General features: G+C 67.6%; 98 protein-coding genes, 1 tRNA gene, 4 pseudogenes and 2 riboswitches (2 of these 105 only partly in view). Of the genes and pseudogenes, 45 read left to right on the top strand and 58 right to left on the bottom strand.

Translation table 11 applies throughout. The annotated features are described in order from the left end of the window. The 4 genes in view from MICSW_RS03390 to MICSW_RS03375 are tightly spaced (at most 20 nt apart) and all read right to left on the bottom strand, a layout consistent with a single transcriptional unit that may run on beyond the window. On the bottom strand, nucleotides 1-600 hold the 5' portion of the coding sequence (locus tag MICSW_RS03390) for a PTS mannitol transporter subunit IICB (RefSeq protein WP_464496751.1). 1,089 nt of this gene lie to the left of the window's left edge; only the first 600 of its 1,689 coding nucleotides appear in the window; the start codon lies at nucleotides 598-600; its stop codon lies off the left edge, out of view. Beyond that, a complete protein-coding gene (ptsP, locus tag MICSW_RS03385) occupies nucleotides 597-2,285 on the bottom strand; it encodes a phosphoenolpyruvate--protein phosphotransferase (RefSeq protein ID WP_347424314.1) in 1,689 nt (562 codons plus the stop codon). The genes MICSW_RS03390 and ptsP overlap by 4 nt, the downstream gene beginning before the upstream one ends. A 2-nt stretch (nucleotides 2,286-2,287) precedes the next feature. Further along, the gene (locus MICSW_RS03380; RefSeq protein ID WP_228177529.1) at nucleotides 2,288-2,563 is read right to left on the bottom strand and encodes an HPr family phosphocarrier protein; all 276 of its coding nucleotides are present in this window, start codon (nucleotides 2,561-2,563) and stop codon (nucleotides 2,288-2,290) included. 20 nt (nucleotides 2,564-2,583) lie between these two features. Then, nucleotides 2,584-2,901: a PTS sugar transporter subunit IIB gene (locus MICSW_RS03375; RefSeq protein WP_228177528.1), complete on the bottom strand. Its 318-nt coding sequence runs from the start codon at nucleotides 2,899-2,901 to the stop codon at nucleotides 2,584-2,586. 196 nt (nucleotides 2,902-3,097) lie between these two features. Between MICSW_RS03375 and MICSW_RS03370 the strand changes: the two genes are divergently transcribed. The 3 genes from MICSW_RS03370 to MICSW_RS03360 all read left to right on the top strand — a co-directional run bounded on the left by MICSW_RS03370 (nucleotide 3,098) and on the right by MICSW_RS03360 (nucleotide 7,057). Beyond that, nucleotides 3,098-5,005 (top strand): BglG family transcription antiterminator, encoded by a 1,908-nt coding sequence (locus tag MICSW_RS03370; protein WP_228177817.1) that lies wholly within the window; start codon nucleotides 3,098-3,100, stop codon nucleotides 5,003-5,005. A 165-nt stretch (nucleotides 5,006-5,170) separates the two neighbouring features. Beyond that, the gene (locus MICSW_RS03365; RefSeq protein WP_464496750.1) at nucleotides 5,171-5,815 is read left to right on the top strand and encodes an alpha/beta hydrolase; all 645 of its coding nucleotides are present in this window, start codon (nucleotides 5,171-5,173) and stop codon (nucleotides 5,813-5,815) included. 384 nt (nucleotides 5,816-6,199) lie between these two features. Continuing rightward, nucleotides 6,200-7,057: a type IV toxin-antitoxin system AbiEi family antitoxin domain-containing protein gene (locus MICSW_RS03360; protein ID WP_228177526.1), complete on the top strand. Its 858-nt coding sequence runs from the start codon at nucleotides 6,200-6,202 to the stop codon at nucleotides 7,055-7,057. A gap of 249 nt (nucleotides 7,058-7,306) precedes the next feature. On the opposite strand, the gene MICSW_RS03355 is transcribed toward MICSW_RS03360, so the two are convergent. From MICSW_RS03355 to MICSW_RS03320, 8 genes and pseudogenes are all read right to left on the bottom strand, one after another. Then, nucleotides 7,307-8,422: an adenosine deaminase gene (locus MICSW_RS03355; protein WP_300591127.1), complete on the bottom strand. Its 1,116-nt coding sequence runs from the start codon at nucleotides 8,420-8,422 to the stop codon at nucleotides 7,307-7,309. Between the two features lie 50 nt (nucleotides 8,423-8,472). Then, nucleotides 8,473-9,771 carry a thymidine phosphorylase gene (locus tag MICSW_RS03350; RefSeq protein WP_347424312.1) on the bottom strand — a complete coding sequence of 433 codons (1,299 nt, stop codon included), beginning with the start codon at nucleotides 9,769-9,771 and terminating at the stop codon, nucleotides 8,473-8,475. After that, nucleotides 9,768-10,169 carry a cytidine deaminase gene (locus MICSW_RS03345; RefSeq protein ID WP_228177523.1) on the bottom strand — a complete coding sequence of 134 codons (402 nt, stop codon included), beginning with the start codon at nucleotides 10,167-10,169 and terminating at the stop codon, nucleotides 9,768-9,770. Before MICSW_RS03345 ends, MICSW_RS03350 begins: the two co-directional genes overlap by 4 nt. A 62-nt stretch (nucleotides 10,170-10,231) precedes the next feature. Continuing rightward, nucleotides 10,232-11,533, bottom strand: a complete 1,302-nt coding sequence (locus tag MICSW_RS03340; protein ID WP_374198003.1) for an ABC transporter permease — start codon at nucleotides 11,531-11,533, stop codon at nucleotides 10,232-10,234. After that, nucleotides 11,530-12,756: pseudogene (locus MICSW_RS03335) on the bottom strand (ABC transporter permease); the annotation flags it as partial. The gene MICSW_RS03340 and the pseudogene MICSW_RS03335, both read right to left, overlap by 4 nt. Nucleotides 12,757-12,820: 64 nt before the next feature. Beyond that, nucleotides 12,821-14,341 carry an ABC transporter ATP-binding protein gene (locus MICSW_RS03330; protein ID WP_228177521.1) on the bottom strand — a complete coding sequence of 507 codons (1,521 nt, stop codon included), beginning with the start codon at nucleotides 14,339-14,341 and terminating at the stop codon, nucleotides 12,821-12,823. A gap of 126 nt (nucleotides 14,342-14,467) precedes the next feature. Then, nucleotides 14,468-15,571: a BMP family lipoprotein gene (locus MICSW_RS03325; protein WP_228179565.1), complete on the bottom strand. Its 1,104-nt coding sequence runs from the start codon at nucleotides 15,569-15,571 to the stop codon at nucleotides 14,468-14,470. 161 nt (nucleotides 15,572-15,732) lie between these two features. After that, nucleotides 15,733-16,848: a mannose-1-phosphate guanylyltransferase gene (locus MICSW_RS03320; protein WP_292725902.1), complete on the bottom strand. Its 1,116-nt coding sequence runs from the start codon at nucleotides 16,846-16,848 to the stop codon at nucleotides 15,733-15,735. 212 nt (nucleotides 16,849-17,060) lie between these two features. On the opposite strand from MICSW_RS03320, the gene sdhC reads away from it, so the two are divergent. The 6 genes from sdhC (at nucleotide 17,061) to MICSW_RS03290 (ending at nucleotide 23,224) form a co-directional block, all read left to right on the top strand. After that, a complete protein-coding gene (gene sdhC, locus MICSW_RS03315; RefSeq protein WP_228179563.1) occupies nucleotides 17,061-17,495 on the top strand; it encodes a succinate dehydrogenase, cytochrome b556 subunit in 435 nt (144 codons plus the stop codon). Then, entirely contained in the window at nucleotides 17,495-17,953 is a 459-nt protein-coding gene (locus MICSW_RS03310) for a succinate dehydrogenase hydrophobic membrane anchor subunit (RefSeq protein ID WP_347424310.1), read from the top strand. The genes sdhC and MICSW_RS03310 overlap by 1 nt, the downstream gene beginning before the upstream one ends. 36 nt (nucleotides 17,954-17,989) lie before the next feature. Beyond that, entirely contained in the window at nucleotides 17,990-19,795 is a 1,806-nt protein-coding gene (sdhA, locus tag MICSW_RS03305; RefSeq protein ID WP_464496749.1) for a succinate dehydrogenase flavoprotein subunit, read from the top strand. 2 nt (nucleotides 19,796-19,797) lie between these two features. Continuing rightward, nucleotides 19,798-20,592, top strand: a complete 795-nt coding sequence (locus tag MICSW_RS03300) for a succinate dehydrogenase iron-sulfur subunit (RefSeq protein WP_464496748.1) — start codon at nucleotides 19,798-19,800, stop codon at nucleotides 20,590-20,592. 178 nt (nucleotides 20,593-20,770) lie between these two features. Beyond that, complete coding sequence (locus MICSW_RS03295; protein ID WP_347424309.1) at nucleotides 20,771-21,985, top strand: MFS transporter; 1,215 nt, start codon at nucleotides 20,771-20,773, stop codon at nucleotides 21,983-21,985. Nucleotides 21,986-21,994: 9 nt separating this feature from the next. Next, nucleotides 21,995-23,224: a YihY/virulence factor BrkB family protein gene (locus tag MICSW_RS03290; RefSeq protein ID WP_292726354.1), complete on the top strand. Its 1,230-nt coding sequence runs from the start codon at nucleotides 21,995-21,997 to the stop codon at nucleotides 23,222-23,224. A gap of 15 nt (nucleotides 23,225-23,239) precedes the next feature. Here MICSW_RS03290 and MICSW_RS03285 read toward each other — a convergent pair whose 3' ends face one another. After that, nucleotides 23,240-23,896, bottom strand: a complete 657-nt coding sequence (locus tag MICSW_RS03285) for a DUF1345 domain-containing protein (protein ID WP_464496747.1) — start codon at nucleotides 23,894-23,896, stop codon at nucleotides 23,240-23,242. Between the two features lie 102 nt (nucleotides 23,897-23,998). Between MICSW_RS03285 and MICSW_RS03280 the strand changes: the two genes are divergently transcribed. Next, a complete protein-coding gene (locus MICSW_RS03280) occupies nucleotides 23,999-24,847 on the top strand; it encodes an exodeoxyribonuclease III (RefSeq protein ID WP_464496746.1) in 849 nt (282 codons plus the stop codon). Between the two features lie 40 nt (nucleotides 24,848-24,887). Continuing rightward, nucleotides 24,888-25,892 carry a tryptophan--tRNA ligase gene (gene trpS, locus MICSW_RS03275; RefSeq protein ID WP_228179180.1) on the top strand — a complete coding sequence of 335 codons (1,005 nt, stop codon included), beginning with the start codon at nucleotides 24,888-24,890 and terminating at the stop codon, nucleotides 25,890-25,892. 77 nt (nucleotides 25,893-25,969) lie between these two features. On the opposite strand, the gene MICSW_RS03270 is transcribed toward trpS, so the two are convergent. Then, on the bottom strand, nucleotides 25,970-26,248 hold the full coding sequence (locus MICSW_RS03270; RefSeq protein WP_375236713.1) for a DUF559 domain-containing protein: 279 nt from the start codon (nucleotides 26,246-26,248) through the stop codon (nucleotides 25,970-25,972). A gap of 737 nt (nucleotides 26,249-26,985) precedes the next feature. Here MICSW_RS03270 and MICSW_RS03265 point away from each other — a divergent pair. Beyond that, a complete protein-coding gene (locus MICSW_RS03265; RefSeq protein WP_464496745.1) occupies nucleotides 26,986-27,573 on the top strand; it encodes a GNAT family N-acetyltransferase in 588 nt (195 codons plus the stop codon). Nucleotides 27,574-27,585: 12 nt separating this feature from the next. Then, complete coding sequence (locus tag MICSW_RS03260) at nucleotides 27,586-28,461, top strand: Fpg/Nei family DNA glycosylase (RefSeq protein WP_464496744.1); 876 nt, start codon at nucleotides 27,586-27,588, stop codon at nucleotides 28,459-28,461. A gap of 221 nt (nucleotides 28,462-28,682) precedes the next feature. On the opposite strand, the gene glpK is transcribed toward MICSW_RS03260, so the two are convergent. Together glpK and MICSW_RS03250 are read right to left on the bottom strand one after the other, a co-directional pair. Further along, nucleotides 28,683-30,221, bottom strand: a complete 1,539-nt coding sequence (glpK, locus tag MICSW_RS03255; RefSeq protein ID WP_348681196.1) for a glycerol kinase GlpK — start codon at nucleotides 30,219-30,221, stop codon at nucleotides 28,683-28,685. Nucleotides 30,222-30,270: 49 nt separating this feature from the next. Continuing rightward, on the bottom strand, nucleotides 30,271-32,004 hold the full coding sequence (locus MICSW_RS03250; protein WP_464496743.1) for a glycerol-3-phosphate dehydrogenase/oxidase: 1,734 nt from the start codon (nucleotides 32,002-32,004) through the stop codon (nucleotides 30,271-30,273). A gap of 101 nt (nucleotides 32,005-32,105) precedes the next feature. Between MICSW_RS03250 and MICSW_RS03245 the strand changes: the two genes are divergently transcribed. The 7 genes from MICSW_RS03245 (at nucleotide 32,106) to MICSW_RS03215 (ending at nucleotide 38,754) form a co-directional block, all read left to right on the top strand. After that, complete coding sequence (locus tag MICSW_RS03245; protein ID WP_464496742.1) at nucleotides 32,106-33,074, top strand: sugar-binding transcriptional regulator; 969 nt, start codon at nucleotides 32,106-32,108, stop codon at nucleotides 33,072-33,074. A 53-nt stretch (nucleotides 33,075-33,127) separates the two neighbouring features. Continuing rightward, nucleotides 33,128-33,287: riboswitch (FMN riboswitch) on the top strand. 86 nt (nucleotides 33,288-33,373) lie between these two features. Further along, nucleotides 33,374-34,432 (top strand): bifunctional diaminohydroxyphosphoribosylaminopyrimidine deaminase/5-amino-6-(5-phosphoribosylamino)uracil reductase RibD, encoded by a 1,059-nt coding sequence (gene ribD, locus MICSW_RS03240; RefSeq protein ID WP_464496741.1) that lies wholly within the window; start codon nucleotides 33,374-33,376, stop codon nucleotides 34,430-34,432. 13 nt (nucleotides 34,433-34,445) lie between these two features. Continuing rightward, entirely contained in the window at nucleotides 34,446-35,090 is a 645-nt protein-coding gene (locus tag MICSW_RS03235; protein WP_464496740.1) for a riboflavin synthase, read from the top strand. Next, nucleotides 35,087-36,370 carry a GTP cyclohydrolase II gene (ribA, locus tag MICSW_RS03230; protein ID WP_464496739.1) on the top strand — a complete coding sequence of 428 codons (1,284 nt, stop codon included), beginning with the start codon at nucleotides 35,087-35,089 and terminating at the stop codon, nucleotides 36,368-36,370. The genes MICSW_RS03235 and ribA overlap by 4 nt, the downstream gene beginning before the upstream one ends. Then, nucleotides 36,367-36,840, top strand: a complete 474-nt coding sequence (gene ribH, locus MICSW_RS03225; protein ID WP_292732817.1) for a 6,7-dimethyl-8-ribityllumazine synthase — start codon at nucleotides 36,367-36,369, stop codon at nucleotides 36,838-36,840. The genes ribA and ribH overlap by 4 nt, the downstream gene beginning before the upstream one ends. Nucleotides 36,841-36,901: 61 nt before the next feature. Beyond that, entirely contained in the window at nucleotides 36,902-37,261 is a 360-nt protein-coding gene (locus tag MICSW_RS03220) for a Fe-S protein (RefSeq protein ID WP_464496738.1), read from the top strand. Between the two features lie 50 nt (nucleotides 37,262-37,311). Continuing rightward, nucleotides 37,312-38,754, top strand: a complete 1,443-nt coding sequence (locus MICSW_RS03215) for an MFS transporter (protein ID WP_464496737.1) — start codon at nucleotides 37,312-37,314, stop codon at nucleotides 38,752-38,754. 23 nt (nucleotides 38,755-38,777) lie between these two features. Here MICSW_RS03215 and MICSW_RS03210 read toward each other — a convergent pair whose 3' ends face one another. The 3 genes from MICSW_RS03210 to MICSW_RS03200 are packed head-to-tail and all read right to left on the bottom strand — an operon-like array spanning nucleotide 38,778 to nucleotide 41,403. Then, nucleotides 38,778-39,602, bottom strand: a complete 825-nt coding sequence (locus MICSW_RS03210) for an ABC transporter permease (protein ID WP_464496736.1) — start codon at nucleotides 39,600-39,602, stop codon at nucleotides 38,778-38,780. Further along, nucleotides 39,599-40,465 carry an ABC transporter permease gene (locus MICSW_RS03205; RefSeq protein ID WP_292732823.1) on the bottom strand — a complete coding sequence of 289 codons (867 nt, stop codon included), beginning with the start codon at nucleotides 40,463-40,465 and terminating at the stop codon, nucleotides 39,599-39,601. Before MICSW_RS03205 ends, MICSW_RS03210 begins: the two co-directional genes overlap by 4 nt. Continuing rightward, nucleotides 40,462-41,403, bottom strand: a complete 942-nt coding sequence (locus MICSW_RS03200; protein ID WP_292732825.1) for an ABC transporter ATP-binding protein — start codon at nucleotides 41,401-41,403, stop codon at nucleotides 40,462-40,464. Before MICSW_RS03200 ends, MICSW_RS03205 begins: the two co-directional genes overlap by 4 nt. 56 nt (nucleotides 41,404-41,459) lie before the next feature. On the opposite strand from MICSW_RS03200, the gene MICSW_RS03195 reads away from it, so the two are divergent. Next, a complete protein-coding gene (locus tag MICSW_RS03195) occupies nucleotides 41,460-42,575 on the top strand; it encodes a 5-methyltetrahydropteroyltriglutamate--homocysteine S-methyltransferase (protein WP_464496735.1) in 1,116 nt (371 codons plus the stop codon). Nucleotides 42,576-42,595: 20 nt separating this feature from the next. Here MICSW_RS03195 and MICSW_RS03190 read toward each other — a convergent pair whose 3' ends face one another. Next, on the bottom strand, nucleotides 42,596-43,606 hold the full coding sequence (locus MICSW_RS03190; protein ID WP_464496734.1) for a VOC family protein: 1,011 nt from the start codon (nucleotides 43,604-43,606) through the stop codon (nucleotides 42,596-42,598). Between the two features lie 130 nt (nucleotides 43,607-43,736). Here MICSW_RS03190 and ligM point away from each other — a divergent pair, with 130 nt between their 5' ends. Next, nucleotides 43,737-45,140, top strand: coding sequence for a vanillate/3-O-methylgallate O-demethylase (gene ligM, locus MICSW_RS03185; protein ID WP_292729034.1), 1,404 nt, complete (start codon nucleotides 43,737-43,739; stop codon nucleotides 45,138-45,140). 83 nt (nucleotides 45,141-45,223) lie between these two features. Here the strand turns inward: ligM and MICSW_RS03180 are convergent, their stop codons facing one another. Then, entirely contained in the window at nucleotides 45,224-46,150 is a 927-nt protein-coding gene (locus MICSW_RS03180) for a LysR family transcriptional regulator (RefSeq protein ID WP_292729030.1), read from the bottom strand. A gap of 150 nt (nucleotides 46,151-46,300) precedes the next feature. Here MICSW_RS03180 and MICSW_RS03175 point away from each other — a divergent pair, with 150 nt between their 5' ends. Beyond that, on the top strand, nucleotides 46,301-47,671 hold the full coding sequence (locus MICSW_RS03175) for an aminomethyl transferase family protein (RefSeq protein ID WP_464496733.1): 1,371 nt from the start codon (nucleotides 46,301-46,303) through the stop codon (nucleotides 47,669-47,671). A 209-nt stretch (nucleotides 47,672-47,880) separates the two neighbouring features. Continuing rightward, the gene (locus MICSW_RS03170) at nucleotides 47,881-49,857 is read left to right on the top strand and encodes an ABC transporter ATP-binding protein (RefSeq protein WP_464496732.1); all 1,977 of its coding nucleotides are present in this window, start codon (nucleotides 47,881-47,883) and stop codon (nucleotides 49,855-49,857) included. Nucleotides 49,858-49,994: 137 nt separating this feature from the next. Here MICSW_RS03170 and MICSW_RS03165 read toward each other — a convergent pair whose 3' ends face one another. Next, nucleotides 49,995-51,857 carry a phosphoenolpyruvate carboxykinase (GTP) gene (locus MICSW_RS03165; RefSeq protein ID WP_292729024.1) on the bottom strand — a complete coding sequence of 621 codons (1,863 nt, stop codon included), beginning with the start codon at nucleotides 51,855-51,857 and terminating at the stop codon, nucleotides 49,995-49,997. A 116-nt stretch (nucleotides 51,858-51,973) separates the two neighbouring features. Here MICSW_RS03165 and MICSW_RS03160 point away from each other — a divergent pair, with 116 nt between their 5' ends. From MICSW_RS03160 to MICSW_RS03150, 3 genes are all read left to right on the top strand, one after another. After that, nucleotides 51,974-53,410, top strand: a complete 1,437-nt coding sequence (locus tag MICSW_RS03160) for an XRE family transcriptional regulator (RefSeq protein WP_292729022.1) — start codon at nucleotides 51,974-51,976, stop codon at nucleotides 53,408-53,410. Between the two features lie 257 nt (nucleotides 53,411-53,667). Next, nucleotides 53,668-54,663, top strand: a complete 996-nt coding sequence (locus tag MICSW_RS03155) for a DUF559 domain-containing protein (RefSeq protein ID WP_464496731.1) — start codon at nucleotides 53,668-53,670, stop codon at nucleotides 54,661-54,663. Nucleotides 54,664-54,715: 52 nt separating this feature from the next. Further along, nucleotides 54,716-55,147 carry a hypothetical protein gene (locus MICSW_RS03150; protein ID WP_292729016.1) on the top strand — a complete coding sequence of 144 codons (432 nt, stop codon included), beginning with the start codon at nucleotides 54,716-54,718 and terminating at the stop codon, nucleotides 55,145-55,147. Nucleotide 55,148: 1 nt separating this feature from the next. Here MICSW_RS03150 and MICSW_RS03145 read toward each other — a convergent pair whose 3' ends face one another. The 4 genes and pseudogenes from MICSW_RS03145 to glyA all read right to left on the bottom strand — a co-directional run bounded on the left by MICSW_RS03145 (nucleotide 55,149) and on the right by glyA (nucleotide 59,135). Then, a complete protein-coding gene (locus MICSW_RS03145) occupies nucleotides 55,149-56,135 on the bottom strand; it encodes a DUF4436 family protein (RefSeq protein ID WP_464496729.1) in 987 nt (328 codons plus the stop codon). 56 nt (nucleotides 56,136-56,191) lie between these two features. Further along, nucleotides 56,192-56,809 carry a cyclodeaminase/cyclohydrolase family protein gene (locus tag MICSW_RS03140; RefSeq protein WP_464496728.1) on the bottom strand — a complete coding sequence of 206 codons (618 nt, stop codon included), beginning with the start codon at nucleotides 56,807-56,809 and terminating at the stop codon, nucleotides 56,192-56,194. A gap of 17 nt (nucleotides 56,810-56,826) precedes the next feature. Next, nucleotides 56,827-57,714 carry a bifunctional methylenetetrahydrofolate dehydrogenase/methenyltetrahydrofolate cyclohydrolase gene (locus tag MICSW_RS03135; RefSeq protein ID WP_292732836.1) on the bottom strand — a complete coding sequence of 296 codons (888 nt, stop codon included), beginning with the start codon at nucleotides 57,712-57,714 and terminating at the stop codon, nucleotides 56,827-56,829. Between the two features lie 147 nt (nucleotides 57,715-57,861). Further along, a pseudogene (gene glyA / locus MICSW_RS03130) lies at nucleotides 57,862-59,135 on the bottom strand (serine hydroxymethyltransferase). A 52-nt stretch (nucleotides 59,136-59,187) separates the two neighbouring features. Continuing rightward, a riboswitch (ZMP/ZTP riboswitch) is annotated at nucleotides 59,188-59,271 on the bottom strand. Nucleotides 59,272-59,353: 82 nt separating this feature from the next. Here glyA and MICSW_RS03125 point away from each other — a divergent pair. From MICSW_RS03125 to MICSW_RS03105, 5 genes are all read left to right on the top strand, one after another. Beyond that, nucleotides 59,354-60,910, top strand: coding sequence for a family 20 glycosylhydrolase (locus MICSW_RS03125; RefSeq protein ID WP_464496727.1), 1,557 nt, complete (start codon nucleotides 59,354-59,356; stop codon nucleotides 60,908-60,910). Beyond that, entirely contained in the window at nucleotides 60,907-62,067 is a 1,161-nt protein-coding gene (nagA, locus tag MICSW_RS03120) for an N-acetylglucosamine-6-phosphate deacetylase (protein ID WP_464496726.1), read from the top strand. Before MICSW_RS03125 ends, nagA begins: the two co-directional genes overlap by 4 nt. 166 nt (nucleotides 62,068-62,233) lie before the next feature. Further along, the gene (locus MICSW_RS03115) at nucleotides 62,234-62,611 is read left to right on the top strand and encodes a YrdB family protein (RefSeq protein ID WP_228179151.1); all 378 of its coding nucleotides are present in this window, start codon (nucleotides 62,234-62,236) and stop codon (nucleotides 62,609-62,611) included. Beyond that, nucleotides 62,608-63,975, top strand: coding sequence for an FAD-binding oxidoreductase (locus MICSW_RS03110; RefSeq protein WP_464496725.1), 1,368 nt, complete (start codon nucleotides 62,608-62,610; stop codon nucleotides 63,973-63,975). Before MICSW_RS03115 ends, MICSW_RS03110 begins: the two co-directional genes overlap by 4 nt. Then, on the top strand, nucleotides 63,972-64,394 hold the full coding sequence (locus tag MICSW_RS03105) for an NUDIX hydrolase (protein ID WP_228179149.1): 423 nt from the start codon (nucleotides 63,972-63,974) through the stop codon (nucleotides 64,392-64,394). Before MICSW_RS03110 ends, MICSW_RS03105 begins: the two co-directional genes overlap by 4 nt. 30 nt (nucleotides 64,395-64,424) lie before the next feature. On the opposite strand, the gene nagB is transcribed toward MICSW_RS03105, so the two are convergent. The 6 genes from nagB to MICSW_RS03075 all read right to left on the bottom strand — a co-directional run bounded on the left by nagB (nucleotide 64,425) and on the right by MICSW_RS03075 (nucleotide 70,875). Then, the gene (gene nagB / locus MICSW_RS03100; RefSeq protein ID WP_464496724.1) at nucleotides 64,425-65,204 is read right to left on the bottom strand and encodes a glucosamine-6-phosphate deaminase; all 780 of its coding nucleotides are present in this window, start codon (nucleotides 65,202-65,204) and stop codon (nucleotides 64,425-64,427) included. Next, nucleotides 65,197-66,126 carry an ROK family protein gene (locus MICSW_RS03095; RefSeq protein ID WP_464496723.1) on the bottom strand — a complete coding sequence of 310 codons (930 nt, stop codon included), beginning with the start codon at nucleotides 66,124-66,126 and terminating at the stop codon, nucleotides 65,197-65,199. The genes nagB and MICSW_RS03095 overlap by 8 nt, the downstream gene beginning before the upstream one ends. A 43-nt stretch (nucleotides 66,127-66,169) precedes the next feature. Further along, nucleotides 66,170-66,964, bottom strand: a complete 795-nt coding sequence (locus MICSW_RS03090) for a carbohydrate ABC transporter permease (protein WP_375237132.1) — start codon at nucleotides 66,962-66,964, stop codon at nucleotides 66,170-66,172. A 170-nt stretch (nucleotides 66,965-67,134) separates the two neighbouring features. Further along, nucleotides 67,135-68,106: a carbohydrate ABC transporter permease gene (locus tag MICSW_RS03085; protein ID WP_292732845.1), complete on the bottom strand. Its 972-nt coding sequence runs from the start codon at nucleotides 68,104-68,106 to the stop codon at nucleotides 67,135-67,137. A gap of 186 nt (nucleotides 68,107-68,292) precedes the next feature. Further along, on the bottom strand, nucleotides 68,293-69,564 hold the full coding sequence (locus MICSW_RS03080; RefSeq protein WP_292729245.1) for an extracellular solute-binding protein: 1,272 nt from the start codon (nucleotides 69,562-69,564) through the stop codon (nucleotides 68,293-68,295). 78 nt (nucleotides 69,565-69,642) lie between these two features. Continuing rightward, the gene (locus MICSW_RS03075; RefSeq protein ID WP_292729248.1) at nucleotides 69,643-70,875 is read right to left on the bottom strand and encodes an ROK family transcriptional regulator; all 1,233 of its coding nucleotides are present in this window, start codon (nucleotides 70,873-70,875) and stop codon (nucleotides 69,643-69,645) included. 210 nt (nucleotides 70,876-71,085) lie between these two features. On the opposite strand from MICSW_RS03075, the gene MICSW_RS03070 reads away from it, so the two are divergent. Next, nucleotides 71,086-72,060, top strand: coding sequence for an acetylxylan esterase (locus MICSW_RS03070; RefSeq protein WP_464496722.1), 975 nt, complete (start codon nucleotides 71,086-71,088; stop codon nucleotides 72,058-72,060). Further along, nucleotides 72,057-72,977 carry an N-acetylglucosamine kinase gene (locus MICSW_RS03065; protein ID WP_464496721.1) on the top strand — a complete coding sequence of 307 codons (921 nt, stop codon included), beginning with the start codon at nucleotides 72,057-72,059 and terminating at the stop codon, nucleotides 72,975-72,977. The genes MICSW_RS03070 and MICSW_RS03065 overlap by 4 nt, the downstream gene beginning before the upstream one ends. A 257-nt stretch (nucleotides 72,978-73,234) precedes the next feature. On the opposite strand, the gene MICSW_RS03060 is transcribed toward MICSW_RS03065, so the two are convergent. After that, complete coding sequence (locus MICSW_RS03060; RefSeq protein WP_464496720.1) at nucleotides 73,235-75,454, bottom strand: NADP-dependent isocitrate dehydrogenase; 2,220 nt, start codon at nucleotides 75,452-75,454, stop codon at nucleotides 73,235-73,237. Between the two features lie 133 nt (nucleotides 75,455-75,587). Here MICSW_RS03060 and MICSW_RS03055 point away from each other — a divergent pair, with 133 nt between their 5' ends. Next, on the top strand, nucleotides 75,588-76,040 hold the full coding sequence (locus MICSW_RS03055; RefSeq protein WP_228179139.1) for a GNAT family N-acetyltransferase: 453 nt from the start codon (nucleotides 75,588-75,590) through the stop codon (nucleotides 76,038-76,040). A 219-nt stretch (nucleotides 76,041-76,259) separates the two neighbouring features. Here the strand turns inward: MICSW_RS03055 and MICSW_RS03050 are convergent, their stop codons facing one another. From MICSW_RS03050 to MICSW_RS03035, 4 genes and pseudogenes are all read right to left on the bottom strand, one after another. After that, a complete protein-coding gene (locus MICSW_RS03050) occupies nucleotides 76,260-78,077 on the bottom strand; it encodes an ABC transporter ATP-binding protein (protein WP_348681193.1) in 1,818 nt (605 codons plus the stop codon). Continuing rightward, nucleotides 78,074-79,897 (bottom strand): ABC transporter ATP-binding protein, encoded by a 1,824-nt coding sequence (locus MICSW_RS03045; RefSeq protein ID WP_464496719.1) that lies wholly within the window; start codon nucleotides 79,895-79,897, stop codon nucleotides 78,074-78,076. The genes MICSW_RS03050 and MICSW_RS03045 overlap by 4 nt, the downstream gene beginning before the upstream one ends. 283 nt (nucleotides 79,898-80,180) lie before the next feature. After that, nucleotides 80,181-80,704: pseudogene (locus MICSW_RS03040) on the bottom strand (methylated-DNA--[protein]-cysteine S-methyltransferase). An 11-nt stretch (nucleotides 80,705-80,715) separates the two neighbouring features. Further along, nucleotides 80,716-82,239 carry an AlkA N-terminal domain-containing protein gene (locus tag MICSW_RS03035; RefSeq protein ID WP_464498490.1) on the bottom strand — a complete coding sequence of 508 codons (1,524 nt, stop codon included), beginning with the start codon at nucleotides 82,237-82,239 and terminating at the stop codon, nucleotides 80,716-80,718. Between the two features lie 102 nt (nucleotides 82,240-82,341). On the opposite strand from MICSW_RS03035, the gene MICSW_RS03030 reads away from it, so the two are divergent. After that, nucleotides 82,342-83,760 (top strand): dihydrolipoyl dehydrogenase family protein, encoded by a 1,419-nt coding sequence (locus MICSW_RS03030; RefSeq protein WP_464496718.1) that lies wholly within the window; start codon nucleotides 82,342-82,344, stop codon nucleotides 83,758-83,760. A 120-nt stretch (nucleotides 83,761-83,880) separates the two neighbouring features. On the opposite strand, the pseudogene purH reads toward MICSW_RS03030, so the two are convergent. The 8 genes and pseudogenes from purH to sucC all read right to left on the bottom strand — a co-directional run bounded on the left by purH (nucleotide 83,881) and on the right by sucC (nucleotide 92,475). Next, a pseudogene (gene purH, locus MICSW_RS03025) lies at nucleotides 83,881-85,487 on the bottom strand (bifunctional phosphoribosylaminoimidazolecarboxamide formyltransferase/IMP cyclohydrolase). A 138-nt stretch (nucleotides 85,488-85,625) separates the two neighbouring features. Then, complete coding sequence (purN, locus tag MICSW_RS03020) at nucleotides 85,626-86,210, bottom strand: phosphoribosylglycinamide formyltransferase (RefSeq protein ID WP_292726831.1); 585 nt, start codon at nucleotides 86,208-86,210, stop codon at nucleotides 85,626-85,628. Nucleotides 86,211-86,214: 4 nt separating this feature from the next. Beyond that, nucleotides 86,215-87,471, bottom strand: a complete 1,257-nt coding sequence (locus MICSW_RS03015) for a cell division protein PerM (RefSeq protein ID WP_228179133.1) — start codon at nucleotides 87,469-87,471, stop codon at nucleotides 86,215-86,217. A 43-nt stretch (nucleotides 87,472-87,514) separates the two neighbouring features. Next, nucleotides 87,515-89,104: a polysaccharide deacetylase family protein gene (locus tag MICSW_RS03010; RefSeq protein WP_464496717.1), complete on the bottom strand. Its 1,590-nt coding sequence runs from the start codon at nucleotides 89,102-89,104 to the stop codon at nucleotides 87,515-87,517. Beyond that, on the bottom strand, nucleotides 89,101-89,670 hold the full coding sequence (locus tag MICSW_RS03005; RefSeq protein ID WP_228179131.1) for a hypothetical protein: 570 nt from the start codon (nucleotides 89,668-89,670) through the stop codon (nucleotides 89,101-89,103). The genes MICSW_RS03010 and MICSW_RS03005 overlap by 4 nt, the downstream gene beginning before the upstream one ends. A gap of 121 nt (nucleotides 89,671-89,791) precedes the next feature. Beyond that, on the bottom strand, nucleotides 89,792-90,226 hold the full coding sequence (locus MICSW_RS03000) for a nitroreductase family deazaflavin-dependent oxidoreductase (protein ID WP_228179130.1): 435 nt from the start codon (nucleotides 90,224-90,226) through the stop codon (nucleotides 89,792-89,794). Nucleotides 90,227-90,378: 152 nt separating this feature from the next. Next, the gene (gene sucD / locus MICSW_RS02995) at nucleotides 90,379-91,281 is read right to left on the bottom strand and encodes a succinate--CoA ligase subunit alpha (RefSeq protein WP_228179129.1); all 903 of its coding nucleotides are present in this window, start codon (nucleotides 91,279-91,281) and stop codon (nucleotides 90,379-90,381) included. A gap of 27 nt (nucleotides 91,282-91,308) precedes the next feature. Further along, entirely contained in the window at nucleotides 91,309-92,475 is a 1,167-nt protein-coding gene (gene sucC, locus MICSW_RS02990; RefSeq protein WP_464496716.1) for an ADP-forming succinate--CoA ligase subunit beta, read from the bottom strand. A 136-nt stretch (nucleotides 92,476-92,611) separates the two neighbouring features. Between sucC and MICSW_RS02985 the strand changes: the two genes are divergently transcribed. The 4 genes from MICSW_RS02985 (at nucleotide 92,612) to MICSW_RS02970 (ending at nucleotide 97,411) form a co-directional block, all read left to right on the top strand. Continuing rightward, nucleotides 92,612-93,289 carry a TetR family transcriptional regulator gene (locus MICSW_RS02985; protein WP_464496715.1) on the top strand — a complete coding sequence of 226 codons (678 nt, stop codon included), beginning with the start codon at nucleotides 92,612-92,614 and terminating at the stop codon, nucleotides 93,287-93,289. A 280-nt stretch (nucleotides 93,290-93,569) separates the two neighbouring features. After that, on the top strand, nucleotides 93,570-95,033 hold the full coding sequence (locus MICSW_RS02980) for a phytoene desaturase family protein (RefSeq protein WP_464496714.1): 1,464 nt from the start codon (nucleotides 93,570-93,572) through the stop codon (nucleotides 95,031-95,033). Between the two features lie 128 nt (nucleotides 95,034-95,161). After that, nucleotides 95,162-96,319, top strand: coding sequence for an AI-2E family transporter (locus MICSW_RS02975; RefSeq protein ID WP_464496713.1), 1,158 nt, complete (start codon nucleotides 95,162-95,164; stop codon nucleotides 96,317-96,319). A 45-nt stretch (nucleotides 96,320-96,364) separates the two neighbouring features. Continuing rightward, nucleotides 96,365-97,411, top strand: coding sequence for an ATP-dependent DNA ligase (locus tag MICSW_RS02970; protein WP_464496712.1), 1,047 nt, complete (start codon nucleotides 96,365-96,367; stop codon nucleotides 97,409-97,411). 15 nt (nucleotides 97,412-97,426) lie between these two features. Here MICSW_RS02970 and MICSW_RS02965 read toward each other — a convergent pair whose 3' ends face one another. The 10 genes from MICSW_RS02965 to MICSW_RS02920 all read right to left on the bottom strand — a co-directional run bounded on the left by MICSW_RS02965 (nucleotide 97,427) and on the right by MICSW_RS02920 (nucleotide 111,487). Beyond that, nucleotides 97,427-97,936 (bottom strand): nitroreductase family deazaflavin-dependent oxidoreductase, encoded by a 510-nt coding sequence (locus MICSW_RS02965; protein ID WP_464496711.1) that lies wholly within the window; start codon nucleotides 97,934-97,936, stop codon nucleotides 97,427-97,429. After that, the gene (ligD, locus tag MICSW_RS02960) at nucleotides 97,933-98,985 is read right to left on the bottom strand and encodes a non-homologous end-joining DNA ligase (protein ID WP_464496710.1); all 1,053 of its coding nucleotides are present in this window, start codon (nucleotides 98,983-98,985) and stop codon (nucleotides 97,933-97,935) included. The genes MICSW_RS02965 and ligD overlap by 4 nt, the downstream gene beginning before the upstream one ends. Continuing rightward, nucleotides 98,975-100,036 (bottom strand): SseB family protein, encoded by a 1,062-nt coding sequence (locus MICSW_RS02955; protein WP_464496709.1) that lies wholly within the window; start codon nucleotides 100,034-100,036, stop codon nucleotides 98,975-98,977. The genes ligD and MICSW_RS02955 overlap by 11 nt, the downstream gene beginning before the upstream one ends. Before the next feature lie 83 nt (nucleotides 100,037-100,119). Continuing rightward, complete coding sequence (locus tag MICSW_RS02950) at nucleotides 100,120-101,703, bottom strand: aspartate:alanine exchanger family transporter (protein WP_464496708.1); 1,584 nt, start codon at nucleotides 101,701-101,703, stop codon at nucleotides 100,120-100,122. Between the two features lie 136 nt (nucleotides 101,704-101,839). Next, nucleotides 101,840-104,239, bottom strand: coding sequence for an ATP-dependent helicase (locus MICSW_RS02945; RefSeq protein ID WP_464496707.1), 2,400 nt, complete (start codon nucleotides 104,237-104,239; stop codon nucleotides 101,840-101,842). A 54-nt stretch (nucleotides 104,240-104,293) separates the two neighbouring features. Beyond that, the gene (locus tag MICSW_RS02940) at nucleotides 104,294-105,382 is read right to left on the bottom strand and encodes a peptidase C39 family protein (protein ID WP_464496706.1); all 1,089 of its coding nucleotides are present in this window, start codon (nucleotides 105,380-105,382) and stop codon (nucleotides 104,294-104,296) included. Nucleotide 105,383: 1 nt separating this feature from the next. Next, entirely contained in the window at nucleotides 105,384-106,952 is a 1,569-nt protein-coding gene (locus MICSW_RS02935) for an ATP-binding cassette domain-containing protein (RefSeq protein ID WP_464496705.1), read from the bottom strand. Continuing rightward, nucleotides 106,949-107,806, bottom strand: coding sequence for an ABC transporter permease (locus tag MICSW_RS02930; RefSeq protein ID WP_464496704.1), 858 nt, complete (start codon nucleotides 107,804-107,806; stop codon nucleotides 106,949-106,951). The genes MICSW_RS02935 and MICSW_RS02930 overlap by 4 nt, the downstream gene beginning before the upstream one ends. Next, nucleotides 107,803-108,741 (bottom strand): ABC transporter permease, encoded by a 939-nt coding sequence (locus MICSW_RS02925; RefSeq protein WP_464496703.1) that lies wholly within the window; start codon nucleotides 108,739-108,741, stop codon nucleotides 107,803-107,805. Before MICSW_RS02925 ends, MICSW_RS02930 begins: the two co-directional genes overlap by 4 nt. Nucleotides 108,742-108,817: 76 nt before the next feature. Then, nucleotides 108,818-111,487, bottom strand: a complete 2,670-nt coding sequence (locus MICSW_RS02920) for an ABC transporter substrate-binding protein (protein ID WP_464496702.1) — start codon at nucleotides 111,485-111,487, stop codon at nucleotides 108,818-108,820. Between the two features lie 103 nt (nucleotides 111,488-111,590). Between MICSW_RS02920 and MICSW_RS02915 the strand changes: the two genes are divergently transcribed. After that, the gene (locus MICSW_RS02915; RefSeq protein WP_292732895.1) at nucleotides 111,591-112,298 is read left to right on the top strand and encodes a DUF1684 domain-containing protein; all 708 of its coding nucleotides are present in this window, start codon (nucleotides 111,591-111,593) and stop codon (nucleotides 112,296-112,298) included. 218 nt (nucleotides 112,299-112,516) lie between these two features. Continuing rightward, the gene (locus MICSW_RS02910) at nucleotides 112,517-112,933 is read left to right on the top strand and encodes a YccF domain-containing protein (RefSeq protein ID WP_228179107.1); all 417 of its coding nucleotides are present in this window, start codon (nucleotides 112,517-112,519) and stop codon (nucleotides 112,931-112,933) included. Nucleotides 112,934-112,943: 10 nt separating this feature from the next. On the opposite strand, the gene MICSW_RS02905 is transcribed toward MICSW_RS02910, so the two are convergent. After that, nucleotides 112,944-113,360, bottom strand: coding sequence for a hypothetical protein (locus tag MICSW_RS02905; protein WP_228179106.1), 417 nt, complete (start codon nucleotides 113,358-113,360; stop codon nucleotides 112,944-112,946). A 94-nt stretch (nucleotides 113,361-113,454) separates the two neighbouring features. Between MICSW_RS02905 and MICSW_RS02900 the strand changes: the two genes are divergently transcribed. Both MICSW_RS02900 and MICSW_RS02895 read left to right on the top strand, forming a co-directional pair. Then, on the top strand, nucleotides 113,455-114,066 hold the full coding sequence (locus MICSW_RS02900; protein WP_375237435.1) for a MerR family transcriptional regulator: 612 nt from the start codon (nucleotides 113,455-113,457) through the stop codon (nucleotides 114,064-114,066). 60 nt (nucleotides 114,067-114,126) lie between these two features. Beyond that, a tRNA-Met gene (locus MICSW_RS02895) sits at nucleotides 114,127-114,199 on the top strand. Between the two features lie 111 nt (nucleotides 114,200-114,310). Here MICSW_RS02895 and MICSW_RS02890 read toward each other — a convergent pair. Together MICSW_RS02890 and MICSW_RS02885 are read right to left on the bottom strand one after the other, a co-directional pair. Further along, nucleotides 114,311-114,604, bottom strand: a complete 294-nt coding sequence (locus MICSW_RS02890) for a hypothetical protein (protein WP_228179451.1) — start codon at nucleotides 114,602-114,604, stop codon at nucleotides 114,311-114,313. Between the two features lie 3 nt (nucleotides 114,605-114,607). Then, nucleotides 114,608-114,949, bottom strand: coding sequence for a DUF421 domain-containing protein (locus MICSW_RS02885; protein WP_464496701.1), 342 nt, complete (start codon nucleotides 114,947-114,949; stop codon nucleotides 114,608-114,610). A gap of 197 nt (nucleotides 114,950-115,146) precedes the next feature. On the opposite strand from MICSW_RS02885, the gene MICSW_RS02880 reads away from it, so the two are divergent. Continuing rightward, nucleotides 115,147-115,343, top strand: the beginning of a protein-coding gene (locus MICSW_RS02880; protein WP_292733423.1) for a DUF222 domain-containing protein. It continues 1,531 nt past the right edge of the window; the window shows 197 of its 1,728 coding nt (coding positions 1-197); the start codon lies at nucleotides 115,147-115,149; its stop codon lies off the right edge, out of view.

Here is a 115,343-nt window from a genome sequence, read left to right as displayed (position 1 = left end):
CACGAAGAACCCGACGATCGCGAGGATCATTCCGAGGATGCCGGCGGAGAAGTTGTTGACCAGCATCTCGAAGCCGGGCTTGATCTTGCCGTCCCAGATCCGGTCCATCCACTTGGTCATGAGAGCAGCGAACGGGCCCATGATCATGGCACCGAGGAACATCGGGATGTTGGTGCCGACGATTACACCCATGGTCGCGATCGTCGCGACCACACCACCGCGCTCGCCGTAGACCATGCGACCACCAGTGTTGGCGATCAGAAGCGGCAGCAGGTAGACAATCATCGGGCCGACGAGGCCGACATACGAGAAGAAGTTCCCGCCGTCACCTTCGGCCAGCTGCACCATTGCGCCCTGCCAACCGATGAGAGCCTCATCGCCGCCGGAGCCGATGATGTCTGAGACGGGGTACCAGTGCCAGCCGAAGGGGCTGTCGGGGCCGAAGAAGCCCGACGGGATGAAGAGCATCGTAATGAAGCCCCAGGCGATGAATGCCGCGATGTTCGGCATGATCATGCCCGAGAGGAAAGTGCCGAATCGCTGGACGGCGACGCGCGCCCGCCCAGGATCCTTCGCCACTCCAGGCGACGTCGTTGTCATTGCGTTCTCTCTTTCTGTGAGTCGGAGGCTGCGTGTGCAGCCTCCCGTGCGGTTGCCGCGTCAGTTGCGGCCAGCGCGGCCTCAGCGATGCGCCGGGCATCGTCGAGGGAGTAGGTGAGCAGGGTCGCGCGCACGTCGGCGAGCGCGGTGGGTGCCATCGAGAGCGAGGTGGCTCCGAGCCCGACGAGCACGACAGCCAGCAGCGGGTCGGCTGCCGCTTCGCCGCAGATGCCGACGGGCTTGCCCGTCCGCGCGCCGGCTGCGCCGACCTCGCGGATGAGGCGAAGGACCGCGGGATGCCACGGATCCTGGAATCCCGCGACCGAACCGAGCAGGCGGTCGGCGGCCAGGGTGTACTGCGTCAGGTCGTTCGTCCCGATGGAGGCGAAGTCCGCGTGCGCGAAGATGTGCTCGGCAAGGAGAGCCGAGGAGGGCACCTCGACCATGACCCCGGCGGTGCGGATACCGTACTCTCGCGCGATCGCCGTGAAGTATTCGGCCTCGTCCACGGTGGACACCATCGGCGCCATGACCCAGAGGTCAGCACCCGACCCCGCCTTGCGGGTCTGCTCGTCCGCCTCGGCGAGCGCAGTGAGCTGTTCGCGCAGGATGTCCTCGCTGGCCCGCAGCGCCCGAAGGCCACGGAGGCCCAGCGCCGGGTTCTCTTCGTGCGCATCGTTGAGGAAAGGCAGCGGCTTGTCGGCGCCGGCATCCAGCACCCGCACCACAACCTTCTTGCCGGCGAACGCGGCGAGGAGCTCGGCGTACGAGGCGCGCTGCTGCTCGACAGTGGGCGCCGAACTCGCGGAGAGGAACAGGAACTCGGTGCGGAACAAGCCAACGCCTTCGGCCCCGAGTGCCACGGCTTCGGCAGCTCCGGCGGGGTTGCCGAGGTTCGCCAACAGCGGCACCGCTGTCCCGTCGGCGAGAGCGCCGTCGGTGATCGGGGCACCCGCAGCGGCTGCTCGCGCGTTCGCCCGGTTCTCGGCCCGGGTGAGCTCATCGTCGGAAGGCTCGGTCGTCACGGCGCCTGCGGCGGCATCCACGATCACGGTCTCGTCGTCGGCCAGCTCTGCGGCGCCTGCAACGCCCACGACCGCGACGATGCCCTTCTCCCGCGCGAGAATCGCGGTGTGCGAGGTCGGGCCACCCTCCGTGGTGACCAGCGCCAAGACCTGATCGAGGTCGAGCAGGGCGGTGTCGGCCGGCGCGAGGTCTTTGGCGACAAGAACGAACGGATGCCCCGGGTCGGGCACTCCCGGTGCGGCAACACCCTGCAGCCGGGCGATCACGCGCTGGGCGACATCGTCGAGGTCAGCGGCGCGCTCACCGAGGTAGCCGCCGACCGCCTCCAGCTGAGCACGGAACGACGCAAACGCCTCGTGCACGGCACGCTCGGCGGTCTTGCCCTGCGCGAGCGACGCATCTACCTCGTCCGTGAGCGTCGGGTCTTCGGCCATCATGGCCTGCGCCTCGAGCACCTCCTGAGCTGCTCCCCCGGCCTGCTCGCCACGCTTCTCGAGCTCGCGCGCGACGGCGGCTAGCGCCTCCTGCACCCGCGCGCGCTCCTCGTCGGCCCCGATGGCGCTCGGGTTGTCATCAGGTGCCGGCAGGGGTGCCGCCATCCGCGCGACCGGCCCGTGGGCGACGCCCAGGCCGATGCCGACTCCTCGCAATTGCGCCATGATCAGGCGGCGTCGTGGTCGGTGGTGAGCAGTTCGCTCAGGGTGTCCAGCGCCGCCTCCGCGCCCTCACCATCCGCGGTGAGGGTCACATAGTCACCGTGTTCGACACCGAGCGAGATCACGCCGAGGATGCTCGCCGCGTTCACTGGAGCCCCGGCATCCTTGGCGATCGTGATCGGGATGCCGGCGTCCTTCGCGGCCTGGGCGAACAGCTTCGCGGGCCTGGCGTGCAGGCCGTGCGACGAGCCGATGCGGACCGTGCGGGTGATCTCAGACATGGTTCCCTCCCTGGAACTGGCTATTCGGTGACGGATGCGGCGCGAGCCGCGGTGGCAAGCTGAAGAATCCGCGAACCGTCGCGATCCTCGAAAGCATCGGGCGGAAGGAGCACCGCGATCGACTCGTGTGCGCTGGCCACCGTGCGGATCCGCTGAAACTCGGACTCGAGATGAGGACCAACAAGCACGATGTCGACGGGCTCGGTGATACCCGCGAGAGTGTCCTCGGTACCCGCAGCGACCTCGACGTGAACGCCACTGGCCGCGGCTGCGCTTCGCAACCGCTGTGCGACGAATGTGCTGGACGCTCCTGCGCCGCAGATCACCAGGATCCTCATCGACCCGCCTCCTTCGAAATCGATTCTTGTGAGAACGCTGAGAGGCGACAACCAGTCCTTTTTCCGCGGGGGCGGAAGAGCGTTTCCGCCGGCGTAGCCCTGCGCGCGCGCTCGGCGTGGTTGACTGACACGGTCGAGGACGCGCCCGGTGCGACCTCGCGCGAGGAGTTCGGTGACACGACCACGACAGGATCGGATGTTGAGCCTGCTCGTCCGCGAGGGCGAGTGGGTCACCGCCGCGACCCTCGCTGACGCCCTGGGGGTCACGCCGCGCAGCATCCGTTCGTATGTCACCGCTGTCAACGCGCGCGTGCCCTCCGGCGCCGCTATCGAGTCGGGTCCGTCGGGGTATCGTGCCGGGATCGACGCCGCAGCAGCGCTCCGGGCGTCGGCGGCAGCTGACGCCGGCACACCACGGGACCGGCTTCACACGCTCGTCCGAGCGCTGCTGAACGACCCCGAGGGTATCGACGTGTTCGAGACCGCCGACGCGCTCCACGTCAGTCCTGCAACGCTCGAAGCGGACCTCGGTCGGGTCCGTAGCCTCCTGGGAGGCACCGGCATCACCCTTGAGCGCTCGGCCTCGACAGCTCGCCTGCGCGGCGCCGAGGTCGCGCAGCGCCGCCTGCTGAGCTCCCTCGCTCACGACGAGATGGAAGCGGGCGCGTTCGACTTCGACGCGCTGCGCCGCTCCCTGGGCGGATCTTCCATGGGCGCCAACGTCTTCGGGCCGTTCAAGCCCGCACTGGTTGCTCGGATGGGCGAGCTCGGCTACTACGTCAACGAGTTCGGCATCGCGGATGTGCTGATGCACATCGCCATCACAGCCGACCGGGCATCCCAGGGCCGCTCACTAGAGGGGACCACCGGCTCACCGATCTCCGAGGATCGTCGTGCGGTCGCCGAGGTTCTCGACGCCCTGGTGCGCGAGCACATCGGGGTCGATCTGGGGCACGGAGACCTCGACCATCTGGCGATCCTCGTCCTGACGCGGGTCGTCGCTCCGGGCGCTGCAGCACCGAGCGAGCGAGCGCGGGAAAACCTGGATCCTCAGCTCGAACAGGTGGTTCGCGAGATCGTCCAGGACGCGGCATCCGAGTTTCTCGTCGACATCGCGCACGAAGACTTCGTCGTGCGCCTCTCCCTTCACGTGCAGAACCTCCGGCAGCGTGCCGCGGCTCAGGCCTGGTCGCGAAACCCCCTCACCCGGTCGCTGAAGACGAGCTACCCGATGGTGTTCGAGGTCGCTGTCTTCATCGCGGGGCAACTCCACGAACGGCTCGGCATCCCGCTACTCGATGATGAAATCGCCTACATCGCCATGCACGTGGGCGGACGGCTCGAGCGCAGCCGCCGCAGCGAGCAGCTGCTCACCGCGACAATTGTCTGCCCTGGGTACTACGAACTGCATGAGCTGCTTCGGTCGAGCGTCGATCGCTCTCTCGGCCGCGCGATCGAGGTCGTCGGTGTCGACACGCGCGCGGATCCCGACTGGGAGGCGATCCACACCGACCTGGTGCTTTCGACGATCGAACCGCCCACACCGTCGGACCGAATCGTCAGGGTGCAGCCGTTCCTCACCGAGAGCGACGTCGATCGCGTTCAAGCGACTGCGAGCCGCATCCGCCGCGGGCGACGCCTGGCGCGACTGCGCGCAGACCTCGCACGGTACTTCGTCGCGGGCGCGTTCAGTCGTGAGCTGGCGGCAGCCGGCAGCGAGGAAGAAGCCATCAGGCTGCTCGGCGCACCCCTCGTCGCAGAAGGCGTCATCGACCAGGACTACATCGAGCGCGCGATCCACCGTGAACAGCTCTCGTCGACAGCGTTCACCGATGCCCTTGCCGTTCCCCACGCCATCGGGATGACGGCAACTCGCACGGCGATCTCTGTCGGGGTCTCGGAGAGCTCGATCGCCTGGGGCGATTCCCGCGTCCAGGTGGTCGCACTGGTGGCGTTTTCGGAATCAGACCGCGCCGCATTCCAGACCGTCTTCGAGCAGTTTGTCGAAGTGTTCTCCGAGCGCGAGAGCGTGCAGCGCATCGTACGCCGAGCGACCGACCTCGCGGGGTTCCTCGACGAGTTGGCGGCAGTCATCGACGGCTGATTCCGCCGCGGCTTACTAGGCTCAGAGGGTGGATGCCGACCCTGCCCCGCCCCGCGACGCCGACGCTCCCGCGCAGCGCGCATCATCGGCTGGATCGCGGCAAGTCTCGGCATCCTGCTGATCGTCGCCGTCATCGGGATCGTCATCTACTCGCAGGTCGGCGTCATGGCGGCAGAGCCCGAGCCGCTCGCCGCGGTGAAGGCCGATCCGGCGATCGCGATCACCGATGATTCGGCAGCCATCGTGCTCGCGCCCGTCGAGGGTGAGACCGGCGATGGACTGGTGTTCATCCCCGGCGCGAAGGTCGACCCGTGGGCGTATGCCGCGAAGCTTTCGGGCATCGTCGAGTCGGGCACGACAGTAGTGATCACAAAGCCGTGGTTGAATCTGGCGTTCTTCGATCTGAGGCCGCTGGACGCGTTCACGAGCCTTGCCCCGGATGTCGACACCTGGGCCGTCGGCGGTCACTCACTCGGCGGGGTTCCCGCGTGCCAGCTCACCGAGAGTGCCCAGGCCCTGATCCTGTTCGCGTCCTACTGCGCGAACGACCTCAGCACGTCGGGGCTTCCGGTGCTCAGCCTCGCCGGAGAACTCGACGGCCTGTCCACGCCCGAGAAGATCGCGGATGCCCGCCCGCTGCTCCCGGCGGGTGCCGACATGGTCGAGATCGCGGGCGCCGCGCACTCATCGTTCGGCGACTACGGCCCCCAGCCGGGCGACGGCACACCGACCATCTCGGATGCCGACATGACCGAGACCCTCACCTCCGAGGTCGACCGTTTCTTGCAGACGCAGGTCGCGGGCGGCTGACGCCCCCTCGGACCGGGAGCCACTTCGTCGACGGCTCCTGCGGCGATTGTGGCTAACTCCTCACATCCGGCGCGCCTGCGGCACATCATGTCCGCTCGCGCCCTGATCTGACGGCGATCTTGAGGAGTTAGCAACGGCCGACCGTCGAGCGGCGCATCCACCCACCGACCGCCACGGCCGCAGCGAACTCCTCCTATTCGCCGCGCCGTGGGCCGGTTCGACCGCGCAGCACCGGCCGCGGCCGTCAGTTTTGAGGAGTTAGCAACACTCGGCGGACAGGCGCCGCGGCGAGAACCGATCCTCCCCACCTCGCCTCTCAGCTCCGGTCTCCCCAGCCATCACATCCGTCGGCCACCCTCCCCCGCACGACGGTTGACTGCCGTCATGCCGAACGCTGCGAGCGCGACATCCCCAGCCCTCCGCCATCGGATACTCGAGACCTCGGACCTCCGCGCGCACGGCCTGTCGGAACGGCGCATCAGGTTGTTGGTCGATTCCGGGCAGCTGCTTCGCGTGCGGCGCGGCAAGTACCTCGCCGTCGATGTACCACCGTGCCTCTCCGAAGCGGCACGCCTCGGAGGCCGGCTGGACTGCGTCTCTCTGCTCCGCGAGGCAGGCGTCTTCGTCGCATCCGACCCGCCGCTCCACGTCCAGCTCGACAATGGCGCGAGCCGGCTGCCCGCGCGCCCGCACCACGTCGTCGCACACTGGCGCGCCACTGGAGCTCATCGCTGTTCCCCCATCGCGCCCTGGGTTGAGGCCCTCGCGCAGGCCTGCCGGTGCCAGGACCCGCGGTCCGCGATCGCGACGCTCGACAGCGCATGGCATCGGGGACTTGTCGACGAAGCAGAACTGCGGGAGGTATTTACTCGTCTTCCGCTGCGTTACCGAGCACTCCACGGGCTCCTCGATCGACGGGCGGAGTCCGGCACCGAAACGCTCATGCGGCTCATCCTCCGCACGCTCGGATGCGACATCCGTGTGCAGCAGAGCGTTCCCGGGGTGGGGCGGGTCGACTTCATCGTCGATGGTTGGCTGATCATCGAATGCGACAGTGAAGCGCACCACTCGGGCTGGGACGCTGCTAAGCGCGACCGGCGCCGCGATATGACGGCCGCGGCTCTCGGATACACGACGATCCGACCGATCGCGGAAGACATCCTGCATCACCGAGATGAGCTGACGACGACGCTTCGCGCGATCATCGAGCGCGGTGATCCGGTTCGTGCTCGTCGTCGCTAACTCAGCAAAGCTGACCGGATTCTGCGGGCTCGCGAGATCCGCGGATGCCTGAATGGCTGGTTTTGAGGAGTTAGCTGCGCCGATGGCCATCGCCGCCCGTCCGCATCCAGCGCCGGCAGGACCGGCGGCGCCCCCGCCAACGCTCACGCTGTCGCTAACTCCGCAGAACCGCGCGGAATGCCGCCACCCGGCCCCTTACCGACCGTCGATGCGGCCAAACCTGAGGAGTTAGCGACTCCGTGGCCCGACTTAGCGGTCGAAGCCCTCGCCGATGAGCTCGATGAGTTCCTCACGCTCTTCGACCGGCAGGAAGGCGCCTGCCGCAGCGTTGAGCTGGAAGACTTCGAGGTCATCGAGGTCGTACTCGAAAGCGTCAGCGAGCAGGGCGAGTTCGCGGGTCAGCGATGTCCGGCTCATCGTGCGGTTGTCGACATTCACCGTCACCGAGAAGCCCAGCTGGTAGAGCAGGTCGAAGGGGTGATCGGCGAGCTCCTCGCCCCACTTTTCGATCGCTCCGGTCTGCAGGTTGGAGCTCGGCGAGAGCTCGAGTGGGATCTCGCGGTCGCGCACCCACCGAGCAAGGTCGCCGAACTGCACCAGCACCTCGTCGCCCGCCCGCGAGACGACATCGAGGTCTTCCGCGATGCGCACCCCGTGGCCCAGGCGCAGTGCCCGCCCATCGAGCAGAGCCGAGCGAATCGAGTCCAGGCCGGCAGCCTCACCCGCGTGGACCGTGACCGGGAAGAACTCGCTGGCGAGGTAGTCGAAGGCCTCACGGTGGCGCGCGGGGAGGAATCCGTCTTCGGGGCCGGCGATGTCGAACCCGACGGCGCCGCGCTCACGCCACTGAACGGCCAGCCGCGCGATCTCCAGGGACCGGTCGGTGTGGCGCATCGCGGTGATCAGCTGCCCGACACGGATGTCGTGACCTGCCTGCTCTGCGGCATCCTCACCCTCTTCGATGCCGTCCTGCACGGCCTCGACGGCCTCCTCGAGCGACAGCCCGCCCGACAGATGCTGCTCGGGAGCCCACCGCACCTCGCCGTAGATCACGCCGTCGGCGGCGAGATCCTCGACGAATTCCCGAGCGACGCGGGTGAGTCCCTCGCGGGTCTGCATGACCCCGACGGTGAGATCGAACGTCTTCAGGTACTCGACGAGCGAACCCGAATCGGAGCGCTCCGCGATCCAGTCGGCGAGATCATCCGCCGTGTCCTCGGGGACCTCGAGCCCTGCCTCGTCGGCAAGCTCGAGGATCGTCGCCGGCCGCACACCGCCGTCGAGGTGGTCGTGCAGCGACACCTTGGGGAGCTTGCGGATCGACATCCCCTGCAAGACGTGGTCACCGTGCTGATCGATCGACATGAGGGCTCCTGAGTGTGGGGATGGCGGGCGCGGGGAAGAACGAAGGATGCTCAGGCGGTGATGCGCTCGAGGACGATGGGTGTGCGCGAGAGCTCGGCGTCACCAATCTCCCACGCGTTCTCGAGCGCGTCCAGTGCACGAGGGAAGCGAGCCGCATCCTGCGCCGAGAGTGTGAACAGCGGCGCACCGGCGGCCACCGAATCGCCCGGCTTGACGTGCAGGTCGATGCCTGCTGCGTGGATGACGGGATCTTCGGCGCGCGCACGGCCGGCGCCCAGACGCCACGCGGCGACACCGAACGGCAGGGCCTCCATGCGGGTCACAACCCCAGCGCGAGGTGCGGTGACGGTGTGGGTCTCGCGCGGGGCGGGAAGCTCGGCATCCGGGTCCCCGCCCTGGGCGAGGATCATCGCGCGCCACGAGTCCATGGCGCGTCCATCGGCGAGCGCCGCCTCGACGTCAGCATCCGGCTGGCCCGCCAATGCGAGCATTTCTCGGGCCAGAGCGAGGGTGAGTTCCACGACGTCGGCAGGTCCGCCGCCTGCGAGCACCTCGACGGATTCCCTGACCTCGTTCGCATTGCCGATCGCAAGGCCGAGCGGCGTGTCCATGTTGGTCAGCAGCGCTGTCGTGGCCACCCCGGAGTCAGTGCCCAGCGCCACCATCGTGCGTGCGAGTTCGCGGGCACGATCCACGTCGCGCATGAACGCACCTGAGCCGAACTTCACATCCAGCACGAGCGAGTCAGTGCCCTCGGCGATCTTCTTCGACATGATGCTCGAGGCGATGAGGGGGATGGCCTCGACGGTGCCAGTGACATCGCGCAGCGCATAGAGCTTCTTGTCGGCAGGAGCAAGGCCGGATCCGGCTGCGCAGATCACGGCACCCACGTCCCGCAGCTGCGCCGTCATCTCCTCGTTCGAGAGCGCCGCGCGCCAGCCCGGGATGGACTCGAGCTTGTCGAGAGTTCCGCCGGTGTGCCCGAGGCCTCGCCCCGACAGCTGCGGCACGGCGACGCCGAAGGATGCCACCAGTGGCGCGAGCGGCAGCGTGATCTTGTCTCCCACCCCGCCCGTCGAGTGCTTATCGACAGTCGGCTTACCGAGCCCCGCGAAGCTCATGCGCTCCCCCGACGCGATCATCGCATCGGTCATCACCCGGATCTCGTTGCGCTGCATCCCGTTGAGCAGGGTTGCCATCGCGAACGCGGCCATCTGCGCATCAGCAACATATCCGCGGGTATAGGCATCGACCATCCAGCGCAGCTCCAACTCAGGAACGGCGCCCCCGTCACGCTTGATACGGATGACGTCAACGGCGTCGAACGGCTCGATCGGCGCCTCGCTCATGCGCGTGCCTCCTCGAGGTCACGGGGCCCGAAGGCATCCGGCAACACCTCATCGATCGTGCGGATACCGGAGACGGTGTGCAGCAGCATGCCAGGCGCGGAGTGCTCGTAGAGGAGCTGTCGACACCGACCGCACGGCATGATGATCTCCTCCGCACCGTTGACGCACACGAAGGCAGTCAGCCTGCCGCCGCCGCTCATGTGCAGTGCCGAGACGAGTCCGCATTCAGCGCACAGTCCGACACCGTACGAAGCGTTCTCGACGTTGCAGCCCGAGACGGTCCTGCCGTCATCGACGAGCGCTGCCGCTCCGACCGAGTAGTTCGAGTACGGGGCGTAGGCGCGGCGCATGGCCGAGATTGCCTCGGTGCGCAGCCTGTCCCAATCGATGTCTGTCATGCGGGTCCTCCCGGCTCACGCAGGTCTCAGCGCCCCCACTGGTGGCGAGGGCGCTGATCCCGTTATTCCTTGATGTAGGGCTTTCCGTCGGCGGCGGGCGCCCGCGAGCGTCCGACGACACCGGCGACGACGAAGATCGTGACGACGTACGGCAACATGAGCATGAACTCGCTCGGCACCGGGGAACCGACGATGCTCAGGGTGTTCTGCAGGCTCGACGCGAACCCGAACAGCAACGCCGCGAGGGTCGCCTTGATCGGGTCCCACTGGCCGAAGATCACGGCTGCGAGCGCGATGAAGCCCGCTCCTGCCGTCATCTCCTTGTTGAAGGCGATGCCGTTGCCGATCGTGAACACGGTGCCGCCCAGGCCCGCGATGGCGCCGGCGAGCAACACGTTCCAGAACCGGGTCGCGTTGACCTTGATGCCGACGGTGTCAGCGGCCTGCGGGTGCTCGCCGACGGCGCGCAGGCGCAGGCCCCAGCGGGTGTGGAACATGCCGACGTAGACCGCCGCCACGGCGATGTACATGAGGTAAACGATGATCGTCTGGTTGAACAGCACCGGGCCGATGACCGGGATGTCGGCAAGGAACGGAATCGGCATCCGGTCGAACCGCGGCGGACTGTTGAGCGTCGCACCGTTGGGCTGCAGGACCTGCGAGTACAGGAAGCTCGTCAGCCCGATCACGAGGACGTTCAGCACGACACCGACGATGACCTGCTCGACGAGGTACTTGATGGCGAACGCGGCGAGGATGAAGGCGACGAGCATGCCCGCGACCATGGCTGCAAGAAGCCCGAGGAGAGGCTGGCGGGTTGCCGAGGCGACGACCGCTGCCGTGAACGCGCCAGCCAGCAGCTGACCCTCGATCGCGATGTTCACGACACCGGCACGCTCGCCGATCACGCCGCCCAGCGCGCCGTAGATGAGCGGAACGGCAAGTCCGAGAGACCCCGCGAGGAGCCCCGCCACGGGAATGGCAGCGCCCGCTGCGGCCCAGGTCAGGAAGCCGACGACGATCGCAAGGATGTACACGATCACGATCCACAGCGGCGAACGCGCGTACGCACGGACGAAGAACACGGATGCGACAGTCAGCAGCACGAGCAGGACGACACAGATCCAGGCCGTCGCCATGACGGGCACAACGAGCTCGGGAAGCTGAATCGCATCGGTGGGCGTGGACAGCCGGAAAGTCGTCGCTCCCTCCCGCGGCGCGGCCAGCAGCAGGATGGCGAAGAGCGCGGTGAAGATCGTGAGAGCGATCGGAACCTTCCAGCTGCGGATCTTTTCCGGCTGGGCGGTTGCCAGGGGGGCGATGGGTACGGTCCCTTCGCCCGTGGGGGATGCAGTCGTGCTCACGCGGCACCCCCTTCAGTGCGGGCTTGCGCTTTCAGCTGCTTCTGCCGTGCCTTCTCGCGCTTGCGGCGGTCGCGCTCGGGCGAGGGCAGGAAGAAGATCGTACGCACCAGCGGCGGCGCCGCAATGAACAGCACGATGAGCGCCTGGACGACAGTGACGATCTCGACCGGAATCTGCTCGGCGGCTTGCATCGAGTACCCGCCGGCCTTGAAAGCGCCGAACAGGATGCCGGCCGCGAACGTTCCCCAGGGAGTGGAACGTCCCAGCAGCGCAACCGTGATGGCGTCGAATCCGATGCCTGCGTCGATGTCGGCCGAGAAGCCGGTCGTCACGGTTCCCAGCACCTGGTTGACACCGGCGAGACCGATGAGCGCACCGGAGATCAGCATGCCGTAGACATACATGCTCGAAACCTTGATACCGGCCACCCGCGCCGCGTTGGGATTCTCACCCACGGCGCGGAACTGGAAGCCGAGGCTCGAGCGCGACAGGATCCACCACACCAGCACCGTCGCACCGATCACGAGGATGAAGCCGAAGTGCAGGTTGTAGGAGGGACCGAGAAGGTCGGGGAACACCGCGGTGTCTTTCATCGCTGGCGTCTTGGGGTTGCTTGATCCCGGGGCCTGCAGCAGGCCAGGGGTACGCAGCATCCACGAGATCAGGTAGAACGCGATGTAGTTGAGCATGATCGTCACGATCACCTCGTGCGCACCGGTGCGCGCCTTCAGCAGGCCGGCGATCCCGGCCCACAAGGCGCCGGCGATGAGGCCCGCGATGAGGGCGACGATCATGTGGATGCCCCAGGGCAGGTCGAGCGAGAAGGCCACCCACCCCGCGGCGGCCGAGGCCATCAGCATCTGGCCGCGACCACCGATGTTGAACATGCCGATGCGGAAAGCGAGAGCGACACCGAGCCCCGCCGCGATCAGCGGGGTCGCGAAGGTGAGCGTCTCGGTGATGGGCTTGATGGCTCGCTCGAAGCTCGGCGCGTCGAAGTTGTAGATCGCCCCCTGGAACAGGGCGACGTAGGCGCCGCTCACGGCATCCCACACTGCCGCGATGGTGTCCATCGGGCGTGCGAAGAAGTATGCGGATGCCGCCTGCACGTCTTCATCGGTGAAGGCGATCATGATCCCACCGACGATCAGGGCCAGGAACACCGCCAGCACCGAAATGATCGCGTTTCCCTGCGTGATGCGACGGAACGTCTCGTGCCACTTGCCGGGGGTGGGACCTCCGCGGAGCCGGGCTTCGAGCTACGCGTGGACTCTGATGCCGTCGTGCTCATGCGGCAGCTCCTTCCGTGCTCGGGGTCTCGCCGGCCATCATGAGACCGAGAACCTCACGCGGAGTGTCTCCGGGAACGATGCCGACGATGCGTCCGCGATACATCACCATGATCCGGTCCGCGAGAGCGACGACCTCATCGAGTTCGGTGGACACGACGACAACGGGGATGCCCGCGTCGCGGGTCTGAACGACGCGCTTGTGGATGAACTCGATAGATCCGACATCGACACCCCGCGTCGGTTGCGCGGCAACCAGAAGCGACAGTTCACGGCTGAGCTCACGGGCCAAGACGACCTTCTGCTGATTACCACCCGAGAGGGTACCGACGGGCGTATCGACGCTCTGCGCGCGAACGTCGAACTCCTCGAACTTCTCCTGAGCGAAAGCCGCCAGCGCCGCGCGTTGCACGGTGCCCGCCTTCACAAAGGGAGCCCCGTGGGCGCGGTCGAGCATGAGATTCTCAGCGATCGTGAAGGGGCCGACGAGACCATCTTCCTTGCGGTCCTCGGGGACGAACCCGACACCGGCGTCGAGGATGCCTCGCACGCTGCGGCCGATGAGCTCGGTTCCGTTCAGCGTGGCCGAACCGCGGACGATCCCTTGGAGCCCGACCAGCGCCTCGGTGAGCTCGGTTTGCCCGTTGCCCTGTACACCGGCGATGGCCAGAATCTCACCGCCACGCACCTCGAAGCTGACGTCGTCGACGATCGGGTGGCCGGTGGGGTCGAGCACCGACAGCCTCGAGACAACGAGAGCAGAATCGCGCAGCTGCGGCGGGTCCTTATGAACCGTGAGTTCGACGGCGCGACCGACCATCATGGACGCGAGCTCAGCGTTCGACGATTCGGGCGACGCTTCGCCGACGACCTTGCCGAGCCGGATGACGGTGATGCGATCAGCCACCTCGCGGACTTCGCGAAGCTTGTGGGTGATGAAGACGATGGATGCGCCCGATTCCTTGAGCTGACGCATGATGGCCATAAGCTCGTCGGTCTCCTGCGGGGTGAGCACCGCCGTCGGTTCATCGAAGACGAGCACCTTGGCGTCACGGGAGAGGGCCTTGATGATCTCAACGCGCTGCTGCACTCCGACGGGCAATTCTTCGACAAGAGCGTCGGGGTCGACGTCGAACCCGAACCGCTCGGAAATCTCCCTGACCCGCTGCCTCGCTGCATTGAGGTCGAGAAACCCGCCGGCCTTCGTGGACTCGTGGCCGAGCATCACGTTCTCGGCGACCGTGAACACCGGAATCAGCATGAAGTGCTGGTGCACCATGCCGATTCCCGCGCGCATGGCGTCGCCGGGTCCGTGGAAATTCTGGACGTGATCGTCGAGGAGGATCGTGCCCTCGTCGGCCTGGTAGAGGCCGTACAGGACGTTCATCAGCGTTGACTTGCCGGCGCCGTTCTCACCGAGGAGACAGTGAATCTCTCCGGGTTCGACCACGAGATCGATGTGGTCGTTTGCGACGAGGCTGCCGAACCGCTTGGTGATCCCGCGGAGTTCGAGCTTCATGATGCCGATCCTAGGAGACAGGCCGGGCCGACGCACCGAATTGCGTGGCCGACGTGTGGGCGGTGAAGGGCGATAACGACAGCGGCGGGGAGGCTGGACACCCAGCCTCCCCGCCGCTGAGGGTTATCAGCCCGCGAGGTACGACGTGACCGGGATGGATCCGTCGATGATGCCCGCGGCGATCTCGTCGAGCTCTGCCTGCAGGTCGGGCGAGACCTTGCTCTCGAAGTCGTGGAACGGAGCCAGGCCCACACCACCGTTTTCGAGGGTGCCGACGAAGGGAGCCGAGTCGAACTCGCCGATACCGGCGGCCAGGACTGCATCCTCGACACCCACGTCGATCAGCTTGCGAATCGACGTCAGGAGGAGATCGGCAACGGTCGGGTCGGTCTCGTAGACGTCGGCGTCGACACCGATGAGGGCGATGTCCCGGCCCGAGTCACGGATGACGGATGCGGCGCTCTGGTAGATCGGACCACCGACCGGGAGCAGGACGTCGACACCCTGGTCGACCAGGCCCTGCGCGGCGTTGATCGCGTCCTGGTTGGCGACGAAGCCACCGGTGAAGACACCATCGGTGCCGTCCCAGCCGAGAACCTCGACGTTGGCGCCGTTGGCCTCGTTGTAGTACGCCACGCCCTGAGCGAAGCCGTCCATGAAGATCGACACTGTCGGGAAGTTCATGCCACCGAAGGTGCCCACCTTGCCGGCGGTCGAGTATGACGCTGCGGCGTAGCCGGCGAGGAACGCGGCCTGCGCGGTGTCGAAGACGATCGGCTTGATGTTGGGAGCGTCGGTCTCACCGTCGAAGTCGTTGTCAACGACGTCGTCGATCGAGACGTACTCGATGTCGGGGTTGGCCAGGGCCGACTCGCCAGCAGCGGAAGCCAGCGCGAAGCCCACCGTGATGATCATCGAGCAGCCCTGGTCGACCAGGTTGGTGAGGTTCGGCGCGAAGTCAGACTCCGAGTCGGACTGGACCGTCAGGAACTCGACGCCCAGCTCGTCAGCCGCACGCTCAAGGCCTTCGTAGCCGAGCTGGTTGAACGACTTGTCGTCGAAGCCACCGGCGTCGGAGACCATGCAGGGCTTAAAGCCTTCAACGACGTCGCCGCCGGCGGATGACGTGGTCTCCGTGTCAGTGGGGGCCGACGCGCAGCCGGCGAGTGCAACGAACATGCTTGCGGCAACGAGGCCGCCGAGCACGCGCTTACGGGTGGAAATGGTCAACTGTGCCTCCAGGTGAAGGGCCCGCCCAGACGGCGGGTGCATCTGGAGAATCTACCTAGCGAATCGCCACGATGCATGCTCCAGACAGCCGCCACTGAGCAATGGTTACAAACCCGCAATAGAGTCGTCACGCAAACTGCTCGCGCCGGGGCTCAGGCATGTCAGAGGACGTCGCCGCGACCGCCGAGCTTGAGCGCGTCGACGACACCCTTTACCCGCTGCGCGTGCTCGCTCGTGGTCACCAGGAGAGCATCCGGAGTGTCGACGACGACGATGTCCTGCACACCGATGAGGCTGATCACCCGCGAGGTCTGCGACACGACGATGCCGCTGGAGGCGTCAGAAAGGATGCGGGCATTCTCGCCGAGGATGGCGAGGTCGTTCTTGCGGCCGTGGGAGTTGAGCTTTGCCAGGCTCGCGAAGTCGCCGACGTCATCCCAGTCGAAGTGACCGGGGATCACAGCGAGCTTGCCCTTCTCGGCGGCGGGCTCGGCAACCGAGTAGTCAATCGCGATCTTGGTCAGGGCGGGCCAGACCCGGTCGACGACCGGCCCCCGACGGTCGCGGTCGTCCCAGGCCTCGGCGAGTTCCACCAGCCCGGCGTGAAGTTCGGGGTTGTTCGCCTCGATCTCAGCAAGCAGCACGTCGGCGCGAGAGATGAACATCCCCGCGTTCCAGAGGTACGAGCGGTCGGCGAAATAGGCCCGGGCCGTCTCGAGATCGGGCTTCTCTACGAATCGCTCGACGGTGGCAGCCTCCGGTGCGCCGTCCACGAGAAGTTCGTCGGCCTTCTTGATGTAGCCGAAACCGACCGAGGGCTCGGAGGGCTGGATGCCGATCGTGCTGATGTATCCCTGCCGAGCCACCGCGACGGCCTGCTGCACCGCCCACTGGAAGAGGTGCGGAGGCCGGATGACGTGGTCGGCCGCAAAGGATCCGATGATGACGTCGGGTTCACGGCGCACGAGCACGGCAGCCGCCAGTCCGATCGCCGCCGTCGAGTCGCGAGGCTCCGATTCGAGGAAGACGTTGCGGTCGGGGACGCCGGGCAACTGGGCCTCGACGGCTGCGCGGTGCGCGCGCCCGGTGACCACGGCGATGCGCTCGCTTCCTGCCAGAGGTTCGAGCCGATCCCAGGTGTCACGGAGCAGGGAGTGCCCGGATCCGGTGAGGTCGTGCAGGAACTTCGGGGCGTCGGCACGCGAGAGCGGCCAGAGCCGGCTGCCGATGCCGCCCGCGGGGATGACGGCATAGAAGTCGGAGATCTCCTGAGACATGCCCCCAGGCTACTGGGGCGGCCTTTCGAGCACGTGTCCGGGAAGTGACAGCACGCGACAGCAGTACCCCCGAACTAAGGGTGGCCTAAGAGCCGCGCCCGCTCCGGGCGCAATAGGATGGGACTCGCGCCCGAGTGACGCCGAGGGACCTGCGCCAGGTTCCCGTTGGGGCACTGACCGCCCCGCTCGTGTTCGATCCAGGGAGGACGACCGTGTCTGCACCAGCACGCGTCACACCGTCGGTATCCGAAACCACCTCCAAGACCCCTCGTGGAACGCTATACCGCGGCCACGAGGGCATGTGGTCGTGGGTTCTTCATCGCATCACCGGCGTCGCCATCTTCTTCTTCCTTCTCGTCCACATCCTCGACACCGCGCTCATTCGGGTCTCCCCCGAGGCCTACAACGCGGTGATCGGCACCTACAAGAACCCGATCATGGGCATCGGCGAGGTGTTCCTGGTCGGCGCGATCGCCTATCACGCCTACAACGGCCTGCGCATCATCATCGTGGACTTCTGGTCCAAGGGTGCGCGCTACCAGCGCCAGCTCTGGTGGATCGTCCTCGGCGTCTGGGCAGTGACGATGATCGGGTTCACCCCCCGTCACCTCATCAATGTCTTCAGCTCGATGGGAGGCGGTCACTGATGAGCGCTCCCGCGATCGCCGAACCCCGCGCCTCCCACAGCACTCCGCGCCGCCGCGGCGTCAACCTCGAGAAGTGGGGCTGGGTCTACATGCGAGCATCCGGCATGGTGCTCGTGGTCCTGATCTTCGGTCACCTCTTCGTCAACCTCATGGTGGGCGACGGCATCAACGCGATCGACTTCGCCTTCGTTGCCGGAAAGCTCACCAACCCGTTCTGGCAGTGGTGGGACGTCCTCATGCTGTGGCTCGCGCTGATCCACGGCGCCAACGGTATGCGCACCATCACCAACGACTACGTGACTCACGCCAAGACCCGCACCGTGCTCGTCACGGCGATCTGGGTCACCGCGGCGCTTCTGATCCTGCTCGGCACCCTGGTGGTCTTCACCTTCGACCCCTGCCTCGGGTTCGACCCGGCTACCGCGTCCGACACGATCATCGGCCTGTGTGCCTCGTAATCCTGCCGCTCACCTGACATCGAAAGCACAGCACCCGTGACTACTCAGAGCGCCGAAAGCGTCGTCAAGGACGGCGTCCATTACCACCAGTTCGACATCGTGATCGTCGGCGCCGGCGGCGCCGGCATGCGCGCGGCCATCGAGGCAGGCCCCGGCGCGAAGACCGCGGTGATCTCCAAGCTCTACCCGACCCGGTCCCACACCGGCGCGGCCCAGGGCGGCATGGCAGCTGCCCTCGCGAACGTCGAAGAGGACTCGTGGGAGTGGCACACCTTCGACACCGTCAAGGGTGGCGACTACCTCGTCGACCAGGACGCCGCCGAGATCTTGGCGAAAGAAGCCATCGACGCGGTCATCGACCTCGAGAACATGGGTCTGCCCTTCAACCGCACCCCGGACGGAAAGATCGACCAGCGTCGCTTCGGCGGTCACACCGCCGACCACGGCAAGAGCCCTGTCCGTCGCGCCTGCTACGCCGCCGACCGCACCGGGCACATGATCCTGCAGACGCTGTTCCAGAACTGCGTCAAGCTCGGCATCAACTTCTTCAACGAGTTCTACGTGCTCGACCTCATCACGGTGAAGGATGCCGAGGGCAAGACCCAGGTCGCGGGCGTCGTGGCCTACGAACTGGCCACGGGCGACCTGCACGTCTTCCAGTCCAAGGCAGTGATCTTCGCGACCGGCGGCTTCGGCAAGATCTACAAGACGACCTCCAACGCCCACACCCTTACCGGTGACGGCGTCGGAATCGTCTGGCGCAAGGGCCTGCCGCTGGAGGACATGGAGTTCTTCCAGTTCCACCCGACCGGCTTGGCCGGGCTCGGCATCCTGCTGACCGAGGGCGCCCGCGGCGAGGGAGCCATCCTCCGCAACGCATCCGGTGAGCGTTTCATGGAGCGCTACGCTCCCACCATCAAGGACCTCGCCCCCCGCGACATCGTGAGCCGTTGCATGCAGCAGGAGGTCGCCGAGGGTCGCGGCGCCGGCCCCCACCGCGACTACGTGCTGCTGGACTGCACGCACCTCGGTGCCGAGGTGCTGGAGACCAAGCTTCCCGACATCACCGAGTTCGCGCGCACCTACCTGGGTGTGGACCCCGTCGTCGAGCCGGTTCCGGTCATGCCGACCGCCCACTACGCGATGGGCGGCATCCCGACCAACGTCGCCGCCGAGGTGCTCAGCGACAACGACACGGTCGTGCCCGGGCTCTACGCCGCCGGGGAGTGCGCGTGCGTCTCGGTGCACGGCTCGAACCGACTCGGTACGAACTCGCTGCTCGACATCAACGTCTTCGGCAAGCGCGCCGGCCGCAACGCGGTCGAGTACGTCAAGACCGCCGATTTCGTCAGTCTCCCCGAAGACCCTGCTGCCGGCGTCCGCGAGATGATCGAAGGCCTTCGCAACAACCCCGGCGGGGAGCGCATCGCCGTGCTGCGCAAGAAGCTGCAGGACGAGATGGACAAGGGCGCTCAGGTGTTCCGCACCGAAGAGTCCCTGAAGCACGTTCTCGGCGTCATCGAGGAACTGCGAGCTCGCTACCTCAACATCCATGTCGACGACAAGGGCAAGAGGTTCAACACCGACCTGCTCGAGGCTGTCGAGCTCGGATTCCTGCTCGACATCGCCGAGGTCGTTGTCGTCACTGCCCGCAACCGGCTCGAAAGCCGCGGGGGCCACATGCGCGACGACTACCCCAAGCGCGATGACGAGAACTACATGCAGCACACGATGGCTTACCTCACGGGCGACCCCCACTCGTCGGTCGCGGATGACCACATCCGCCTCGACTGGAAGCCCGTGGTCATCACTCGCTACCAGCCGATGGAGAGGAAGTACTGACGATGAGCGCGACGCTTGTCTCCACGGATGCCGCCACCGATGAGCAGGGCGACATCGAGCAGTCCCCCGAGCCCACCGGCATCCAGTCGTTCCTGGTGACCTTCATCATCCGCCGCTTCGACCCTGAGGTGGATTCCGAGCCGCGCTGGGTCGACTACGACGTCGAGCTGTACTCGACTGACCGCGTGCTTGACGCCCTCCACAAGATCAAGTGGGAGGTCGACGGGTCACTGAGCTTCCGCCGCTCCTGCGCGCACGGTATCTGCGGGTCGGATGCGATGCGCATCAACGGGCGTAATCGTCTGGCGTGCAAGACCCTCATCAAGGACCTCGACATCTCCAAGCCCATCTACGTCGAGGCCATTAAGGGTCTGCCGCTGGAAAAGGACCTCATCGTCGACATGGAGCCCTTCTTCGCGTCCTACCGCGAGGTGCAGCCGTTCCTCATCGCGAACTCCACGCCGGAGCCGGGCAAGGAGCGCATCCAGTCGATCGCCAATCGCGAGATCTTCGACGACACCACCAAATGCATCCTCTGCGCGGCGTGCACCTCGTCGTGCCCCGTCTTCTGGACCGACGGCCAGTACTTCGGGCCCGCCGCGATCGTCAACGCGCACCGCTTCATCTTCGATTCGCGCGACGACGCCGCCGATGTGCGCCTGAACATCCTCAACGACAAGGAAGGCGTGTGGCGCTGCCGCACGACCTTCAACTGCACGGAGGCCTGCCCCCGCGGCATCGAGGTCACCAAGGCGATCGCTGAGGTCAAGCAGGCGGTGCTGCGCGGGCGCGCCTAAGCCGGACCGCATCTGCGGCGCGGCAAAGCCTAAGCCGGGCCGCATTGCGGCGCGGCAAAGCCTAAGCCGGGCCGCATCTGCGGCGCGGCACGGCCCCGTGCCCCACGTCGGGCTTCATGCCTCGTTGAGGATCTGAATCGCTTCTTCGCCGGGGCTCCCTGGTCGCTACTCTGGCCGAATGAGTACCGCAGACGCGTCGATGGTCGCCGGCGCTGCGCGATCGACGTCCACGCGCGTCGCAGTGTTCGCCGCCTACGCGGCTCAGGGACTCGGGTATGCCGTCGTGGTCACCTCCCTCCCCGCGCTCAAGCAGCGGCAGGGCGTGGATGACACTGTCGTCACGCTCATCGTCCTGGGTGTTGCTATAGCCGCCGCGGGTGGTTCCGTGCTCGCCAACGCGCTCGCCGTGCGCTTCGGGAGCCGCACCGCGCTCGTTGTGGGACTCCTCCTTCAGGCGGCGGCCCTTCCCGCCATCGCACTACCGACCCCCTTCCCGCTGTTCGTCTCCCTCTTCGCGGTCTACGGCATCGGCCTCGGCTGCGTGGATGCCGCAACCGCGATGCAGGGCGTCATCGTGCAGCGCGCCCACGGCAAACCGCTCCTCGGCGGCTTCTTCTCGGCCTACACGGCTGCCGCGATCGCCGGAGCCCTCCTCGTGTCGGCGATCGCAGCGTCCCCCTTTGCTGCGGGCGTGGCCATCGGGACGGCGGGCGTTGCAATCCTCGTGGTGGCTGTGGTCGGCATCCGCCTCTTTGCGCGGGAGGTGCCGATCGAGACTGCCCTCCCCGCGACTGAGCGCGCTCGCCTGCCCCGAGCCGGAATCTGGGCTTTCGGTTTCGTCATCCTGGCAGTGTTCGTCGTCGACTCCGCCGTGAGCACCTGGAGCACGGTCTACCTGCAGGACGACCTCGGGGCTCTGCCCGCCCTCGCGCCTCTCGGATACGCCGCCTACCAGGTGTGCGTCCTGATCACCCGCCTCGCGACCGACCGGCTCCTGGGCATCATGAGCAGGGGCCGCCTGGTGACCGGCGCGATCGTCGTCTCGGTGATCGGCGTCGTGGCTGTCGCGCTTCTTCCCTTCGAGATCGCGGCGATCCTCGGCTTCGCTCTAGCTGGGGCCGCGACCGGCATCCTCATCCCCGTGACCTTCGGCGCCGCCGGCGACCTCTCCCCCGCTCACTCCGACCAGGTGATTGCCCGGGTCAACATCTTCAACTACGCCGGGGCGATCCTCGGAGCCGTCATCGTCGGTCTTCTTGCCGACGGTCCGGGACTTGCCATCGCATTCCTCATCCCTGCGGGGGTCCTCGCAGCCTCCCTCTCGGTGGTCCGCTGGTTCCGCACGGATTCGCGCCACGCTGTCGAAACGGATGCCGCGCGTGAGGCTCGATAACCTGAGAGCGTGAGTTCGCCCGACCGAAACCGCCGCGACACCGCGCGCGCGGCGCAGCAGCAGGAAGAGACCCTGCGGGCCCGGTGGGAAGAGACCCAGGAGCGTCTACTCACACGGTTCGAAGAGCCGATCTCGTTCGCGACGCGAGTCACCAAGCGGACGCTGGCGTGGTTTCCAGTTCGCGTGTGGCGCCACTTCCTGATCGCCAACGGATTCCTGCTTGCCGCCGGAGTGAGCTACCAAGCCTTGTTCGCGATCTTCGCCGCCGTCTACGTCGCCTTCGCACTGGCCGGGCTCTGGCTCGGCGGCAGCGAACAGGCAATCCAGAACCTCATCGACCTCATCAACCAATACGTTCCGGGATTGATCGACAAGGACGGGCCGATCACGCCTGATGCCGTGGCGGAGATCGCGACCAACTCGGCGAGCCTGTTCGGCATCACGGGTGCGATAGCTCTCGTGACGTTGATCTGGACGGCGATCGGCTGGGTGACGTTCTCGCGCCGCGCCGTCCGCGAGATCTTCGTCCTCCCCCCTGACCGGCGGCCGTACCTGCTGCTCAAGAGCGGCGATCTTCTGGCAGCGGCGCTCTTCGGCATCCTGCTGCTGATCGGCGGCGGACTCGGGGCAGTCGGCACCTGGGCACTGGATATCGTGTTTTCGCTCTTCGGGCTCGACACCGGATCGGTGTGGTTCTCGATCGGCGTGCGCACCGCGACCCTTCTCATCTCCTTCGCCATCAACGCCGCAGCCCTGGCCGCGCTCTACCGGTTCCTCACCGGCACGAGCCTGCGGTGGCGCACGATCTGGCCGGGAGCTCTGCTCGCCGGAGCGGCGGTCACGGTTCTTCAGCTCGGGGCCGGGTGGCTGCTCAGCTACACGCCGACGAACGCGCTGCTGGCCACCTTCGCGATCTTCGTCGGTCTGCTGCTGTGGTTCCGACTCATCGGCATCATCATGCTGGTCGGCGCAGCGTGGATCGCGATCTCGGCCCGCGACGAGAACATCCCGCTCTTGGAGAAGACCGAAGCGGAGCAACTCGCTGAGGAGCACGCCGCGCTGCTGCTCGCGGCCCAGGTGCGCCTGCGCACCGCACAGGAAGCGCTCGATGCCGCCCCGTGGTACGCGCGGTGGGCAGCGTCCCGGGACGTACGCCGCGCCGAAGAGGAGCTGGCGGAAGTGAAGGCGTCGGCGCCGCCGACGCCCCGCGGACCCAGCGCGCTTGACGGCTTCGTCTGACGCACCGCGCGCCGATCACGAGCCGAACGACGTCAACCGGCTCAGCGCGAACACGATGATCGCCCCGTTGAAGAAAAACGAGATGACGGAGTGCACCGTCATGAGCCATCGGATGCGTGATGAGTACGTCTCGACATCCGATACGGCGAACGTGGTGCCGATCGTGAAGGCGAGATAGGTGAAGTCGACGATCGAGGGTTCCGGAGTTCTCGGGAACCGCAGCGGCGGCTCCGCGGCGGTGCGGTAGCGGTACATGTACCACTGGGCGAAACCCCAGTGCAGAAGGCCCCAGGAGAGCACCATCGCCCAGATCCCGATGAGGCGGAAGATGAGGCCGGTATTCGACCCGTCGTCTGCGATGACGACGGTGATGGCCGCAAACACGCCAATGACACTCGGCAGGACCGTTACTGCTGCCAGAACGATGCTGACCCAGGCGCTCCGCTCAATTGCGAGGGTCTCCGGAACGGGATCTCCGCGGTACGCGAGAACCGCGAGAATCGCCATCGCGCCGACCGCGTACAGCGATCCGGCGATGCGCCACACCACGAGTGCATCGATCGTGTCATCCGCGATGACGATAAGTCCGGTCGCGGCGACGGCTAGCTGTAGCGCCCATCCGAGGATGAAGAACGTGGCGCGCCAGCGCCTGCTCAGGACAGCTCGTGCCACCGCGACCTCCCGGCTTCACGACATCGATCGCGCGCGCCGCGCGTCGTCCCGTCGAGCGTAGCGCGGGGCAGCGTGTCGGTGACGACGCCTAGGCTGAAGCGCGTGCCACGAACCATCCGCATCGCCTCCATCAACGTCAACGGCATCCGGGCTGCCACCCGCAAGGGAATGCTCGAGTGGATCGAGGAGGCAGACGTCGACATCATGGCCCTGCAGGAGGTCCGCGCAAACGAGGAACAGCTGACCGCGGCGCTGCCCGGGTGGCGGATCGTGCACCATGAAGCGCTCCAAAAGGGCCGCTCCGGTGTCGCGGTAGCGAGCCGGATGGATGCCGGGGCCTTCCGGACAGTGCTCGGCCCAGAACCGCTCGACCAGTCGGGTCGCTGGATCGAGGCTGACTTCAACATCGACGGGGAAACGCTGACGGTGGTGAGCGCCTATGTTCACTCCGGCGAGGACGGCACCCCCAAACAAGATGCCAAGTACGCCTTCTTGGACGCGATGCAGGCACGGCTGCCCCAGCTTGAGGCCCACTCACCACTCGCGCTCGTTATGGGCGACATGAACGTCGGGCACCGCGAGCTCGACATCCGCAACTGGAAAGGCAACCTCAAGAAGGCCGGATTCCTCCCCCGCGAGCGCGCATACTTCGACCGCATCTTCGCTCCCGCGGGCTCCGAGATCGAATGCGTCGACGGATCCAACGGCACCGGACTCGGGTGGGTGGATGTCGGACGCCGCTGGGCCGGCGAGGTCGATGGACCGTACTCATGGTGGTCGAACCGCGGCCAGGCCTTCGACAACGACACCGGGTGGCGCATCGATTACCACCTCGCCACTGCTCCGCTGGCCGAGCGGGTCACGGCGTACCGAATCGACAGGGCACCGTCGTGGGACACCCGCTGGAGCGACCACGCGCCGGTCGTCGTCGACTACACGATCGGCGGGTGAGCGAGACGGCTGCCACATCGCCGCGGCCTAGGATTGTCGGGTGACCAAGCCCCGCCTGTACTCCGGAATGCAGCCCTCCGCCGACTCCCTCCAGATCGGCAACTACATCGGCGCGCTCATGCAGTGGCGGGATCTGCAGGAGGCCTACGACGCGTTCTTCTCGGTCGTCGACCTGCACGCACTGACGCAGCCGAACGATCCGGCCGAGCTGCGTGAGAAGACCCGGCGCACCGCGGCCCAGTACATCGCCGCAGGCATTGAACCGTCGAAGTCGACCCTGTACGTGCAGTCGCACGTTCCAGCGCATGCCGAGCTGGCATGGGTGCTCTCGACGCTCACCGGCTTCGGTGAGGCGGGGCGGATGACCCAGTTCAAAGACAAGTCGCAGCGGTACGGCCAGGATGCGACATCCGTTGGGCTGTTCACCTACCCGGTGCTCATGGCGGCCGACATCCTGCTGTACCAGACCGACATCGTGCCCGTCGGTGACGACCAGAAGCAGCACGTCGAGCTCACGCGAGATCTTGCCGAGCGCTTCAACGGACGATACGGCACCACCTTCCGGGTGCCGATGCCCGTCATTCAGCAAGACACCGCCCGGATCTACGACCTGCAGAACCCGACGGCGAAGATGTCGAAGTCGGCCGAGTCGGATGCCGGCGTGCTGTGGCTGCTGGATGAGCCCGCCAAGAGCGCCAAGAAGGTGATGCGTGCCGTCACCGACAGCGAGGGCTCGGTGCGATACGACCGCGAGAACAAGCCCGGTGTCTCGAACCTGCTCGTCATCTACGCTGCCCTCACTGGTCGGCAGATCCCCGCGATCGAAGACGAGTACGCCGGCCGCGGCTACGGCGACTTCAAGAAGGGTCTCGCCGACGTCGTAGTGAACGAGTTCGAGCCGGTGCGGGCTCGGGCGCTGGAGCTGCTCGATGACCGGGCCGAACTCGACCGGGTTCTGGCATCCAACGCTGCTCGCGCCGAGTCCGTCGCACGCTCGACCCTTGGCGACGTCTACGACCGGATCGGTCTACTGCGCCGCGCCTGAAAATCCTGCGGCGCCAACTCCTGCAATTCGCAGGCCAGAGTTCACTCGGCGGCACCAAAGATACCCTTCTGCAGGAGTTAGCGTCGCCTCCGACCGTGGGCCAGCACTGACCGTAGGGCCTCGCGAACACGATCGGGGCGATAGAGGATGTCCTCTGCCAAGAGCCGGAGGGTCGTGTACCCGCTGAGGGCAGCGGCAAGGTCTCGCTCTCGATCACGTCGCTGGGTGCGCTCATCGGCGTGGAAGGCGACGCTGTCGCACTCGACAACGAGCCAGCCGTCGACGACAAAGTCCACTCGCCCCACCCCGGGCAGCTGCGCCTGAATCACGAAGGATGCGCCCAGCGACCGCAGCATCAGCCGTACCAGTGTCTCCGTTCCCGACTCACACCGAGGGTCGAGCAGGCTTCGAATCCGGCGGTATCGCTGAGGCAATCGATCAAAAACCTCAGCGATCTCGCTCTCCGTGACCAATCCCTGATGCCAGGCGCTGTCGAGCGTTGCAACCGCGTACCGAGCGGGCTGACACCGACACGCCTGGGCGAGCGCCTCAACAATCCCGCACACGAGATCGTGTCTTGGGGCATCCGAGGTGCGCCAATGAGCCACCACGCCATGACGCGACGGGAGCCGGCTCGCGTCGCGCTCGAACTGCACGTGTAGGCTGTGCCGCTCAGCAACAAAGACGCCTTGTAGCCGCAAGAGGGACACGCAATCGAGGCGACCGCCGACGGCGGCGGCCCGTGCAAGCGGTAGCGGGGTGTCAGCTGGAAGGTAGACGTCTCGACGGGCACGGAGCCACGATCCTGATCGCACCGCCGCCCGAAGTGCGGTTCGACCCAGCCCCAGACTTCCCAGTTCCGTGCGGTTATAGCGACGATACGCAGGGTTCATACGGAGAGAGTGGCGCCGTCGCACCGCCGGAAGACCTGGCGTCTGCACAGCAACAGCAAACGGGCGAGAACGCGAAGCTGGGGAGGACGCGTCACAACTCCTGCAATCCGTACTCGCGAATGGCAGAGCCGACACCCGGCCCCAGCTATTGCAGGAGTTGCGACGCGCCGCTCGACAAGCCCGGCGCATAGGGTGGGGCGATGGATGTCGTCGTGCTGCGCACCGAGCGATGCGAACTCTCGCCGCCGACCGACGCCGACGTGGATGCGATCTTCGAGGCGTGCCAGGATCCGGCGATCCAGCGATACACCACCGTGCCTTCGCCGTATCTCCGCGAGCACGCCGAGCAGTTCATCCCTCGCGTGCAGCGCCACTGGGCCGAGGGAAGAGAGGCGACGTGGGGCATCCGTCACGACGGGCGCCTCGCCGGCATGATCGGGCTGTACCGTCGGGAGCCGGATGCTGCTGAGCTGGGGTTCTGGATGTCGCCCTGGGCGCGTAGGCAGCACCTCCTCACCGAAGCTGCCACCGCGGTCGTCGACTTTGGGTTCGAATCCGCGGGAATGTCGCTGGTGCGCATCGAGTGGCGCGCCGTCGTGGGAAACACCGGGTCGGCGCGGACGGCTCGCGCACTCGGATTCCGCTACGAGGGGACGCTGCGCCAGGCGCTCGCCGGCCCTCTACAGCGAGACGATGCCTGGATCGCAGGCCTTCTTCCCGGCGATGACCGCACGCCGGTAGCGTGGCCGGTCCTCGATCGGGGTCTGCCGCCGATTCCCACCCCATGACAGGATGGCGCCATGCCCGAGATGCCGGAAGTGCAGGGACTGGTCGACTACCTCGCGGGCCGCTTGCCGGAACTGACCGTCTCACGCGCGACGGTGACAAACATCGCAGCCCTCAAGACCTACGACCCGCCGCTGGATGCGCTCGTCGGCACGACGGTGCTGTCGGTGTCGCGCCACGGCAAGTTCATCGACATCGAAGCACAAGCGGACGCTGCTCCCGCGCTGCACCTGATCTTCCACCTCGCGAAGGCGGGATGGCTCCGTTGGTACGACGGACTGCCGAGCACGATCATCCGTCCCGGTAAGACTCCCATTGCACTGCGCGTCGGCTTCTCGGACGGCTCGGGATTCGACCTCACCGAAGCCGGGACGAAGAAGTCCCTCGCCGTCTACGCGGCCCGAAACCCGACCGACGTACCCGGCATCGAGCGGCTCGGTCCCGATCCTCTGGACCCGACCTTCGATCGCGAAGCCTTCGCCGCACTCCTGAGGGGGCGCCGCACTCAAATCAAAGGCGTGCTGCGCGATCAGTCGATCATCGCCGGCATCGGCAACGCCTACTCCGACGAGATCCTCCACGCGGCACGGATGTCGCCGTACGCTCTGGCAGCAAACCTGACCGATGCCGACATCGACACCCTCTTCACCGCAATGCAGCACACCCTCGCCGAGGCGATCGCGGAGGCATCCGGGAAGCCGCCCGCAGATCTCAAGGATGCCAAGCGCCGCGGGATGCGCGTACATGGTCGTCGCGGCCAGTCATGCCCCGTGTGCGGCGACGAGGTGCGCAGCGTCTTCTTCGCCGACAACTCTCTCGAGTACTGCCCCACGTGCCAGACCGGCGGCAAGCTGCTCGCCGATCGCCGCCTCTCTCGCCTCCTGAAGTAGCGCAGGAGCGAAGCGAACTGCGCGGGGCTCGCGGAAACTGACGCACGGCATACCCGACCACCCGATCGTCTATGCAGGAGCGAAGCGAACTGCCCAGCGCTGGGCTGGCACCGGGTCTGGCGGGAGCCGGCGCAGCCGGCGAGGGCATGTCCCCGCGCTGGGCAGTTCGCGTAGCGGCACCACTTACCGCAGCGACCGCCCATCGGCGCAACGCGAACGAATCAGTCGCCGAGCGTGTCCATGAGTGTCCGGGCGTCGTCGTCGACCCAATCGAGGGACTTCGTGACCGCCTTCTTCCAGAGGCGGTAACGGCGAGCGCGTTCCTCGTCCGACATCTGCGGCTCGAACCGGCGGTCGACCTGCCAGTGTTCGCGTAGCTCGTCAAGGTCCGACCAGACTCCGACGGCGAGGCCTGCCGCATAGGCAGCGCCGAGGGCCGTCGTCTCGACCACGCGCGGGCGCACGACCGGGATGCCGAGGATGTCGGCCTGGAACTGCATGAGCAGATCGTTCTTCGTCATCCCACCGTCGACGCGGAGTTCCGAGAGGTCGCGGCCGGCATCCCCGACGACGGCCTCGATCACGTCCCGGGTCTGGAAGGCGGTCGACTCGAGAGCGGCGCGGGCGATGTGCGCGCGGGTCACGTACCGGGTGAGGCCGACGATCGCACCGCGGGCATCCGGTCGCCAGTAGGGAGCGAACAGGCCCGAGAATGCGGGCACGAAGTACGATCCGCCGGCGTTCTCGACGGTCATGGCGAGGGTCTCGACATCCTGCGCGCGGTCGATGATCCCGAGGTTGTCGCGCAACCACTGCACGAGCGATCCGGTGACGGCGATCGAACCTTCCAGCGCGTAGTGGGCGGGCCCGTCGCCGAGCCGGTACGCGACCGTCGTGATCAGACCGTGCCGGGACCGGACGATCTCGGTGCCGGTTCCGACCAGCAAGAAGTTGCCGGTGCCGTAGGTGTTCTTCGAATCCCCGACCCCGAAGGCGGCCTGACCGAAGGTGGCGGCCTGCTGATCGCCAAGGATCCCGGCGATCGGCAGTTCTCGCGCGGTGCCCGGAAGCGCGAGCTCGCCCACGACGTCCGACGACGATCGGATCTCGGGCATCATGGCGCGCGGGATGTTCCACAGCGCGAGCATCTCGTCCGACCAGTCGAGGGTCTGCAGGTCCATGAGCAGCGTGCGGCTCGCGTTGGTGACATCGGTCACGTGCGCTCCGCCGCTGGTGCCGCCGGTGAGATTCCACACCACCCACGAGTCGGGGGTGCCGAACAGCAGATGGCCGGCTTCGGCATCCGCCCGCGCCCCCGGCACGTGGTCGAGGATCCAGGCGATCTTGGATGCCGAGAAGTAGGTGGCAAGCGGAAGACCCGTCACCTCGGTGACCCGATCGCCGACCCCGTCACGGGCCAGCGCATCCAGCCGAGGCTGCGTGCGGGTGTCTTGCCACACGATGGCGTTGAAAACGGGCTGCCCGGTGCGGCGGTCCCACACGATCGCGGTCTCGCGCTGGTTCGTGACCCCGGCCGCGGCGATACCGGATGCCTGCAGGTGAGCCTTGGCGAGGACGCCAGAGATCACCCACTCGGTGTTGGTCCAGATCTCCATGGGGTCGTGCTCGACCCAGCCGGCGCGCGGAAATATCTGCTCGTGCTCGCGCTGAGCCGTTGCAACTACCGTTCCGGCACGATCGAACACGATTGCCCGCGTCGAGGTGGTGCCCTGGTCGATGGCTAAGACGTGTTCGGCCACGATGCCTCCCGAAGTGTTGAGCGCCTCCAGGCGATGGATGTCGCGCCGCTCAGGCTACCGGTGCCGCTGCGGGCTGCCAGGTCGGATCGGCGGCGTGGACAGCGGCAAGTGCCGCGGCGACCTCTGCCCTGGCGGCATCCTCGTCCCATCCGAGGACGGGCGCGACGGCGTCGGCGATCTCGGCGACGACCGCGGGAGTCGCCTCACCGCGGAACGCGAGGCTCGTGCGGCGCAGCAGCAGGTCGGCCAGATGGACGACATCCTCTGTGCTCGCCAGGTAACGCAGCTCGCCGGTGCTGTAGGCGGGAAGGGTCCGGAGTGGCCGGTCATCGGCATCCTCGTCGACGAAGGCGATGACCTCGCGGGCTGTCGTTCCGTAGCGTTCGAGGAGGGTGGCTGCGGCATCCTTCGAGAGCCCCCGGCGGTTCTCGGCGACCCACTGGTGCCGTGCCCGCTCGGTCACCGGATACCCGGCTCCGCCGCCGATCGCACGGCCATGGGTCGTGACGATGCGGGGCCGAGCGAGCAGAGCGAGGGCGTCATCGGTGAGGTGGGCGGCGGAGGCACGGAAGGTGGTCCACTTGCCGCCGACGAGGCTGATCACCGTGGTGTCCGCCGACCCGGGGAGCTGCTCGGTCTCGACACGGTAATCGCGCGAGACGAAGCCGGGAGCGAGATCGCCGTGGCCGGGAAGCGGGCGGACACCCGAGAAGCGGTACACGATCTGCGAGCGGTCGACGGTGATGTCGGGGAAGACGTGCCCGATGAGGTCGATGAAGTAGTCAACTTCGGGCTCGGTGCACACCGCGGGCTCTGCCATGTCGTGCTCGAGGTCGGTGGTGCCGACCAGGACGCGTCCCTTGAGCGGGTAGATGAGCACGATGCGACCGTCGCGGTGTTCGAAGAAGATCTCTCGACCAGCCGTGGCTGCCAGCAGCTCGGGGTTGTCGAGCACGATGTGCGACCCCTTGGTGCCGCCCATGAAGGTCGTCGGCGCGCCGAGCGCACGGTTGGTGAGGTCGGTCCAGGGTCCGGATGCGTTGATCACGACCGCGGCGCGGAACGGGAACTCGGCACCTGTCTCGGTGTCGCGAAGCGTGATCGCGCCGTCCGCTGCCCCCACGACTTCGAGGTAGTTCGCGGCCCGGGCGCGGTCGCCACCGGCGGCACGCCCGTCGCGGAGCAGATCGAGCGCGAGTCGCTCAGGGTCGTGCACCGAGGCATCCCAGTAGGTCGCGGTGTACTTGACGGTCTCGTTGATCGCCGGAAGCGCTCGCAGCGAACCGGCGCGTCCGCGGAAGGTGTGGCGGGGAACACGGCCGCCGCCGCGCGAGAACGAGTCGTAGATCGTAAGGCCGATCTTGATCAGCGCGGCGCCGCGCTCGACGTGCTTTCCTGCGCCGTGACGCAGGAAACGGAGGGGCGCCGAAAACACCCCCGAGAACGTGGAGAAGATCGGGATCGTCGTCTGCAACGGACGGACGTAGTGGGGAGCCGTGGCGAGCAGATCGTTGCGTTCCGTGACCGCCTCGTGCACAAGCCGGAACTCGCCGTTCTCGAGGTAACGGACGCCGCCGTGGATCATGTGCGACGACGCTGCTGATGCGCCGCTGACGAAGTCACCGCGTTCGACGATCGCGACATCCACGCCCTGGAGAGCGAGGTCCCGAAAAGTCGCGAGTCCGTTCACCCCTCCGCCGACGATGAGGACATCGGCCTGCGGCCGGTCGCTCAACTGGGTGACGGTGCCTCGCTCGACACTGTTTCGTTCGACGACGCTCATCGATTGGTGTCCTTCCTCGCTCGGGGACTTCCCGCGTGCTCCCATCGTCCCATGACTGATCGAAGTTGCAGACCTAATGCACATACGTGCACACTGTTCGCGTGAGCGACGACTCAAACCACTTGCGGCGGGCACTGACCGCCGCCCACCTCTACTACGTCCAGCTCCGCACCATGGATGCCATTGCCGCCGAGCTCGGGACCTCGCGCTCCACGGTGTCGCGACTGCTGTCGTTTGCGCGCGCCGAGGGAATCGTCGAGGTGCGCGTGCGTTCACCCCTCGACGCCCCGGGACTCGTGGAGACGCAGCTGCGGCGCCAGTTCGGCGTCCGCGCACAGGTCATTCCCGTCCCCGAATCGGTGAGCGATCTCGAGCGCCTCGACCGCGTCGCGCAGGGAGCAGCTCAGTTGCTCGATGAGCTAATCGTCTCGGATCTGGTGGTCGGCATCGCGTGGGGATCAACACTGGCTGCAATAGCACGGCGTCTCACTCCCAAGCGCGTGCACGGCACGACATTCGTGCAGCTGAACGGCTCGGGGAACGTGAAGACGTCCGGTATCACGTATGCGAGCGAACTGCTCAGCAGATTCAGCACCGCATACGGTGGGGATGCCGAACAGTTCCCCGTCCCCGCGTTCTTCGACGATCCCGAGACTCGGCGCGCACTCTGGCGGGAGCGCAGCACGCGACGCATCCTCGATATCCAGAGCCGCATGGGTCTCGTGCTGTTCAGCGTGGGAGCGTTCCGGGCCGAGGTACCCAGCCGCGTGCACGCCGGCGATTACCTCGAACCCGCCGACCTCGAGCAGCTGAAGGCAGAACGGGTCGTGGGTGACGTCGCGACGGTCTTCTACCGCGCGAACGGCTCGACCGAGGGGATCGCGTTGAACGAGCGGGGATCGGGCCCCTCGTTCGATCTGCTTCGCGCGGTCCCGCGGCGCTGCTGCATCGTGACCGGCGAGGCCAAGATCCCGAGTCTGCGCGGCGCACTCGCCGCAGGCCTCATCACAGATCTCGTCATCGATGAGCGCACCGCCCGCGCCATGGTCGACGGACGCGAAGCAGCGTAGGCCACCGGGAATGAACGCACGCGCGGCGCGTTGACTACACTCGAGAGCAATGAACGTGCTCCGGGGTCGGTGAGAATCCGAACCGGCGGTGACAGTCCGCGACCCGCTGCATCCGTGTTCGAGAGAACGCCGCAGCGGTTGATCCGGTGAAATTCCGGAACCGACGGTGATGCGACACGAAAGTGTCGTCAGTCCGGATGGGAGGCAGCACAGGTGACGCCACGGCGTTGTCGCCTTCCCTGCCCCGGCGTACCCGACCGGAGTGGGCAGTGAGTCAAGGCACAAGCGAGACAGCGGCGATGAGACGCGCGCTCAACGCCGCGCTGCGCGGTCCCCGCGGGGTGAACCCCCAGGTCGGGGCCGTCATCCTCTCGCCCGAGGGCGACGTTCTCGCCGAAGGCTGGCATCGGGGTGTAGGAACAGCACACGCCGAAGTCGACGCGATGTCACAGCTGACGCCCGACCAGCTTCGCGGCGCCACGGCAATTGTCACCCTCGAGCCCTGCAACCACACCGGCCGCACGGGTCCCTGCGCGCAAGCCCTCATTGACGCTGGTGTGGCCCGTGTGGTCTACGCGGTCGACGATCCCGGCGCCGTCTCGGGCGGCGGCGCCGCGCGGCTGCTCGCAGCCGGAATCGAAACCGAGCCGGGCGTGCTGCGCGAAGACGGCACGGCGCTGCTCGAAAGCTGGCTCACGGTGCAGCGGCTGGGTAGACCGCACGTGACGGTGAAGTGGGCGCAGAGTCTGGACGGCCGGGCCGCCGCCGCCGACGGCACGAGCATGTGGATCACCGGCCCCGAGGCGCGCGCTGACGTGCACCGGCGGCGATCGGATGCCGATGCCATCGTGGTTGGCATTGGAACCGTGCTCGCCGATGACCCGGCGCTCACCGCACGAGGGGCTGCCGGGCAGCCACTGTCGCAGCAGCCCCTGCCTGTCGTTCTCGGGCGGCGCGCGATTCCGGATGCCGCGCAGGTGCGCAGGCATCCCCGCACCCTGATCCAGCGGCCCGGGACAGACCTCACCATGGTGCTGGACGAACTGCGCGATCTCGGCATCCAGCGTGTTTTCGTAGAGGGCGGGCCGACGGTTGCGGCATCATTCCTGCGCGCCGGGCTCGTCGACGAGGTGCTGGCGTATGTCGCTCCGGTACTGATCGGCTCCGGCCCCGACGGCGACAGGCCGGCCGTCACCGACATCGGGGTCACGACCCTCGCTGACGCTCACCGACTCGAGCTGACCGCGCTCGAGCGGCTCGGCGATGACGTGTTGCTTGTCGCACGCCCCCGCGCCGCCGCCGAGGCCCCCGAATCCCCGTCCCCCGAGACCACCGCCGCTGACGCGTCGTCGGTGTAGTCAGGAGATCGCCATGTTCACAGGACTCGTTGAAGAGATCGGCCGCGTCACCGCCGTCGAACCGTCGGGTGACGGCATCCGGGTGACGATTCACGCACCGAAGTCCGTCGCTGATGCCGCGCACGGCGACTCCATCGCCGTCAGCGGTGTGTGCCTGACCGTCGTCGCCCGCGACGGCGACGGCTTCACCGCCGACGTGATGCGCCAGACGCTCGACATGTCGACCCTCGCCGATGTTTCCGTCGACCGCCTGGTCAACCTCGAACGCGCTACCGCAGCAGGCGGGCGCCTGGGTGGACACATCGTGCAGGGGCACATCGATGGCACGGGCACCGTCGTCGAGGTGCGGCCCGGCGACCAGTGGCGCGTGATCCGCGTCGCGATCCCCCAGCATCTGGCGCCTCTGGTCGTCGACAAGGGCTCGATCGCGATGGACGGCGTCTCGCTGACCGTCAGCGCCGTGAGCGACCCGGCCGCGACAGAGCCGTGGTTCGAGGTTTCGCTCATCCCCGAAACCCTCGAGGCTACGACGTTCGACTCCCTCCAAGCGGGCTCGCCCGTCAACCTCGAAACCGACATCCTTGCCCGTCACGTGCAGCGTCTGCTGGCGTTCCCCCCGGCGGCCGCGGCCGCCCCGACCGAAGGAGGCTCGCAATGAGCCTTGCCCCCATCACCGAGGCCCTGGATGCGCTACGCGCCGGGCGCCCGATCATCGTCGCGGATGACGAGAATCGCGAGAACGAGGGCGATGTCGTCCTCTCGGCAGAGCTCGCCACCCCCGAGGCTGTGGCGTGGACGATCCGCTGGTCCAGCGGCCTGCTGTGCGCGCCGATGCCCGCCGAATGGGCAGACCGGCTAGACCTGCCACCCATGGTTGCGGTCAACGAGGATGCCCGGGGCACCGCGTACACCGTCACGGTGGATGCCGCCGACCGCACCTCGACCGGCATCAGCGCGAGCGACCGGGCACACACGCTGAACGTGCTCGCCGATCCTGACTCGACGCCCTCAAGTGTCATCCGGCCGGGCCACGTCCTGCCGCTTCGCGCCGTCGACGGCGGCGTCCGCGAGCGCGCTGGACACACCGAGGCGGCTGTCGAGTTGATGCGCCTGGCAGGACTGCAGCCGGTCGGCGCGATCGCCGAGGTCGTCGCCGAAGACGGCTCGATGATGCGGATGCCCGGGCTGCTGGAGCTCGGAGCCCGCGATGGTGTTCCCGTCATCACGATCGAGCAGCTCATCGCCTACCTTGACGAAAACGAGCCGCGCGCGGCCGCGCCGCAGGACGTGCACCGCCGCCGCGTGAGTTTGCGCGCCGAGGCGACGGTCCCGACCGCGCACGGCGTGTTCCGCTTCCTCGCGTACAAGGATCGGATCACCGGCACCGACCACATTGCGGTCGTGGCCGGTGATCTGGCCGAGGACGCACCCCTCGTGCGCGTGCACTCGGAGTGCCTGACCGGCGAGGCTTTCGGCTCCCTGAAGTGCGAATGCGGCCCCCAGCTGGATGCCGCGCTCGACGCTATCGCGCAAGACGGCGGCGTTGTCATCTACATGCGCGGACACGAGGGACGCGGTATCGGCCTGATCAACAAGCTGCGGGCCTACAGCCTGCAGGAGCGCGGCCTCGACACTGTCGATGCGAACCTGGCCCTCGGGCTGCCCGCCGATGCGCGAGACTACGCTGCCGCTGCCGGCATCCTGGGAGATCTTGGCATCGACCGGATGCGACTGCTCACCAACAACGGCGACAAGGTGGCTCAGCTTCGCGAGCTCGGCCTCGACATCGCGGAGCAGGTGCCGCTGCTCGTGGGCGTCGGCCCGAACAACCACCAGTACCTGGCCACGAAGGCCGAGCGCATGGGACACACCATTGCCCTGGACGACCTGGATCGCGCCCTCGGAGTCGGGGCCGCAGCAGAGAGGACCGACGCATGAGCGGAACCGGCGCCCCCGAGCGCGACACCGTCGACGGCTCAGGACTGGACATCGTGATCGTCGCGGGCCAGTGGCACGAGACCATCGCGAACGGCCTCCTGGACGGCGCCCGCCGGGCACTCGATGCCGCCGGCGCTTCCTACCGCGTCGTGCCTGTCCCGGGCTCGTTCGAGCTTCCCGTCGTGGCAAAGGCAGCTCTGGATGCCGGCGCCGACGCGGTCGTCGCGCTCGGCGTCATCATCCGCGGCGGAACCCCGCACTTCGAGTTCGTCTCGTCAGCGGCCACCGACGGGCTCACCCGCGTCGCCCTGGACGCCGGCAAGCCCGTCGGCTTCGGCGTGCTGACTCTGGACGACGAGGCGCAGGGCATCGACCGGGCCGGCCTTCCGGGCTCGCGCGAAGACAAGGGCTTCGAGGCTGCGGATGCCGCCCTCCGCACCGCGCTCGCGCTGCGGGAGCTGCGGGGCTGACCAGCACCGGGTGAGGCGAACAAGACTCCACCTTCAGTGAGGCATAAGGTACGCTGACGGCATGGAGATTCTTCGTCACGCCGTCCTTCTCGTTCACCTCTCGGGCTTCGCGACTCTGTTCGGCGCCTGGGTCGTCGAGGCGGTGCGGCGCACCGGAGCCGTGACGGCACTCATGAACTGGGGTCTGCTGATCGCAGGCGTCGCGGGGCTCGCGCTGGCAGCACCCTGGGGCGTTCCCGAGGGCGTCGAGTTCAACTACGCGAAGATCGGCACGAAGCTCGTCATCCTGCTCATCATCGGTGCACTCCTGGGCATCGGATCGGCCCGCACCAAGCGGAACGGCTCGGCTCCCGCCGGTGTATTCTGGGCGATCGGCATCCTGACCTTTGTGAACGCGGCCATCGCCACACTCTGGCGCTGAGGCATCGGAGGTGCGGGGGCCGTTCTCGTCCCCCGCACCGATAGGCCTCCATGACCTCTTCCGTCGCCGTTCCGTCCGCTCCCGCCAACCCGCGAAGCCGCGTCATCACGGCAAGCCTCGTCGGCACGACGATCGAGTTCTACGACTTCTACGTGTACGCGACGGCGGCAGTTCTCGTCTTCCCCGCGCTGTTCTTTCCTACCGGTAACGAGACCACATCACTGCTGGCATCCTTTGCGGTCTTCGGCGCCGCGATGGTCGCCCGGCCCCTGGGCGCCGTGGTGTTCGGCCACTTCGGCGATCGGTTTGGCCGCAAGGCGACCCTGGTCACCTCGCTGCTCACAATGGGTATCGCGACCTTCGTGATCGGCCTACTCCCGACCGTGAACGAGATCGGGGTCTGGGCCGCGGTGTTCCTGCTTGTGCTGCGACTCGCGCAGGGATTCGCGCTGGGAGGCGAGTGGTCGGGGGCCGCGCTCGTCGCTACCGAGAACGCCCCGGCAGGCAAACGAGCCTGGTACGGCACATTCCCGCAGCTGGGCGCTCCCATCGGTTTCATCATCGCCAACGGCATCTTCCTGGCGATCAACGTTGCTCTCCCGCACCCCGACGGCACGGCCCAGGCGTCCGACGCCTTCCTTGCCTGGGGCTGGCGCATCCCGTTCCTGTTCTCGGCGGTCATGGTCATCGTCGGCCTGTGGGTGCGGCTGCGCCTGGTCGAGTCCGACTCGTTCACGCGGGCCGAGAAGAGGGGGACGCTCCGGAAGTTCCCCCTCGGGCTCGCCCTGCGTCGCTACTGGTGGCGGCTCATCCTCGGCACGTTCATCATGCTCGCGACCTACGTGCTGTTCTACCTGATGACGAGCTTCACGCTCTCGTACGGGACGAAGGCGACGACGGATGCCGCGCAGGCCGCCGCGGAAGCCGCCGGAACGCCGTTCGACCCGGCCAGCTACGTTCCGGGCCTCGGTTTCGGGTACACGGACTTCGTGCTGATGCAAATCATCGGCGTCGTCTTCTTCGGGATCTTCACGCTGCTGTCGGGACCCGTGGCCGACGCGATCGGCAGACGTCGCCTGCTGCTGTGGGTGACCGCGGCGATCATCGTGTTCGGCTTCACGTTCACGGTGTTCCTGCTCCCCCAGGCCGATCCGAAATTCACCGGAGCACTCGTGCAGGCCTTCCTCGTGTTCGGCTTCGTCCTCATGGGGTCGACCTTCGGGCCGATGGGCGCCGTGCTGCCCGAACTGTTCCCCACCGAGGTGCGCTACACCGGCTCGGCCGTGTCCTACAACGTGTCGTCGATCCTGGGCGCAGCACTCGCTCCGCTCGTGGCCGTCGCACTGTGGGCAGCCGCCGATGGCAGCCCGTGGCTCGTCGGGCTTTACCTGTCGGCGATGGCCATACTCACCTTCATCGCCCTCATACTGTCTCCGGAGACCAAGGACGTGGACTACGAGGAGATCGGGCCCGGCGAGACCGTCTCGCTGTAGCGCGAGACTCGGGAGCAGTCGCGTCAGTCCAAGAAGAGCTTCCGAAGCCGCGTGGTCGTGAACACGAGGCCGATAGCGATCATGACCACGTAGTACAGCACATGACCGAGCATTGCGATCGAGAGCGCCCCAGTGGTGAGCCCGCGGATGAGTTCGACGCCATGCCACAGCGGTAGGGCCATCACGATGGCCTGCACTGCCTCGGGGTACACGGTGATCGGGTAGAAGGTCGCCGAGAAGAGGAACATCGGCAGCAGCACCATGTTGATCCAGTCCATGTGCTGGAAGGTCTTCATGTAGCTCGTGACTGCCATCCCGAGGCTTGCGAATCCGAAGGCGATAAGCACAACAGCGGGGAGGGCGAGGATCGCCGTGGGCGCGAGGTTCAGGCCCGCGAACTGCATGATGATCATGAACCCGGTCGCGTACACGAGTCCGCGCAGCAGCGCGTACAGGATCTCGCCGAGGGCGACATCCAGCGGCCCGAGGGATGTCGAGAGCTGCCCCTCGTAGAGCTTGCCGTAGTTCAGCTTGAAGAAGACGTTCCAGGTGGAGTCGTAGATCGCGCCGTTCATCGCAGAGACCGCCAGCAGCGCCGGGGCGATGAAGGCCGCGTAGGAGACCTCCATTCCCGACGACGTCTCGACGTTCTCGATGAGCTTTCCGAGGCCGATGCCGAGAGAGAACAGGTAGAACACGGGCTCGAAGAAGCCCGAGAGCACGACAACCCAGCTCGACGAGCGCGCCGCGATGAGACCGCGCTGCACGACGGCCCAGGGGTTACCCGACCACAGGGCGCGGACGCTCCCGCTGCGGCGCGGTTCCGTTTCCGATGCCACCGCGGTCATTTCGCGAGCCTCTGCGTAAAAGTGCGGCGAGCGAATGCGTAGCCGACGACGGTGAGGACGAGGAGATACGTGAGGTGAACCGCGGCAGCACCCGGGCCGCCCGGGGCCCCGTACGTCGCCATCCGGCCCAGCTCGGACGCGTGCCACAGGGGCGAGATCCAGCCGATCCACTGCAGCCAGATGGGAAGGCTATCGAGCGGGTAGAAGGTGCCCGAGAACAGGAACATCGGAACGAACAGGAAGCGCTGCACGAGAGCGAACTGACCCTTGTCGTCCTGGATGGAGGCGGCGTATGCCATCAGAGGAACTCCGAAAGCGAGGCCCGCGAGCAGACCGACGAACATCGCGACCCAGCCGGTGGCGGGGTCGGGCACCGCGCCGAAGAGGGTGATGAAGACGTAGTAGGCGACGACGGCGATCAGCATCCGGGCGGAGGCTCCGAGGATCACCCCGTTCGCGATCTGCGGGCTCGACAGCGCCGACGCGTTGAACCCGTAGAAGTAGCGCCGCCACTTGAAGCCTGACATCACGGGGTAGGTGAACTCTTCTGTGGCCACGCCGATCGCTGCGGTCATGAGCAGCGCCGGCGCAACGAACAGGAGGTAGTCCACCTGCTCGCCGTGCACCTCGATCGTGCCGTTCAGGAGCGCGGCAAGTCCGAGCACCAGTCCGAGCAGATACAGGATGGGTTGCCCGAGCGCCCCGACGACGATGGTCCACCCGTACGCGCGCATCGCGCGCACCATGTGCTCGGCGACGTACCACGACCCCCGTCGGCGGGGCTTGCGCCCCCAGGCGAGCGCTTCGGTGCGCAGCTCGTCGAGCGAGGGCTGAGTGCGCGCGTCAGGAACCGGCGTGCTCATTCGATCAGCGACCTTCCGGTCAGGCGCAGGAAGACATCCTCGAGGCTCGACCGCCGCACCAGGGAGGTCAGCGGCTGCAGCCCGGCGGCTGTCACCTGCTCCAGCGCACGTTCGCCGTCGTGCGCGTAGACGAGGATCCGGTCGGGAAGCACCTCGACGCGGTCGCCGATCCCCTCGAGCTGGGGCGCCACCTGCTCGTTGCGGTCCGATCCGAAACGCACCTCGAGCACCTCGCGGCTGGAGTGCTCGCGGATGAGGGAGGCCGGCGTTCCCTCGGCCATGATCTGCCCCTTGTCGACCACGATGAGCCTGTCGCACAGCTGCTCGGCCTCGTCCATGTAGTGCGTGGTCAGCACGAGCGTCGTGCCGCGCTCCTTCAAACGGAAGAGGCGATCCCACAGCACGTGCCGGGCCTGCGGATCAAGACCCGTCGTGGGCTCGTCCAGCAGCAGGATGCGGGGGTCGTTGATCAGCCCGCGGGCGATCGTGAGCCGGCGCTTCATGCCGCCGGAGAGCTGATCGACCTTGCTCTTTGCCTTGTCTTCGAGCGCGGCGAACGCCAGCAGCTCATCGGCCTTCTGGGAACACACCTTGCCGGGCAGCCCGAAGTAGCGGCCGTAGATGAAGAGGTTCTCGCGGGCGTTGAGTTCGCCGTCGAGGTTGTCCTGCTGCGGAACGACGCCCAGCCGCGAGCGGACCTCGGGACCGTACTGGTCGGGATCCAAGCCCAGGATGCTTAGCTCTCCGCTCGTGCGGGTCGAGACTGCGCCGATCATCTTCATCGTCGTGGACTTGCCTGCACCGTTGGGACCCAGCAGCCCGAAGGACTCACCGGGGGCAACCTCGAACGACAGCCCGTTCACGGCGAGGAAGTCGTCCTTGCCCGCGATCTTGTAGGCCTTGACGAGGTTGTGGGCACGAATGACGGGCTCTGGCACCGTCCTACTGTACGAGTGATCTCCGACATCGCGAGACGTCGGAGTAGCATCCCGGTGTGACCGATACACAGCTTCCCTACCGCGCCGACATCGTCGGCAGTTTCCTCCGACCGGCAGCCCTCGCCGAGGCCCGCGCCGCGCGTGCGGCGGGAGAGATCGACGACACCGCCCTGCGCGAGGTGGAAGACGCCCAGATCGCCGCGCTCGTAGGCAAGGAAGCGCAGAACGGTCTGCGGCTTGCCACCGACGGCGAGTTCCGCCGGTCATGGTGGCACTTCGACTTCTTCGGGATGCTCGATGGTGTCGAGGTCGTCGAGCTCGACCACGGCATCCAGTTCCAGGGTGTGCAGACCCGGCCGCTCGGCCTGCAGGTAGGCGGTCGCATCGGCTTCAGCGACACGCATCCGTTCCTCGCCCACTTCCGCGCTCTGGCCGACGCCACTGCCGCAACCGGCGCAACACCGAAATTCACGATCCCCGCCCCCACCGTCTTCGATTTCCGTCTCGAGCCCGCCGGGATCACCACCGGCCTTTACGCGGACCGCGATGCGCTCGTGCCCGACCTCGTGCAGGCCTACCGTGATGCCGTGCAGGCCTTCTATGACGCCGGATGCCGCTACCTGCAGTTCGACGACACGGCGTGGGCTTACCTCTGCTCACCCGAAGAGCTCGAAAAGGCAGCGGCCCGCGGCATCCGGACCGCGGGAATCGGCGAACGGTACTCGGCGATGCTCAACGCGATCCTCGAGGCCAAGCCCGCCGACATGACGATCACCACCCACGTGTGCCGCGGGAACTTCCGCTCGACGTGGATCTCCTCCGGCGGCTACGAGCCGGTCGCGAAGCATCTGCTGGCCGACACGAACTACGACGGCTACTTCCTCGAGTACGACAGCGACCGCGCCGGTGGTTTCGAGCCGCTCCGCTTCCTTCCGCACGGCCACAAGCGCGTCGTGCTGGGTCTGGTGACCACCAAGTCGGGCGAGCTCGAGGATGCCGACCTGTTGCGCACCCGCATCCAGGAGGCTGCGCAGTTCGCGCCGCTCGAGCAGCTGGCCCTCAGCCCCCAGTGCGGTTTCGCCTCGACCGAGGAAGGTAACCTCCTCACCGAGGACGAGCAGTGGGCCAAGATCCGCCTGGTCGTCGACACTGCCGCCACCGTCTGGGAGTGACCGTCAAGAGCGCCTGATGCTCAGGAGCGCTTGACGTACGGGCGGCCCTCGAGGGCCGCACGATCGATCTCTTCCTGGTCCTCGACGAACGGGGTGCCGTGGGTATGGAACGTCGGCACCGTTTTCATGCCCCATGCCTGGCCCTTGGCGCGCTCGGCCTGACTCCATTCGACGACGGGCCAGTCGGGGTCGAGGATGAGGCGGCCCTGCGCTGTGGCGAACTCGATGCGGTTGCCGCCCGGCTCCCACACGTACAGGAAGAACGTCTGGTTGATCGCGTGCTTGTAGGGGCCGTACTCGATGTAGATGCCGTTCTCGAGGCAGATGTCCGCGGCCTTGAGGATGTCTTCGCGCGAGTCCGGGGCGATCGCGAAATGATGGAACCGGCCCCGCTGGTGCGTCCAGTCGTCTGAGTACACGACGTCGTAGGACTTCTGGTTGAACCGGAACCACCACGCACCGTACCGGCCGTCATCGAGGCGCACGCGCTCGGATTCCCGCGACATCATGACATCGCGCCAGAACTCTCCGGCGGCGTTGACGTCGCTGGCCAGATAGTTGATGTGATCCATCCGCCGTGCGTTGATCCCGCGGCCGGGGTATGCGGATGCCTGGTTCTTCAGCGCCGGGCGATCGTCGTCATCCGGAACGTAATGCTCGGTGTCGTAGTACAGCGCCATCAGATGGCCGTCCGGGTCCTCGAACTCGAACGACCGGCCCACCCCGACCTCGCCATCGCGCCAGCCGTGGCCCAGTCCGGATGCCTCGATCGCCGCGACCCGCCGCTCCAGAGCCTGTGGACTCGATGCGCGATAGAGGGTGCGTCCCACGCCGTTCGTGTCGGATGCGGTGAGCTTCAGCGTGTACAGCTGGTACTCGTCCCAACACCGCAAATACGCCGAATCGCCAATGCGGGCCACCTCCCGCATTGCGCAGATGTCGCGGAAGAACCGGAGGCTCTCCTCGAACCGCGGAGTGAACAACTCCACGGCGCCCAGGTGGGCAAGGTCGAAGTTCTCGCTCGTAGCCATGGGTGTCCTCTCTGACACAGCCTCTCTACCGATGCATCCTGCCTATCACTCATTTACCTCTGGACATAGGTAAATTTTGCCCGTACGATCTCGCTGAAGCCACCCGGACGAGGAAGTCGAGGAGACACCCATGGCCAAGAATCTGCAAGAGCTGCTGGACGAGAAGGGCGACACCGTCCGGATGCTGCGCGACTCGCAGCTCGGGACGTACATCTACCCCGTTGTTCCGGCCGAGTTCAGCAACTGGCGCCGCGAGCAGAAGGCGTGGCGCAACGCTGCGGTGCTCTACGACCAGAGCCACCACATGGTCAACTTCTTCGTGAAGGGACCCGACGCGCTGAAACTGCTGAGCGACACCGGCATCAACGGCTTCAAGAACTTCCCCGTCAACACCGCCAAGCAGTTCGTTCCCACCGCCTCCAACGGCGGCGTGATCGGCGACGGCATCCTCTTCCACGAAGCAGAGGGTGAGTACGTCTACGTCGGCCGCGCTCCCGGCGCCAACTGGCTGCAGTTCCACGCCGAGACCGGCGGATACGACGTCGAGTTCCGCTACGACGACCGCTCCCCCTCCCGCCCCTACGGCCAGGCAGTGCACCGCGACTACTACCGCTTCCAGATCCAGGGCCCGAACGCCTGGGCGATCATCGAGAAGCTCGCCGGTGGCCCCGTCGAGCAGGTCAAGTTCTTCCACATGGGCGAAATGACGATCGCCGGCGAGAAGGTGCGCACGCTCCGTCACGGGATGGCGGGCGCTCCGGGCCTGGAGATCTGGGGCCCCTACGAGCAGCACGGCAAGATCCGCGACGCCATCCTCGAGGCCGGGCGCGAGTTCGGCATCGAACCCTGCGGGTCGCGCGCGTACTCGTCGAACACCCTGGAGTCGGGCTGGATCCCCTCGCCCCTGCCGGCGATCTACTCCAGCGAGGCCGAGCGCGCCTACCGTGAGTGGCTGCCGGCGAACAGCTACGAAGCGATCAACGCCCTGGCAGGGTCCTTCGTCTCGGAGAACATCGAGGACTACTACCTCAACCCGTGGGAGCTCGGCTACGGCTCGTTCGTGAAGTTCGACCACGACTTCATCGGCCGTGACGCACTCGAGAAGCTCGACCCCGAGACCCAGCGCAAGAAGGTCACGCTGGCCTGGAACGACGAGGACCTGACCAAGGTGCTCGCGTCAGTGCTCGACCGCGAGGGCCCCGGCTACCAGTTCTTCGACCTGCCCAACGCCAACTACGGGTCCAGCAACTACGACGCCGTCATCGATGCCGACGGCAACACCGTGGGACTCTCGCTGTTCACGGGCGTCACCGCGAACGAGAAGCGCGGTCTGTCGCTGGCCACCGTCGACCGCGACGTTCCCGTGGGAGCCGAAGTCCGCGTGGTCTGGGGCGAGCCGAACGGCGGATCGGGCAAGACGACTGTCGAGCCGCACGAGCAGATCGCGATCCGCGCCGTGGTGAGCCCCGTACCCTATGCCGTGACCGCTCGCCAGGAGTACCAGGGCGGCTGGCGCACCACCGGATCGCTCTGATCCGCGCCGCGCTTCGCGCGCACGACGATCTGGGGGACGGATGCTTCGGCATCCGTCCCCCAGATCGTCTCCGGGCGTCCACGTCACGACGAGATGTGGATGCCTTCGAACCCACCCGGGAATCCGCTGACCGCCGCCGAGACGGTGTCGAAGAACCAGTCGAGTGCTCCAGCATGCTGTGGGGACCGGCGACGATAGAGATGCAGTTCGACGGGTCCGAGAGCGAAGGGCAGTTCGCGGATGATGAGCGGCCAGCTCCGCGACCATCCGACAGCCAGTGTCTCGGGAATCGTCGCGATGAGCGTCGTCGACCGCGCGAGTAAGGGCGGGAGCGACGCGATGTGTTGCACGCTCACCGCCGGCGGCTCGCTCACGCCGTGGCGAGCGTGTACGCCGGCCAGCAGGCGGGCACTCGAGTCGCCCTCGACCCAGACCCGGCGCGCCGCACGGTACGCCTCGAGACTCATCTCAGCGCCGACGAGGGGGTTCTGCGAGGACATCACGACGCGGTACTCCTCCCGCTTGACCGTCTGGCGCTCGAACGCAGCGGGCAGTTCCGCCGGGGTGATGGCAAGGTCCACAGATCCTCGGGTGAGTAGATCCTCGAGGTCTTCACCGCGCAACGCTGTGACGGCAAGGCGCGCGCGCGGCGCTCCGAGCGCCATCGCGTCGCCGATCGCCGGGAGCCAGCCGATCTCACCGAGTTCCGAGAGCGCGATGCGGAAGGTGCGCTCGGAGGTCAGAGGGTCGAAGCCGGTCACCGCCGCAATGGTTCGATCGATCACTGACATGCCCTCGTGGAGCTCGGGATAGATCGCGTCGGCAAGCGCTGTGGGCCGCATCCCCTGAGCCGTTCGCTCGAACAGCGGATCGCCGAGTTCCCGCCGCAGCCGCGCCAGGGACTGACTGATGGCCGACTGCGTCACGAACAGCCGGCGGCCCGCCGCTGTGAGGCTGCCCGCCTCGTAGATCGCGACGAACACCCGGGTGAGGTTCAGGTCAGTGAGCATGCGTGCACCTCGATCGAGTCAATATGAGGACCGCTCACAGAGCTATTAGCAGCGCTCATTAGAAAATGCTATTTGATTCAGTCCTGCTTGGGATAGCGTCTCCTCGGGCCGGCACGCACCGCGTCGAGCCCCGAGAACGAAGGAGTTCACATGACCGAGTCGCTGGCCGCCGCGATCGCCCGAGCGGGAAGCCCCGTGCAGCTTCTGCGCAACGCCCAGGCGCGACCCACGATCTTCCCCGTGACGGCGGAGTTCAGCAACTGGAGGTCGGAGCAGCAGTCCTGGCAGAAGACAGTGGCGCTTCTTGACCAGTCCCACCACATGACCGACCTGTTCATCCGCGGCCGCGATGCCCTGCACCTGCTGAGCGATCTCGGCGTCAACAGCTTTGCGCGATTCCAGGTTGACAACGCGAAACAGTTCATCGCGGTCAATGACGAGGGGTATCTGATCGGCGATGCGATCCTGTTCTATCTCGCCGACGAAGAGTTCGACCTCGTCGGCCATCAGATGGTGATCGACTGGGTGCAGTTCCACGGCGAGACCGGCGACTACGACGTCACCTTCGAGCGCGACGGCAACTCGATCGTGCGCGCCGGAAACCCCACCCTGTACCGGTATGAGCTGCAGGGACCGAACGCACTTGAACTCATGGAGAGGGTCACCGGCGCCCCCGTGCCGCCGACCCGCTTCTTCCACATGGCGACATTCACGATCGACGGCATCACGGTGCGCTCACTGCGTCACGGAATGGCCGGTCAGCCCGGCTTCGAGCTGTTCGGCCCGTGGGAAGAGGGCGAGCGCGTCCGGGACGCGCTGCTGCGCGAAGGAGAGCCGCTCGGGCTCGTGCGGGTCGGATCCAAGGCGTACTCCTCGGCGAATCTCGAATCCGCGTGGGTTCCCTCTCCCCTGCCTGCCATCTTCACCGGGGCCCACGCGGAACGGTACCTCGACTGGCTTCCCGCAACCAGCGCCGGGTCTCTGGCCGGAAGCCTCACCTCCGAGCGGATCGAGGACTACTACGTCACGCCCTACGACCTCGGTTACGGCCGCAGTGTGGCGTTCGATCACGACTTCCTCGGCCGGGAGGCACTCGAGCGCATCGCGCAGGAGCCCACACGGGTCAAGGTGACGCTGATCTGGAACCCGGACGATGTCGCAGCTGCACAGCGATCCCTGCTCGAGCCGGGGTTGCCGGCGAAGTACATCGACTTCCCGAAGGCCCGCTACGGGCTCTACCAGGTCGACCGTGTTCTGATCGACGGGCACGATGTGGGGATCTCGCATGATGCCGGGTACATCACGAACGAGCAGGTATTCGCGTCATTGGCGAGCCTCGTTCCGGATGCCGCGGAGCCGGGCACCGAGGTTGTGGTGGTCTGGGGCGAGGAGCCGAACTCGGCGAAGCCCGCTGTCGAGCCGCACCGTCAGGTCGAGATCCGTGCGACTGTCGCCCCGGCACCTTACTCGTCATACGCTCGCGAGAACTACCGCCGGGAGACCAGCGCGGCATCCAGCTGACGCGGAGGGTCGCCGTCGCGCGTCAGGCGACCCCGCGCGGCGGCGACGGTCGGCGTCCCCTTGACACGACAATAGTGTCTGCGACTCGACTGTCGACGATTTCTCTCACGATCTCGGCGCAGATCCTCACCCGAGGCATCTCTGGCGCGGCCGGGGCCTACGAGCGCGGAGTACCGTCGTAGATAACCCCTCCCCGAATCGAGGTCTCGATGTCGCGCGCTGATACGCGTCCCGCCCGTCGTGGGCGCCGCACCCCCGAGGAAGGCCCACGCGCGACGTTCCGCCAGCTGGTGCCGTTCCTCCTCGAGCACCGCACCGTGCTGATCGTCGTCGCCATCCTGAGTATCATCGGGGCCGTCGCGACCCTCGCCCAGCCGCTGCTGGTCGGGCAGGTGATTGCGCAAGTCGAGGCTGGCGGCGGCCTCGGGCTGTTGGTGTGGGGAATCATTGCGCTCGTGGTGGCAGCCTCGGTCATCTCCGGGTTCCAGCACTACCTGCTGCAGCGCACCGGAACTGCCGTGGTCTACTCCAGCCGGCGACAGCTCGTGGCCCGCATCCTGCACCTCCCCATCCGCGAATTCGACGCGCGGCGCACAGGTGACCTCGTTTCCCGTGTCGGAACCGACACGACGCTGCTCTATGCGGTCCTGACGCAGGGACTCGCGGATGCCGTGGGCAACTCCCTCATCTTCATCGGCGCCCTCGTCGCGATGGCGCTGATTGATCCCCTGCTGCTGCTGGCCATTGTCGTCGTGATCGGGGTCTCCATCACCGGCGTCGTGGTGCTCAGTGGCCGCATCCGTCGCGCGACCGGCGAGCAGCAAGAGAAGGTCGGTGAATTGGCCTCCTCGGTCGAGCGCGCGGTCAGTTCGATCCGAACCGTGCGCGCGGCCGGAGCTACCGAACGCGAGGTCACAGAGATCACGGGCGTCGCAACTGACGCGTACGGGGTCGGGGTCCGCATCGCCAAGGTCTCCGCGCTTGTCGTCCCCGTCGCGGGGATCGCCCTTCAGGTTTCGCTGCTGGTCGTCTTGGGGGTGGGCGGCTATCGGGTAGCCTCCGGAGCGATCGAGGTGGCAAGTCTTGTGACCTTCATCCTTTTCCTGTTCCTGCTCGTGGGTCCCCTCGGCAGCTTCTTCGGGGCGATCACCTCGGTGAACCAGGCTCTCGGCGCACTGGGTCGCATTCAAGAGATCCTCAATCTGCCGACCGAGGATGCCGACGACGCGCGGCTCGCGGCATCCGTCAGCGCAGCCTCCCCCGCTCGTTCGCCACAACACGCCGCGGGCGCAGGCGCCGCGGAGCAGATTGCGGCAATCGAGTTCCGGGATGTCTGGTTCCGCTATCCCGAAGCCGTCGTCGCCGCGCGCCGGAAGGCCGAGACCGAGGCGCGCGCCGTGCTCGAGAGCGCGCACGTCGACACCTCGGCGATCGCGCTCCCGAGCGGCACCGAGGACGCCACGGATGATGCGTCAGCAGCCCCGGCCGAGGCATCCACTGACGCCGGCGACGTGCTGCGCGGCGTATCGTTCCGGGTTCCGCGTGGGTCGCGTGTGGCGATCGTCGGCCCCTCGGGTGCCGGCAAGAGCACGACGCTTGCGCTCATCGAGCGGTTCTACGATCCGACCGACGGCGCGATCCTGCTGGGCGGCGCAGACATCCGAACCCTCCCGCGCGAAGAGCTCCGCGCACAGTTGGGCTACGTCGAGCAGGACGCACCGACCCTCGCCGGCACGATCGCCCAGAACCTGCGCCTCGCGTCCCCCGAGGCGACGGATGCCGACTGCGAGCGCGTCCTCGAGGCCGTGAATCTCACCGAGGTGCTCGAGCGCAGTCCGCTGCGCCTTCAGGCCCCGGTCGGCGAGAACGGCGTCATGCTGTCGGGCGGCGAGCGTCAGCGCCTGGCGATCGCTCGCGCCCTGCTGGCCGCTCCCCCCATCCTGCTGCTCGACGAATCGACGTCGTCGCTGGATGGACTCAACGAGCAGCGGATGCGGGAGGCCATAGACGCCGTCGCGGCCGACAGGACCCTCCTCGTGATCGCCCACCGCCTGTCGACGGTCGTTGACAGCGACCTGATCGTCGTCATGCAGAACGGTGAGGTCATCGGTCAGGGCACGCACGGCGAACTTGTCGAGTCCACGCCGCTCTACCGCGACCTCGCCCGCCACCAACTCCTGGTCTGACCCGCCCCGCCGAACCCACAACAATCTCGACGAACCCACCCCTTCCTGCGGCTGAAACCTGTGGGGTAACGCAAGAAGGGGTGGGTTCGCGAGGGGCGCGGGTTGCGCCGGATGCGGGCGGGAGGAGGACGCCCGGGTCAGGAGGACTTGAGGCGGTAGCGAAGGGCTGCGAGTTCGGCGTTCAGCTGGGCGGGGATGCGGCCATCGAAGACCCCGTAGAACTCCTCGGTGAGGTCTGCCTCGTGCAGCCACGACTCCGGGTCGACGGCGAACAGTTCCTCGAGATCCTCCTGCGGAACCTCGATACCGTCGAGGTTGAGGTCCTCGATGCGCGGAAGGCGCCCAATAGGGCTGTCAAGCGCCGGCACCTTGCCGTCGACGCGACGGATGATCCACTCGATGACACGGGAGTTGTCGCCGAACCCGGGCCAGAGGAAGCGGCCATCAGCCCCCTTGCGGAACCAGTTGACCTGGAAGATCCGCGGTGCACGATCGAACCTCAGCTTCTGGCCCATCTTGACCCAGTGCCCGAAGTAGTCGGCCATGTTGTAGCCGCAGAAGGGCAGCATCGCGAACGGATCGCGACGCAGTTCGCCGACCGTTCCCTCTGCAGCCGCGGTGCGCTCGGACGAGATCGTGGAGCCGAGGAAGACCCCGTGCGCCCAGTCGGTTGCCTCGACCACGAGCGGAACGTTCGTGGCACGGCGTCCGCCGAACAGGATCGCGTCGATCGGCACGCCTTCGGGAGCATCCCAGTCGTCGGCGATCTGCGGGCACTGGTCGGCGCGTACGGTGAACCGCGAGTTCGGATGAGCGGCGGGTCGCCCGGATGCCGGGGTCCAGGGGTTTCCCTCCCAGTCGATCAGTTCTGCCGGCGGCTCGTCAGTGAGTCCCTCCCACCACACATCTCCGTCGGGCCGAAGTGCCACGTTCGTGAAGATCGTGTTGCCCCAGAGCGTTTCGACAGCCGTGACGTTCGTGGACTCGCCGGTGCCGGGGGCGACACCGAAGAAGCCGGCCTCGGGGTTGATGGCCCAGAGGCGTCCATCCTCGCCCGGGCGCAGCCACGCGATGTCGTCGCCGAGTGTCTCGACGCGCCATCCGGGAATCGTCGGGCGCAGCATCGCGAGGTTCGTCTTGCCGCAGGCCGAGGGGAAGGCTGCGGCGAGGTGGTAGGCCTTGCCCTCGGGGCTGATGACGCGGATGAGCAGCATGTGCTCAGCCATCCATCCCTCGTCGCGGCCGATGACCGAGGCGATGCGCAGCGCGAAGCACTTCTTCGCGAGGATGGCGTTACCGCCGTACCCGGAACCGTACGACCACACCTCCAGGGTGTCGGGGAAGTGCACGATGTACTTCTCGTCGTTGCACGGCCAGGCGACATCATCCTGACCGGGCGCGAGCGGCGCACCGACAGAGTGGACGGTCTTCACCCACGGCGACCCGTTCGCGATCTCGCGCAGGACATCGGTGCCGACACGGGTCATGATGCCGATCGAGGTGACGGCGTAGGCGCTGTCGGTGATCTGCACACCGATGTGCGACAGCGGGCCGCCGACGGCTCCCATCGAGAACGGCACGACGTACATCGTGCGTCCGCGCATCGATCCGTCGAACAGCGGCGTGATGGTGGCGCGGATCTCTTCGGGCGCGACCCAGTTGTTTGTCGGGCCGGCGTCTTCTTCGCGCTCAGAGGCGATGAAGGTGCGCGCCTCGGTGCGGGCGACATCGCTCGGGTGCGAGCGGGCAAGGTACGAGCCCGGGCGCCACTCGGGATTGAGCTTGATGAGCTTGCCCTGCTCGACCTGCTCCCTCAGCAGCGCCTCATTCTCGGCGCGCGAGCCGGTCACCCAGTGGATCCGGTCGGGCTTGGTGAGCGCAGCGATCTCATCGACCCACTCGATCAACGCGTCCATGCCGGGGCCGGAGATGGATGGCAGTTGGCCGGATGCCGACGCGGGCGCCGAGATAGTGGGGCGAGTAATGTCAGCGATGGCCATTGTCTCTCCTGTGTGCGACGTCGACTGGGGGTCTTTCTCCACTTTCCTGCACGCGGAGGGCGGGTTGAAGCGGCTCAGCCTCGTAAGAAACGAAATTCTTTCGCTAGCATCAAGGAATGGCACCCACGAACCTCGAACTGGTGACGCTCGGGCACCGCATCCGTCACGAACGCGTGTCTCGGGGCTGGACGCTGGACGAGTTGGGTGCACAGGTCGGGGTCGCGGGAAGCCAGTTGAGCCTCATCGAAAACGGCAAGCGCGAGCCGAAACTCTCGCTGCTGCAGGCGATCGCCCACGCCACGGGACTGGAGGTCACCGACCTCCTCGCCGCTGAACCCCCGAATCGTCGGGCTGCGCTCGAAATCGAGCTGGAACGCGCGCAGGCAAGCCCCGTGTTTCGCAGGCTCGGCATCCCGCCGGTGAAGGTCACCAAAGGGACACCCGATGAGACGATCGAGTCGATACTCGGCCTGCACCGGGAGCTCGATCGCCGCGAGCGAGAAGCGATCGCAACGCCCGAGGAGGCGCGGCGCGCCAACACGGAGCTGCGCCTGCGGATGCGCGAGCGTGACAACTACCTGCCCGATATCGAAAAGCTCGCCGAGAAGCAGCTTGCGGCGGCCGGTCACGTCTCGGGCGCGCTCACCCACCGCACCGTGAGCATCATGGCCGAGCGCCTCGGGTTCGAGCTGCTCTACGTCAACGACCTTCCGCGCTCGGCGCGATCGGTCACCGATCTCGAGAACGGCCGCATTTACCTGCCGCCCGCATCTATCCCGGGCGGCCACGGGCTGCGCTCGATGGCACTGCAGGCGATGGCCCACCGGCTGCTCGGACACCAGCGACCCACGTCGTACGCCGACTTCCTGCAGCAGCGCCTCGAGATCAACTACTTCGCCGCCTGTTGCCTCATCCCCGAGACCAACGGCGTCGCGTTCCTGCAGCAGGCGAAGAAGGAACGCAATCTGGCCGTCGAGGACTTCCGCGATGCGTTCGGTGTCACGCACGAGGCTGCGGCGATGCGGATGACGAACCTCATGACACAGCATCTCGGCATCCGTCTGCACTTCCTGCGCGTCGATGGATCCGGTGCCATCTCACGGGTGTACGAGAACGACGACCTCCCCCTGCCGATGGATGTCACCGGTGCCGTTGACGGCCAGATCGCCTGCCGCAAGTGGTCGGCCCGTGCCGCCTTCTCGGAGCAGAACCGCACGACCGAGCACTACCAATACACCGACACCCCAGCGGGCACGTTCTGGTGCGCCACGCAGACCGGTACCACAGCCGACGGCGAGTTCTCGATCAGTGTGGGGGTTCCGTTCGACGATGCCCGCTGGTTCCGCGGCCGTGAGACCACCAAGCGTGCGGTCTCCACCTGCCCCGACGAAGCCTGCTGCCGCCGAGCACCCGCGGAGCTCACGTCGCGGTGGGAGGGCAAGGCCTGGCCGAGCGCCCGCGTGCACATGCAGATGTTCACGCCGCTCCCCCGTGGCAACTTTCCCGGCGTCGACGACTCCGAGGTGTACGCCTTCCTCGACCGTCACGCCTGAGGCAGCATCCGTGGCTCGCCCCCAAGAAGTGGGCGCAGATTGTCGTCTCGATGCGATAAGTGGGCGCAAACTGTCGCCTCAGGCCCTGCAAACGACAATGGGAGCCCATCTTTTTCCGCTGGGACCGCGCGCGAGGAACACGTAGTGATGCTCGAGAGGCCGGCATGGGCTCCTCCCCACACCTGAGTTCAGCGCGGGATGACACGAGTTGCCTGAACGGCCAGCCACGTGCACGGCTCGTCCAGGATGCTGAACGGATGCCGCGCCGCCACGCCCCGCTTCCTTCGACGCTGTCCACCCCCTTCGCCTATGCCGAGGCCCGAGCGATGGGTGTGACCGCCGGGCGGCTGCGCGGGTCCGATCTCGAGCGGCCGTTCCACGCCACTCGCATTCTCCCCGACCCTGCGACACGCTCCGCGTTCGCGGGTCCGCAAGCGATCGACGCTCGCGTTCGCGCCCGGGTACTCGAGCGGGCCCGCGCATACAGTCGTGTGATGAGCCGGCAAGGGTTCTTCACGGGGATGACGGCAGCGGCGCTTCTCGGGTGTCCGCTGCCCGACGGCTTCGACCCTGACGCGGACCTGTCGGTTGGCACGATGCACCCGCATCGTGCAGCGCGAGCCCGAGGCGTGGCCGGCTTTCAGACGCGCGAGCACCTTGCGCACGTGATGGATGTCGGAGGCTTGCGCGTGACGACTCCCGCGTCGACTTGGGCGATGCTCGGCGGGGAGCTTTCGGAACGGTGGCTCGTGATCATGGGGGATCACTTCGTGCGCGTTCCTCGCGACCATCGAGGTCGCGCGATGCCGAACGCGCGACTGGCCACGCCCGCACAGCTGGAGGCAGCAGCACTCGCGCCAGGGAGGCGGCATCGCAAAGCGCTCGTTCGTGCCCTGACGTCGGTGCGCGTCGGTAGTGCCTCCCGGCTCGAGACGGAATATCGGCTGGATGCCGAGGCCGCGCGCCTGCCCCACATGGATCTGGATGTCGAGGTCCGCGGTGCAGACGGAGCGCTGATAGCCATTGTCGACGGCATGCACCGAGCGTTCGACCTGATCGTCGAAGTCGAAGGCGATCACCACCGGACAGATCGCGCGCAGTGGAATCGCGACATCGACAGAACGGCGGCACTGGCGGCGCAGGGGTGGGAGGTCGTTCGCCTCACCTCACGACGCATTCGAGACGGGAGCGCGACGTCGGTGGTTCGAAGCGCCCTCCACCGCCATGGATGGTCGGGACCGCGGGGCCACTAACAGCGTCGCTCCGCGCACGGCGACACGACGGCATCTGTGGGAGGGTGGATCCGTGCGCGCCTGGCTGATCCGATTCGTGACGCTTTACGTCTTCGACGTCGCCGTCCTGCTGCTGATCGGACTGATCATGCCGCAGGTCTCGGTCGGCTGGTCGGTGCTGTGGGCGGCAGTGGTGCTCGCGCTGGCGACGATCTGGGTCAAGCCTGCCTTGCGACGCTGGCTGGGAGGACGCGCCGAGCGGTCGAGCCGTGACCTCACCCGGGCTGGCACGAAACTCGTTCAGGCGGGCGTCGTGCTCGTCGTCGCCGCGATCGTCTGGATGCTCGTCGTGGTGCTGTCCGGCGTCGACGTCGCGGGCTTTTTCTGGGGGTGGATCACGCCCCCGGTGCTGCTGGCCATCGCGTGGCTCATCTATGACGCGATCGACGACCGGCTCGAGGCGCAGACCGGTCGCCTCTGGGACTCTGCCCGCCGCCGGCCGTAGCTCACTCGCCTCCGCCGGCGCCGCCGCCGTCTGAACCCGCATCAGCGTCGGATGCGTCAGCCTGCGCGTCGGCATCGCCCGCGGATTGGGCGGCAGCCACGCCATCCGGACCGTTGCGCAGCCACGCGAAGACGAAGATCACGAGCCCGGCGATGAGCGCCGCGATGACCCACAGCACGATCAGATAGTCCACCCAGGATCCGATGGGTGGTGACCCGGGAAAGAAGTTTCGCAGCGGAATCGTGGCGAAAAGCATCGCCCCGATCCACCCGAGCATCGTCACCTCGATCTTTCGCCTGCCGCGATACACCGTGATGGCAGCTGTCAGCACCAGAACTGGCGCGATCACCATCAGCGTCAACAGCACCAGTCCGAATGCGACAGTGGATGCCGCCCGCGTGATCGTGAACTGGACCCCGAGGAGCGTGATCGTGCCGTCCTCGGTGACCACCGACACAGTCGACACCGCCTCCGCAACGACGTTCCATCCCGGGACACGACCGTCTGCCGTCAGGACGTAGGGAATCGGTACCCCCTGACCGTCGGCATCAACGCGCATCGGCGCGATCAGGGTCTCGGCGGTGTAACGGTCGAATGGCCACTGCTCGATGAACCCGTCGAGCGTCAGTGCAACCGTTTCGGCGCCGACGACCTCGTCGGCGCCATATTCGATCGTGCGCGCCCCATTGGTTCCCGTGACGAGCACGTGCACAGCTTCGTCCATCGAGAAGTCGTCGGATGAGTACGATCCCAGATCGGTGGGGTTGATGCGCACCGACATGGTGCTCGCCGCCCCATCGATGTCGACCGGTGTCAACGTCAACTCCAGCGGCACACCCTCGCCACCGCTGGAGGCTTCGGCATGCTCGATCCGACCCCCGGCCGCGTACAGGACGATGACGACGACGTAGAGCAGCGCGATCGCGAGAACTCCCCCGATCACGCCGATGCTGCGGGCACGGGAGCGCGCACGCGGTCGAGAAGTCACGGCGACATTGTGCCAGAGCGCAGCGACGAGGGCGTGACGCTTGTCACGACGGCGTTTTAGGGCAGCTCCGCCAGTGACCCCCGCGCGTGCGTGATGCGTCGCTCGGCTCGTCGCAACTCGCCCTCGGACGTCGATTCCGCCTCTCCGGATCCAGCCGAGTGGGCGGCGACGAGATCGAGGTTCGCACGCAGGTTCACAAGCGCCCCTACGAGTCCCGCTCGCAGCGCCTCGCGAGCAACGGCAAGGTCGGCATCCAGGTGGTGATTGCCCACCCGGCCCAGCACGTCGAGCTCGGCGACGAGGGCGATACCCACCTCGCCCACCTCCACGGACGAACGCGCACCGTCCACCGCGGCGCGGAGCAGACGGGATTCGCGGGCGGGATCCTCGGTTGGAAGAGCGAGGGCCGCGCCCAGCGCGACGGATGCCTCACTGTCGGCATCCGATGCGTGCAGCGCACGCGTTCGAAGGACCAGGAGTCGCTGACCCGAAGCTTTCGCCTCGTCGCTGCCGGGAGTGTATTCGGCAACCATGCGCAGCAGGCCGGCCGCGAGGGCGAGCATCACCGCGCTCGCAGAACCACCGCCGGGAGCGCCCGTCGCCTCGCCGAGGCGGTCCAGCCACTGCTCGAGCGGAATCGACGCCCGCGCGTCGCTCGGATCAGCCTCTGCCATGGTCGCTAACCGCCCGGTCAGCTCGCCAGACGCTCGGCGGTCTCGACGACGTTCGCGACGAGCATCGCGCGGGTCATCGGTCCGACGCCCCCAGGGTTGGGCGAGAGCCAACCGGCGACCTCCGCCACGGCGGGATCGACATCTCCGGCAAGTTTCGCGCGCCCGGATTCGGTGGTCCCGACCCGGGTCACGCCGACATCCAGCACGGCAGCGCCGGGCGCGATCCACTCGGGCTTAACCAGGTGCGGCTGCCCGACGGCGGCGACCACGATGTCGGCCCGTCGAACCTGAGCCTCGAGGTCGGGGGTGCGCGAGTGGGTGAGGGTCACTGTCGCGTCAGTGCCCTTGCGGGTCAACAGAAGACCGAGCGGGCGACCGACGGTGATACCGCGGCCGATGACAGTGACGTGCTTTCCCGCTATTTGAACCCCATGACGGGTGAGGAGCTCGATGATCCCGGCGGGCGTGCACGGCAGCGGCGCCGGAACCGCGGTGGCGGGATCGACGCCCAGCACGAGCCGGCCGAGGTTCGTCGGATGCAGGCCGTCGGCATCCTTGTCCGGGTCGATCAGTTCCAGGATCGCGTTCTCATCGATGCCCTTGGGCAGTGGCAACTGCACGATGAAGCCGGTGACGGCGGGGTCCGCGTTGAGCGCACGGACAGCATCCGCGATCTCGTCCTGCGTCGCCGTCGCGGGCAGCTCGACAGCGATCGATGCGACACCGACCTCCGCGCAGTCGCGGTGCTTGCCGGTGACGTAGGAACGCGAGGCGCCGTCATCGCCGACGAGCAGAGTACCCAGGCCCGGCACGATGCCCCGCTCCGCGAGGGCAGCGACGCGGTCACGCAGCTCCCCCTTGATCGCGGCGGCTGTCGCGGTGCCATCGAGCAGTTGTGCAGTCATTCGCGTCTCCTGTCGTCATCCCGCGACATCCGCGTCCCGGGACGGATAACTACGTCCATAGGTATTCTACGGATGCCGGGTCCCGTCAGCCAGAGCCTGCTGCCGAAGCCCCGCCCACCGTTGGCCACGGGCCCGTGCACGCCGTCCTTACTGCGACAGCCCCGGGTAGAGCGGGAAGGCTTCGGTCAGCGTCGCGACGCGCGCACGCAGGGCATCGATATCGGGGTTCGGCAGCAACGCGAGCGCGATGATGTCGGCAACCTCGGCGAACTCGGCGTCCCCAAAACCGCGAGTGGCAAGCGCCGGCGTCCCGATCCGAAGACCGGAGGTGACCATCGGCGGGCGCGGGTCATTGGGGACGGCGTTGCGATTGACGGTGATCTGGATCTCGTGCAGCAGATCCTCCGCCTGCTTCCCATCGATCGCCGCGTTTCGCAGGTCGACCAGCACGAGGTGCACGTCGGTGCCACCGGATCGGACGGCGATGCCGGCATCTGCGACATCGCGCTGGGCGAGCCGGTCGGCGAGGATCTTCGCACCGCGGATCGTGCGCTGCTGCCGCTCCCGGAACTCCGGGGTCGCAGCCAGCTTGAAGGCCGTCGCCTTCGCCGCGATCACGTGCATGAGGGGCCGCCCTGCTGCCCCGGGAAGACCGCCGAGTTGATCTTCTTCGCGATCGCTTCGTCGTTGGTCAGGATGAATCCCGAGCGGGGCCCGCCGATGGTCTTGTGCACGGTGGATGACACCACGTGCGCGTGCGGCACGGGTGAGGGGTGCACGCCGCCGGCCACGAGCCCGGCGAAGTGAGCCATGTCGACCCACAACAGCGCGTCGACCTCGTCGGCGATCTCGCGGAAGCGCGCGAAGTCCAGCTGGCGTGGGTACGCAGACCATCCCGCGATGATGACCTGCGGACGGTGTTCGAGCGCGAGGCGGCGCACCTCGTCCATGTCGATCAGGCTCGTCTCGGGGTCGACGCCGTAGGCGACGATGTCGTACAGACGCCCAGAGAAGTTCGCCTTCATGCCGTGCGTGAGGTGCCCGCCGTGATCGAGAGATAGACCCAAGATCGTGTCACCGGGGCGGGCGATGGCGTGCAGGACCGCGGCATTGGCTGTCGCGCCCGAGTGGGGCTGCACGTTCGCGTACGCGGCACCGAACAGGTCCTTCGCGCGCGCGATCGCAAGCTCTTCGGCCACGTCGACCTCTTCGCAACCGCCGTAGTAGCGCTTGCCCGGGTAGCCCTCGGCGTACTTGTTCGTGAGCACCGAGCCCTGCGACTGCAGCACCGAAACGGGAACGAAGTTCTCGGAGGCGATCATCTCGAGGTAGCTCTGCTGACGAGCGAGCTCCCGATCGAGGACCTGAGCGATCTCGGGATCGACTTCGGCGAGTGGGGCGGTGAAGAACGAGTCGCTCATGGCGTGTGCTCCTTGTGCTGCGGGGCGGGGACGACGGCTTCGGGTGGGGTTCCGTCTCGACCCAGGCGTGCGGTCGAGTACCGTGTCGGTCGCTCCCCGGTGGTCATCCACCTCAACGCCAGTCGCGACACCCCGAGCATAGCGGATCGCGCTACGCCCTCGATCCGCGACCGAGCGGTTGGTAGAGTGACTCAACGCTATTTGTTAGGACTCTTTACATGACCGGGACGCAGCCCCGTGACGCCGCCGCCTTCCCGTGGCCGGTTCCTCTCCCCCGCGACGCGGCAGCGGTCGAAGGACCGGGATTCACCCTGCAAGCGCGGACGGCGGTCACCGGCGATCAGACAGCCGTCGGCATCCTGACGAACCTGGCGTCTGCGCGAACCGACGGCGAGATCGACCTCGACCCGACGGCTGCGGGCCCCGGCATCACTCTGTCCATCACGGATGCCGAAACCCCCGAGTCCTACCGGCTGATCACTTCAACAGACGGCGTCGCCGTGACCGGGTCGGATGAGGCGGGGCTGTTCTACGGCATCCAGACCCTGACGCAGCTGATCGCGCGGACCGACGACGGATGGCGCATCCCGGCCGTAGAGATCGCTGACTCGCCGCGCTTCGCTTACCGCGGCGTCATGCTTGATGTCGCACGCCACTTCTCCCCGGTCGAGGTGGTGCTCGGTGTGATCGACCGGGCGGCGCAGCTGAAGCTGAACCACCTCCATCTGCACCTGACCGATGATCAGGGGTGGCGGATCGAGATCCCCTCCCGGCCCGAGTTGACACGGCTGGCATCCGCAACCGCCATCGGCGGTGACCCCGGCGGCCTCTACACCGCCGAGGACTACGCGCGGATCGTCGCGTACGCGGCGGCCCGCCACATGACAGTGGTGCCCGAGATCGATCTTCCCGGTCACACCCACGCTGTCGGCCTCGCCTACCCCGACCTGGTCGAAGAGCCGGTGATCTCCGACCACATTCGCGAAGTCGTCGAGACATACGGCAGCACGCTTCCCGTCGCGGGCGAGCCATACGAAGGCCTCGCCGTCGGCTTCTCGTCGCTGCGGATCGGCGACGCGGCGACAGAGGCCTTCGTGACGGACGTCGTCACCGATCTCGCCGCGATGACGCCCGGCCCGTACCTGCACGTCGGCGGCGACGAGGCCTTGGGGACGGATCCCGCCGATTACGCCGAGTTCGTGAGCCTCGCGTCACGCATCGTTGCGGATGCCGGGAAGGTGCCCGTGATGTGGCACGAGGCCGGCGCAGCGAGCGACCTGCATCCGGGAACCGTCGGCCACTACTGGGGATTCGTCTCACCGACCGACGGTACGGACGACAAAGCACGGGGCTTCGTCACACGCGGCGGGCGCATCATCCTGTCGCCAGCCGACGCCGTCTACCTCGACATGAAGGATGCCGCGGACTCGGAGCTGGGCCTCACCTGGGCGAACGGTGTCACGAGCGTGGAACGCGCCTACGCATGGGAGCCGGGGACGGTGCTCGACGGGGTGGCCGAGAGCGACATCCTGGGGGTCGAGGCCGCGCTGTGGACCGAGACCGTCCGCAGTCCCGACGACATCGACACGCTGATGTTCCCGCGGATCGCTGCTGCTGCCGAGGCAGCCTGGTCTCCCGCCAGCGACCTGAACCCCCTGCGCACGTGGGACTCTTTCCGCGAGCGGGTCGGCGCGCTCGACGGGCTCTGGAGTGCGCTCGGCATCCGTTTTCGCCGCTCGCCCGAGATCCCGTGGCGGGACGAGGAAACGTCGTGAGCGCCACGATCATCCACAGCGCCCGGCTCGTCTCGGACGGATCTGAGACAGCCGACGCGTGGGTGGAGATGCGCGGCGGCACCATCGCCGCGGTGGGAGTGGGAGAGACCTGGCGGTCACGCACCTCCTCGGCGACGGTCATCGCCGCGAGGGACGTAGCCGGGCCCGGCGCCATCCTCACGCCGGGGTTCGTCGACATCCACGGCCACGGCGGCGGCGGGTTCTCGTACGAGAGCGATGAGTCGGACATCCGCGCCGCCCGAGCCCTGCATCTGGCACACGGCACGACCCGCGCAGTCCTCTCGCTCGTCTCGGGCTCGCTCGAGCACCTCACCGCCCAGGCCGCGCGGATCGCAGCGATGACGCACACGGATGCCGGCATCCTCGGCACCCACCTCGAGGGGCCGTTCCTGGATCCCGGTCACCGCGGCGCGCACGATCCGGCGGTCCTCCGGGAGGCAACACCGGACGCGGTCGCGGCGCTACTGGCAGCCGGCGCGGGGACGATCCGGCAGGTCACGCTGGCACCGGAGCTTCCCGGCGCAGCGGAGGCGATCCGCACCTTCGTGGATGCGGGAGTCGCTGTCGCGGTCGGTCACACGGATGCCGACGCCGAGGCGACGCGTGCGGCGTTCGAAGCCGGTGCGACCATCCTGACCCACGCCTTCAACGCGATGCCTCCGCTGCATCACCGCGCTCCGGGGCCGGTCGGGGCGGCTACCGCCGACCCGCGGGTGACGCTCGAGGTGATCGCCGACGGCGTGCACGTTCACCCGGAGCTCATCCGGATCCTGTTCGCCGCGGCGCCGGGGCGGATCGCGCTCATCACTGACGCGATGGCCGCGGCGGGCGCCCGCGACGGCCGGTACGCCCTCGGCGAGCTGGAGGTGGACGTCGTCGACGGGGTGGCCCGCGTCGCAGGAACGAGCACAATCGCGGGGTCGACCCTCACCCAGGATGCCGCGCTTCGCGTTGCCCTCAAGGCCGGCATCGACCTGCCCTCGGCCGTGGACGCACTCACCCGTGCGCCGGCGGCGGCGATCGGCGTCGACGACCGATTCGGCATCCTGCGTGAAGGTTTCGCCGCTGACGCCGTGCTGCTGGATGCCGCGCTCGCGCCGCGCGCGGTCTGGCTCGATGGCCGCCGCATGCGCTGACGCCAGCAGCCGTGCCTGGGGCAACGGAAAGATGGGCTCGAACTGTCCCGTCCAGGCTCGGAAGCGACCAGATGCGCCCACCTTTGTCGCGATAGCGACCAGATGCGCCCACCTTTGTCGCGATAGCGACCAGATGCGCCCAACTGACGCGGCCTAGACTGGAAACATGCCCGAATCAGCGACCCCGTCCGGCGTTCCCGCAGGGACCCGCCCGGCGTTGAGCGCGGTCGACGTGCTCGCCGTTCTGTGCGAACTCTTCGCGTTCGGGACTCTCGCGTTCTGGGGCTTCGCCGCGTGGCCTTTCCCCTGGAACATCGTCGCGGGCATCGTCGCGCCGGTGGTCGCCATCCTGCTGTGGGCGCTGTTCGTTTCGCCCCGGGCCGTCATCGTCGTCCACCCGTTCCTGCGGGCCGTGGTCGAACTCCTCGTGTATGTCTCGGCGACGATCGCCTGGTGGAGCGTGGGCCTTGTCTGGGTCGGCCTGATCTTCGGGGTCATCGCCGTCACGGTCGGCGTGCTCGCGGGGCGCCGCCGGCTGGCATGAGCGACCGAGAGGTCCTCGCGCAGCTGCGTGCCGAACTCGGCGACGCGCTCGACACGTCGGATGCCTCTCTCGAGGCCGCCCGCGCCGACAAGTCCGGTCACGCCAGCACCGGCCGTCCTCTCGCGGTCGTGCACGCCCGGAGCGTCGAAGAGGTGCAGGCGACGCTGCGCATCGCGTCGGCCACGGGGACACCCGTCGTCACCCGCGGTGCCGGCACGGGGCTCGCGGGCGGTGCGAATGCCGGACCCGGCGAGATCGCCCTCTCGGTTCGGGCGATGGATCGCATCGTGGAGGTACGGCCCGACGACCTGCTCGCCGTGGTCGAGCCCGGCATCCTGAACGCGGACCTGAACCGCGCGCTTGCCGAGTACGGCCTGTGGTGGGCGCCCGACCCCGCCAGCCGCGACATCTCCACAGTCGGCGGCAACATCGCCACGGGAGCGGGCGGACTACTGTGCGCCAAGTACGGCGTGGTGCGGGATGCCGTCCTCGGCGTAGATATCGTCCTCGCCGACGGGCGACTCCTGCACCTCGGCCATCGCACGGTCAAGGGCGTCACAGGGCTCGACCTCAGATCCCTCGTGATCGGTTCCGAGGGCATCCTCGGCGTCGTGGTTGGTGCGACCCTGAAGCTGCGGCGACTCGTGCCCGGCGAGGTGTGCACCATCGCCGCAACCTTCACGGATGTCGGCACCGCCGCGAGTGCGTGCAGCGCAGTCACCGCCACGGGACTGCAACCAGCGATCATGGAGCTGCTGGATGCCGCAGCCCTGACGGCCATCCACGAGTTGCTGGGCCTTGCCGCGCCGACCCCGGGCGCGGCGCACGTGACGATCCAGACCGATGGCGCTGCGGCGGCAGCTGACGCGGCGGCGATCACCGCGGTCCTCGAGGCAGCGGGAGGAACCGTCGCCGTGTCCACCGACCGCGACGAGGGCGAGCGGCTTCTCGCGATCCGCCGGTCGGTGCATCCCGCGATGGCACGCCTGGGCACGACCCTCATCGAGGACGTTTCGGTACCACGCTCAGCGCTCGCGGCGATGTTCGCGCGCATCGCCGACATCGAGCGCCGCTACGACCTCGTGATCCCCACCGTCGCTCACGCTGGCGATGGGAACCTGCATCCGAACTTCATCTTCGACGGTCCCGACGTGCCCGCGCCGATCTGGGAAGCCGCCGATGAGCTGTTTCGTGCCGCGCTCGAGCTCGGCGGAACTCTCACCGGCGAGCACGGTATCGGGGTGCTCAAGCGACGGTGGCTCGCGGACGAACTCGGCGATGACCAGTGGGAGCTGCAGCGCCAGATCGCGCGTGTCTTCGATCCGCAGGGGATCCTGAACCCCGGCAAGGTGTTCGCACCGTGAGCGACACCGTGAGTGGGGTCATCCACGTCAGCGCGGCAGTCATCGTGTCGACCGACGGCCGCGCCCTCGTCGTGCGCAAGCATGGCGCTACCGTCTTTCAGCAACCGGGCGGAAAGCCCGACCCCGGCGAGAGCGCGATGGATGCCGTCATCCGTGAGATCGCAGAAGAGACCGGCATCCGGGCCGCGGCTGAAGATCTCGTCCCGCTCGGCCGGTTCGAAGCTGCCGCGGCCAACGAGCCGGGACACCGCGTCATCGCCGATGCGTTCGTGCTGCGAGTGAGCGAGGCCCGAGCTGACGCCAGCGCCGAGATCGCTGAGCTGCGCTGGATCACCGAGCACGAGGTTGCATCGACGCCGCTCGCACCCCTCAGCCGAACGCACCTGATCGGTTTCGCGTGGAGTGACTCCGCTGCTTAACCCCAGCCCTGCCGGCGCACGGCGCTCGGCCTACAAGCCCTGCCAGTCCGGCTTGTTCGCGTAGGCATACCGGTAGTACTCGGCCCGAGCGAGTTCGGCTGCGGCATCCTCATCGACGACGACGGTGACGTGCGGATGAAGCTGAATCGCCGAACCGGGGACGGATGCCGACAGTGGGCCCTCGACGGCGGCGGCGAGAGCCGCGGCCTTGGCGCTCCCGAACGCGAGGAGCACGAGGTGGTCTGCCTCGAGAATCGTGCCGAGGCCCTGCGTGATGCAGTGCATCGGCACCTCGTCCGGCGAGGCAAAGAAGCGCGCATTATCGGTGCGTGTCTGTTCCGTGAGTGTCTTGACGCGCGTGCGAGAGGCGAACGACGAGCCCGGCTCGTTGAAACCGATGTGCCCGTCGGTGCCGATCCCGAGGATCTGCAGGGCGATGCCACCAGCATCCATGATCGCTGCCTCATAGACCTCGCCGGCTTGCGCGATTCCGTCGAGACGCCCATCGGGGACGCGAATGCGCGCCGGGTCCAGCCCCAACGGCTCGACCACTTCGCGCGTGATGACCGACCGATAGCTCTGCGGGTGTGCGGGATCGAGGCCCACGTACTCGTCGAGGGCGAACCCGCGCACCGTTGACAGGTCGACGCCCGCGAGGGCGGGCACCAGCGCCTGATATACCGGGAGCGGCGTCGAACCGGTCGCGAGTCCGAGCACGAGGTCAGGCGTCGCGCGGATACGCCGCGCGATCTCGCTCGCGACCAGCTTCCCGCCTGCCTCGCGGCCCGGGACGATGATGACTTCAGCCATGGGAAAGAACCTCTCTTTCGTCTGCAGCTTCAGTGCTGATGAGCGCCGCTCCGAGCGCTGCGGCAGGCGCACCCGCGGGGAGGATCTCAACGCGGTCGACCAGCTGGAGTGAACGCAGGAATGCCGATTCCCGCGCGCTCGCCTCCAGCTGAGCAGCCACCTCGCTCTGCAGTCGGGTGCCGAGAGCGGTGATGCCGCCGCCGAGGACCACGGTGTCGACATCCGCGGTGAGCACAAGCACCCGGATAGCGGCGGCGACGCCTCGGGCGAGGTCGGTTCGCACCAGCACGGCTGCCGCATCACCGCCGTCGGCAGCGTCGAAGACGTCTCGAATGGGGAGCGCGCCGGGCCTGCCCCACCGGGCTGACACCGCGCCTCCGCCGGCCAGCGCCTCGATGCAGCCGCGTTGGCCGCAGCGGCACACGGGTCCCGCCGGATCGATCGACAGGTGCCCGATCTCTCCGGCACCACCGCGCGCCCCGCGCCAGAGCACGCCACCCGTCACGATGGCGGCGGCTATCCCCGTCCCGAGGTTCAGATACCCCATCGAGAGCGTCCCGCCCCGCAGCGAGGCAGCACCCAGTGCCGCTGCCTTGACGTCGTTCTCGACGCGCACGGGCACTCCGAGAACCGGAGCGACGGCGGCGGCAAGATCGAGCGTCTCGACGCCGAGGTTGACGGCGTGTTCGACCCGGCCTGACCCCGGTTCGATCCGGCCGGGAATCCCGATCCCCACCGACCGGACATCCGCCGCTGTGAGCGCGGGATCAGCCTGCAGATTGGCGACCGCGTCGAGGATCGTCTGCACGACGGCATCCGGACCCCACCCGGTGGCCAGGCGCGTGCGGGCGACGATGGTGCCGTTCGGGGCTACGGCGACAGCATCCGTCTTGGTTCCCCCGACATCGAGGCCGAGTCTCATCGTCCGCCCCCGATCGAGAGGCGGTGGGTGGTGCACATTCTCATCAGCCCTTTACCGCTCCGGCGACAAGTCCACCGGTCATTCGGCCCTGAACGATGAGGAAGAAGATGACCACCGGCAGAGCGATCAGGGTGGACCCGGCCATCACCGCTCCCCAGTTCACGGCGCCGCCCACCGACGAGGACTGGAAGGCATTGAGCCACGGCATCAGCGTGAGGTTGTAGCCCTTCATCATGAGCAGAGCCATCGTGAACTCGTTCCACGACTGGATGAACGCGAAGATCCCGGTGGCCACGAGGCCCGGCGCGAGCAGCGGGAACGTGACCTTCCAAAAGGCCTGAGACTTGGTGCAGCCGTCGATCATGGCTGCCTCTTCGAGGTCGGCGGGAACTCCCGCGACGAACCCGCGCAGGGTCCAAATCGTGAAGGGGATCACGGCGGCGGTGTACACGATTCCGAGCCCCAGCAGCGTGTTCATGAGGTGCCAGTCGTCGATCATCCCGTAGATCGTGAACATCATTGCTTCGCCGGGGATCATCTGCACGACGAGTACCGCGACGATGAAACCGCGCTTGCCGCCGAAGCGGAAGCGTGCAACAGCCACCGAGGCGAGGAACGCGAACAGCAGCGTGACGATGAGGACGCCGACGGTGACGGTCACGGTGGTGCCCAGCGCGTGCGGGAAGTCGGTCTGGCCGGGGGCAGCCTCCCGTGTCCACGCCGTGATGTAGTTCTCGAGGGTGAAGTCCAGTGGCACGAAGCTCGGGTCGCGGCTGATGATCTCGTTCGTCGGGGTGAACGACATGTTCACCATCCAGTAGACGGGGAACACCGACATCACGAACACGACAGCTGCCGCGATGTTCAGCAGGGTACGCGTCACGACCTTGCGCGGGCTCGGTCGGCGCGCTCCCTCGAGCCGCGGGGAACGCGTACCGCGAGGACGGCCGCGGGGCTCGTCGTCGATGCCGATAGTGCCGAGTTGGGTGGCGGGGGTGACCTGAGTACTCACAGCTCCTCCTCCTTGAGCGTCGTGCGTACGTATCCCCACGAGAGGACAAGCAGCAGGATGACCATCACGACACCGATCGCCGCGGTGGCGCCGAACTCACCGACCCCCTGCCGGAACAGGTAGGTGCCGAGCACGTTCGTCTCGGAGGCCAGTCCCCCGCGGCTTTGCAGCGCATACACCTGCGTGAAGATCCGGAGGTTCCAGATGATCTGCAGCACGAGCACAACGGTGAGAACGCTGCGCAGGTAGGGGAAGACGATGAGCCGGAACCGTGACCAGCCGGTCGCGCCGTCCAGCGATGCCGCCTCGAGCACCTCATCCGGAACCTGACCGAGGGCGGCGTAGGTGGTGAACGCCACGAACGGCACCGACTGCCACACGATGATGATCGTGAGAACCATGAAGAACGACCAGGGGTTCAGCAGCCACGAGTGGTTTGTCCAGTTCTCGGTGCCGGTGAGGGTGTTGAGCATGGAGTTGACCAGGCCGTACTCGGTGTCGAAGATCCATCCCCACACGACTGTCGCCGTGAGGGGTGGCATCGCCCACGCGACCAGCAGACCGATCGACACGACGATCCGCCATGCGCGGCTCAGCCGCACCATGAGGACCGCGACGAGGATGCCGAGACTGAGGTTCAGCACCGTGAGCACGATCATGATCCCGAGGCTGCGCATGAGCACGGCCGGGAAGTCGGACTTCGTGAACAGGTCGACGTAGTTCTCAAACCCGACGAAGGTCGGCCAGGTGCCCTGAACCTTGTTCTTGACGGTGTAGTCAGTGAAGGATTGCACGACCATCAGGACCGCGGGGTAGACGGTCATCACCCCGATGACGATCAGGGCCGGCGTCAGCAGGCCCCAGGCGTTCCGGGCCTCGCGGCGGTTCCTGCGCTTGACGCGGTCGGCGATCAGGTTCGGCGGAGGCGGCGAATCGGAAGCCGTCGATGCGGCGAGAGTGGTGGTCACGGCGATCCCTCCTTTCTGCGGCGGATGGCGGGTACGACGAACGACGGCATGCGTCGATCATCACGGACGGATGGTCCGATCACTCGGTTCGGTGCACGACCGGGAAACTCATGCATCGGACGGAGCCATCGGGCACGTGGTCGGGGTGCCGCCGCGCGGGGAGGCCCGCGCGGCGGCATCCGTCGATCACTGGTTGAGGATGGCCTCGATCTGCTCGTCGAGCGCGGTGGCTACAGCCTCGACGTCCTCGCCCTGAGCGATGCGCACCAGAGCGTCAGGGATGATCTGGGCAGCCTCGACCTCGGCCCAGTTCGGGCTAGCCGGCGTCCCCTTCGAGTTGGCAAGAGCCGCAGCCTGGGCCTGGGCGATCGGGGTGTCCGGCAGAGCGGAGGCGGCCGAGATGATTCCGGGCGTGAGGCCCTGCTCAGCGAGAAGCTTCTGGTAGTCCTCGGAGAGCATGATCTCGAGGGCTGCCTTTGCCTTCGTCGGCGCGGCGCTCTTCGTGGCGACGGCTACGTTGGATCCGCCCGCGAAGATCGGGGCGGTCTCGCCGGCTTCGAGGCCCGGCAGCGCGAACGCGCCGAGGTCGGCTGCATAGGTGTCGGGGCACCCTTCGGAGTTCTGCCCGGCGTCCTCATCGGCCCACGGCCACGCACCCGTCAGGTTTCCGGCGGCCCATGCGGGGCTTGAAATGAACCCGGCCTCGCCGTTGCAGAAGGCAATGTTTGCCATCAGCTCGTTGCCGTCGGCCGGCGCGACAGTGGCGTCCTGATACACCGTCTGCAGGAGGTTGAGACCCTCGAGGCTCTCGGGGCTCGAGAACTGTGCGTCCCACGTGTCGCCGTCCTGAACGGCGATCTCGCCGCCGAAGGCCCAGATATAGGGAAGCGCGTTGTACCAGTCCTTGCCGGGTGCGTAGATGCCCGAGACCGTGTCGGTGGTCATCGCGACGCCCTCGGCAACGTACTCATCGAGGGTCGCGGGGACCTCGTCGACCATCATCGGGCTGTAGAAGACGATCCGGCCGCCCGCGTAGTAGGGCGCGGCGTAGAGCGATCCCTCGTACGTGCCAGCCTCGACGAGTCCGGGCAGCAGGTCCGAACCGCCGAGCTGGTCCTGAATGTCGGAGATGTCCAGGAACAGGCCGGCATCCGCGAAGCCCAGTGCCTGCGTGTTGCCAACCTCGACGACATCCGGAGAGTCGTTCGACGACAGTGCGGCGGTGTACGTGTCCGACACGTCAGCCCACGTCTTCTCTTCGATCGTGAGCGTCCAGCCCTCGTTCTCGGACTCGAAGGTCTGCTTTAGGTAGTCACGAGCGGTCTGGGGCGTGTCGGCGCCGACGAGCCACACCGTGATGTCGCCCGTTTCGGGCTCCGCGGGGGCACCGCCGGCACAGCCGGCCAGCACGAGCGCCGAGGCGCCCGCGAGGGCGACGGCTCCGAGCGTCTTCTTCATGGTGTCTTCCTTCGTGTTTCTCTGGTGTTCGGAAGAGGTCGGGCGACCTATCCGGTGGGGGAATGGTTGGGGCGGCGGTTACGACACCCCGAGCTGGCCTGACAGGACCATGACGGCAGCTCCGCGCAGAACGATGTCCTGGCCTTGCGCCGTCATCCGAACGCGCACGCCGTCATGGAACCGGGCTAGCGTGCGAGTGCGGATCGTCTCGACCGTTGCCTCTGCGAGAGGACCGGCGAGAAGTTCATCGGGACCCGAGAGCACGATCTCGGAGACATCGAGCGCACCGACGATGGGCGCGAGCGCGATGCCCAGGCGTTCACCGGCGTCGCGCAGCTGCTGCTCACGGTCCGCGGGAGTCTCGGCATCCGCCATGCGAGCCGTCAAGGCGGGCACCGACAGCCACGCCTCGAGGCATCCGACTTTGCCGCACGCGCACTGTGGGCCGCCGTCGGTGCCCACGGTGACGTGTCCGATCTCGCCCGCCGCGAAGTGCGCACCGCGCATGGGCTGACCGGCCGATACCAGTCCCGACCCGACGCCGCGCCCGACCTTCACGAGCACGACGTCGTCGCGCGCACCACCGAAGGTGTATTCGGCTAGAACGGCGGCGTTCGCGTCGTTTGCCACGAGCACCGGCAGCCCGAGGGCATCCTCGAGGATGCTGCGCAGCGGCAGCTGCGTCCAGCCGAGGCCGGGAGCGCTGAGCACGACACCGTCGTTGTCGACGACGCCGGGAGAGCCGACACCGATTCCGAGGACCGGGGCGTGGGCATCGGCGACCAGGTGCCGTGCCAGCTCGATCACCGCATCCCGGGCATCTTCTGCCCCGCGCGGTGCCGCAATCTCGTGGCGGGCGACGATATCGCCGTCGAGGGTGAGGATCGCGCCGAGGAACGTGTCGGGGCCGGAGAGATCCATGCCGAGGATTCGGTGGCCCGCACGATCGAGGTCGACAACCATCGCGGGCTTGCCCGGACCCGACGCTTCGCGAACGCCGAGCTCGGCAACCAGGCCGTCACCGATGAGCTCGGCGACGAGGTCGGAGATTGTGACGCGTGTCAGCCCCGTCTCCCGGGAAAGGTCAGCCCGACTCATGGCGCCGTCATGGAAGAGCGTCTGGAGAACGAGGGAGCGATTGTGGGCACGGGCGTGCTCGGGCAGCACCTTTGCCCGGCGAAGACTGCGGCGCTGCACCGTGTCCGAAGCGACAGCTGCGGCATCCGTGGACGCCGTGGGCTGGGCGCCACGAGCCATGAGGGTGTGCGCGGGTCCCGTGGAAGAGCCGCGCTGCACTTCCGATGCAGTCATGTTTGTTAGTAGACCTTACGAACAAAAGAACTGCAAGGGCGTGACCGAATTTGGACGGACAGTTTACAAAACCGTTACATGCGCTTGGGGCGCGGCGACCGGATGAATGCGGTGTCACATCGTCGCCGTGCGCAGGTCGGATCCATCGTCGACCGGGCAGGAGCCGTAACATGCCAAGGGCGCTTGTGCACCGCCCGGAAAGGAAGCAGCGTGCCCTACTTCGACCTCTCCGCCGCTGAGCTCGAGGCCTATGTCCCGCAGATCAACGAACCCACAGACTTCGACGCCTTCTGGGCCATCACGCTCGAGGAATCCCGCGTCGCGGGCTGGGAGCCGCGACTGACTCCTGTCGACTCGGCGCTGCGGTCGGTCGACGTGTTCGATGTGTCGTTCGCGGGTTTCGGCGGCGACCCGATCAAGGCCTGGCTGCTGGTACCCGCCGGCGCAACCGCCCCGCTTCCCGCGGTGGTCGAGTACATCGGATACGGCGGCGGACGGGGCCTCCCCTCCGAGCGGCTTGCGTGGTCGGCGGCCGGCTACGCGCACCTGATCATGGACACGCGCGGCCAGGGCTCGACGTGGGGCACTGGCGGCGAGACTCCCGACCCGCACGGCACCGGCGCCGCAACCAACGGATACATGACCCGCGGAATAGATGACCCGGCCGACTACTACTACCGCCGGGTTTTCACGGATGCCGTCCGTGCGGTTGACGCCATCCGCATGCTTCCCCAGATCGACGCGGATCGCGTTGCCGTCACCGGCGGCAGCCAAGGTGGTGGTATCGCCCTCGCTGCCGGCGCACTGTCGGAAGGACTCGTCGCCGTCATGCCCGACGTGCCGTTCCTCTGCCACTTCTCCCGGGCCGTCGGGCTGACCGACCGCGACCCCTACCAGGAACTCGTGCGGTACCTCAGCGTGCACCGGGACGCCCGGGAGCACACCTTCAGGACGCTCAGCTACTTCGATGGCGTCTCGATGGCGCGCCGCGCTACCGCTCCGGGGCTCTTCTCGGTCGCGCTCATGGACTTCACCTGCCCGCCCTCGACCGTGTATGCCGCGTTCAACAACTACGCCGGGCCCTCCAAGCGGATCGTCGCCTACGAGTTCAACGATCACGAAGGAGGCGGCGCTCTCCAGTGGAACCAGCAGGTCGCGTTCCTCGCGGAGCTGGGGATCCAGTGAGCGCTCGGATACCTGCCGTCGTCGCGATCGACGCCGGCCAGACTGGCATGAAGGTGCGCGTGCGCACGGATGCCTCGGTCGGTGAGGCTCTGCTGCCGGGCGTTCGCACCGACCAGCCGGTGCTCCCGCAGATCGGTCTGGCGGCGCGACAGATCGCGGACGAGTTCGACCTCGACATCCGTCACCTCGCGGCGGGAGTTTCGGGCCTTACCGACGGCGAAACGACTCCGGCTGCTGTCGCGGCGCTGGTGCGCAGCGCCGGGGCCGCACACGCCGTCGTCGCGCATGATGCGACGACCTCCTACCTCGGCGCCCGCGGCACCGCGCACGGTGCCGTCGTCGCGGCGGGAACGGGGGTCGTGACTCTCGGTGTCGGCCCCGGCGGCGCCGCGCGCGTCGACGGCTGGGGCTACCTCATGGGAGACGCCGGCAGCGGCTTTTGGCTCGGACGCGAAGCGCTGGTCGCCGCGATGCGCGACCACGATGGTCGAGGCACAGCGACGGCGCTCACGGATGCCGTCCGCGGGCGTTGGCCAGATCTCGAGCAGGCCTACATCGATCTGCAGGCAGACCCCGCCCGGGTGAGCATCGTCGCGTCCTTCGCGGCCGAGGTCGCACGGGCAGGCGCGGACGGGGATGCGGTGGCTCTCGACATCCTGCGCCGTGCCGGGGACCTGCTGGCAGAGAGCGCGCTCACGGCGCTGCGTCGCGTCGACGCCGAACCGGCGGTGTGCGCGATCGGCGGGGTCTTCCGTTCCGAGGCGCTGCGCGAGGAGTTCACGCGGGCGCTGGTGAATGGGCGACCGGATGCGCGGCTCGTGGAGCCCGCCGGGATCGGCATCGACGGCGTCGAGGCCCTCATCGACCTGCCCGCCGATCACCCGCTCGCACCCCTGACCTGGTCAGCCCGCGCCTAGCTCCCAGCCCCATCGCGTCCAAACCCTTTCGTTCGGTCGCGCCCTGATGCGGGTGTGATGCACCTCGCCCCGCAAAACAGCGCGACCGAAATCTGTGAGACCGAAGCCTGCCAGACGCGGCGGATGCCTGCGAGGAATGCGTGCGACGCACCCGAAGAAGTGCTTCGGTCGCGAGCGCGGATGCCGCGACGGATACCGGAAACGACTCGGGCCACCCCGCGAGAGCGGAAGCGGCCCGGGTCGAGATGGAGTCCGGCTCAGCGCAGCGCGTCGATGACGGCGTTGAAGGTCGCTGACGGTCGCATGACCTCGTTGACCAGTTCGCCGTTCGGGCGGTAGTAGCCACCGATCTCGACCGGCGACCCCTGCGCTCCGTTGAGCTCCGCGACGATCGTCGCCTCCTCAGCAGTGAGCTTCTCGGCAACCGGCGCGAAGATCGCCGCAAGTTCGGCATCGTCTGTCTGCTTGGCCAGCTCCTGCACCCAGTAGAGGGCGAGGTAGAAGTGGCTGCCGCGGTTGTCGATGGTGCCCAGCGCACGACCCGGAGACTTGTCGTTCTCGAGGAAGGTGCCCGTGGCGGCATCCAGTGTGTCGGCGAGGATCTTGGCCCGCGCGTTGCCGGTCGTGTCGGCGAGGTGCTCGAGGGATGCCGCGAGCGCGAAGAACTCGCCGAGCGAATCCCAGCGCAGGTAGTTCTCGCTCAGCAGCTGCTGCACGTGCTTCGGGGCAGAACCACCCGCACCCGTCTCGAACAGCCCACCGCCGGCAAGCAGCGGCACGATCGAGAGCATCTTGGCGCTCGTGCCAACCTCGAGGATCGGGAACAGGTCGGTGAGGTAATCGCGCAGCACGTTGCCGGTGACCGAGATCGTGTCCAGGCCGTGGCGCATGCGCGCGAGGGTGTACCGGGTCGCTTCCTCGGGCGAGAGGATGCTGATCTGCACGCCCTTGGTATCGAGCAGCGCGAGCCCCTGGTGCACCTTGGCGATCAGCTGGGCGTCGTGCGAGCGGTTCACGTCGAGCCAGAACACGGCAGGAACACCGGTCGCGCGGGCACGGGTGACGGCGAGCTTGACCCAATCCATGACCGCGATGTGCTTGGTCTGCGTCGCGCGCCAGATGTCGCCCGCGCCGACCTCGTGCTCGAGCAGAACCTCACCCGACGAGTCCAGCACCTGAACCACGCCCGGTGCGGCGATCTCGAACGTCTTGTCGTGGCTGCCGTACTCTTCGGCGGCCTGGGCCATGAGGCCGACGTTGGGAACCGTGCCGATGGTCGTGGGGTCGAGCGGGCCGTTCGCGATGACGTCATCGATCACGGCCTGGTAGACGCCGGCGTAGGAGGAGTCCGGGATCACGGCGAGCGTGTCATCCTCACCGCCGTCGACTCCCCAGAGCTTGCCGCCGTTGCGGACCAGGGCAGGCATGGATGCATCGACGATGACGTCCGAGGGAACGTGCAGGTTCGTAATGCCCTTGTCGGAGTTGACGTACGAGAGCCGGGGGCCGCGCTCCAGGTCGGCGTCGATCGCCGCAGCGATCTCGTCGCCGCCCTCGACCGACGGCAGACCCGCGAGGATCGACCCGAGTCCGTTGTTCGGTGTCAGACCCGCTGCCGCGAGCTTGTCGCCGTAGCGCTCGAAGACATCCGCGAAGTAGGTCTTCACGACGTGGCCGAAGATGATCGGGTCGCTGACCTTCATCATCGTGGCCTTCAGGTGCACCGAGTACAGCACGTCAGCCGCAGACGCCTCGGCCAGCGTCTCGGCGAGGAACGCGTCGAGGGCGGATGCCGACAGGAAGGTCGCATCGATGATCTCGCGCGGAAGGACCTTCAGCCCTTCCTTGAGCACTGTCACCGCACCGTCGGTGCCGACGTGGCGGATGGAGAGGACATCGTCATGAGCGGCGACCCACGACTTTTCGTTGCTCTTGAAGTCGTCGTGACCCATAGTCGCGACCCGGGTCTTCGAGCCCTCGGGGAAAGGCTTGTTGCGGTGCGGGTGCTTGCGCGCGTAGTTCTTGACCGACAGCGGCGCTCGGCGGTCGCTGTTTCCCTCGCGCAGGACGGGGTTGACTGCCGACCCCTTGATGCGGTCGTACCGCGCCCGGACATCCTTCTGCTCGATCGTCTGTGGCTCGTCCGGGTAGTCGGGGATGTCGTAGCCCTGCGACTGTAGTTCGGCGATGGCAGCCTTCAGCTGCGGAATGGATGCCGAGATGTTCGGCAGCTTGATGATGTTGGCCTCGGGAAGCGTTGCGAGCCCGCCGAGCTCGGCGAGGGCGTCACCGACCGCCTGTTCGGGCGTGAGCTGCTGGGGGAAAGCGGCGAGGATGCGGCCTGCGAGAGAGATATCGCGCGTCTCGACATCCACACCAGCCTGATGCGTGATCGCCTGCACGATGGGAAGGAAGGAAGCTGTGGCCAGAGCCGGGGCTTCGTCTGTGTACGTGTAGATGATCGTGGATTCGCTCACTCGCCTGATCTTTCCGCTCGGGGCCGCGCACGAGCCTACCGCACCGGCCTAACTATCTCGATATCAAGATAAATTCCCCCGAAAAGGGTGCCCCGGGATGCTGAACCGCGGCATCCCGGCTAGCCTGTGTGACATGGCCGAACTGCGACTTGCTGAACTGTCCGCCGCCACGGTGGAAGCTGTCAACAATATGTCGCTCAAGCCCGGGCAGGCTGAGTTTCTCGCCCCCGAAAGCTACGAGGTGGCGGCCGGGGATGTCGATCCACAGACCATGTGGCAGCGGGTCGTGCTCGACGGCGACGACGTGGTCGGGTTCATCAGCGCGAATTTCGACGGCGACAGTGTGTCGGAGTACTTCCGGTCGGTGCTGTGGCGGATCAACGTGGACGCCGACGACCAGGGTCGCGGGATCGGTCGATTCGCTGTCGAAAGCCTGCTCGCAGAAGCGCGAAAGCACGGCGTCGATCACGTGAACGTCATCTATGGGGCGGGCGAAGAGGGGCCGCAGGCATTCTTCGAGCGCGTTGGCTTCACACCGGTGGGCGAAACCGAGTACGGTGAGATCGTCGCCGAGATCCGGCTCTGATCCGGCGAGTCCCACCCGTAGTTTTCAGCCCCCGCCCGAGGGGCTTGTCGGCTGGCGGCGGGGCCTCGGATTCCCCTCCCCCACCGAGGCCCCGTCGCCTTTTTCGACGGCCGCAGGTTCGCTTCGGAGGGGCTGGCCGCTCGGGAGGGCCGGGCGCGGCATCCATCCCCTCCCGAACGGACATCTCCTCCCGGGTGGTCAGGCCCGGCGTCGCTGCCGTCAGACGAGCGACTCCCGCCACGCCGCATGGAGCTGGGCGAACTTGCCCGTGCCCGCGATCAGTGTCTCGGGGGTGTCGTCCTCGATGATCCGCCCGTGCTCCATGACCAGCACCCGGTCCGCGATGGCCACCGTAGACAGGCGGTGCGCGATGATGATCGCCGTCCGGTCTGCCAGCAGGGTCTGCAGGGCATCCTGAATCGCGCGCTCTGACGGGATGTCGAGTGACGCCGTCGCTTCGTCGAGGATCAAAACCGCGGGGTTTGCCAGGAACGCACGCGCGAACGAGATCAGCTGACGCTGCCCCGCCGAGACCCGGCCGCCGCGCTTGTTGACGTCGGTGTCGTACCCGTCGGGCAGGGCGCGGATAAAGGCGTCAGCACCCACAGCCTTCGCCGCAGCCTCGATCTCGTCGAGCGTGGCATCGGGCTTCCCGAGCGCGATGTTGTCTGCGACCGTGCCGCTGAACAGGTAAGCCTCCTGCGTGACCATGACGATCGCGCGCCGAAGGTCCTTCGGGTGCAGGCGCCGCAGGTCGACGCCGTCGAGGGTCACGGCGCCGCGGGTCGGATCGTAGAAGCGTGAGACGAGCTTCGCGAGCGTCGACTTGCCGGCTCCCGTCGTCCCCACCAGGGCAATGGTCTGCCCTGCGGGGATGTCGAGCGAGAAGTGCGGCAGGATGACGCGGTCATCCGCGTACCCGAAGGTGACGTCCTCGAAAGCGACGTGTCCGCGCGCGGTCCACAGGTCGACGGCATCCGTTGGGTCGGGAACCGTCGGCTCCTCCTCCAGCACCCCCGAGACCTTCTCGAGCGCCGCGGTGGCAGCCTGGTACGAGTTCAGGAACATCGCGACCTCCTGCAGAGGTGCGAAGAAGTTCCGCACGTACAGGACGCTTGCCAGCAGGATGCCGATCTCGAGCGCCCCGTCAACGACGCGTAGTCCGCCCCAGAGCACGACCAGCGCGATCGAGACCGACGCAACGGCCATGAGCCCCGGCTCGAAGGTGCCGAACAGTCGGATCGAGCGCATGTTGACGTCCCGGTAGTCCTCGGCGACGTCTCCGAACTCATCGTCGTTGCGCGGCTCCTTGCGGAACGCCTTGACGGCACGGATGCCGGTCATGGTCTCGACGAACTTCACGATGAGCTTCGCGCTGATAACGCGTGACTCACGGTAGACAGCCTGCGAGCGGCGGTAGAACCAACGCATCAGCAGGAACAGCGGAACTCCCATGACGGCGAGGATGACTCCGGACTGCCAGTCCAGCAGCAGCAGCGCGATCAGCGTGAACCCGCCGTACAGCAGCCCCGAGACGAGTTGGTTGAGCCCACCGTCGAGAAGCTCCCGGATGGATTCCAGGTCGCTGGTCTGCCGCGAGATGATGCGGCCCGAGGTGTAGGACTCGTGGAACTCGAGGCTGAGCTTCTGCGTGTGCAGGAAGATGCGCTTGCGAAGATCGAGCATCACGGCTTGCGTCAGCCGCGCCGCCACGACCGCGTACCAGCCCACGAGACTCGCACCGCCCACCCCGGCTACGAGGTAGACAGCGACGACCCCGATCGTCGGCATCCAGTTCGTCTGCGGCGCCAGAACGAGCGGAAGCGCGGTGTCGATGCCGAACGCGATCAGCGCGGGGCCCGCTACCTGCAGGGCCGTCGATACGACCAGCACGACACCGGCGAGGACAACCTGCCACCGCAGCGGCGAGATCAGCGACCCGAGCAGGCGCAGCGAGCGGCGACGGATGGCGCGGCTCTCGTCCCGCGTGTAGTCCGACCGGTCTTCGCCGGCAGTTCCCACGACAGTGGCGCTCACAGTGTCACCTCCCTTTCTCGCATGCGGGCTTGTTCGTCTTCCAGGCTCGAGATGACGTACCGGTAGTGCTCGCTCTCGCGGAGCAGGTCCGAGTGCTTCCCCACCGCCGTCACCTTGCCGTCCTCGAGCAGAGCGACGCGGTCGGCGAGCGTCACCGTCGACGGTCGATGCGCGATGACCAGTGCCGTCGTGTTGGCGAGGACCCGCCGCAGGGCATCCTCCACGAGAGCCTCGGTGTCAACGTCGAGGGCCGACAGCGGATCATCGAGCACGAGCACGGCGGGCTTTGCCGCGACCGCGCGCGCGAGCGCCAGACGCTGGCGCTGACCGCCCGACAGACTGAGTCCCTCTTCGCCGATGACGGTGTCGACACCGTCGGGAAGATCGTCGACGAAGCTCGCCTGCGCAACCGCGAGCGCTTCGCGCAGCGCCGCTTCGGCCTCCGAGGATCCGGGGACGAGATCCTCGCGGCCCAGCAGCACGTTCTCGCGCACGGTCTGCGAGAAGAGCGTCGCGTCCTCGAACGCCATGCCGATGTGGGTGCGCAGCTCAGCGAGAGTCAGGTCACGGATGTCGACCCCATCGAGCGTCACGCGGCCGCCGGTCACGTCATAGAGCCGGGTGGGAAGGGTCGTGAGGGTCGTCTTTCCCGATCCGGTGAGCCCGACGAGGGCCATCGTCTCGCCGGGGCGCAGCACGAGATCAACCCCGTCGAGCAGGTCGCGCTGGCTTTCCGGCGCGTCCTGATACCGGAAGTGCACGCCCTCGAACGCCAGCTCACCGCGCGGGGCTGCGATGGTCGTCGGCCGCTCGGGGTCGGTGATGGTGTCGACCTCGTCGAACACCTCGAAGATGCGGTCAGTGGCTGTGCGGGCATCCAGCAGGAACGAGAAGAGGAACCCGATCGACTCCATCGGCCAGCGCAGCACCGTGGCCATCGCGAAGAATGCGATGAGTTCAGCGGCGTTCAGCTGGCCCATCTGAATGAGCGCGATACCGGCGCCGAGGGCGAGAGCGAACGCGATGTCGGGAAGCAGGATCAGCCAGAACCAGATCAGCCCGACAGCGCGCGCCTTGTGAATCTCGGTCTCGCGCAGGGTCTCGGCCTGTCGGGCGAACTTCTGCAGGGCGTGGGATCCCCGCCCGAAGGCCTTGAGCACGCGGATGCCGTGCACGCTCTCTTCGACGGAGGTGGCAAGGTCTCCGGCCTGGTCCTGCGACTGGCGGGCGAGAGTTCCATATCGCTTCTCGAAGCGGTATCCGGCATACCAGAGGGGCGCGGAGGTGACCAGGAAGATCACGCCGAGCAACCAGTGCCACTGGAACAGCAAGACCGCGCCGACGATGATCGTGAGGACGTTAACCACCAGCAACACGAGACCGAACGCGAGCCAGCGTCGGATGATGCTGATGTCTTGCATCATCCGCGAGAGCAGCTGACCGGACTGCCAGCGGTCGTGGAAGGCAACGGGCAGGCGCTGCAGTCGGCGATAGAACGTCGTCCGCAGCTCGAATTCCACCCTCGTCGACGGTGCGAGCACGAACCACCGGCGCGCCCAGACCATCGCCGCTTCGGCAAGGCCGAGCGCCAGGATCGCCGCCGCGCCCCACGCGATCTGGCCGGGGTCGCCCGAGGCGATCGGGCCGCCGACGATCACCTCGAGCACGAGCGGGAACATGAGCGCCAGCACCGAGGCGAGCATCGCGCTTGCCGCGCCGAGGACCAGCCGAGGCAGCACCGGCCGAGCGAAGGGCAGCAGCCGGGCGAGCGCGCGCAGCGTCGACGGGGGATTCTGGGGGTGGGGAGGCGTGACGGTCATGATCCTTGTGGGAGGGCGAAGCGAACCCGCAGGTTGTGCGGGCGGGAGAGCGGCCCCGGGTCAGCGGAGCGCGGGTGCGAGGCGTGCGATGCCTGGTGACAACGCAGCCGGCGACGGAGATATGCCGAGGCTGTGCCGGCGCGGGACGCTAGTGCGTCGAAGCGGGGCCGCGGTGACGCAGGGGTGTCACGGCGGCGAGGATGGCAGTGCTCGCGATGAGTGCGACCTGATACATGGCATCCTCCTCGGGGTACGGCGCCGCACGACGCGGCAGCCCTCCAGACTAAGCCTGAGAGTCGGCTGAAAGCAAGGACGGATTCTCTCGGTCCAGAAGAGACCGCTTGACCTCGAGCCCCCACGCGAACCCCCGAGGCTGCCGTCGGCGCGCAGGACCCGATGGCAGGGCACGAAGAGCGCTGGGGCGTTGCGAGCACAGACGGATGCCGCCGCCCGCACCGCGTTCGGATGACCCAGGACCGCCGCGAATGTCGCGTACGACAGCGGCGCGCCGGGCGTGATCCGGCGAAGCGCCGCCCACCCGGCCAGCTGGCCGGGTGTGCCGAACTGGCGGACGGGCACGTCATCGATCGCGGCGAGGTCACCGGCGTAGTACGCGCGCACGGCGGCTGCGGCATCCGTCGTGCCCGGTCGCACCTGCGCTGGCCGATTACGCGGACGGAGGCGCTCGACGATGCGTTCCGGGGAGTCGGTCCAGCCCGCGGACAGCACCGCGCCGTCATCGGCGGCGAGGATCGCGAGCGGGCCGTCGGGGGTGTCGACGAACTCGAGAACGGCGGTATCGGTCATGGCGGGATCGGTCATGTCGGGATCTCCTCGGCGAGCGCGGGCAGTACGGCGGGGTCAGGTGGCGGCGGGGCGGTCGGGTGGGTGCGTGGCGCCGATGCTCGGATGGGGCGGGCGGGAACGGCCCGCCACAGGTGCGCGCTCAGGTAGCTGCGCCAGGGCGCGGCTGTCGCAGCCCACGCCTCGAGCCCGTCCGCGGGGATACCGAGAGCCTGGGCACCGGAGCGCACCGCGACATCCCCGGGGAGGAACACATCAGGGTCGCCGAGCACCCGCATCCTGACGTAGTCGGCAGTCCAGGGGCCGACACCGGGTAGCGCGAGGAGGGCGCGTCGCTGATCGATTCCGTCGTCGGCGATCGTGAGGGTCAGGCTGCCGTCGGCCAGGGCCGCCGCGGCGCCGACGATCGATCGAATACGCGCTCCCGGCCCGCGCAGCACCTCTGCGCCGCGCTCGGCGATCGCCGTCATCGTCGGGAACAGTCGTGTCAGCCCGTCGAGCCCCGACACTTCCTCGCCGAGAGCGTCGGCGAGCGCAGTCAGGGCAGTGCGAGCAGCGGCGACACTGATCTGCTGGCCCACCATCGCGCGGATGAGCATCTCTTGGGGGTCCGCAGCGCCCGGAACCCGGATGCCGGGAATCGCCCGGACCCGCGGCTCGAGTTCGGGATGCCGCGACAGTGCGGAGTCGATCGCGAGCGGATCGGCATCCAGGTCGAAGATGCGACGAACGCGAGCAACGAGGGTCGCGAGATCAGATAGGGCCGTCACTGTCGCGCGCAGGCGAAGGCCGCCGGCATCCGTTCTCACCTCGAACCAGGCGGGACCCGCGGCCAGCAGCACCGTCCGAGCGAAGGATGCCTCTCCTGCCACCTCGACACCGGGCAACGCCCGCGCGCTCATCCAGGCGAGCAGCCCCGCAGCATCGAACGGACCTCGCACCGGCAGCGCCAGATCGATCGTGCCGCCGGGTGCTGCGGACCCCGTGCGCCGGGCGCGCACCTCGCGCGGGGTGAGGCCGAAGACCTCACGGATCGTGTCGTTGAACTGCCTCACACTCGCGAACCCCGACGCGAACGCGATGTCGGATGCCGGCATCGCAGTGCCCACGAGCAGCATCCGTGCCGTGTGTGCGCGCTGCGCACGACTGAGCGCGAGTGGGCCGGCGCCGAGCTCTGCCGTCAGCAGCCTCGTGAGGTGCCTCGGCGAGTAGCCCAGGCGACGAGCGAGCCCGGGAACACCCTCGCGCTCGATGACCCCGTCGGCGATGAGGCGCATCGCCCGCGCGGCAACGTCGCCGCGCACGTCCCAATCCGGGGAGCCGGGAGCCGCCTCGGGCAGGCACCGCTTGCACGCGCGGTACCCCGCTTCGTGGGCGGCGGCGCTGGTCGGATAGAAGGTCACGTTCGCCGGCTTCGGCGTTCTGGCCGGGCAGCTGGGTCGGCAATATATGCCTGTTGAGCTGACGGCGGTCACGAATTGACCGTCGAACCGGGCGTCGCGCGACTGGATCGCGGCGTACCGTTCGTCGAAGGTCATGGAGAGCACGGGTCAAGACTGCCACGCCCCTCCCCCGCGCACTGGCGGAAATCAGACACTGCAGCGGGAGACAGCCGCGGGGCACGCGGGTTACCGTGGCATATGGGCGCGCGCGAATATGACCTTGTTGTGATCGGGGCAGGGCCGGTTGGCGAGAACGTCGCCGACCGGGCAGTGCAGGGCGGCCTGCGGGTCGTCATCGTGGAGAGCGAACTCGTCGGTGGCGAGTGCTCGTACTGGGCGTGTATGCCCTCGAAGGCGCTGCTGCGCGCGGGATCGGTACTGCGGGCTGCCCGAGCAGTCGACGGCGCAAAGCAGGCCGTCACCGGCAACGTTGATGTCGCTGCAGCCTTGGCGCGCCGCACCCGGATGACGCACGACTGGAATGACTCCTCGCAGGTCGAGTGGCTCGAGAGCGCGGGAATCGATCTGGTGCGGGGACATGCCCGTATCGCGGGCCGCAAGCGGGTCGAGGTCACCCGTCCCGGCGGCGAGGTCGTCGACCTCATCGCCACACACGCCGTTGCCGTCTGCACCGGCTCGGCGGCTCTGCTGCCGAACACTCCCGGGCTCCGAGAGATCGAACCGTGGACGAGCCGCGAAGCGACAAGCGCACGGTCCGCGCCCGCGTCGCTCGCCATCATCGGTGGCGGGGTCGTCGGGTGCGAGATGGCAACCGCGTATGCGAGTTTCGGCACGGCGGTGACCCTCATCGCGCGATCCGGGCTGCTGGGCGGTATGGAGCCGTTCGCGGGTGAGATGGTGGCCGAGGCGCTGACCGCGCAGGGAGCCCAGGTCCGTACGGGGGTCGATGTCGTCTCGGCATCCCGCGACGCGAAGGGTCGCACTCTCGTGCTCTCGGATGGCTCGTCGGTCACAGCGGATGAGGTGCTCGTCGCCACCGGAAGGGTGCCGCGTACCGCAGACCTCGGTCTCGAGTCCGTCGATCTGAAGCCTGGCGCGTGGCTCGATGTCGACGACACGATGCTGGTGCGCGATACCGACTGGTTGTATGCGGTCGGCGACGTCAATCACCGCGCGCTCCTCACCCACCAGGGCAAATACCAGGCGCGCGCCGCGGGGGACGTGATCGCCGCCCGCGCCCGCGGTTCCCATGTCGACACGTCTCGATGGGGCGCCCACGTCGCAACAGCCGATCACGACCACGTGCCGCAGGTCACCTTCACCGACCCCGAGGTGGCCTCGGTCGGGCTGACTGCAGAGCGCGCGGAAGCGGCGGGGATCAACATCCGGGTGCTGGACTACGACCTCTCGTGGATCGCGGGAGCGTCCACGGCTTCGGATGACTACCGCGGCCAGGCCCGCGCTGTCGTCGACCGAGAGCGCGAAGTGCTGGTCGGGGCGACCTTCGTGGGCCCGGATGTCGCGGAGCTGCTGCACTCGGCCACGATCGCCATCGTCGGAGAAGTGCCGCTGAGCAGGCTCTGGCACGCGGTCCCGTCGTACCCGACGCTCAGCGAGGTCTGGTTGCGCTGGCTGGAGGCCTACGGGCGTCCCTGAGCGAGAGCCTGTCGCCGGGGACCACGCGGGACCGATCGCAGGATGATTCGCTCGACAGCCCGCGTGGCCATCGACTGGCCCGACGCTGATCCTGCAATCGGTCCGCTCGCGCGGCGCGACTTAGTGGAAGAAGTGGCGCTCGCGCGTGAAGAACATCGTGACGCCCGCGTCGCGCGCGGCCTTCACGACCTCCTCATCACGAACGGACCCTCCCGGCTGCACGATAGCCGACACGCCGGCATCGATGAGCACCTGCGGTCCGTCGGCAAACGGGAAGAATGCGTCGGATGCCGCAACGGCACCCTGCACGCGATCCCCGGCGCGCTCGACGGCCAAGCGACACGAGTCGACGCGGTTCACCTGGCCCATGCCGATACCGACAGTCGCCGAGTCCTTCGCGAGGACGATCGCGTTGGACTTCACGGCACGGCAGGTCTTCCACGCGAAGATGAGGTTGGTCATCGCGTCGGCCTCAGGCCGCTCACCGGAGACGAGCTCCCAATCGGTGGCGACTGACTCGATGCCGTCGGGGAAGCGGTCGGCATCCTGCAGAAGGAGCCCCCCGAGATGAGCCGCACGTCCATCGGCTCCTGCTTCCAGTCGTCGGGCAGCTTCAGCACGCGCAGGTTGTTCTTGAGGCGGAAAACCTCGAGCGCCTCAGGCTCAAAGTCCGGGGCGACGATCACCTCGGTGAAGATGTCGCGCAGGTTCTCGGCCATCTTCAGGGTCACCTTGCGGTTGGCGGCGATCACGCCTCCGAACGCCGAGACCGGGTCGCAGGCGTGGGCGCGCAGGTGCGCGCTGGCAATCGGGTCCAGCGCGTTCGGCGCCGACACCGCAATACCGCACGGGTTCGCGTGCTTGATGATCGCTACGGCGGGCTTGACCAGGTCGAAGGCAGCGCGCAGGGCGGCGTCAGCATCGACGTAGTTGTTGTAGGACATCTCCTTGCCCTGCAACTGGGTAGCCTGCGCAATGCCGTGTCCGCCGGTGCGCGTGTAGATCGCGGCGCGCTGGTGCATGTTCTCGCCATAACGCAGGGTCGACAGTCGCTCGGCTCGAATCGTGAGGTGCGCGGGCAGGTCCACATCCTCACCCAGCGTCTCGTCGGCGAACCAGGTTGCAACTGCCCGGTCGTACTCTGCGGTGTGCGCGAAGGCGCGCGCGGCAAGCTCGCGGCGCTGAGCGAGGGATGTGCCGCCCGCGCGGATGGCTTCGATCACCGACCCGTAGGACTCGGGCGAGACCACGATCGCGACGTTCGCGTAGTTCTTCGCAGACGCCCGGACCATGGCGGGACCGCCGATGTCGATCTGTTCGACGACATCGTCGCCCTGCGCGCCGGAGGCGACGGTCTCAACGAACGGGTACAGGTTCACCACGACCAGTTCGAAGGGCTGGATGCCGAGATCGGCGAGCTGGTTCTCGTGGTGTGCAAGGCGAAGGTCGGCAAGGAGGCCGGCGTGCACGGCAGGATGTAGGGTCTTGACCCTCCCGTCCAGCGACTCGGGGAACCCGGTGACAGCGGCGACGTCGGTCACCGCAAAGCCGGCATCCCGGATCGTCGCGGCCGTCGACCCGGTGGAGACGATCTCGACGCCGGCCTCAGCAAGAGCCTCGGCGAGGCTCAAGAGATCGGTCTTGTCGCTCACCGACACCAGCGCGCGCCGGACTGGCACGACGTCGCGGTCGCGGTACACGGACGGGTCGTGACTGGGGCCTGCCATCAGGTCTCCTTGCTGTCGGGGCTCTGAGCTGTCGAGGCCCTGGGCTGTGAGGCTCGGGGCCGGAAGCTGTGGTTCGGAATCTGTCGGGTGGTCATCGGCCGCGGTTGCTGCGTCGTCGCGGCGCTGGTCAGGCAATAGTCAGGGAGAGGAGAGATCGAGGTCGCCGGTCGCGATGCGCCTGACCACGTCGATGAGGAGTCGGCGTTCGACCGGCTTGATCCTCTCATGAAGGCTCTCTTCGTCATCGCCAGGAAGCACTGCGATGCGCTCCTGCGCGAGGATCGGTCCGGTATCGACCCCCGCGTCTACGACGATGACACTCGCGCCGGTCTGGGTGGCACCGGCGGCGATCGCGTCCCGCACGCCGTGGGCGCCGGGGAACTCCGGAAGGTACGCGGGGTGGGTGTTGATGATACGCGGCGCCCAAGGTTCGAGTACCGATGCGGGGAGCAACCGCATCAGCCCGCTGAGAACGATCAGGTCGGGCTGCCAGACCGCGAGTTGGTCGCGAAGCGCCTCACCCCAGGCCTCCCGATCCGGATACTCGGCGTAGGGAACGAAGAACCAGGGAATGCCGAATGCTTCGGCATGGGCGAGGCCGTCTGCTTCGCGGTCGGCGCCGACGACAACGATGCGCGCCGGATAGTCGGGCTCATTCGCCGCCTCGAGCAGCGCCCGAAGGTTGGATCCGGCGCCAGAGATGAGAACGGCGACGGTGAGCACCGACTCAGTCTACCGAGGGCTCCAGCAGCGCCGTGGGCACGGCCTCGGTGGCACCGTCGTCACGGGCTCGACGTCGCGGTGAGAGCAGCAGGATGCCGGCGCCGACCCCGACCTCGATACCGATGGCCAGCGCAACAGGACCGGGCTCCGGCCCTAGCTGCGCGAGCGCCCCCGGCCCGAGCGAGCCGGAGGCAAGAACGGCCAGCAGCGCCGCTGAACCTGCAGCGGCGACCGCAACCCCCAGCGCGGTGACGATGCGGGCTGAAACGCGCTCGGCATCCGCGGCGAAGAAGGACCGGGCAACCCACCCGGCGAAGGATCCAACGCCGACGGGCAGAAGAGCGAGCAGAAGTAGCCAGGGGGACGTGGATTCGGGGAGTGCGCCCATCAGCGGCAGTCCGGGCAGGACGCCGGTCGTGGTTCCGGATGCCGCGACCGTCGAACCCACCCCGAGGGAGACACCGGGTCCGGCAACGAACGCTAGAGCCCACGCGATCAGGGTGGGAAGGTACAGAAGCTGGCCGAGCGTAAGGACTACGGCACCGAGAACGTCGACATTGGCGGCCTCGTAGAGACCGACGATCTCGGAGCCCCGAGCGAAGATCGCAACGGCGGTGGTGAGGGCCGCGACGCCCACCAGGCCGACTGCCGCGATGGATCCCGCGCGGGCGATGACCGTCGGAACGAGAGCCCAGTCCTCGGGCAGGTCCTCGACGCGCTCCCGCAGCCCCGCGATGACGCCGCGGTCAGCATCCTGCCACTCCCCGACCAGAGCGCCGAGGAGCGCCGGGATGCCGAAGACCAGGGCCGGAAAGAGGATCGCTTCGGTAAGCGATGCGTGCGCGACGGCGTTTCCGGCCGTCAGGGCGATCCCGGCGGCCGCAGCTGCGAAGACCGCGGTTCCCGCGAGGGCACCGGTGAATGCCGCACCCGAGCGCGAGGCGCGGCGACCCGAGCGCGCTGCGGAGATGGCGGTGAATCCCGCGAAGGCCAGCGGAGCGAGCGACAGCACGAAGGATGCCGCATCGGGATCGATGCCGGCAGTTGCCAGGTAGTCGGCGGGGAGCGTGATCTCCAGCGGGACGACGTGCCCGAGTTGCCAGACGCTCGCGGCGGTGGGCCAGAGTGCGCTCCACGGGGCAAGGCCCCCGAACTCGACGACCCACAGCAGCGTCGCCGGCGCGAGTACGACGACGAGTCCTGCGGCGACGGTGACGAGCGCGTCGAAGGCGGCGAGGAGGAAGACGATGACCCGGTTCATGCGGCTTCGACCTTACCCATCCCCGGGCCACTCACCGGTCGACTCACCGGGCGCTGCGCCACGCTCCCGAGTTCGGGACCGAGCCGCGGAACAGTTCGGTGATGGTGGCCATCGTGAAACCTCGATCGAGGAGTCCGTCGCAGACGGCTCCGACAGTGCGCGCGGTGTTGCCGTGGATGTCGTGCTGCAGCACGATCGACCCGGGTCGAGGCTGATTCACTGCACGCTGAATCAGCACGTCGTCGTCGATTCCCTTCCAGTCCTCCGTGTCGACGTCCCAGAGGATCGCCGGCATCCGCGCGATCGAAAGCACCCGCGCGTTGTATTCGCCGTACGGCGGCCGGAACATCGTGATCGGCTGACCGGATGCCGATTGCAGGGCAGCCGACGTGTCGCCGAGCTGTGCAGCGATCTGCGCGTCGGTGAGATTCGGAAGAGACGGATGATTCCAGCTGTGGTTTCCGATGAGGTGTCCCTCAGCCACCATCCGCTGCAGGGTCGAGGCGTAGGCTCGCGCCTTCGACCCCATCGCGAAGAACGTGGCGCTGGCGCGACGCGCCGCCAGCGCGTCCAACATGCTCGGGGTGAGGTCGCTGGGACCATCGTCGTAGGTGAGCGCAACGCACGGCGTCAGCGAACAGTCGACCGGCACATCGCCTGGGTTCTGGATGCTGGGTCCGGAATACGGCTGACCGACCGAGGCGAGAAGACGCCTTCCGAAGTCAGTGAGGAGGGGTTCGGCGGCAGCTGCGGGCACGAGAACCGTGCGAGCCGCGTCAGTCGGTGGGATGCCGAGAGCCGCGAGCGCATCGGTGGTGAACCCGGCAGGAATCGTGAACTGCATTCCACCGGCTGCCGCGGGCATCGTGGTCGCGAAGGAGGCTGCCAGCCGTTCGAGGGCAGCGGGGTCTGCGAGCGGCGCGAGCGACAGGGAGCCGGCGGCGCGGCGGAGACCTTCGAATACGTCAGCGGCCAGCGTCGTTGCTGCATCAGGCGTCCACACCTGCGCCGCTGTCGCCACTTCACCGGTTGCCGTGTCGGCGAAGAACGTGTCGACGCTATCGCTGATCTGTCCATCCGAGGCCGAGAGGACGGTCCGAAGGCGCTGTCCGAACATGCTCGCCGACGCCCACACCACATCGCACACGACTGTCGCAGAGCCGCCACTGACGACAGGCCCGGCCAGGGCGGGGTCGGCGAGCAGGTCGGCGGCTGGGATCTCGGTGGATCCCGGAACACAGGACCGGTCGGCAAGGCCGGCACCGGCGGAGCCGGCTTGCGGACCGTAGGTGGCGCCGGTCGCGTCCTGACGCGCGCCGATCGCGGTGCGGACGTAGCCACGCACGGCGTCGTTGAACGCTTCGACACCCGGCAGCAAGGCGTAGCGCGCCTGGATACCGACGCCGTCCTGGCGGATGCGCTCGGGAGACACGGTGGCGGCCAGCGGCTGGCCGGCCTGAGCGTCGAGCGGCCGAGGTTCCGCATCGACGACCTGCAGCGTGGTCGCCGGCCACGCTGGCGGGGTCCAGCTCGGATCGATTGCCGGTGCGCAACCCGCCACCACAACTGTCGCGCACGCGATCAGGGCCGCCGCTGCGGCCGGGCGGATGACCCGGCGCCGCCCGCCCCTCAAGGTTTGACTCCCTCGAGGAGGCTCGCCAGGGCTGGTCTATACCGGTCGAGGTCGTCGCTGGACACGGCGAACACGATCGACCCCTGCGCGACAGGTCCGACGGCGGCAACAAGAGCCGGAACCGTGGCAGGATCCTGATCTGCCGGAGCCACCGGAATGCCGTGCGCAACGGTCAGGCCCGAAGCGAGCGTCTCAACCAACGGCGACGCGACACCGGCTACCGAAGCGGCTGCCGCGGGCTCGTCAGCGCTCAGCTCGACGGCGACGATCATCCCGCGATCGGGAGTCGCGATCGTGGCATGCGCGTCATCCTGCCGGGTGATGAGCCACCCGTCTGGGACCACGACTGTCACGGATGCCGCCTCTGATCCGACGACCATCGGGGTCTGAGCGCTCGCAACTTCAGTCCGCAGATTCGCGAGGGCGGGCGGGACCACGACGACCCCGACCAGCGCGAGAAACGCCACGAGTCCGGCGGCGCCGACAGCTGCCAGCGCCCATACCCACCAGGGGGCGGGTCGATGCGACGCGGAAGCGGCTGCGGCGGCTCGTGCGGTCTCGTTCATGGTGGCTCCGGGGCGCACGGGCGGCGCTGTGTGTATTGTGGCGCCTCAGTGCGTCCGGAACCTGACGGCGGGCCGGGACAACCCGTGAACTGCGAGCAGACTCCCAGCCTGCGCCCCGGGCTTAGGCGGGATCGAGCACGAACACCGCGATGAGCCGGTCGGTCTTCTTCTGATACTCGGCGTAGTCGGGCCACACCTCGACGGCGCGCGCCCACCACTGCTCACGCTCGTCACCCTCGACCTCGCGGGCGATGTAGTCACGCTTGGTCGCGCCATCCTGCAATTCGACGGTGGCGTGCTTACGCATATTGCCTGCCCACTTGGGCTCGTCAGGTGCGCCACCCTTCGAGGCGATCACGGCGTAGCTGCCGTCATGTTCGACGCGCATGAGGGCGGTCTTGCGCAGTCCTCCGGACTTCGCGCCGAGTGTCGTCAGGACGATGACGGGCACGCCTCGCAGCTCGTTGGCTTCGGCACCCCCCGTGGCTTCATAGGTCTCGGCCTGGGTGCGTGCCCACTCCGACGTGGACGGCTTGTACTCTCCGGTCAGTGGCATGGCTTCAGGCTACCGCCAGCCCGCGACCATGGGCACAGCCGTCCGCGGTCCTGTGCCGAACCCACATCCTCACCCCCGAACCCACATCTTGCGGTGGCGCGAACACGTGGGTTCGCCGCGGAAGATGTGGGTTCGCGGAAATGGTTCGCCGGTTAGAGCTTTTCGATGATCTCGCGCATCAGGGCGGCGGTTTCGGACGGCGTCTTGCCGACCTTCACGCCCGCGGCCTCGAGGGCTTCCTTCTTGGCCTGAGCGGTACCTGCCGAGCCCGACACGATCGCGCCGGCGTGGCCCATCGTCTTACCCTCGGGCGCGGTGAAGCCCGCGACGTAGCCGACGACCGGCTTGGTCACGTTGGCCTGGATGAACGCTGCCGCGCGCTCTTCCGCGTCACCACCGATCTCGCCGATCATGACGATCGCCTTGGTCTCGGGGTCAGCCTCGAACGCGGCAAGCGCGTCGATGTGGGTCGTACCGATGATCGGGTCGCCGCCGATACCGATCGCGGTCGAGAAACCGAGGTCGCGCAGCTCGAACATCATCTGGTAGGTCAGGGTGCCCGACTTCGAGACGAGGCCGATGGGTCCCTTGCCGGTGATGTTGGCCGGGGTGATGCCTACGAGCGACTCGCCGGGGGTGATGATGCCGGGGCAGTTCGGCCCGATGATCCGCGTCTTGTTGCCCTTGGACTGCGTGTAGGCCCAGGCCTCGGCGGTGTCGCCGACCGGCACGCCCTCGGTGATGACCACGAGCAGCGGGATCTCGGCGTCGATGGCCTCGATCATGGCATCCTTCGTGAAGGCGGGCGGCACGAACGCGATCGAGACGTCGGCCCCGGTCTTCTCCATCGCTTCGGCGACGGATGCGAACACCGGCAGCTCGACGGGATTGCCGTCCTTGTCGGTGTGCGAGACGGTCGTGCCGGCCTTGCGGGCGTTCACGCCGCCGACGACCTGGGTGCCGGCCTTGAGCATGAGGGCGGTGTGCTTGGTGCCCTCGCCGCCGGTGATGCCCTGAACGATGACCTTGGAGTCCTTGTTGAGGTAAATCGACATGTCAGAAGTCCTTATCCGGTTTCGCGATCAGGCGGCGGCCAGCTCGGCCGCCTTGTCAGCGCCCTCGTCCATACCGGCGGCGAGGGTGACCAGCGGGTGGTTCGCGGCGGCGAGGATCGCGCGACCCTCTTCCACCTGGTTGCCGTCGAGGCGCACCACGAGCGGCTTGGTCGCGGCATCCCCGAGAATCTCGAGCGCCTTCACGATGCCGTCGGCAACCGCGACACACGAGGTGATTCCACCGAAGACGTTGACGAACACGCTCTTGACCTGCGGGTCACCGAGAATCACATCCAGGCCTGCGGCCATGATGGTCGCGGATGCCCCACCGCCGATGTCGAGGAAGTTGGCGGGCTTCACGCCGCCGTGGTTCTCCCCGGCGTAGGCGACGACGTCGAGGGTCGACATGACCAGACCCGCACCGTTGCCGATGATGCCGACCTCGCCGTCGAGCTTGACGTAGTTCAGGCCCGACTCCTTGGCCTTGGCCTCGAGCGGGTCGGCCGCACCCTTGTCTTCGAGCTCTTCGTGCTCGGGGTGGCGCACCTCACTCGCGTTGTCATCGAGGGTGACCTTGCCGTCGAGGGCGATGATGTTGCCGTCGCCGTCGAGGATGAGCGGGTTGACCTCGACCAGGGTCGCGCCCTCGCCGGTGTAGACGTCGTAGAGCTTCACGAAGGCATCCGCGACCTTGTCGACGAGCTCCGCGGGGAACTTCGCTGCGGTGGCGATCTCGACCGCCTTGTCCTTGTCGATGCCCGTGAGCGGGTTGACCTCGACGCGGGCCAAGGCCTCGGGCTTCTCGACCGCGAGCTGCTCGATCTCCATGCCGCCCTCAACGGAGCACAGCGACAGGTAGGAACGGTTCGAGCGGTCGAGCAGCACGGAGAAGTAGAACTCCTGCTCGATCGAAGCGCCCGCGGCGACCATGACGCGCTGGACGACGTGGCCCTTGATGTCCAGCCCGAGGATCGCTTTCGCTGCCTCATAGGCTTCGTCGGCGTTCTTCGCGACCTTCACACCGCCGGCTTTGCCGCGGCCTCCGGTCTTGACCTGAGCCTTGACGACGACGACACCGCCGATCTTCTCGGCAGCCGCCTTCGCCTCCTCAGGAGTGTCGGCGATGATGCCGGGGAGCACCGGCACCCCGTACTTCTCGAATAGGTCTCGTGCCTGGTACTCGTACAGATCCACGCTGGTGTCCTCCGCTGCGGCGTCGGGTGGGTGAGGGAGTGTCTCGATGTCGAGATAGTTCGACCGAGAAATCAGCCTACTACCCGGCGCTGAACGGTTCCGAACGAGCCGGTTCTTGCGGCGGTAGGCTCACGGCATGTCCGACACCACCGCCGCCACACCGTCGTCGCGGACCGCGGTCGTCGCCGTTGCGCTCGACCTGTTCGACCGGAACGGCTTCGATGCGACATCCGTGGAACAGATCGCCCAGGCTGCGGGCAGTTCCCGGTCGACGTTCTTCCGCCAGTTCGGCGGCAAGGACGACGTCGTGTTCGCTGACCACGAGCTCCTGCTCGCCCAGCTGCGCGAGAACCTGTCTCACCCGCACGAGAACCCCTGGGTGGCGGTATGCGATGCGGCGGTCACGGTGTTCGAACACTTCGCAGCCGACCCCGACCTCGCGCGGCGCCGCTACTCCGTGGTGCGCAAGGTGCCGGCACTTCGCGAGCGCGAGATCGTCACGGTGTTCCGCTACGAGCGACTCTTCGACGAGTACCTGCGCGGCGCTTTGCCGGGCCTTGATCCGATCGATGCCGTCGGCTTCGCCGCATCCGTCGCCGCCGTCCACAACCACGTGCTGCGGCAGCTCTTGCGCGACCGGGAACCGGTGCCGGTGTCGGTGCTGCGAGCCGCCCTCGATGACCTCCTGCGCAAGTTCGGCGTGCACCCCGACCCCGAGCATCCGGATCCTGATGACGTCGTGGTGGCGGTCTTCCCCAAGCGGATGCCGCTGGCCGAAGTCACCCGCCGCCTGCACACCTCCCTCGACCTCTAACCTGAGGCGCCGGGGCGGGGCGCTCGCTGACCCGTCGGCCCAGGTTTCGGTCGCGCCGTTGTGCGGAGTTCCCCAGCGGGTAACGACACAATGGCGCGACCGAACGATGAAGCTCTCCGTTCGGTCGCGCCCTGTTGCGGGTGCCCGCGCGCAGAACCCGCACCACGGCGCGACCGAAACAGAGATCGGCTGACATCTAGCGCAGCGGATGCCGGGCGCAGCGGATGCGAACAGCGATGGATGCCGGAACGGGACGCGCCGGGGGTGGCAGACTGGCGGCATGGCGGCGCACGCGACCGTGGTGGGCAGCGGACCGAACGGACTGACCGCTGCGGCGGTCCTCGCCCGGGCGGGACTGCGGGTGCGAGTCCTCGAGGCTGCCGACACGATCGGCGGAGGACTGCGCACCGAGGCGCTGACCCTTCCCGGATTCCGGCACGATGTCGGTTCGGCGGTTCATCCGGCCGCACTGACCTCCCCGATCTTCCGGGCGCTCGGCCTGCACCGCGTCGTGTCATGGCTGAACCCTGACGCCTCCTACGCGCACCCGCTCGATCGCGGACCCGCGGCGATCGCGTGGCGTGACATCGACCGCACTGCCGACGATCTCGGCCCCGACGGCCGCGCCTGGCTCGCGATGACGCGACCTCTAGCACGCCACATCAATGAGCTCGTCACGTTCACGGGCGATCAGCTGATACGGATGCCGCGGCATCCGCTCACGGCTGTGCGGTACGGCTTGCGGGTGCTCGAGCAGGGAACGGGCCTCGGCGCGGCGAGCTTCCGCACACCGCGGGCCGCAGCGCTGCTGGCGGGAGCGATGGCTCACGCGAACACCTGGATGCCGTCCCTGGCGTCGGCAGCGGCGGGTCTGTTGCTTACGGCGCAGGCCCACGCCGGCGGGTGGCCCGTTCCGCACGGAGGCGCCCAGACGATCGCCGAGGCCCTCGCCGCCGACATCCGGGCTCACGGGGGCGTGATCGAGACCGGAGTGCGCGTCGCGTCGCTCGATGACCTGGACTGGGGTGATCCGGCGGCCGGCGATCTGCTCATCCTCGACACCTCTCCGCGGCTGATGCTGACGGCATCGGCGCTACCGACCCGATACGCGAGGGCGGTGCGTCGCTATCGGTACGGGCCCGGTGTCATGAAGGTGGATGTCGCACTTGACGGACCAGTCCCGTGGCGCGACCCGACCGTGGGTTTGGCCCCGACGGTGCACCTGGGCGGAACGCGGGAGGAGATCATCGCCGCCGAGCAGGAGGTCGTGCGCGGCCGGGTTCCCGCGAACCCGTACGTGCTCGCCGTGCAGCCGTCGGTGATCGACCCGACGCGCGCTCCCGCCGGCAAGGCGGTCCTGTGGGCGTACACCCACGTCCCGCTCGACTCCCCCACGGATGCCACGGATGCCGTTCTCGCGCAAGTGGAGCGCTTCGCGCCGGGCGTGCGGGATCTGATACTTGCGGTGCATTCGTCGACAGCAGTGACCCGTGCGCACACCAACCCTGCCGAGATCGGCGGCGATATCTCGGGCGGCGCGTTCACGATGACGCAGGCGATACGCAGACCCGTCGTGACGCGGCATCCGTGGCGAACCCCGCTGCCGGGGGTGTATCTCGCCTCGTCGTCGACCCCACCGGGCCCCGGCGTGCACGGGATGAGCGGCTGGCACGCCGCACGCACGGCGCTCAGCGACGCGGCTGGCGTGCCGATCACGCTCGACGACTTCTTCGGCAGCGGCTGACCCCAGACTCCCCTCTTCGGCAGCGGTTGACGGCAGGCTCCCGTGCGCGGCACCGGATGCAGTGCCGCATAGGTGGGCGCGTCGTCAAGACCGTGCGCCCATGTCCGAGTGACGGCTACGGTCGAGCCATGGGATTGTTCGGCATCGGCTCCTCCAAAGACAGCAACAGCGCCCTGGCGGTTCCCGACGACGGCATCGTTCCGCCCAGCAAGCTGTGGGGCGACAAGTTCGGGATGCTGGCAACGCGGGGACTGCAGATCATCGTCGTCGTCGCCCTCGCGGCAGGCATCATCTGGGGACTCCGACAGATCACGCTGGTGGTCATCCCGGTGCTGCTCGCGTTGATCTTCGCGTCGGCGTTCGCGCCGGTGATGAGTTGGATGCGCCGTCGCGGCGTGCCCTCGATCCTCGCGACCCTCATCTCGCTGCTCACGATCGTGCTGATCCTCGGCGGCGTCGGCTGGCTCATCGTCTGGGCAGTACGAGACCAGTGGGACTCGCTCTACAGCCAGGCCGAGGCCGGCGCTCAGCAGCTCTGGCAGTGGGTGCAGACGCTGCCGTTCGGGATCGATCAGCAGCAGATCGACGACTGGATCTCGTCGATTCAGGACTTCATCACGAGTGCCCAGTTCGGCACTGGGGCCATCGCCGGCGTCAGCGTCGTGGCTAACTTCGCGACCGGTTTCGTCCTGCTGGTCGTCGTGCTCTTCTTCTTCTTGAAGGACGGCCCGCGGATGTGGGAGTTTCTGCTCCGCCCGTTCCGCGGTTCCGCCGAAGCGCGGGCTCGCCGCATCGGCGACAAGACGGTGTCGACGCTCGGCGCCTACGTCCGAGGTACCGCGTCAGTCGCGTTCGTCGACGCGGTCGGGATCGGCATCGGCCTGTGGATCCTCGGCGTGCCGCTCGCCCTCCCCCTCGCGGTCCTCGTCTTCCTTCTCGCGTTCATCCCGATCGTCGGTGCGACCCTGGCCGGAATCCTCGCGGCCCTGGTCGCGCTGGTCTCGAACGGACTGGTCAACGCGCTGTTCGTCGTGGGAGTCGTCGTGCTCGTCAACCAGCTCGAGGGCAACTTCTTGCAACCGGTGCTCATGGGCCGCTCGATGAAGCTGCACTCGTTCGTCATCCTGATCGCCCTGACGGTCGGCACGGTGCTCGGCGGTATCGTCGGCGCGGTGCTCGCGGTGCCGATTACGGCGGTGGCGTGGGGCATCGTGCAGGTCTGGGACGGACCCAACACGCCAGCCCGGTGGGCACGGCGCAAGAGCACCGAACCGGCACCGTCCTGACGCCGGGGCTCGACAGCGACCCCCAACAGACAGGATGCTGACCGCATGCCCTACGCCATACCCGAGCCGATGCTCGCGAAGTCCGTCGACAGCATCCCCGCCCCCGACACGGTAGCGGGCGGCCTGAGCTTCGAACCGAAGTGGGACGGCTTCCGCGCTCTCGTCTCGTGGGACGGGACGGATGTCGAGATCGGTAGTCGCGGCGCGAAGCCGCTCACGCGCTACTTTCCGGAGCTCGTCGAGGCGTTCGCGCGGCTTCTGCCCGAGCCGTGCCTCCTCGACGGCGAGATCGTCATCGCGCTGGGCGAGCCCGGCCCCCAGCGCCTGGACTGGGACGCGCTGACGCAGCGCATCCATCCCGCCGAATCGAGGGTGCGGATGCTGAGCGAGCAGACCCCAGCGATGTTCATCGCGTTCGACATCCTGGCCCGCGGCGAGCGCGATCTTGCCAGCGAGCCGTTCGCCTCCCGGCGGGCGGAGCTCCTCGACCTACTGCAAGCCGTGCCGCATCCGGTGCACATCACGCGCACGACAGACGACCCTGACCGGGCCGCCCGCTGGCTCGATGAATTCGAGGGGGCGGGCCTCGACGGCGTTGTCGCGAAGCCGCTCGCACAGCCCTATGCGCCGGGCAAGCGCACGATGTTCAAGATCAAGCACGCGCGCACGGCAGATGTCGTCGCACTCGGATACCGCGTGCACAAGAGCGGTCGCGGCGTCGGCTCGCTGCTCGTTGGCCTCTACACCGACGAGGGTCAGCTCGTTCAGGTCGGCGGGGTGGCAGCGTGGTCGGACAAGCGCCGGCTCGAGCTGGTCGACGAGCTGGAACCGTTGGTCGAGCGCGACGAGTCCGGCGCCGCGGTGACCGGTGCGGGCGAGCGGTCTCGCTTCGCCTCGGGCAAGGATGTGTCGTTCGTTCAGCTGCGCCCGGAGCTGGTGCTCGAGGTGCGCTACGACCAGCTCGAGAAGTGGCGATTCCGCCACACCGTGCAGTTCGTGCGGTGGCGCGAGGATCGTGACCCGCGCTCGTGCACGTATGACCAGCTCGAGGCGGTCAACGCGTACGACGTGGGCGCGGTGCTCGAGAGCTGAGGGTCAGCGACGCGGTCAGCGGACCGGCGGGGTGAACTCGACCACCGGGATGGCGACCTCTCCCCCGTTGAGTTCGTCCATCGCCCCCTTTAGGTGTTCCCAGGCATCCGGGTGGACGCGGGCATAGCGTGCCAGGACCGCTGCGGCATCGGCTTCGGGCAGGATGCGGGACGTCGCGGGCACGCCCTTCGAGCGACCGACCCAGAGCCGGGCGGCGGGGTTGGCGTGGAGGTTCTTCAGCCACTGCGCGCGAGAGCCGTGGCCGGAAGCGACACGGAGCGCGTTCGTCTCGCGCTCGATCACCTCGAGCACGACGTAACGAGGCTCTCCGCTCTTGCGGCCGATGTGCTCGACCATCACGAACCTGCCGCCGAACAACCAGCCGAGGCCTGCACGAAAGATCAGGATCGGGGCGCGGACAATCCAGCGCGTCTGAAGCAGGCGCGCTGCCCACTGATCGATGGTCGCCGGTGTTTCGGAGCCTGTCGCATCGGAGCGCGCCCCGTCGGTAGTCTTCTCGGTCACGCGGTCTCTTCCGTTTCAGGATCGCTCGTGTCGGGTTTGCGTGCCCGGCTCGGTTGCACCCGTGGGGGTTCGCCGGGCATCTTCGGGAACTCGGGCGGGAACGGCAACTCGCCCAGGCCCGCGGCGAGGTCACGCTCCCACCACTCCAGCAGCGTGTCGATTCGCCCGGGGGATGTTCCGAAGTCGGCCCACGGGTCGCCGAGCTCGGCAAGTCGCTGCGGCACCGTACGCACCGTGAAGGATGCCGGATCGACGGAGGCCAGCTCCTCCCACGTGATCGGGGTGGCAACGGTTGCGGTCGGGAGGGCGCGCGGGCTGTAAGCTCCGGCCATCGTGCGGTCGCGATTTGCCTGGTTGAAGTCGACGAAGACGCGCTGCCCGCGCTCTTCCTTCCACCAGTTCGTCGTGACCTGTTCCGGCATCCGTCGCTCCAGCTCGCGACCCGCGGCAATGACTGCGTGCCGAACGTCGAGGAACTCCCACTCCGGCTCGATCGGGCAGAACAGGTGGATGCCGCGGTTCCCGCTCGTCTTGATCCACGCCTGGAGGCCGGCCTCGGCGAGGACATCGCGCAACGCCGGGGCGACGGCGGCAGCATCCGCGAAGTCGGTCCCTGGCTGCGGGTCGAGGTCAATGCGCAGCTCCACGGGGTTGTCGGTGTTCTCGGTCCGCGAAGCCCAGGGGTGGAAGACGACGGTGTTCATCTGTGCCGCCCAGACGACGGCGGCGGGCTCGGTGAGCACGATCTGCGGATGCCGACGCCCGCTGTTGTAGGTCACGGTGACGGTGTCGACGAACGACGGTGCACCCTTGGGCGGGTTCTTCGAGAAGAACATCTCACCCTCGATCGAGTCGGGGTAGCGCTCGAGCGAAACAGGGCGATGGCCGTTGGCGGCCAGAAAGGGCTCGGCGACGGCGAGCAGGTACTCAGCCAGCTCGCGCTTGGTGATACCGACCGTCGGCCACAGCACGCGATCGGGGCTCGACAGCCCGACCTCCCGGTCACCATCGGGGCCGGGGATTTCGAGGATGACCCGGTCAGTCGCCATCGCCCGGAGCCTCGACCATCAGCGGGGCGAGGTCGTCTCGGTCGAGGCGAATCCAGGGACCGGCGGGATCGATGAGGATGCCGGCAAGCCCGGGGTCGGCGCGAAGTGCAGCACCCAGCTGCGCACCGGTGACGGGCGCGGGCCGGTCCCCGCGCCCAAGAGCGGCGATCTCGATGGGGTGCGTGAACACCTCGATGAGGCGGTCACCGTCGGCAGTGCGGGCCTCGGCGACGCCGACCTGATCGGACCCGTCGGGCTTGTTCACCGCGATCCACAGACGCGCTGAGGGAATGGCTGCCACGACATCGTCGGGTGTGGACTCGGTGCGGCGAGCGGAGAGCAGCTTCTTGATGCTGAAGTCGGGATCGGCCTGCTCCATCATCTGGGCGATGAGCTCCCGCGACAGCATCGCTCTGGCGGGAGCAGACGCCGGGTCGACGATGAGGCCGGCGTACGTTCCCGACAGCAGGAACCGCAGCACCGCCTGCGCGGGCTGGGCCATCGCCGAAGTGTCGGTAGCGCCGTCGGCAGCGAGGCTCGCGCGCAGAGCAGCGACACCGCTATAGACGAGGACGTACTGCTTCTCACCGATTGTCGTGATGGCCAGGGGGATGTTCTCGCCTTCGGCCAGCATCCGCTTCGCGTCTCCCTTGACCCGCAAGAAGAGGTGTCCCTGCAGAAGCTGGCGGGCGACCTGCAGCAGTTCCGCGGGCTCGGGGCGCTCCGGAAGCTTCGCGAGGGCTGTCACGAGCGGGCCGTTGTCTTGCAGTCCCGGCCGGGGAGGAGCATCGGCCTCGTCGTCGCCTGCCGTTTCTGCTGCATTGGCCGCCGGGGCTGGCGCTCCCAGACCCTGGAATGAGGACATCGAGATGCCGACCACCGCGTCGAAATCTGGTTCCTCGTCAGTGATCTCGGAGGGCTGCGAAGCTGCCGGGTCGACGTCGGGTGTGGTGTCGGCGACGACCGCGTCGTCAACGGATGCCGCGTCGTCGGAGGCGCCCTCGGGCGTCTCGGCAGGCGTTGCTGCGGGGCGTCGAGAGAACAGAGCCATGTTTCGAGGCTACAGACGTCGAGCGCCTAACGGCACCAGAGTTGTCACAGGTGGGGAAACACGGTAGGTCTCGGCCGCACCCTTCACAGCAGCGTCAGCAGCTGTGCCAGCAGGATCTTCACCACAAGCGCCGTCGGATACACGAGGCTGTAGCCAAGCGCGACACGGACATCGTGACCGGTCCGTTCTTGGGCGAATGCGAGGATGGCGGTGTTCGTCTGCGCTCCGGCAATGACACCCGACAGCTTCGTCCCACCCAGGTGCAGGATGTGTCGCACGAGCAGGTAAGTGCCGAACATCGCGAAGGACGTCACGACCAGGCCGATTCCGACGAGGGCGACGATCTCTCCGGATGCGATCGCCTGCAGAATCTGCGATCCCGCCTTCGATCCGGCGTACGCAAGGAAGATCAGGAGGCCGAGCTCGCCCAGGGCTGTGGCCGCCGCGTTCGGAATCGTCGTCACGAATCGACCGATCCGCCCGATCCTGCCCATCACCAGGCCAACGATGAGCGCCCCGGCGGCAGCTCCGAGCGACAGGTGGGACCCGCCGGGCAGCGGCACTTCGATGAGCCCGAGCAGCATGCCGGCGGCGATACCGAGGCCCAGGGCCACGGGATTGAGGTCGGCCATGCCGCGTTCGGAGTCGCCGAGGAAGGCAGTGACCTCGGGCAGTTGGTCGCGGGGAGCAACAACACGGAGCCTGTCGCCCTGGTGCAGCACGAAGTCGGGGGTCCCGAGGAACTCGACATCCCCGCGCCGCACCCGCACGATCGTCGCGCCGAATCGCTCGGCGACACCGAGCTGGGCGATCGTGCGCCCCGACCACCGCGAGTCCGACAGAATGATCCGCCGGTAGTCGAGCCGACTGCGGTCGTGGGTGATGTTGACCGTGGACGGATGCCCCAGTTCGTCGGTAACGGCTGCCACGACCCGCTCGGGGCCCACCACGTTGATGATCGCGCCCTTTTCGAGCACCGTGTCGGGACCGACGACGATGACCTCCCCGTCGGGGCGACGCAGGCGGGAGACCAGCACCCGGCCGCCGTGCCGCCGCGTGAGGTCGGTCATCGTGGGGGTGCTGTCGGTGTCGATGCGGATCACGAGATCGACGATCCGTGGTGGTGCGTCAGCGTCTGTGCGACTGTGGCGAAGCGCGAGCACGACGGCGCCCATCGCCCCGATGACGCCGAAGATGTACGTGCTCGCGTACCCGACTGTCGCTGCGGGACTACCCCCCGTCGCAGCGAGGGCGGGTGTGCTCGTGACCGAGCCGGCGTAGGCACCGGCGATCGTTTCCGGCGACAAATCCAGCATTGTCCCGAGGCCCAGCGTCAGGGCTGCCGCGACGATCATGATGGCCGAGACGAGCAGCAGCATCCAGTACGACGTGCGGAGGGCGTTCACGAACCCCGGCCCGGCGATGACCCCGATACTGAACGCGAAGAGCACCAAACCAAAATCACCGACGTATGAGGGCACCTCGATCGTGACGCCCTGGGACACCCCCCACGCCGTGAGCGCAATCATCGTGAAGAGCACGGCTACCGCACCGAGGGACATCCCCCACAGCCGGACGCGCCCGATTGCCGCACCGACGCCCGTGACCAGGAACAGCACGAGCACCGGGTGATCGGCGAGCACCGTGAGCACTGAGGCGAGGGTCATGAGCCTCCTTCTGCCAGCGGGCCTGACCTGCCCTGGGCGCTGGTGCGCCCTCGCTCACGCCGTCATCGCCATCGTACGCTCGGCTACCGGCGGCGCTCAGGGGCGAAAGTCCTGGCACGCTGGCCAGACGCGGCAGTCAGAGCTTCTCGATCGGGGCGATCTTGATCAGAAGCTTCTTGGCTCCGGCAGTGTCGAAACGCACATGCGCGACGCGCTTCGCACCCTCCCCGGTGACGGCATCCACTCGTCCTTCGCCGAAGTCGTCGTGACGGATGCGGTCACCTGGCGCGAGCTCCATGTCACCGTTGTCGCGCACCTTCGCGGGGATGCGGTTGGCGAACTTGTCGATCGATGTCGACTTCGGCACGAGCGCGTCGCCGTAACGGCCCGAGCCCCCGAAGCCGCCGCCCGCGCCCGACCCGAACCCGCCCCGCACTGGCCGGGCATTGAGTGCGCGGGACTGGGAACCCCCACGGGAGTTCACATCACCCGGGGACTGGCGCCAATCGATGAGCGTCGCAGGGATCTCTTGCAGGAACCGGCTGGGCATCGCGACCGACACTTCGCCGAACTGCGCGCGGGTCATCGCGAGCGTGAGATAGAGCCGCGCTCGAGCACGCGTGACGCCGACGTAGAACAGCCGCCGCTCTTCCTGGGGTCCGCCCGGCTCCCCGGCCGAGATGCGGTGCGGGATGAGATCTTCTTCGACACCCGTGATGAACACGGTGTCGTACTCCAGGCCCTTCGCCGTATGCATCGTCATGAGAGAAACTGACCCGCTCGCATCGTCGAGGTCGTCGGCATCCGCGACGAGGGCGACCTCGGTGAGGAAGTCGATGATCGTGCCGTCGGGATTGTTGCGGGCGAACTCGCGGGTGACGGCGACGAGTTCGTCGAGGTTCTCAACGCGCGCTTCATCCTGCGGATCCCGGGAGGCGCGCAGCGCGTCGAGGTAACCCGACTTGTTCAGAAGCAGCTGCAGGCCCTCGGCCACGGTGGTGGGCGGCGGGAGCTCGCCGGAGGCGGGGAGCATGAGGGCGCTTGCCTCGGCGAGGACGGCATCCAGCTGCACGATCGCGGCTTGGATCTTCGGTCCGACGCCGAGCGCAGAGGCGTTAGCGAGGGCATCGCGGAACGTGATCTGTTCGTCTGCCGCGTACCGGGCGATGGCGGTCTCGGTCACGTCGCCGATACCGCGCCGCGGCTTGTTCAGGATGCGGCGCACCGCCATCTCGTCGGCGGGGTTGGCGACGGCGACAAGGTACGCGAGGGCATCCTTGATCTCGGCGCGTTCGTAGAACTTCGTGCCACCCATGATCTTGTAGGGCACCGCCGAACGGATGAAGATCTCTTCCAGCGCACGGGATTGCGAGTTCGTGCGGTAGAAGACCGCCATCTGGCCGTACTCGACGCCGCGACGGTGGAGCGCTTCGATCTCGTCGGCGACGAACTGGGCCTCGTCGTGCTGCGAATAGCCGGTGAAGCCCACGATGGGATCACCGGCTCCGACATCGGTCCAGAGCTTCTTCTCTTTGCGGTCGAAGTTGTTGCCGATGACGGCGTTCGCCGCCGAGAGGATGTTCTGCGTCGATCGGTAGTTCTGCTCGAGCAGCACGACCTTCGCACCCGGGAAGTCGCGCTCGAACTCGCTGATGTTGCGGATGTCGGCGCCGCGGAACGCGTAGATCGACTGATCGGAATCGCCCACGACAGTAAGAGAGGCGCCCTCGAGCTCGGGCGCCTGATCGGGCTCGAAGATCATCATTCCGCCGACGGAATACGGCTCGGCTGCAGCCCCCGTGACGGGGCGAGTGAGTTCGTGGATCAGCGCGTACTGCGCGTGGTTGGTGTCTTGGTACTCGTCGACGAGGACGTGTCGAAAGCGCCGGCGGTAGACATCCGCAACCTGCGGAAACGCGCGGAACAGATACACGGTCTGGGCGATGAGGTCGTCGAAATCGAACGCGTTGGCGCGCTGTAAAGCGCGCTGGTAGTCACCGAAGATCTCCACAAAGAGGCGCTCGGCGGGGTCGCTCATGTTCGCCTGCCGGGCGAAGGACTCGGCATCCGCGAGTTCGTTCTTGAGCTTGGAGATCCGTCCCTGCACGCCAGCGGGGGTCAGCCCGAGAGCGTCGGCCTCATGCTCTTTCACGAGGCGCTTGATGAGCGCGCGGGAGTCGCCCGAGTCGTAGATCGTGAACGCCTTCGTGAAGCCGAACTGCTCGGCCTCGCGCCGCAGGATACGCACACACGCAGAGTGGAACGTCGAGATCCACATGCCGCGCCCGCGTTCCCCGACGAGCTGTTCGACGCGCTCGCGCATCTCACCGGCCGCTTTGTTGGTGAACGTGATGGCGAGAATCTGGCTGGGGTAGGCCTCGCCGCTGCGCAGCAGCGACGCGATCCGGTGGGTGAGCACGCGGGTCTTCCCCGACCCCGCGCCCGCGACGATCAGGAGCGCCGGGCCCCGGTACAGCACCGCCTCACGCTGCGGCGGATTCAGGCCGGTCAGAAGCTCGTCATCCACCACATCCATAACCCCGCAAGTCTATTCGCGAGCCCGGACATCCGCCCGGCCCGGCCCGTCGACTCAGCGCGGCGAGAGGAAGATGACGCCCCGGTAGCCGTCGGGCCCCCAGGCGACGAGACGCTCCAGGTCATCGACGTGGATCGGAAGGTCGTGCGTGTCGACCCAGGTCTCCCCCGTCGCCCGGTTCACCCACGGGTCCTCCACGACGACATAGGGGCCAGCAGCGGCGTGAGCCACGATCCAGTGCGGTCCGGGGTCGGCGTGCATCGGCGCCTCGTCGATGAGAAGCAGGGCCTGCTCGCCCGCTGCCACCCGCGCCGCGACTTCAGTCATCGCGATGCGTGCGTTGCCCACCGGGATGCCGAGATCTGCCGCGCGTTTACGCGATTCCCGCTGCAGCTCTGCCCGGAAGTCATAGTCGAAGCCGGTGAAGTCCTCCAGCAGGACCGGTCCCGGGTGGTCGAGCGCGACCTCCACCGCGCCGCGAGAGCCGACGTGCTCCTGCACCGTGACGGCCAGTCCGAGCGGTTCACAGGCCGGGTAGTTGCTGGCGCGCCGCCAGAAGTCGATCTCGAGATCACGATCGGGCACGGTCTCGCCCGCGAACCCGGGGCTGCCGAAGCGCTCGGTCGCGATGAGGGCCGCGACCGCTCCGCACGTGAAAAGAGTCGTCTGTCCGTAGTATCCAGGCTCGTCATGGGTCAGGGGAATGAGCCAGCGCACGAGGCCCTGCGTCCCCTCGGTGCCGACAGCTCCCCAGGGGGCGCGCAGGGGCGAGAACCCGTGCGCTGCGGCCGATGAGGGAACCGCGGCGCCCTCGGGCAGTTCCCACTTCACGGCGGCATCCCCGCGCTCAGCTGCCGCAGCGATCACACCCGCGATGAGGCGATCGGCAGCGTCAGTCGGTGCCTCAGGCGAGGCCCACAGATCGACGATCTTGGTCGCGGCGGTCGCGGGGCGACCGGACGTGAGCGCGGCAGCCAGGATGCCGGCGCCGCTCCCGAGCGTGTGCGCCGTGGGGCGGTACCCGGTCCGCTCGACCCGCCAGCGTGCCGCTCGCTCAGCACCCAGAGCTTGAGCCAGGCCGGCATCCAGAACCGCGGTGACGGCTTCTGCGCCTTCCGCGAGCACCGGTTCGATCGATTGCACGTCAGTCTTCTCTCTCGCCGGTACCCACCGACGTGTTCTCGCGGTGCGCGGCGGCAACCAGCATCCGGGTGTATTCGTGTCGGGGCTCGGTGAGCACCTGTTCGCACGGTCCGCTCTCGATCACACGACCGTCCCAGAGCACCGTGACCGAGTCGGCGAGCAGTCGCACGACTGCCAGGTCGTGCGAGATGAACAGCAGCGAGATACCGAGGTCGTCGCGCAGCGTGGTCAACAGCGCGAGGATCTGGGCTTGCACCGAGACATCGAGTGCTGAGACCGACTCGTCGCAGATGAGGAGGCGCGGCCTCGGCGCGAGGGCACGCGCGATAGCGACGCGCTGGCGCTGACCACCCGACAGTTCGGCCGGGCGCTTGCCGGCGAAGTCGGCGGGAAGCCCCACGGTCTCGAGCAGCACTGCAACATCGGATGCCGGGCGGCGCGCGACGGCGAGGGCTTCGCGCAGGATCGAGCCGATCGACATCATCGGGTTCAGCGACGAGTACGGGTCTTGGAACACGATCTGCATCTGCGCTGGCGTGCGCGAGCGGCGTCCGGGCGCGAGGTTCTCACCGGCAAAGGAGATGACTCCGCCGTCTTCGCGCTCCAGCCCGGCGATGCAGCGCGCAAGTGTGGACTTGCCCGACCCGGACTCTCCGACCACGCCGACGATCTCGCCTTCGCCGATGCGCAGGTCGACACCATCCAGCACCGTGCGTTCCCCGAAGTGCTTCGTCACTCCTGTCGCCTGCACGAGCGTGGGCGTCGGGTCGGCCTCGGGGGCAGCAGCTTCACGCGGCGGGGCGAGGGCGGGGTCCGCGTCGATGAGCGCACGAGTGTACGGATGCTTCGGAGCAGACAGCACATCGCCGGTTGCTCCCCGCTCGACGATGACGCCGTGCTGCATGACCAGGACGTCGTCGGTGCGTCCACGCACGAGCCCGAGGTCGTGCGAGATGAGGATCACCGAGAGATCACGACGTGCCTGCACCGCGCGCAGCAAGTCGAGGATCTCGGCCTGGTTCGATGCGTCAAGCGCGGTGGTCGGCTCATCGGCGATGAGGAGCTTCGGGTCAGCGGCCAGTGCCGCCGCGATAGCCACCCGCTGCCGCATCCCACCCGAGAGCTGATGCGGGAAGGCCCGCGCGACACGTTCGGGAAGCTTCACTTCAGCCAGCCGCGCGGCGACCTCGCGGGTGAGTTCGGATGCCGCGATCCGCCGATCGGATGCCGCCCGCAGCGTCCACGCGATCTGATCGCCGCACCGGTGCACCGGCGAGAGGCTCGTGAACGGATCCTGCAGCAGCAGCGCGACGGTCGACCCGCGCACGGACGTCCACGCTGCAGGTGCGGCATCCAGGGCGAGCGTGATGTCACCAACGACGGCAGTTCCCGCGGCGCGGAAGCCACGGGGCAGGAGGCCGATGAGACTCTTCGCGCTGAGGGTCTTGCCCGATCCGGACTCGCCGATGATGGCGAGCGTTCGGCCCGGAGCGATGGTCGCGTCGAACGGCTCGACCATGACGCCCTGTGGCCCCCGCACCGTGAGCCCCTGAATCTGCACGCCGGTCATGCGTCTTCTCCGACCTGCGAGAGGCGCTGACCCAGCCAGTCGCCGACGAGGTTCACGGCGCACGCGACCACGATGATGAGGGCGGCCGGAACCATGACGGCTGCCGGGTTGTCGAACATGATCGCCCGGTTGTCGGTGAGCTGGCGGCCCCAGTCGGCAGTCCCCGGTGGGACGCCGACGCCGAGGAACGACAGGGAAGAGAACGCGACGATCGCGAAGGCGACGTTGAGCATCGCGTTCGTGATCACGAGGGTCGACACGTTCGGCAGGATGTGGCGGAACATCACGCGCCAGCGCGAGAGTGAGAGCATCTGGGCCGCTTCGATGTAGGGCCGGGCCGACTGCTCGAGCACGCCGGCACGCACGATCCGGATGTCGGAGGGCGAGAACAGCGCGATGAGCAACACCACCGTGACCCAGTACCCGCCGCCGAACACACCGGCGACGACGATCGCGGCCAGCAGCACCGGAAGCGCCAGCAACAGGTCGGTCCAGCGGCTGATCAGGAAATCGAGCCAGCCGCGTTCGTAACCCGCGAGAGTGCCGAGCAGGATGCCGAGCAGCATCGATCCGAGGGCGACACACACCGGTCCGACCAGGGCCGACGCGGTGCCTGCGACCGTCATGGCGAACACGTCGCGACCGAGCTCGTCTGTGCCGAGGAGATGCCCGTCCTGACCCGGCGCCAGGAGCGCGGAGAGGATGTCTTGGCGCATCGCATCGGGGAACAGCAGCGGGCCGAGGACCGCCGCCAGCACCACGAGAGCGATCAGGCCCACCGACAGGATGATGAGAGTCGGCATCCGCCTGCGCCGGCGTGTCGGCGAGCTCATGAGTTCGATCGCGGCGGTCATGCCGGCACCCCCCGTTCACGTACCCGCGGGTCGAGCAGGATGTAGGCGATGTCGGCAAGGAGCGCGATCACCGCGATGACGATGGCGACCAGGAGCGTGAGCGATTGCACGACGGCGATGTCTTTGAACAGGACGGAGTCCTGTAGCAGGGTCCCGAGCCCCGGCAGCGCGAAGGTCGTCTCGGCCAGCACCGTGCCGCCGACGAGGAAGGTCAGCACCAGGCTCGCGCCGGTCACGATGGGGATCGCGGCGTTGCGCAGCGCGATCCGCTGAACGCTGCGCTCTGACAGACCGCGAGCGCGCGCCGAGGTGACGTAGTCGGCTTCGAGTTCGCGGAGCATGGCGGTGCGCGTCAGTTTCAGGATGATGGCCCCAAGTCCCAGGGCGAGGGTGATCGCCGGGAGCACGAGGTGCCAGAGCGTGTCGAGTCCGCCTGACCCTGCCCCGTACACCGGGAAGACCGGAAGGTAGTACGCGAAGACGTAGAGGAGCAGCAGACCGACGGCGAACGTGGGGGCGCTGAGGCCGACGACCGCGAGCGCGCTGGCTGTGCGGTCGGATGCCCCGCCGGCCCGCACGGCGCTGCGCACTCCGAGCGGGATCGCGACGACCAGGGCGATGACGAACGCGATCCCGCACAGTGCCGCGGTCAGGCCGACACGGGAGGAGATCGCATCGGAGACAGAAGTCTGCAACCGGATCGACTCGCCGAGGTCACCGGTGACGAAACCGCCGAGCCAGCGCACGTACTGCACGAGGAACGGGTCATCAAGGTGGTACTGGGCGCGGATGGCTGCCACCGCATCCGGTGAGGACGGGCGATTGCCCAGCAGGTTCTTCACGATGTCGCCCGGCGCGAGGTACATGAGCGAGAAGACGATGAAGGAAAGAACCAGCAGCACGCCGAGCATGCCGAGCACGCGCACCGCGAGCATGCGGCCAAGCGGCCGTGATCGCGGGGCGCGTGCCCGGAGGGGTGAACCTGTTGTCACAGTGATGGTTCCGTCGGGGCTACTGCGCTGCGCGGTAGAGCTGCGTCGGCCAGGACGAGATGAACGCGAAGGGGCTGTAATCGTTCATCCCGAGGTCCTTGGCAAACGCGGTTGCCGACTGGCCCCACCACAGCGGAATGTTGACGGCATCCTCGGCCTGCAGCGTCTCGGCCTCGATGAGCAGGTCGATGCGATCGCTCGGGTTGGACTCGGCGCCCACCTCCGAGAGCAGCGCCATGATCTCGGGGTTGTCGTACGCGGCGGGGTTGCCGACGCCCAGCAGGTAGCTCGGGATCTCGGCGGGGTCGCCGAGCGTCGAGAAGTACCACATCATGTTCAGCCCGTAGTCGCTGGAGGCGTCCAGGCTGGCCAGCCACTCCTCGATCGGAACCTCACGCACGTTCAGCGTGATGCCGATCTCGGCGAGATTCTGGGAGAGAGCCTGCGCGGCGGTGCCGAGCTGGGGGCCCGTGTTCGGGGTCAGGATCTCGGCCTCGAACCCGTCGGGGTAGCCCGACTCGGCAAGGGCGGCCTTGGCAGCATCCAGGTCGAAGTCCCACTGCGGGATCTCGGCGAGCTTTTCGCGAGCGACATCCGGGGAGTACACCGCGGCGAGGGACTCGGGGGTCATGATCGCGGTCGCGGCTTCGCCGTGTCCGCGCAGCAGCTTGTCGACGTAGGCGTCGCGATCGACGGCGTGGGCGATCGCCTCGCGCACCTTGGGGTCATCGAACGGGGCGACTGTCGTGTTGAAGTACAGACCGACGTACGACAGGTCGTTGACGTAGTCGACACGCATCGTGTCGAGGTTCTCCCACTGCGTGGACTGCGCGAGCGGCACGTTGAAGGCAACGTCGATATCGCCGGACTGCGCAGCCAGCAGCCGCGTCGACTCATCCGGAATGAAGTTGACGGTGATGTTCTTGACCTTCGGCTCTTCGCCCCACCACGTATCGGATCGCTCGAAGGTGACGTGGGAGTCGGGCGCGAACTCGGTGACCTTGTAGGGGCCGGTACCCAGCAGCAGCGACGACGCGGTGCCGACGTTGCCGTCGTTGGCTTCCCAGAACGCCTTCGAGGTGATGAAGGCAGCGCCACCGGTGCTCATGTTCTTCGCAAAGGCGGCATCCGGCTCAGTGAGGGTGATCGTCACCTCACTGTCGCCGGTCTTCTCGACCGACTCGACGTTGGTCATGTAATACGCAAGCCCGGGCGAGGTGGTCTCGTCGCGAGCCTCGTTGAGGCTGAAGACGACATCATCGGCCGTGACCGGCGTGCCGTCCTGGAACATCGCGTCATCGCGAAGCTCGTAGACGTAGGTGACGTCATCGGGCTGCGACCACGACTCGGCGAGGGCGGGCTGGATGGCGCCGTCGGCGTCGATCGCGACGAGACCTTCCTGCGCGATCGAGGCGATGTAGTAGTTCAGGATGCCGGACTCCTGCCCGACGTAGAGGTTGGACAGCGATCCGGGCAGCGCGACAGTGATGCTGTCGATCTGCTCGCCGCTGTCAGCGAGCGCGGTGCTCGCCGACGGCGCCGGGTCGCCACTGCACGCGGTGAGCAGGAGCGCCCCCGCGGCAACGACGGCGCCGGCTTGGGCGAGGCGGGCGGTGGACGGGAAGGGCATAGGACTCTCCTCTGGGGGTGCGGTTCGGGCGGGGTAGGTCGTGCGGGACGAACTGAATCGGGCACGGTGGCTTGCGCTGCGGCGTCTGGCGTCGAGGATGACCTCGACGTCGGCTGGTGAGGGGCGGAGCGAGGCGAGCACGCGAAGCGCCGACTCGACGGCGGGGATCGTTGCAGCCTCGACGAGGGCCGTCGCGGTTGCGCGGCGGGTGACTGCCGGGGTCAGTCCCCACACCCGTACGCCATCGGGAAGATCGATGCCGGCCAGTGCGCTCTCGGCGACGAAGGTTGTGCCCACGCGGTGCCGGGCGAGAGCCACAGCTGCAGCGGCGTTCGAGACGTGTATGTCATCGCCGGCGCGCGGGCGCTCGAGACGCTCGGCGAGCAGGTCGCCCGGTGATCCGTCGCCGCGGATCCAGATTTCGTCGGCCAGGAGCGCGGGATCGATGCGTCCTCCCGCTGCCTGGATCTCCGCAGTGCTCAGTGCGACGATCTCTTCCGCGAACAGGAACGTCGATCGCATCCCACTGCGCCGGGCGATCGCGTGGCGTTCGCCGCTGACGGCGAGCGTGAGTGTCACCGCGATGTCGGCGCGACCGTCCTGAACCAGTGCGAGGGCCGCAGCGTTGTCGGATGCTTCCACGAACGAGGCGTCGATCTCGGGCTGCTGCGCAGCGAGGCGTCCGAGGGCTGGTGCGACAACCGTGCCGACCGCATCGGCGGATGCGGCGATGCGCACGAGGTCGGCTCGACGGCCCAGCATCCGTGCCAGCTCGGTAGCCGCCGCCGTGAGGCTGGCGTCGATTCGGGGCGCGTGCTGCGCGAGCAGAGCGCCGGTCGGGGTGAGCCGAGCAGCCCGCGCGGTGCGGACGACAAGTGCCGCACCCAGGCGGGCCTCGAGCCGCTGGACGTGCTGCGTGATCGTCGGCTGGGAGTATCCGAGCGATCGAGCGGCGGCACTGATCGATCCCGTCTGATCGATCGCGACGAGGATGCGGAGGGAATGGACATCGAGCGCACGCGTCAGAGCGTCGATATCGATGTCACTCCGTCGATCCATAGCGAGATGCTATCTATCACCAGGTTTCGATGGTGTAACAATATGTTTCTCACGGCTTTCACCCGCCACGCAGACCCGACGACCCCCGAACGGAAGGCAGGCCATGACAACCACCGAGGAATGGCGCGCGCGCCGTGACGCCGCAGTCTGGTCGCCCGGCGGAATCGCGACGCTTGCGGCGACGCACTGGCTGGATCCGACGCCACGCTCCTTCGACGGCGTTCCCGGTCACTGGCACGCAGAGGACGGGCGGGCCATGGGGTCGCTGACGTCTGGGGACGTCAGCTTGGCGCCCGGGGAGCGCTGGGAGTCCGGCAATCTCGAGCTCCGAGGCTTCGAACGCGACGGCGCGGTCGCGGTGCGCGTCTACGACCCGTCGGCGCCTGCGCAGCGCGGGATCTCGGAGATAGAGCGCTGGCCCCTCGATGATCGCCTGCGGATCCTCACGCGACTGGAGCGCACCCCTCACCGCGGCGTGCCGACCGTGGCCGTCGACGGGCACCGGAGCACCGACGATTTCGATGGAGTCCTCCACCTCGCGCTGCCCCACGGGGACGTGTCACTGTGTGTGCAGCTGCTCGATGACGGCTCGTTCTTCGCGGCGTTCTCCGACGCCACGAGCGGGAACGAGAGCTACCGCTTCCGGTTCCTCCGCATCTCGGCACCGGGGCCGGACGGCTCTGTCACCGTCGACCTGAACCGCGCGTACCTTCCGCCCTGCGCGTTCTCGGATGCCTACGTGTGCGTCTTCCCGCCGCCCACCAACCGCTGGACCGTGCCGGTTCGCGCGGGCGAGCGCCTCGTGCGCTGACCCGGTGGCGTCATCGATCGATAATCCGATCCGGCGCCGAGAATCCGAACGGGAGCCGTGCGATTCGGCGCCCGATCGGATTCTCGAGGAGCGGTTGCAGCCTCAGAGCAGGCGGCGGGCGGACGCCCAGGCCGTCAACTCGTAGCGCCCCCGCTCCAGGTCGGACCCCTCTGCCGAGTCCCACCTCGCGCACAGGAGCACCGCCCAGAATGGATGCCATGCGAACCCTCCTGAACATCATCTGGCTCGTCCTGTCGGGGTTCTGGCTGTTCCTCGGCTACATGCTGGCGGGCGTCATCCTGTGCGTCCTCATCGTCACGATCCCGTGGGGTATCGCGTCATTCCGGATCGGGGTATACACGCTCTGGCCCTTCGGGCGCGAGGTCGTCGATCACCCGCGTTCGGGAGTGTTCTCGTTCCTCGGAAACGTCGTGTGGGTCATCCTCGCCGGCTGGTGGCTCGCGATCGGGCACATCCTCTCGGGCCTCGCGCTGTGCATCACGATCATCGGCATCCCGCTCGGGATCGCGAACTTCAAGCTCGTGCCGGTCTCGCTGATGCCGCTGGGCAAAGAGATCGTCGAGAAGCGGCGCGGCGGTCAGTTCGACCGGGCCGCCGACTCCGTGGCCCGCTGACCTCGGGAGTTCAGCCGAGCGCCGCGACACCGGCAGCTATGACGGATGCTCCGACCACCGCGAGCGAGAATGCGAGCACGACGACGCCGGTCCACAGCAGCGCCATCGCCCGCCCGGGCTTCTGCGGGTCGCGACCGATCACCGACAGGAAGAACCCCGCCGGAACCAGGATCGCCGAGGCGAGAACGCCGACCGCTCCCCACTCCCAGCCTCCCGCAACTCCTGCGGATGCCTGTGCGAGCGCACACACGATCCCGAGGATGACGAGCACCCCGGCGTGCGCGTGACCTGCCCGGAAGAACGTCTTCTGTAGTCCGTTGAACGGGTAGCCGCCGGTCGTGGCGCGCAACACGAACGTGCCGCCGTAGGCGATGGTGATCACCGTCAGCAGGGTGGCGCCGACGACGATCGACAGGATCGGGGACATGGATGCTCCGCTTCGACTCTCCGCGCCGCCGGCGCGTATTGGATAGTGCCGATACCCAATATAGGATAGTGAAACTATCCAGGCAAGGAGCATCGTGCGCATCTCCGAACTCTCCGAGCGAAGCGGCATCCCCGTCGCCTCGATCAAGTTCTACATCCGGGAAGGGATGCTGCCCCGCGGCGCCGCGACCTCAGCGACGCGCGCCGAGTACGGCGACGAACACCTCGCCCGCCTGCGCGTGATTCAGGCGCTCAGTGACGTACGCGCGCTTCCGCTTGCCCGGGTGAAGGAGATTCTCACCCTGATCGACGAGCCCGACCAGACGCCGTACGCGACTCTCGGAAAGGCCGTGAGTGCCTTGCCGCCGTACGCCGAAGAGACGGACACCGACCGCGCGCGAGAGACGATCGAGCGACTGGGGCTCACCTACGACGAGCGATTCGCCGCTGTCGCGCAGCTGGAGGCGGCGATCCGCGGCATCGAGGCGGCGGGGCTCGCCTGGGATGCCGAAACCGCCGCCCGCTACGCCGGGCCGCTGCTGCAGATTGCGGCGGCCGAACTCATCCCGCTGGCAGAGCTCAGCGAGAGCGAGCAAGTCTCGTACGCCGTGCTCGGCACGGCAATGTACGAACCCGCCATCCTGGCCCTCCGCCGGCTCGCTCACCAGCACGTGCTCGCCACCCGCGAGACGGATGACGACATGTGACGTCACGGTAAGAAACACGGCAGCCGCACGTCAGCGGTCGCGGTTAGCGTTGCGCCGTATCGCGGCGGACCGGATGGTTCCGGGCACCGGTTCATACCCGGTCGCGCAGCGGGTTCGACTCCCGCCGTCGCGTCGAGGAGTCTCGGCTTTCCGGCGCGGGAAACGACGGTGAGCCTGTCGACGCTCGTCCTAACCGTGACACTCATCGTTTCAGTGGTTCGCTCCGTGACCGGCCAGGTCACCGTCACGGGGCTCGAAGCGCACTCCCCGAGTAGGGCGGCTGCCCGAGCATCATCGAGTCGGAGAGTTCGACGGTGTAAGGGCCACTGCTGCACTCGAACTCGACAGCGACCGAGCGGGCACCGGCCTCAAGGGGGAAGTCGACCCCGGGAAAGCCCGTCGGGCCGGTGCCGGAGACTCCGGCAGGCGAAGGTGATGCCGAACCGGTCGGCGTGGGCGCGCCCAAAGCCTGCCCCGCGCATCCGGTCAGCGCGATGGATGCCGCAGCGACCGCACCGATCAGCATTCCCCGACGCATCAGTCATCCGTCGTTCATAAGCCCCCGCTTTCGATCGAACGCAACAGCGTGGGCGCGGACGTCGTGGGCGCGGATGCGGCGCGAAACCGCCGCCGCGAACGCGACCACCGCCTGCAGCAGGAGCAGCAGCGAGAGGGCGACGATCCCCTCGACGAACGCGACGTCCGAGGTCAGCAGGATCGTCGCGAGCGTCGATCCGAGCGCGACGGTGACGACGAAGTCGAAGGCGTTGAGTTGCGCGAGCGTGCGTTCGCCCAAGATCCGGATCGAGGCGATGAGGAACGCGTAGGACGCGATTCCGACGAGAAGCACTCGGACGATATCTGACCAGCTGTCGAACCACATGTCGCGAGAGTAGGTCGACTCGCGATGGGCCGGAACACCCTTGCGCAGGCCGCCGGATGCCGATCTGAGCGCCGACCCGCATCCGATGCTTTAGGTCGCCTCCTCCCCAGGAGGCTAAAACAAATCCCTGTCCACAGGCACTTTTCGTGCGCGGGCCGCGGGCTGTCAATGTCGGAGGTTGGTGATGTAGTGAAGACATGAACATCCTCACGGCAATGCGCGAGCGGCTCGATCTGCTCGCGGTGTTCGCCGAGCTGGATGTCGAGCCCACGGGCCTGCCCACCGGCGCAGCGGCGCTGTCCGACGCCTCCGTGCTGGAGGTGCTGCGTCATGTCACGGCGATCGCCAATGATGCCGAGCGCCTCCAGTCGGTGATCGCCGGCGTCGCCGCGAC

This window comes from Microbacterium sp. SW12, assembly GCF_055391095.1.
Note: the sequence above shows the minus strand (reverse complement) of the source record. Positions and strands in the feature narration are given on the sequence as shown.

Coding starts and splice junctions, on each gene's coding strand:
- MICSW_RS03180 (WP_292729030.1), bottom strand. CDS start 46,150: ATGCTCACTGACCTGAACCTCACCCGGGTGTTCGTCGCGATCTACGAG.
- MICSW_RS03295 (WP_347424309.1), top strand. CDS start 20,771: ATGAGTACCGCAGACGCGTCGATGGTCGCCGGCGCTGCGCGATCGACG.
- MICSW_RS03370 (WP_228177817.1), top strand. CDS start 3,098: ATGTTGAGCCTGCTCGTCCGCGAGGGCGAGTGGGTCACCGCCGCGACC.
- MICSW_RS03015 (WP_228179133.1), bottom strand. CDS start 87,471: ATGAACCGGGTCATCGTCTTCCTCCTCGCCGCCTTCGACGCGCTCGTC.
- MICSW_RS03110 (WP_464496725.1), top strand. CDS start 62,608: ATGAGCGACCGAGAGGTCCTCGCGCAGCTGCGTGCCGAACTCGGCGAC.
- MICSW_RS03170 (WP_464496732.1), top strand. CDS start 47,881: ATGTCGCGCGCTGATACGCGTCCCGCCCGTCGTGGGCGCCGCACCCCC.
- MICSW_RS03115 (WP_228179151.1), top strand. CDS start 62,234: ATGCCCGAATCAGCGACCCCGTCCGGCGTTCCCGCAGGGACCCGCCCG.
- MICSW_RS03345 (WP_228177523.1), bottom strand. CDS start 10,169: ATGACAGACATCGATTGGGACAGGCTGCGCACCGAGGCAATCTCGGCC.
- MICSW_RS03330 (WP_228177521.1), bottom strand. CDS start 14,341: ATGAAGCTCGAACTCCGCGGGATCACCAAGCGGTTCGGCAGCCTCGTC.
- ribH (WP_292732817.1), top strand. CDS start 36,367: ATGAGCGGAACCGGCGCCCCCGAGCGCGACACCGTCGACGGCTCAGGA.
- ptsP (WP_347424314.1), bottom strand. CDS start 2,285: ATGGCGCAATTGCGAGGAGTCGGCATCGGCCTGGGCGTCGCCCACGGG.
- MICSW_RS03350 (WP_347424312.1), bottom strand. CDS start 9,771: ATGAGCGAGGCGCCGATCGAGCCGTTCGACGCCGTTGACGTCATCCGT.
- MICSW_RS03205 (WP_292732823.1), bottom strand. CDS start 40,465: ATGAGCACGCCGGTTCCTGACGCGCGCACTCAGCCCTCGCTCGACGAG.
- ribD (WP_464496741.1), top strand. CDS start 33,374: ATGAGACGCGCGCTCAACGCCGCGCTGCGCGGTCCCCGCGGGGTGAAC.
- MICSW_RS03095 (WP_464496723.1), bottom strand. CDS start 66,126: ATGAGACTCGGCCTCGATGTCGGGGGAACCAAGACGGATGCTGTCGCC.
- MICSW_RS03000 (WP_228179130.1), bottom strand. CDS start 90,226: ATGCCACTGACCGGAGAGTACAAGCCGTCCACGTCGGAGTGGGCACGC.
- MICSW_RS03080 (WP_292729245.1), bottom strand. CDS start 69,564: ATGAAGAAGACGCTCGGAGCCGTCGCCCTCGCGGGCGCCTCGGCGCTC.
- MICSW_RS02920 (WP_464496702.1), bottom strand. CDS start 111,487: ATGGATCGACGGAGTGACATCGATATCGACGCTCTGACGCGTGCGCTC.
- MICSW_RS03075 (WP_292729248.1), bottom strand. CDS start 70,875: ATGACTGCATCGGAAGTGCAGCGCGGCTCTTCCACGGGACCCGCGCAC.
- MICSW_RS03005 (WP_228179131.1), bottom strand. CDS start 89,670: ATGAACGAGACCGCACGAGCCGCCGCAGCCGCTTCCGCGTCGCATCGA.
- sucD (WP_228179129.1), bottom strand. CDS start 91,281: ATGTCGATTTACCTCAACAAGGACTCCAAGGTCATCGTTCAGGGCATC.
- MICSW_RS03300 (WP_464496748.1), top strand. CDS start 19,798: ATGAGCGCGACGCTTGTCTCCACGGATGCCGCCACCGATGAGCAGGGC.
- MICSW_RS03365 (WP_464496750.1), top strand. CDS start 5,171: ATGGCGGCAGAGCCCGAGCCGCTCGCCGCGGTGAAGGCCGATCCGGCG.
- MICSW_RS03375 (WP_228177528.1), bottom strand. CDS start 2,901: ATGAGGATCCTGGTGATCTGCGGCGCAGGAGCGTCCAGCACATTCGTC.
- MICSW_RS03090 (WP_375237132.1), bottom strand. CDS start 66,964: ATGTCGGTGTTCCCCGTCTACTGGATGGTGAACATGTCGTTCACCCCG.
- MICSW_RS03310 (WP_347424310.1), top strand. CDS start 17,495: ATGAGCGCTCCCGCGATCGCCGAACCCCGCGCCTCCCACAGCACTCCG.
- MICSW_RS03380 (WP_228177529.1), bottom strand. CDS start 2,563: ATGTCTGAGATCACCCGCACGGTCCGCATCGGCTCGTCGCACGGCCTG.
- MICSW_RS02915 (WP_292732895.1), top strand. CDS start 111,591: ATGACAACCACCGAGGAATGGCGCGCGCGCCGTGACGCCGCAGTCTGG.
- MICSW_RS02980 (WP_464496714.1), top strand. CDS start 93,570: ATGGCGGCGCACGCGACCGTGGTGGGCAGCGGACCGAACGGACTGACC.
- MICSW_RS02930 (WP_464496704.1), bottom strand. CDS start 107,806: ATGACCGCCGCGATCGAACTCATGAGCTCGCCGACACGCCGGCGCAGG.
- MICSW_RS03035 (WP_464498490.1), bottom strand. CDS start 82,239: ATGACCTTCGACGAACGGTACGCCGCGATCCAGTCGCGCGACGCCCGG.
- ribA (WP_464496739.1), top strand. CDS start 35,087: ATGAGCCTTGCCCCCATCACCGAGGCCCTGGATGCGCTACGCGCCGGG.
- MICSW_RS02925 (WP_464496703.1), bottom strand. CDS start 108,741: ATGCTCGCGGTGCGCGTGCTCGGCATGCTCGGCGTGCTGCTGGTTCTT.
- MICSW_RS03355 (WP_300591127.1), bottom strand. CDS start 8,422: ATGTCGATCGATCAGCACGGTGACCACGTCTTGCAGGGGATGTCGATC.
- MICSW_RS02945 (WP_464496707.1), bottom strand. CDS start 104,239: ATGGATGTGGTGGATGACGAGCTTCTGACCGGCCTGAATCCGCCGCAG.
- MICSW_RS03055 (WP_228179139.1), top strand. CDS start 75,588: ATGGCCGAACTGCGACTTGCTGAACTGTCCGCCGCCACGGTGGAAGCT.
- ligM (WP_292729034.1), top strand. CDS start 43,737: ATGGCCAAGAATCTGCAAGAGCTGCTGGACGAGAAGGGCGACACCGTC.
- MICSW_RS03250 (WP_464496743.1), bottom strand. CDS start 32,004: ATGAGCGTCGTCGAACGAAACAGTGTCGAGCGAGGCACCGTCACCCAG.
- MICSW_RS02975 (WP_464496713.1), top strand. CDS start 95,162: ATGGGATTGTTCGGCATCGGCTCCTCCAAAGACAGCAACAGCGCCCTG.
- MICSW_RS03030 (WP_464496718.1), top strand. CDS start 82,342: ATGGGCGCGCGCGAATATGACCTTGTTGTGATCGGGGCAGGGCCGGTT.
- MICSW_RS03160 (WP_292729022.1), top strand. CDS start 51,974: ATGGCACCCACGAACCTCGAACTGGTGACGCTCGGGCACCGCATCCGT.
- MICSW_RS03140 (WP_464496728.1), bottom strand. CDS start 56,809: ATGGCAGAGGCTGATCCGAGCGACGCGCGGGCGTCGATTCCGCTCGAG.
- MICSW_RS03265 (WP_464496745.1), top strand. CDS start 26,986: ATGGATGTCGTCGTGCTGCGCACCGAGCGATGCGAACTCTCGCCGCCG.
- MICSW_RS03135 (WP_292732836.1), bottom strand. CDS start 57,714: ATGACTGCACAACTGCTCGATGGCACCGCGACAGCCGCCGCGATCAAG.
- MICSW_RS03175 (WP_464496733.1), top strand. CDS start 46,301: ATGACCGAGTCGCTGGCCGCCGCGATCGCCCGAGCGGGAAGCCCCGTG.
- MICSW_RS02905 (WP_228179106.1), bottom strand. CDS start 113,360: ATGTCCCCGATCCTGTCGATCGTCGTCGGCGCCACCCTGCTGACGGTG.
- MICSW_RS03190 (WP_464496734.1), bottom strand. CDS start 43,606: ATGGCTACGAGCGAGAACTTCGACCTTGCCCACCTGGGCGCCGTGGAG.
- MICSW_RS03045 (WP_464496719.1), bottom strand. CDS start 79,897: ATGACCGTCACGCCTCCCCACCCCCAGAATCCCCCGTCGACGCTGCGC.
- MICSW_RS03260 (WP_464496744.1), top strand. CDS start 27,586: ATGCCCGAGATGCCGGAAGTGCAGGGACTGGTCGACTACCTCGCGGGC.
- MICSW_RS02985 (WP_464496715.1), top strand. CDS start 92,612: ATGTCCGACACCACCGCCGCCACACCGTCGTCGCGGACCGCGGTCGTC.
- MICSW_RS02950 (WP_464496708.1), bottom strand. CDS start 101,703: ATGACCCTCGCCTCAGTGCTCACGGTGCTCGCCGATCACCCGGTGCTC.
- MICSW_RS02935 (WP_464496705.1), bottom strand. CDS start 106,952: ATGACCGGCGTGCAGATTCAGGGGCTCACGGTGCGGGGGCCACAGGGC.
- MICSW_RS03220 (WP_464496738.1), top strand. CDS start 36,902: ATGGAGATTCTTCGTCACGCCGTCCTTCTCGTTCACCTCTCGGGCTTC.
- MICSW_RS03235 (WP_464496740.1), top strand. CDS start 34,446: ATGTTCACAGGACTCGTTGAAGAGATCGGCCGCGTCACCGCCGTCGAA.
- MICSW_RS02970 (WP_464496712.1), top strand. CDS start 96,365: ATGCCCTACGCCATACCCGAGCCGATGCTCGCGAAGTCCGTCGACAGC.
- MICSW_RS03215 (WP_464496737.1), top strand. CDS start 37,312: ATGACCTCTTCCGTCGCCGTTCCGTCCGCTCCCGCCAACCCGCGAAGC.
- MICSW_RS03360 (WP_228177526.1), top strand. CDS start 6,200: ATGCCGAACGCTGCGAGCGCGACATCCCCAGCCCTCCGCCATCGGATA.
- nagB (WP_464496724.1), bottom strand. CDS start 65,204: ATGGCTGAAGTCATCATCGTCCCGGGCCGCGAGGCAGGCGGGAAGCTG.
- MICSW_RS03210 (WP_464496736.1), bottom strand. CDS start 39,602: ATGACCGCGGTGGCATCGGAAACGGAACCGCGCCGCAGCGGGAGCGTC.
- MICSW_RS02890 (WP_228179451.1), bottom strand. CDS start 114,604: ATGCGTCGGGGAATGCTGATCGGTGCGGTCGCTGCGGCATCCATCGCG.
- MICSW_RS03270 (WP_375236713.1), bottom strand. CDS start 26,248: ATGCTGCGGTCGCTGGGCGCATCCTTCGTGATTCAGGCGCAGCTGCCC.
- ligD (WP_464496710.1), bottom strand. CDS start 98,985: ATGGCGACTGACCGGGTCATCCTCGAAATCCCCGGCCCCGATGGTGAC.
- MICSW_RS03155 (WP_464496731.1), top strand. CDS start 53,668: ATGCCGCGCCGCCACGCCCCGCTTCCTTCGACGCTGTCCACCCCCTTC.
- MICSW_RS03165 (WP_292729024.1), bottom strand. CDS start 51,857: ATGGCCATCGCTGACATTACTCGCCCCACTATCTCGGCGCCCGCGTCG.
- MICSW_RS02885 (WP_464496701.1), bottom strand. CDS start 114,949: ATGTGGTTCGACAGCTGGTCAGATATCGTCCGAGTGCTTCTCGTCGGA.
- MICSW_RS02955 (WP_464496709.1), bottom strand. CDS start 100,036: ATGGCTCTGTTCTCTCGACGCCCCGCAGCAACGCCTGCCGAGACGCCC.
- MICSW_RS03320 (WP_292725902.1), bottom strand. CDS start 16,848: ATGTCTCAGGAGATCTCCGACTTCTATGCCGTCATCCCCGCGGGCGGC.
- MICSW_RS03125 (WP_464496727.1), top strand. CDS start 59,354: ATGACCGGGACGCAGCCCCGTGACGCCGCCGCCTTCCCGTGGCCGGTT.
- MICSW_RS02910 (WP_228179107.1), top strand. CDS start 112,517: ATGCGAACCCTCCTGAACATCATCTGGCTCGTCCTGTCGGGGTTCTGG.